A 108646-nucleotide genomic window follows, 5' to 3' on the forward strand; every position below is an offset into this window, starting at 1 on the left:
GGTGGCGGGCAGGATCTCGGCCTACGTCCGGCGCACCGAAGGGGCGTTCGAAGGCGCCTTGATCCGCGCCAGAGAGGCGGGAGAGATTTCGAAAGAAGATCCGAAGCCCCTTGCCCGTTTCCTCGTAACCAACCTGCACGGCCTGCGCGTGTTGGCGAGGGCCGGGGTAGAGCGCCGGACGCTCGAAGACGCGGCCCGCGTCGCTTTGCAGGCATTGAGGTCTTGAGGGGAGGAAGTCCCGACCCTCCACCCCTGAAAACCTGAAAGCCCAAAAACCTTCCTCCACTAACCGCGCCCGTAGCGGGCTCGGCGCAGAAGGTAGGCCAGCGCCGCGACAACGCCGGCTACGACGACGACCGGAGTGGCGGCCGAGGCCGCGACGAGCCCGAGGAGCCTCAGGCGCATCTCCCGCGCGTCGTTGAGGTGCGGGAAGGGTTCGTCCGGTATGTCGAGACCAAAGAAATCGCACAGGGGCGCCCATCCCTCCTTCACGTCGTAGACGAGCAGGCGTTCGGGCGGGACGCTGCGGAGGACCCGTTCGTTGTGGCGTTGGAACGTTTCGATGGCGTAGGTCTCGTCCTCGAAACGGCCGTCGAAGGTGCCCTTCCAGACGATTTCGTCCGCCAGGCGGGCTATGCCCGTCACGCCGGGGGCGAAGAGGCCCGCGATGGCGAAGGCCGTCCTGATCGGGGCGGGGCCCGAGGAGATCCTGTGTATCCCGTAGATCGTGGAGAGGACGCTCTCGTACCAGCGTCCGGGGTCGCGGACCGTCAGGATCACGGCCGCCCCGGGGAACGCCTCCATTAGCTCCCCGTAGAAAGCGCAGGCGGGCCAATCCACCGCGACACCGTAGCCGGAGAAGAACTCCTCCCAGTCGACCGGCTCCCCGCGACCGGCGGCCTCCCAGAATCCGACGTGCTCGGGGTGCTCGAAGACCTCGGTCATGTGGTAGGCGGAACCGAAACCCAGCGTCTCCAGCGCGGCCTTGAGAGAAGTGGTGCCCGTGCGGCCGAAACCGGCGCCAACGACCTTCAAGCCCGAGGTTGCCGACTAAGCCGGGAGAAGGTCAGGTACAGGCCTCCGGCCAGCAGCGCCAATACGGCCGGCACCGCGAGGGAGACGGCGCGCACCGCCCGCACCCTGCTGCGCATCTCGGCCGTGTCGTTGAGGCGCGGGAAGGGCTTGCCGGGCACTTCGACGCCCAGAAAGTCGCAGAGAGGGTCCCAACCGTCCTTCACCTCGTAGACGAGGAGCTTTTCCGGGGACACCCTGCGCCGCACGTCGGCGTTGTGGCGCTCGAAGATAGCCTTGGCGTATTCCCTGTCTTCGAATTTGCCGTCGAAGGTGTCTTCCCAGATCAACCTGTTGTTCATGCGGCTGACCTTGCCGATGGCGGGCACGAAGAGGCCGACGAGGCGGAAGGTCGGCCGCGAGAGGGGCGAGATGACGGTGAGCCTGCTCAGCTCGTAGATGGTGTTGCACACGCTCTCGTACCACCGGTCGGGGTCGCGGACGCTGAGGAGCACCTTCGCGTCCGGGTACCTCTCCATCAACTCCTCGTAGAACGTGCAGGCCGGCCAGTCGACGGCGGCCTCGTAATCCCCCAGGAAACCGTCCCAGTCGACCGGCTCGCCCCGGCGGGCTGCCTCCCAGGTCTCGGCGTGCTCCGGGTGCTCGAAGAGCTCGGTCATGTGGTAGCAGGGGCCGAACCCGAGTTCCTCCAGGGCCGCCTGCAACGATTTCGTTCCCGTCCTGCCGAAGCCGGCCCCTACGACCTTCAAGAGCTCCCTTCAGCCCTTCGAGGGCGCGTAGCCCTCGAACTGCTCGCGCAGCTTGAGCTTCTGGAACTTGCCCGTGGCCGTCATGGGTATGGACTCGACGAACTCGTAGGCGTCCGGCAGCCAGAACTTCGCGAAGTCCTTTTCGAGGTGGCTCTGGAGGTCTTCCTCCGTGGCGCTCTCGCCCTCTTTCAGGACTATCGCGGCGAGCGGCCTCTCGTCCCATTTCTCGTGGGGGATCGCTATGACGGCGGCCTGGGAGACGGCCGGGTGGGCCATCAGGGCGTTCTCGAGCTCGACCGAGCTTATCCACTCGCCGCCGCTCTTTATGAGGTCCTTGGTCCTGTCCGTGATCTTGATAAACCCGTAACGGTCTATGGTCACGATGTCCCCGGTCGTGAACCAGCCGTCGTCGGTGAACTTGTCGTCGCCCTCGGGCGCGTTGTAGTACCGCTTCGCCACCCAGGGGCCCCGCACCTCGAGCTCGCCCATCGACTCCCCGTCCCACGGCACGAACCCCTCGTCGCCCCTTGCCCTTATCTCCACGAACGGCACGGGATTGCCCTGCTTGGCCCTGTACTCCAGCTTCTCGTCTTCCGGCAACTCCTCGACCACCGTCGGCAGGTTCGCGACCGTCCCTATGGGGCTCATCTCCGTCATGCCCCAGGCGTGGACGACGTTGACGCCGTGCCGCCTGTCGTAGGCGTCCACGACGCCCTTCGGCACCGCGGACCCCCCTATGACCATGCTCCTGAGCTTTGTGAGGTCGTACTTGTCCGGCTCCGCGTCGAGCGCCTGCAACACGGCCAGGAAGACGGTCGGGACGCCGGCCGTGAACGTGACCTCTTCCTGATCGAAGTCCTCCAGCAGGCTCGCGGGGTCGAGGTGGGGGCCGGGCATCATGAGCTTGGCGCCGACGAGCACGGAGGCGAACGGCAGGCCCCAGGCGTTGACGTGGAACATCGGGACGACGGGGAGCACGCAGTCCTTCTCGGAGAGGGCGAACGTGTTGCCCATCGCGGCCATCATGGAGTGGAGGACCGTCGAGCGGTGGGAGTAGAGGGCCCCCTTGGGGCGGCCCGTGGTGCCCGAGGTGTAGCACATCGCGGCGGCCTGCTTCTCGTCGAAGTCGCGGTACTCGAAGTCCGACTCGTCGGCGTCGGAGAGGAGGTCTTCGTAGGAGATCATGCCCTCAGGGACCTCCCCGCCCTCGGTGACGACGACGGCGTGCTCGACGTTGGTCTTCTCCCTGAACTTCTGGAAGACGGGCACGAGCGTCTCGTCGACGAGCATCACCCTATCCTCGGCGTGGTTCGCTATGAACGAGAGGTCGTCCTCGTGCAGCCTCGGGTTCAGCGTGTGGAGCACCGCCCCCGAGCACGGCACCCCGAAGTACGCCTCCAGATGCTGGTAGGTGTTCCATCCCAGGGTGCCCACCCGGTCGCCGTCCTCCAAACCGAGTTTCTTCAGGGCCACGGCGAGCTTTTTGGACCGGGAGACGAAGTCGGCGAAGGTGTGGCGGTGGAAGGACTTGTCCGGGCGGCGGGTGACTATCTCGCGGTAGCCGTAGAGTTGTTCCGCGCGGCGCAAGATCGCCGGCAGCGTCAACTGGTAGTCCTGGACGAGCCCCTCAAGCATGGTCTATCCTCCTCTGAAGCGGTGTCGGACGCCTCGCGCCCGTTGCTCCCTTTCCCATAAAGAGCGTTGTGCCAAACGATGTTAGCAGCCAGAATGAAAAAGGGTCAAGACGGGAGAAGGATGCCGGAAGGGACGGAGAGCGGCGGTTTCAAGGTGGTGGGGGTGACCCTCTTCGGACACATAGAGGTCGCCCGCTACCCGACCCTGGAGCAGGCCGAGTGGCGAGCCAAACAGCTAGCCGCCGAGGCCGAACGCAGCCCCCGTGGCTACGTCCAGTACCTGGTAAAGCCCGTCGAAGCCCGGAAGAGACGAGGTTAGAGGCTGCTCGCTACTTCAAGGGATCGTGGCCCCAGTTCATCAGGGTGAACTTGTCGGTTGCAACGCGACAGCGCCCAAATCGAGCTCCAGGCGCAGGGTGAGCTCGCCTTCAGCGTCCACCTCGAAGCGGGCGCCGAGCCGTCTGTACGCGTTCCTTATCTCCTCCGTCGTGGCGCCCTGGGTCAGGTACTCCCACGGCATGACGGCATCAGGGTCCTCGGCCCATGTGCTGCGCACCGGGTCGTGGGCCGCCAGCGAGTCGCGGGCCGCCCGCAGCCGCTCGGCCTCCGCTGCCCTGTCCTTGGAGGCCCCGAGTTCGGCTTCCACGGCCTCCCGCTGCTCGTCAACGTCGGCGAGCATGGCGTCCAGGTCCGCGTCGGGGAGAACGCCGCGGGCGTTCTGGCGCAGGTAGCCCCGCCGCTCGAGCTCCAGTTCGGACAACTTCTCCGAAAGCGCGGCGCGGCGTTCGAGGTCGCCGCGCGCCCCGGTCCGCTCCTCCCGCCGGGCCACGGCTTCGTCGTAGAGCCTCAGCAGGCCGTCCCGGCTGGCGTGCGCCTCGAAGGTCGAGGCCGCCAGGTACTCGAGTCCGTGCGCCTCGTGGGACCGGCGGTTCGGGCACGGGGGCGCCGTCCCTCGCGTCTTACGCTCCCCATCGCACCGGTAGTAGCGGTGCGTCCTCGTCGGGAAGCGGCGGGCGTAGCTCACCATCGCCCGGCCGCAGTCGGCGCAGAACAGGAAACCCCGCGACAGGTGGTACTCGTGGTCGCCGACCTTCGACGGCGCCCTGTTGTCCGCGATGAGGGCGCGCGCCCGCTCGATCTGCCCGCGGTCCAGGCCCGCGCCGACGAGGGGTACCGGAATCGCGGTCCACTCCGAGCGCGGCGCCTGCTCGACCTTGCGACGCTTCGAGCGCATCGACTCGTAGGCGCTGCGGGTCCTGCCGTAGTACGCAACCCCGTAGCTCTTCGCGGGGTCGAGGCCGGCCAGCACCTCCTCCGAAAGCACGCCCTCTGCCGCCAGCGCCTCGAGCTCGGCCGGGGAGTGGGGGACGTACGTGTCCTCGCGGACCGCGTTCCTGATCGTGTCGCGGGACCACAGCGGCCCGCCCCTCGGGGCCTTTATGCCGTCCCCCTCTAGGGACATCTGCACGGCCCGGATGGAAGCGCCCGCGTCCAGCATGGCGAAGATCCTGCGCACGACGGCCATCTCCGGCTCGCAGACCTCGTAGCCGACCGGTCGGCCTCTTTCGTCCCGGACGTAGGAAAAACCGTAGCGGGGGCGGGGCCGGGCTATGAGAGAATCCATGCAACACCATCCACTGGGGAGGAGCAGCGTGCGCGATATGGTCGAAGAAGGCATACGCGATTCCGGTCAGGACCTGGAGATCAGGGGCAGCGACGGAACGATCCGGGCACGTGGTCTCAGGAACAGCAGCGAACGAACGATGCTATTCCTCCCTGAAGTGCGGGTGCGCGTCGGATCCTGGATCGTGGACGAGTTCGGGTCCGAGTACCACATCGAGGACGTCAGTCCCCTCTCGGACGAGGGCCAGACCGTGGCCGTCAAGGCGCACTACAAAACCAAGGCGCAGCACGAAGCCGAGCAGCAGGCGTCCCGGCCGCCGGAGCCCAGCGGTGCTGACGGTCTGCGGCGTCGCTTCCTGGGGGCCATCTTCGCCATCGCCGGCGGCAATCCCACGCAGGCTGTCTCGTGGACGGAAGTCGCTCCCTGGATGGGTTGGGACCGGGACGATCAGGACCGCTTCGACGACGCGCTAGCCATAGCGAGTTACTTGGAGAACGCGGGATTGATCACCGTCGAGTCGAACGCGAGGTCTGCCTACTTGATTACCGAGGCTGGGTTGGACGCCGTAGCGGTCGACCCCCAAATGGCTATGCCCCCCGAGATACTCGCTACGCCGGACGAGTTCAGTTCCGCCGCTCCTATCGGAGAGGCGCCGATCGAGATACAGGAAAGCCTCGGCCGCTTCAAGGAAGATCATCCTGACCCCGCAGACGCTGCGTTCATCATGATGCGATTTGGTAACACGAGGGCGCACGCTGCCATAACGGATGCGGTCAGGAATGGCTTAGCCGCCCACGGCATAAGAGGGATTCGGGCAGACGACAAACGGTACCATGACCACATGTTCTTCAACATCCTGACCTACCTGCACGGGTGCGGGCTGGGCGTGGCGATTTACGATCGCATCGAGACGGAGACGTACAACCCCAACGTCGCCCTAGAGGTCGGCTACCTGTTCGCCATGCGCAAGCCGGTGTGCCTGCTGAAGGACCAGACGCTCACCACCCTCCCCACGGACCTGGTAGGGCAGCTATACGACCCGTTCGACCCCCAGGACGCAGGCGGGACAATCCCCTCCGTTCTCTCTAAGTGGCTGTCAGACAAAAGCCTAGTCTAGGTTAGCGCCACCTCGACCACCGGCTGATCGCCCAGCGTTGCGGTCGTCACGGCCTAGCGCGACGCAGCTTCGAGAGCCGTTCAGCGGCTTCGATGCGTACCCTGCTGCTCTGCTGCGTGGACGCTTCGCTTTCGGGCCGAGGCAGCGCGTTTTTGGCGTCGTGACCCGTCTTCGACACCCGGCGTTCCAAGTCCTCGGCATACTTTCGTAGGGCTTCCACCTCGGACACCAACTCCGATTGCAGCTGCTCCGTCATGTTCCTACGAACCCTCAGTTCCCAGTCGGTGTCGAAGTCTGCCGCTATACCTATCTGTCGTTCGTAATCGCGTTCCTCGTACATCTCGTTGAACGTATCCACGATGTCCTGCAACAGCCCTGTGTAAGCTCCCAGTCTCTGCTCGATGCGAGCTTTCGTCTCTTCCACTCGGAGCATCGGACGACGTACCTCCCTCGATTCGGTGTCACTCAAGTCGGTGAAGATTCGAGCTGCGCGTCCCGCGCGAGCTGCCTCCTCCACCATACCGCCCGGCAGTATAGGATGTTCCGTCGAGCTGACGTTAACCCAGGCTTCGGCTTGGCCGGCGCGAACATAGATCATCCCAGCAACACCCCCACCCCTCGGCTAGCCTCTGTGAGTGACTGCAGTCGGTGGGTGTGGGGAGGCGACCGACCTGCATGTAGACTTGGGGGAACACTCGTTCCGAGGATGGGAGCTTCGAGGTGTCCGAACCCGCCACGCCCCCCGAGCGTCCTGCGTACTGGTCAGACTGCGAGAGCATGAACCTTCCAGAGATGGGTCGGTTCATCCACGACGCCTTGCTAAGGCGCGTGCAGCCTTCGGTCCCGGACGACGGAAGCACCCCGCTCACGCCGCAGGAGTTCTCCGATCTCGTCGGCTTGATGCAGGCCAAGGCGGACGAACTGAAGGAGGACACGACTATGCCGGCCCGCCCGGTCTACGACGGCCCCCCGCCTCCGCCGCCCGTCCCCGATCCCGCCCGACTACTCGAGGCCGCGCGCAGGAGGCGGTACGAGGCCCAACAGCGGCTGACGTCCGCCTTCGAGTTCCGGGCCGACCGCAACCGCATCCTGCAGCTGCGCGAGGAGGTGCGGAAGGCGAAGCGGGCGATCGACCAGGTGGACGTCGAGGCGAAAGCCAGGGAGGAGGAATACGACCGACTTTTCAGCGAGTACCTAAAGGCCCGCGAGCCCCACAGACGCAGGATCGCCGATTGGGAGCGAGAAGAGGCCAGGGCACGGGGCAGGCAGCGGCGCAACGAGAACCGCCAGGTCCTCGTCGACCGTTCGCGTCGCAAGGTGAGGGAGGTCTTCAGGCCCAAGCGCGACACCGCCGCCGGAGCGCCCATCACCCGCGACTTCGAGTTCGTTCCCCCAGATCAGCAGACCGGCGGGCACGTACGCGCATACTACCGTGAGGTGATCGGCCGCGGCCGGCTGAGAGGCGTATTCTCGCAGGATCGCCTCGACAAGGTGCTCGCCCTTCCCTGGAAAAACTGGGAGAAGGGCAAGGCCGGTTTGTACGGCTACATTCTCCTCAGGTTCCACCACACGGAGAGGGTCCTCATGGAGTGCCCGATTGAGGACAACGCGATCTACATCCTGGATTCGGGCGAGGATCGCTTGGTCGGGTTGAACAAGCAACAGCTCCGCGCGTCGGGTGAGGCCAAGTGGATACCCCATACGGGCGACTGGTACCGGCGGCTCAAGGACGAACTCGGCATCGAGTGACCTCTCGTGTGGGTTCTCCCTCTGGCGGCCATTCACCCGAGGGCCACCTCCACCCCCGGCTTCTAGTCCAGCGCACCGTCGAAGCGAGCTCGTGAGCCGTTGACGCGGGTTTCGTAACGTGCCTAACATGTATTCCGCTGGGGAGGGGAAGGTGCTGGTTACTCCCCGGATCAGGCCAGGCTGATTTGAAGGAGGCACCGCGCGTTGGGGAACATGCTTGCCAGGATTGGCGCTCTTTCGACTGCCGCGAAGGTGTTGCTTGCTTTCTCGGCCCTCCTCATCCTCGTCCTCTGCGTCGTGGTGAGCCCCCTGATGGTAGTCGTGGCGTTCCTGGCGCTCCTCGTCGCCGTCTTTGCCCTGATCGTCCGCATCCTCAGGCGGAGACCGCTCAGGACGTGGGGGTTGGTGGCAGGGTCCTCGCTCGCGCTCCTCGTCGTGTTCTCCGGCATATCCGGGGCGCTCTACGGCGGTGGCGGCCAGGGGCAAAACGCCGACTCCTCGGGCGAAGGGCGGCGGGCGGCGGCGGCGCCAAAGCCGGAGCCGACGGAAGAGAGTAAGGAGGAGCCCAGGCCCGAGCCTGCGGAGGACGAGGAAGACACCGGACGGTACGACGCCGTGGCGACGGTCACGAGGGTGGTGGACGGGGACACCGTGGAGATAGAGCCCGCCGTGGAAGGCAACGACGAGGTGCGCCTGATCGGCGTGGACACCCCGGAGACCGTGGACCCGGGCGAGGACGTCGAGCCCTACGGCCCGGAGTCCTCCAACTACGCGACCTCCGTGCTCGAGGGCGAGCAGGTGGAGCTCGAGTTCGACGAGGAGAGGACCGACCGGTACGGCAGGCTCCTTGCCTACGTCTACCTCGCGGGCGACGAGATGTTCAACGGGGAGCTCGTGGAGGGCGGCTACGCCCAGGTCTACACGGTCGATCCGAATTCGCGATACGAGGAGCGCTTCCGTGCGTTCCAGGAGGATGCCAAACGCGCCGAGATCGGCATCTGGGGGCTCCCCAAGGACGAGCAGTGCGAGCTCGCCGATAGGGGCAACGGCATCGGCGAGGGCACGCCGGGCTGCGAGGACGGACAGAATCCCACGCCCGAACCCGCTCCGGAACCCGAACCCGAGCCACGACCCGCGCCGCGACCTGAACCTGAGTCGATCCCTTTGTCCCCGGACGCCTCGGCCTCGGCGAGCCCCGAGCCCGAGCCAGCCCCAGCGCCCTCCTCCGGCGACCTCGACTGCGAGAACTTCGACACCCACGCTGAAGCGCAGGCGGTCTACGAGCGGGACACGAGCGACCCGAACGGGCTGGACGGCCCAATCGGCGAGGGCTACACGGGCGAGCAGGGCATCGCCTGCGAGGAACTGCTCGGCGCGTCCGAAGCCTCCCCTCCGCCCTCGGCCAGCCCGGAGGCTTCCGCTTCGGCGAGCGCACCGTCTCCCGCTCCTAGCGGCGGCGGGGCACCGTCCGGCGGAGGCGACATAGACTGCGACGAGGTGGACGGCCCGATCCCGACCCCGCCCGGAGATCCCGACGGCCTCGACGGCGACGGGGACGGCCTCTCGTGCGAGTAGGCCGCGTCATCCGGTGGGTCGTCGGAGGAGCCGCCCATTGCGTTGGTGTTCGCGGACTCCGGGACGGGGGAGGTCTGCTATGAAACGATGGTTCCGCGTCGCGGTGATTGTACTGGCGCTAGCGGGCTGCAGTCAGGAGGACCCGCAGGCCGAACGCCAGGAACAGAATGCCGCGGCGGACGAGCGGCGCGGAGGTCCCACGACGACCCAGGCGCAGGAGCCCGCAGGCATGGGAGAGACCGCCGAGGTCGGCCCATTCGCCGTGACGCTCAACTCCGCCACGCGGAAGTCCGGCGACGACCGCCGCCACGCGGTGGTGGACCTCACCCTCGAGAACCGAACGCAGGAGCCCGCGAACGCCTCAGGCGCCGACTACCTGCTGCGGGACGGGGAGGGCTACTCCTTCGAGCCCGGCTCGGCGCCCGACCAGAGGCCGCGCCCCGAGGGCCAGGTCGAGCCCGGAGGCAAGGCGAGCGGCCAGGTCGGCTTCGAGCTCGGCGACGAGCCCGCCGACGGGCGGCTGGAGCTGTCCGTCTCCCTGCCCGAGCAACCCCAGGCGCGGGCGGCGCGCTTCGAGTTCGAGGCCGAAGAAGAGCGGCAGAACCCCGAACCAAAGCCCGAGCCCGAAGCCGCAGAGAAGGAAGAGCCGCCCCCGGCCACGTCGGTGAGGACCGGCTACAGCGTCGTCGAGGACCCGAGCGGGAGTCTGTCGGTCGAGGTTCCCTCTTCCTGGAGCTCCGAGACTGGCGCCGACTCCGAGAAGCAAGGCGGGGAGGGCAGCTATTCGTACCACGCCGGGGAGTACCTGACCTCCTCCATCACGACCGCGCGCAGCCTCGACGCGTGGTACGGAGACCTGCCCGGCAGCGGCCAAGGGTCGGGGGCGTACCTCGTGGCGTCCGAGGCACTCGCGCGGCAGTACACGGACGACGAGCTGATCTACTCGCTCCTCCACGATGACAAGGCCGCCGAGTGCGCCGAGGGACCGGCCCGCGACCTCGACCGCGCCCCGTACTCCGGCAAGGTCCAGGCCTGGTTCGACTGCAACGGCGCCGACAACGCCCATTACGTGTTCGCGGCCGCGCCCGCAGGCCGGGCGTGCGTGGTGGCGGGGGTGGCGAAGATCGCGCCCGGCGCCGCGGAGGCGGACCAGGAGGCGGTGGAGCACATAATCGACAGCTTCGAGGTCGACTGCGGGGTCCTGCCGCCTGCCGAGCCCCTCGAATCTCAGGCGACGGCCTCGCCCTCGGCTTCGGCCTCGGGTTCCGCGTCGGCATCCGCGACGCCGCCGGCGTCTCCCGAGCCGTCGGGGCGGAGCTGCGAGGAGACGCAGGCCATACTCAACGGCGAGGCCCCGGGCTTCGAGACCCTGACGTCGGAGGAGTTGTTGGCTTGCGGCCTCAGCCCCGAGGCGATCGACCCGTGCGAGGGAAACCCCGACCCCAACTGTGGCGAGAACCTCCCGGAGGGCGCCTACCCGAGCATCAACGGGCCCGACTCGCCCCCGCCGTCCTCGACCGATCCGGTATCGCCTCCCGCCGTCGAGGGGGTCCCGCAGGAATGCGAAGACTTCGCGAGCCAGGAAGCGGCGCAGGACTTCTTAGAAGAGGATCCGAGCGACCCCGCCAACCTCGACGGCGATGGGGACGGCGTGGCGTGCGAGTAGGTAGTGGAGTTGTTCATGCACGCCGCACGGGCGAGGTAGGGAGGTAGGCGGAGAGTGTTCGGGATCTGGCTTTTGCGAGGCGCGGTCGTGGTCCTGGTTTTGGGTGCGGGGGTTGGCGCCCGGGTGGCCTATGAGAAGGTCACTGTTGCCGGACCCCATTTCGCCACGGCGCAGGCGCAGGAGTCGAACGACCTCTACGACTTCGACACGCAGGAGGAAGCGCAGGCCGTCTACGACCAGGACACCAGTGACCCCTACGGACTCTGGACGAGGACGACCCGCGACCCGACGACGGCATAGCGTGCGAGGCCCTGCCATCGAGTGCAGACGACACCGGGGCGTCTGACGACCAGAACGGCAGCGACGGCGGTGACACTCAACCGGTCGACCGACGCAACCGCGACGACCGCCGCCCCGACCGCGACGGCCTCCTTGAGTCGGGAGGCACCTTCGCTGCGCCCGTCGAGCCGTCACCGGGGAGTGGTTGCCCGCCGCACCACCCCGTCGGGCGGCGCGGCTACTGCCACGCGCGCTGACCCCGAGGCGGGAGACACGTAGCGGCTTATGAGGAACAAGGGCCGCTTCCGTTGCGCTCTCAGCGGTATCGTACCTTGCTACATTGACCCTAAGCTCCGCGTGAGGCACAATGCTGGACAGTACGTGGGACACCTGACCGTATAAACAACTGGACAAGTGCATAGTTTTTGTTTTGTACGGGCATCTGTACCCCCACGGCGGCGGACACCCAGGAGGACACTGATGCAGACAGAACAGCGCACATATGGGGAAACCCACCCCTGGATCACGTTCCGATGCGACACCGACCGTTTCCCAACAAACCTCTGGATGAACCTTGGCGAGGCACGCTCGGAGTGTGAGAGCATAGCCAGAACGCCGCTGCTTCCCGAGGTGGCGAAGGAGCTGCACACCCTGTACGTGGCCAAGGGCGTGCTGGCGACGGCGGCCATAGAGGGCAACACCTTGACGGAGGAGCAAGTCCGCGACCATCTGGAGGGAAAGCTCGAGCTTCCACCCTCCCGGGAGTACCTGCGCAAGGAAGTCCAGAACATAGTCGACGCCATCAACTCCATGGCCGGTGACACCCTGAAGAGTTCGAGCGTGGCGATCTCGGTGGAGGAGATCAAGGACTACAACCTCCGGGTGCTCGACGGGCTCGAGCTCGACGAGGACGTCGTCCCTGGAGAATTCCGTACCGGCTCTTTTGGCGTCGGGCGCTACAGGGGCGCCCCCGCCGAGGATCTCGACTACCTTATGCAGCAGATGTGCGACTGGCTCAACCACGGGAGTTTCTGCATGCCAGAGGAGCAGCAAAACCGCGTGGTCTTTGGCCTTCTGAGGGCCATACTCGCGCACCTCTACATCGCATGGATACACCCCTTCGGGGACGGCAACGGGAGGACCGCCAGGCTCGTAGAGTTCAAGGTCCTTATCGCCGCCGGGGTGCCCTCGCCCGCCTGCCAGCTGTTGAGCAACCATTACAACCTGACGCGCAACGATTACTACCGTCAACTGGACAGGGCGAGCAGGTCCGGAGGAGACATCGTGCCGTTCATCGTCTACGCGATGCAAGGCTTCGTCGATGGCCTACACGAGCAGATGAACCGAATCTGGGACGAGCAGATGGAGGTGGTGTGGCGCAACTTCGTCCACGATGCCTTCTCGGACAAGGGGACGGATAAGGAGTCGACCACCGCCAAACGCCGTCGCCATCTGCTGCTGGATCTCTCAGAGGTGAGCGCCGAGCTCCTTGTAGACGAGGAGTGGGTGGACATCCGTCGCCTGGACGAGGTGAGTGTTCGGGTCGCGAAGGAGTACGCGAGCCTCACACACAAAACGCTCCGCAGGGATTTAACCGCGTTGCAGAAGATGGAGCTAGTCGAGGTGAAGGGTGGATCGGTACGCGCCCGCAGGGAACGCATAACCGCCTTCCTGCCGCTCCGAAGGGATCCAAACGTGCTACCGGAGCCTGCTCTCGATGGACTCGCCCAAGTCGATCTTTAGCATCGACGCCGGCGGCCGGGGTTTCGGCTTCCCGCAAAGGCCGCGCACACCCGGAGGCTCACACAAGCACCTCCACCTCCCCGCGCGGCGGAGGACTACTTCAGGGGATCATGTCCCCAGTTGAGCAGGCTGTAACGCCAGGTCGAATCCTCGACGTCGCCCGAGGGCTTCTGGGCCTGGTGGCGGTGCACGTAGGAGACCACGCGGCGCATGTGGTCCACGTCGTCGTCGGTGTAGTCCGACTTGTTCTTCCCAAGGATCTCCACGATCTTCCTGCCCGACTCGTGCCCCTTCGACTCGCCGCCGCCGTCGCTCTGGCCCACGCTCTGGGACTCGTCCGTCTGGAGCCAGTCCTCCAGCTCCTTGCGCGTCATGTTGACCGCCTCGCCGAACTCCTCGACGATCTGCTGCTCGTCCTTCGCCACTTCGTCTACCTCCCGGGTCCTCGGGTGTGTGCTGCTAGGTCAGCGCGAGCTCCACGGCCGGCTCCCGGCCCGGGCCGACGCTCAGGCTAAGCCGCCCGCGGCGTTGCGTTTGGAAAGTTGATGAGAGAGTAGCGCCACTTGGAGTCCTCAACGTCGTTCTTCGGACCCTGGCCGAGGTGGCGTTTGACGTAGCCGTTGACCTTCTTCATGTGGTCTATGTCATCGTCGGTGTAGTCGGACTTGTTCTTCGCCAGGAGCTTGACGATCCTGCGTCCCGACTCGTGGCCTTTTGACTCGCCCTCTCCTTGGCCGACGGACTTGGACTCGTCGGTCCCGAGCCAGTCTTGGAGCTCCTTGCGGGTCATGTTCACGGCTTCGTCGAACTCGTCTATAGCCTGCCGGCGGTCGTCGTTTGTCATTCTCTGATCCTCCTACGCCTTGCTCAGCGAGTCGGGCTTGTGGGCGGCTTCTTTGCCGCTCTTCTCGCTCTCCACCACGTAGCGCGGATCGTCGCTTGAGGCGTCGACCTTCTGGCCGCCGACCTCCGTGGGGGAGGTGAGCCTCTTCTTCACCTTGCCGTAGGTCTCACCTTGCGGAGTGTTCCACTTTACGCGGTCGCCCTGCTTGAACTCCTGGGCCATGACGCTCCTCTCTTCCATCTTTTTGCCACGACTACAAATACTCGAAAGGGCGACGCCCGAACATGATTTTGCTTACTTGTGCGCGGCCCGGCCTTCGGCCACGTCGGGCATCTCCTTGCCCATCTGCCCCACGCCGACCCGGGTCGCCGGCAGCCCTGGCGAGGGGTCGACCCCGGCGAGGGTTCGAAATCCACCCGCGAACGAGGCGTAGGGTGGCATCTCGAGCTCGACGATGGCGGGCGCAGGCCCGCAGGCTGTCGTAGAATTGAGGGTGGAGGCGTCGAAGCAACGCTAGGAGGCTGGATGGCGACGGAGTACCTGCAGTTCGTGGGAGCGTTGGTGCTCTTTCTCGGGATCCTGGTAGGGTCCTACTGGTTCGTCTACGCGCCGAACAGTAACGGGAAAGAAGAAAAAGACCAGCGGCAGGCCCGAAATTAGCGGACCGACGACCAGGAGCGTGGTGTAGCTTGCAGGTCTCGGCCAAGACGGACTACGCGCTCAGGGCCGCCGCCGAGTTGGCGAAGGCCGCCTCCGAAGGTTCGGGGCCTTTGAAGGGGGAGAGGATCTCCGACGCCCAGGGCATCCCGAAGAAGTTCATGGAGAACATCCTCCACGACCTGAAACGCGCCGGCCTCGTCCGCACCCAGCGCGGCGCCTCCGGCGGCTACTGGCTCGCGCTGCCGCCGGACGAGATCTGGCTCGCAGGCATCATCCGCGCCGTCGAGGGACCGCTGGCAAACGTCCGTGGCGAGTGGCCCGAGGCCGTCGAGTACACGGGTGCCGCCGAGCACCTCCAAGACATCTGGATCGCCGTCCGCGCCAGCATGAGGGCCGTGCTCGAGTCCGTCACCCTGGCCGACCTCGTAAACGGCGACCTCCCCGATCAGATCGTCCAACTAACCAGCGACCCCGAAGCGTGGGTGCACCACTAGCTGCGTGATCGACTCGCTCAATGGTGCTCGATCTGCCTACTCAGTGACCTTGTCGAGCGCCCCGAAGAAGTCGCGGCGCTTGGGGACAGGTATCTCCAACCCCTCTTTGGTCCTCTGGCTAGGCTCGTCCTTTCGGACGAGCGGCCTGTCGCGCTTGCCTGCCATAGTCCTCCCATTCTGCACCCCGTGATCTTCCACCACGAAAGGCGACTCCAGCGGGCGCTCCACCACCTGGAGAGCCTTAAAGCCGAAGTCGAAGCCTGGGCCGACGAATGCCCGTACCGAACCTGGGTGGATTTCGACGTTGACGCCCGCTACAAACTCACTTGGCTTGAGGCCATCGACCAGCCGCCCGCCCGCTTCGGCCTCATCGTCGGGGATTGCGTCCACAACCTCCGCTCGTCCCTGGACAACCTCATGCTCGAATTGGCGCTCATTCGCGGGCGGGGGCGGGTCTCCAAGTCCGTCGAGGGCGATTCCCAGTTTCCGATCTTCGCCGCCGACCCGTCGCTCAACCCGAAGCGCCTCGCGGAATTCAAGCGCATGACGCGGGGCATTAACCCAAGAGCCAAGGCAATCATCGAGGGCCTGCAACCGTACAACAGAGTCGACCGGTTCCACCACCCCTCAGCGTAGGCTTCGGCCACCGGGTCCCACCCATACTCCGTAGCATGGTCGTCCCCATGCGCCTGAGTTTCCTCCACCACCACATCGTCAACAAAGTGCTCCGCCCCTTGCGGCCGTTCCTTAAACGGCATCAGCTACCGCCCCCTTGACGTGCTGCCGTCAAGGGGATAAGTGCCTTGACTTTGACCGTAACCGTGGTTACTCTGCACGCGTTGTTCACTCGATTTATGGAGATTAAATTGACGGACGAGGGGAGGACCAAGCCGGTTGGGTTCTGGGAGGCCTTCCGGTTCTGGGTGAAGCTTGGGTTCATCAACTTCGGGGGGCCTGCGGGCCAGATCGCGATCATGCACCGCGAGCTGGTGGACGAGAAGCGGTGGGTCTCCGAGGGGCAGTACCTGAGGACGCTGAATTTCTGCATGCTCCTGCCCGGTCCTGAGGCGCAGCAGGTGGCGACCTACATCGGGTGGAGGCTGCACGGCACATTAGGTGGGATCGTGGCGGGGTCCTTCTTCGTGATCCCTTCCATCTTTGTCCTGTTGCTGCTCTCCTACCTGGCGGTCGCGCACTCGGACGTGCCGGCGGTCAGGGGTCTGCTATACGGCGTGCAGCCGGTCGTCATAGCCATAGTGGTAGAGGCCGTGATGCGCATAGGGAAGAGGGCGCTGGGGCACGCGGCGCTGTGGGCCTTCGCGGTGGCCGCCTTCGTCGCGCTGTATTTCTTGTCCGTCCCGTTCCCGCTGGTCGTAGTGGCCGCCGCCGTCGGCGGGGTGGTGCTGCAGCGCTTCGTGCCCGAGGCGTTCCGGGGCGGGGGTCACGGAGCGGCTGAGGAGGAGTCCGCGGTAGACCAGTCCGGCCAGGCCGCGCGGCCGTCGGTGTTGCGCAACCTGAGGTTAGTCGGCACGTTCGTCGTGCTGTGGGTCATACCGGTGGGAGCCATCTGGATCTGGCGCGGCGGGGAGGACGTGCTCGTGCGGGAGGCCCTGTTCTTCACGGGGGCCGCTTTCGTCACCTTCGGCGGGGCCTACGCGGTCCTGAGCTACATCTCGAACGTGGCGGTCAACGACTACGGGTGGCTGACGGCCGACCAGATGGTGCAGGGCCTCGGGCTCGCCGAGTCCACGCCGGGGCCCTTGATCATGGTCACCCAGTACGTCGGTTTCCTGGGGGCGTGGAACAAGGCGCCCGAAGGCTTCGACCCCCTGATCTACGGAACATTCGGCGCCCTGCTGACCACTTACGTTACGTTCCTTCCCTGTTTCATGTTCATCTTCCTGCTCGCGCCCTACATCGAGCTTCTGGCGGGCAACCAGAAGATCCGGGCCGCGCTGACGGGGGTTACGGCCGCGGTGGTCGGCGTGATCGCCAACCTGGCTGTCTTCTTCGCCGGACGGGTGCTGTTTCCCGACGGGGTTACCCTCGGCGGCTTCGACGTCTTCGCCCTGGCCGTTGCGGTGGTCTCGTTCGTGGTCTTGCAGAGGTTCAAGGTGCCGATCTACGTAATGGTGCCGGTCGGCGCCCTGCTGGGCATGATGTGGACGCTCTTGTAGGAGGGCATAGGCAGGACAGAGAGGGGTTTGACGTGGCGCAAGGGAGCATCGACGCCAGGACGTTGAGGGACATGCTGGGGCGCGGCGAGCGGGTAGTGGTGGTGGACGTGCGCAAGAGGGAGGAGCACGAGCGGGGGTCGGTGCCCGGCGCCGTGAGCTTCGACGCCTACGGCGCCCTGAACGACGGCGACGAGCGGGCCATGGAGGGACTAGAGCTGCCCGGAAGGACGCAGGTTGTAACCGTATGCAACCGTGGCCGTTCCGCCGCCGCGGCCGCCGAGCAGCTGCGAAGTCGGGGCTACGAGGCCGTCTATCTGGAGGGTGGGATGGAAGCCTGGAGGTCTTCCTGACGAGGACGCGCTGGGTTCTGCTCGTGTACCGGATCCCGAGGGAGCCCTCGCGCCACCGGGTGGCCGTGTGGCGCAAGCTCAGGGATCTTGGCGCCCTCTACCTGCAGGACGGGGTGGCCGCGCTGCCGGAGGACGCCGTCACCCGCGAGCAGATGGAGTGGCTTCAGCTCCGGGTCCGGGAGGCCGGCGGCGAGGCGACCCTGTGGGAGGCGCGGCCGGGGACGGTGGCCGAGGAGGGAGAGCTGGTGGGGACCTTCCGGGCCGCTCGCGAAGAGGCGTACAGGGCCCTCATCGCAGGCGCCGAGCGCGTCCGGCGCAAGGCGGAGATGGGTGGCGGCGCGGACCTCTCCGAGCCTTTAGGCAAGCTGGAGCGGGCGTTCAGGGTAGAGCGGAGGCGGGATTACTTCCGTTCGCCGCTCAGGGCGGAGGCCCAGGAAGCCCTCAGGGCCGCCCGCCGGGCGGTGAGGGAAGGGCCGAAGGACGAAGGGGCGCGCGTCGCGGAGGGCGGGCTGTAGTGCTCTGGGCCACCCGCAGGGGATGCCACGTCGACCGGACGGCCTGCGTGTGGTTGATCCGGCGCTACCTGGACGGCGGGGCCGCCTTCGTCTTCTTCGGGGACCCGGGGGAGGCGCCCGACGAGGCGGAGCTCTTCGACGTGGCCGGGGCCCGGCTGGGCCACCACGAGGAGGACTGTTCCTTCGAGACCTTCCTCAAGGAGTACGGGCTCGAAGACGCCGTGCTGCGCGAGATAGGCGAGATCGTCCACGACGCCGACCTGATGGACGAGAAGTACGGCCGCCCAGAGGCCGACGGCCTGGACATCATCGTCCGGGGGATGCAGCTCGCCCTTCCGGACGACGAGGCCCTCACCCGTCATACCGACGTCCTCTACGACGGCCTCTACGCCTATCTGCGCCGGGAGACGCTCTAGCTTGGAGCGTCCGAAGATTCGCGTCCGCGGGCTGTGTTACGCGGTCGGTGGGACCGAGATCCTAAACAGCGTCGACGCGGAGATACCAGACGGCGGGATCACCGCCGTTGTGGGACCGTCCGGGGCCGGCAAGAGCACCCTGCTGCGCGCCGTGAACCGCCTGATCGAACCAACCGCGGGCGAGATCTTCCTGGACGGGGAGCCGACGGGCGGGATGGACCCCCTGAAGCTGCGGCGGCGGGTCGGCATGGTCTTCCAGCTCCCGGCCCTCTTCGGGGCCTCGGTCGAGGAGGCCGTTCTCTACGGGGCGCGCCTCGCCGGCCTGGACGCCGACGTGGTCCGCCTGCTGGAGATGGTGGGACTGGACCCTGCCCTGTCGGCGCGGTACCCCGAATCCCTCTCCGTCGGCCAGCAGCAGCGCGTCTCGATAGCCAGGGCCCTCGCGCTCGAGCCGGAGGCGCTCCTCATGGACGAACCGACGAGCGCCCTGGACGAGGCCGCCCGGCGGAGGATCGAGGACCTCGTCCGGGATCTGAACGCGCAGCTCGGCCTGACGATCGTCTTCGTGAGCCACGACCTCGCACAGGTCGGGCGCGTCGCAGACCACGTCATCCTCCTGGCGGAGGGAAGGAGCGTTGGCACGTGGGGGAGGGAAGAGTTCTTCTCCGCGGCCGGTGAACGCGCAAGGCGGCTCATCGCGGGGAAGCCCTAGCGTGGGCACCGTCGTCGCCGCGCTGCCCACGCTGGGGCTGGTGGCCGTCGCGGTGGCTCTGAGCTACTACGAGAAGCTGGGCCTGGAGGGGGACATCGGGGTCGCTGTGGTCCGCTCCTTCGTCCAGCTCGCCGCGATCGGTTACGCCATCGATTACGTCTTCGGGTTAAAGAGTCTCGCGGCCGTCTCCCTTCTCCTGGCGGGGATGGTCCTCTTCGCCGCCCAGACCTCGGCGCGGCGGGCAAGGGACGTGCCACGGGCGTTCCTCGTGGTGGCTTTGGCCGTCGGGGTGGCGGCCGTGGCCACCCTGGGCTTGTTGCTCGCGCTCGGGATAGTGCCCGCTTCGGCCAGGTACCTCATTCCCCTCGGGGGGATGGTGATCGGCAACTCCATGAACGCTTCGAGTCTGACCATGCTCCGGATCCGGGACGATTTGGCCGGGCAGCGCCCGAAGGTTGAGGCCGCCCTCGCCCTCGGCGCCACGAGCCGTCAGGCCGTCGCCCCGATCCTCAAGACGGCGCTCAGGGGCGCCCTGGTGCCGTTGATAGACTCCACGAAGACGACGGGTATAATCTTCCTGCCCGGCGCCATGGTCGGCATGATCATAGCCGGCGCCGATCCCCTCGAAGCCGTCCGGCTCCAGATAGTCGTCCTCTACATGCTCCTCGGAAGCGTCTCGATCGCCGCCATGATCGTAGCCCTGCTCTCCTACCGCTCTTTCTTTACCGCCAGACACCAGCTTCGGGTCGTCACGCGCGCGGGCGCCTGAGGCCGATCGCCGGCGGCGCGGTTCTCTGTGCGGACCGCTTCAGAAAGGACTGCTGGCGCCGTGGGTCGGGCGCACGACGAGGACCGGGCAGTGGGCGTGGCGGACGACGGAGTCGGCGACGTTGCCCATGAGGGCCCGCTTCATCCCCCCGAACCCGCGACTGCCAATGACTATCATGCCGGCGCCTATCTCTTCGGCCAGGTGGACGATTGCCTCGTCCCGTCGCTCGTCCATCTTCAGGTGGGTGAGCGCCACCTCGCCGCCGGCCGCCTCGATCTTCCTCACCTGTTCGTCCAGCACCTCCCGGGCCTCGCGTTCCAGTTCCTCGTGCTCCTTCTGGACGTACGTCTCGTAGACGGCCGTGGGGAACGTGCGCCCGACCGCGACCACGTGAAGCCGCGAGCCCGTGCTCTGCGCGAGGTCGGCCGCCACCGTGGCCGCTAGGTCCGCCTGCTCCGAACCGTCCGTGGCAAGCAGGATGTGCGTAGGAAAGATGCTCAACCCGTCGTCCTTTCGTAGCCCATACACCGAATCCAGAGTACCTTGCCCACCACCGCCGCGGCAAACAGCGCCTGCGCTTGTCAGCCGGTCAGCAAGCCATCTCTGTCCGTTACCCTGCGTCTGGGCCGCGACACTCCGGCTTACGCGTCCCTGTCCCGCCCCGCGCGGCAAGAAGCTGGCGGGCTGAGAGCGAGGACTGCGGAGCAGGCCGACGCGCGCCGAAAGCGAAGGCCATAGGCCGGAGCGTGCTGAGAGCCTCCGAAGCCGGCGCTAGACCGGCTCGTCCCTGGGCTCGACGAGTATCTCGTTGACGGCGACGTGGTCCGGCTGCGAGAGCGCGTAGACGATCGAGGCGGCGACGTCTTCGGGGTCGAGGACCCGCGCCCCTGTCGGCTGGCCGTATTGCTGCAGGGCTTCTTCGTCGCCACTCAGTTCGAGCAGGTCCGTCGCCACGTTGCCCGGCTGGATGGTGGTCACCTTTACGCCGGTGCCTGCCGTCTCCAGGCGCAACCCCTGAGAGAGAGCCTCGACGAAGAACTTGCTCGCGGAGTAGACGGCGAGGCCGGGGAACACCCTGCGCCCTGCATCCGAGGAGATCGTGACTATGTGGCCCCGGCCCCGCTCCAGCATCCCGGGCAGCACGGCCCCGACGCAGTTGACGGTCCCCTTGCAGTTGACATCAACCGTCCGGTCCCACTCCTCCTCGCGGACGTTCTTCATGAGGGTGAAGTACATAACCCCGGCGCAGTTGACGAGCGCGTCGACGGGGCCGAGATCCTGCTCCACGCGGCCCACCAGCTTCCGAACCAGCCCCCGGTCCGTCACGTCGGCGGGGAAGACGAGGGTCTCCGCACCGTCCCCGAGCCCGGCCCGTACCTCCCGCAGCGCTTCTTCGCGGCGGGCGGCGAGCGCCACCTTCGCCCCCGCGTCCGCCAGCGCCCGTCCCACGGCCGCCCCGATCCCGCTCGACGCCCCCGTCACCACGACTACCCGACCACGCAAAGCCTCACTCACGCGAGACTACTCACGACGACCGACCGGCCCAAAAGCTGAAAGCCGACGGCTATCTGTTGCTCCAGTTGTATTCGGTGTCGGGAGAGGGAGTCCATAGGTAGCCGTAGAACTCGAGCTTCTCGATGACCTTGCGCGCGCTCTCCTCGGGGTCTCCTCGTTCGTCTTGAGGACGAGGTCGGGGCGGCGGGGCCTCGTAGGGGTCCGAGACGCCGGTGAACTGCTCGATCTCACCCGCCATCGCCTTCTTGTAGAGGCCCTTCACGTCGCGCTCGGCGCAGACCTCCAAGGGCGCGTCGACAAAGACCTCGACGAAGTCCACGATCCTGCGCCTTACCTGGTCGCGGGCCTCCTTGTAGGGGGAGATGGCAGAGACGATCACACCAACCCCGGCCCGCGTCAGGAGGTTCGCGACGAACCCGATCCTCAAGACGTTTATGTTCCTGTCCTCGCGCGAGAACGTGAGCCCCTTGGACAGGTTCGTCCTCACGATGTCCCCGTCGAGCACCTCTACGGGCCTCTCCCTGTTGCGAAGCTCGCGCTCGACGATCTCCGCGATCGTCGTCTTCCCGGCCCCCGAAAGGCCCGTGAACCACAAAGTGAACCCCCGCTGCTCCTCCGCTCCGTTTCTCTGCACCTTTGCTCCTCTCTTCGGATCAACCGACTTTCCGATGCTCCCAGTCTACACGCGCCGGACAGCCTTCTCCGACACACCGCGCGAAACCGGGAACCTTCGAGATATTGCCCACTCGATTTGTAGACAATTCGCGCAACTCTACCCAGTGTGCCGGACGCCGTCAAGTCGGGGAGGCGGCCAAAAGAGCACCGGTGGAAGCTGACCGCTTCAGGCTCGCCGGGCGAGATAGACGCCGAGCAAGATGACGGATGCCCCCAGGATCTTGCCCGGCCCCAAACCTTCTCCCAATAGCACGATACTGGCGACCAGACCGACCAGGGTCACCACGTACATGTAGACGAGGACCTTGTTGGCCCCGATCCTGGAGACGTTCGTCTGCCACGCCGCAATGGCGAACCCGCTGGCGAGCAGCGTCGAGTAGGCGACGGCTGTCCAGGAGACCGGGCCTACCGAAACCCAGTTCACGGAGCCTAGAGGATCGGAGAGGCCATACAGCCCGGTCAGCGCGAAAGGAATTACGGCCGCGCCGCCGAGCAGCATCGTCCAGCCCGCCACGAGGAGCGGGTCGTGACGGCGCAGTACGGGCAGGGAGAGAACCGTGTAGGCGCCCCAGGAGAGGGCGCTCAGGCAGACGAGGAGATCGCCCGCCACGGACGCCTCCGGGGAGCCGAGGCCCCCGCCGACGATCAGGGCCACGCCCGTCACGGCGAGGCCGAGGCCCGATGCGCTCCGCCACGAGGCCCTTTCGAGGTGGAGGGCGACGCCGAGCAGGAGGCCCCAGATCGGTGCTGTGGCGAAGATCAGGGCGCCGTTGGAGCCGCTCGTGAGGCCGAGGCCCGCGGTGTAGCCGATCTGGTTGAGGGCGACGCCGACGAGCCCGAGCCCGAACAACAGGGGAAGATCCCGCCAGACGATCCCCGCCCCTCGCCCGGAGAACCGCAGCAAGGCCAGCAGCAACGATCCCGCCAGCACGTACCTCACCGGAACGAGCACCAGCGGCGGCATCCCTTCCAGGGCGTATTTGACGGAGACGAAATCCATCCCAACGAAGACGGCGGCGAAGAACAACGAGACCTCGGAGACGATGCCCCTGGTGCGTGGCGTGCTCTTGGTCAAGGCGCCGGGTGGATCGGGCCTGTCACGAGACGGAGCTTAACGCTTCGACGCGTGCCGTGGTCTTCGCGGAAACCACCGTGAAGGATCAACGGACGAGCTGGATGATACCCGCTACGCCAAACGACCACGCGCTCATGAAGCCTTCGACAGGGGTCTCAGGCGGCTGCCCTTCCTGATACCTGAAACCTAATGCCTGAAACCTTCAATAAGCACCTCTACGACCTCGGGGCGGGAGAACTCGGGCGGGGGGTACTCGCCGCGCTCTAACATCTCGCGCAGCCGGGCTTCGGAGAGAAAGACGTGGGACGAAGGATCGTGGGGGCAGGTCTTGGACGAGACCATGCCGTAGCACTCCCGGCAGAAGAAGGCGTGCTCGAAGAAGAGTGGGGTTATGCCTAGCTCCCCCGGATCGAACTCGTCGAAGATGTGCTGGGCGTCGTAGGTGCCGTAGAAGCTGCCGACGCCCGCGTGGTCGCGGCCCACTATGAAATGGGTGCAGCCGTAGTTCTTGCGGCAGAGGGCGTGGAAGACCGCCTCCCTGGGGCCCGCGTAGCGCATGGCGGCAGGGAAGACGGCGAGCATGGTCCTGTCTCTCGGGTAGTACCTCTCAAGGATGGTCTCGTAGGAGCGCATCCTCACGTCCGCCGGGATGTCGCCCGACCTCGTCTCGCCGACTATGGGGTTGAGGAGGAGACCGTCCACGGTCTCCAGGGCGCTCTTCTGGATGTGCTCCAGGGCGCGGTGGATGGGCTGGCGGGTCTGGAAGCCGACGATGCGCTTCCAGCCCTTCTCCCGGAAGGTCGCCCTCAGCTCTTGCGGCGTGTAGTAGTGGCGGGGGAACGGGCCCGGGTCCGGGGGCCGGAGCAGGGTCACCTCCCCGCCGAGCAGCACGTCTCCCCTACGGTAGAGCGCGGCAACGCCGGGGTGATCCTGGTCGTCCGTCCTGTAGACGAGCCTGGCTTCGCGCCCCCTGTCGTAGCGGTAGCGCTCGCGCAGGAGCATGGTGGCGACCGGTGCGCCTTCGCCGTCAACGAGCGCTACCTCCGAGTCTTCAGGGAGGTTCTTCGCCCGCTCCTCGTCCACGCTCAGCGTGACGGGCAGGGTCCAGATGGTCCCGTCGGGAAGGCGCATGTCCTCTACAACCGAGTCGTAGGTCTCGCGGTCCATGAAGCCTTCTAAAGGGCTGAAGACGCCGGTCGAGAGCATCTCCAGGTTGGATAACGCCCTCGCCCCGAGCGCCACCTTCGGCAACGCCCGCGCCTCCCGCAGACGCTCCTGACGCTCCTCCGTCCGGACGACCCTGTCGACCAGCCGCCCCCCGTGGGGCGCTATCTGCCCATCGCCGGGGACCTTGCCGACCTCCACGGGACGGGAGGCCGCCCCGCCCGACCGCGGCCTGGCGTGGATGGCGTGGGCCGCTAGCTCGTAGTAGTAGGGGAGGCACTTCTCGTAGACCTCTTCGAGCTCCTCTGGCAGTTCGGGGTCGCGGCGGGTCGCGGGCTTGATGCCCGTGCTCTGCTCCGCGGCGTCGTGCCAGCCCTCCCAACTGTCCCAGTGCTCCACGTCCCGCGACTCCCACGAAAGGGAGCCGCTCCTGAACGGGATCTCCAGGTGCTCGCAGTAGGCCGCCAGAACCCCGGCGGGGTTCTCCGAGAAGGTCATCGCGTCGACGACCGCCACGTCCTCGCCGCCCTCGGTGGCGTACCGGAAGAGTTTGTGGAGGTCCTCGTAGCCCGTCTCCTCGAACGTGAAGTCCGGCCACATCTTGTACAGCGAGACGAGCACGTACTTCGGGTCGCGGACTATAAAGGTGTTGACGAACCGGGAGGCGAACTCGGGGCTCAGGACCTTCTTGGCCTGGTAGGCCATGTCCTTGACGAAGACGCGCTTCTCACGGGGTTCGAGGACGTTCGCGAGGACGCTCTCGAAAGAGTACTCGGGCTTCGGCTCCGCGTCGGCGTAGCGGTCGCTCGGGCGGTCCGGACCGTAGTAGTAGGCGTCCGAAAAGGGCTCGTGCAGGACCTCGAAGTCGTCGCGCTCGACGAAGACCCGCTCGAAGGCGGTCGAGATCGAGCGCGGCACCGCCCAGAGCGCTATTGGCTTGTTCTGGTTCAAGCCGCGGAGACCTCCCTCAGACGGCCCGTCTCGACCTCATAGACGAAGCCCCGCACGGAGGCCTTGTTGGGTATGAACGGGCTCGACTTTATCCTGTCGATGGACTCGCGGACGTTCCCTTCGAGGTCCCCGAAGGACTCCAGGGAGAAGGGCGGCCTGACGCCCGTGTCGGCCTCGATCTGGTCCTTCACCTCGTCGTCGGAGAAGGTGAGCATCCCGCAGCCGGTGTGGTGGATCAGGACCACCTCCGTCGTCCCGAGCAGGCGCTGGCTGATCATGAGGGACCGGATCTCGTCGTCCGTAATGACCCCGCCGGCGTTCCGAATAACGTGCGCGTCCCCGAGCTCAAGCCCGAGCATCCCGTGCACGTCCAGCCGCGCGTCCATGCAAGCGACCACCGCGACACCTTTCGCCGGGGTCAACGGCAGATCCCCCCTATCAAAGCCCCGCGCATACTCCTCGTTGTTCCTCAACAAATCGTCCGTAACGCCCACACACCGCTCCTTTCTTTAAAGGCATCAGGCTACAGGCATCAGCAAGAACCTGAAAGCCTCCGAAGGAGGCGACCTGATGCCTGATGCCTGTAACCTATTTTTACGCCATGTTCGCCTTCAAGGCGTCCGCGAGGTGGTAGACGGGCGTGAGCGTCTCCGGGTTTTCGCGCTCCATGTAACGCACGAACTCCTCCTCGCCCTCGAAGTTCATCTTGGGGTTGGTCTCCTTCTCTTCGCCAAGGACCGAGTGCTCCCTGCCTTTGTAGTCGTGGCCGGGGAAGACTAGCAGGTCGTCCGGCAGCGACCCGTAGGTGTAATAGAGCGTGTGGTACTCGCGCACCGCGTTCCCGTTCGGCAGGTCGGTCCGGCCGCAAGACCCGATCAGGAGCGCGTCCGCGGAAAGTATCCTCCCCGGCAAGAGCACGGAGACCAGATCCTTTGCGTGCCCCGGCGTGTGGAGGAACTTCATGGGCAGCCCCCCCAGATGCAGCCTGTCCCCGTCCTCGACCCTGATGTCTACGCAACTCGCCGGCGCCTCCCTGTGCATGACGAGCTTCGCGATGGTCTTGGACTTGAGCTCCCGCGCCCCGGAGTGGTGGTCGGCGTGGGTGTGGGTGTCCACGACGTAGATGACCTTGAGGCCGTGCTCGAAGACGGAGTTGAGCATCGGCTCGACCATCTCCAACTCGGGGTCCACGAGGGCCGCCCACCGCGTCTCGGGGTCGGCGACGAGGTAGCCCAGGCAGCCCCGCTCGACCCTGAATTGCTCGAAAAGGTAGTCCTGCTCGTCTTTTCCCACGGCTCTCCTCCTTCCGAAAAGAACGCCCCGGCTAACCCCGCCGGCGTCGCCGCACGGGTATCCTAGACCATTGAAGGCCCAAACGTTCCATCCCGAAAGCCACCCTCCCAAAGCCCGTCTCCCACCCGAAACCGCACCCCGTGGCCCGTCTTTCGAGATCCGCCAAAAAATCCCTCCCGAACTCTTGACAGCCCCTTACTCCTGGCTTAAAGTACCGTCCGGTTTATACACCAACACTGTAGACAAAGTAATTAAAATGCGCAAAGTGAAGAAGAGGAGCGAAGGATGAGGACTTTCATACTGTTGGCGCTGGCGGGGTTGGGGGCTCAGTTGGTTGACGGGTCGTTGGGGATGGCCTACGGGGTCTCTTCGACGACGCTGTTGTTGTTCGTGGGGGTTGCGCCGGCGTTGGCGTCCGCGGCCGTTCACATCGCCGAGGTCGGGACGACGGCTGTGTCGGGGATCTCGCACGCCTCGTTCGGCAACGTCGACTGGTCCAAGATCGTCTGGATGGCGGTTCCCGGCGGCATCGGGGCGTTCGCGGGGGCTTACCTCTTGGTCTACGCCTCCACCGCCGAGGCGACGTCCGGGCTGGTCGAGCCTCTGGTGGCGATCATCCTGTTCTCGCTCGGCGTCTACGTGCTCTCCCGCTTCGCCTTCAGGCGTCACGAGCGGCCCGTCAGCGTGAGGCCCGTCAGCCGCAAGTTCCTCTCTCCCCTCGGCCTCGTGGCCGGGTTCCTGGACGCCTTCGGCGGCGGCGGGTGGGGTCCGATCTCCACGCCCACCCTGCTCTCTTCGGGCCGGATGGAGCCGCGTAAGGTCATCGGGACCGTCGACACCAGCGAGTTCGTGGTCGCCCTGTGCGCCAGCCTCGGTTTCCTCTTCAGCCTGAGCTTCGCCGAGATACCGTGGCAGGTCGTCGGGGCGCTGTTCGCCGGCGGTATCGTTGCGGCCCCGATTGCGGCCTGGATCGTCAAGAAGCTTCCGACCCGCATCCTCGGCACGGCCGTCGGCGGCGTCATCCTGCTGGTCAACATGCAGACCTTCTTCGAGGCCATCGGCCTCACCGGGGTAATGGCCAGCATCGGCTACGTCCTGATCCTGGGCGTCTGGATCGCCGCCATAGTCTTCGCCATTTCGGCCATACGCCGCGACCGGGCCATCGGCGCGGAGGGGCAGCCGGCGTAGGGAGCTTGTCAGCAAGAGCTGGATAGGATCCACACGAAAAGCGGCGGGATCGGGCTTTGGTCCGGCCCCGCCGCTTTTTTTCGTCCGGGCGTGGGATCGGGCCTTGTTGTACCTTTCCCGTAAAGGGAGAGGAGGCCGGATGAAGGCGGTCGAGTTTTACTATGACCTCGTGAGCCCGTATTCGTACCTGGCGTACGGCGAGGTGACGAGGATGTGCCGGGAGCGTGGGGCTGAGTTGGCGCTTAGGCCGATGCTGCTCGGGGCGGTCCACAACGCCACCGGCATCCAGGCCCCGATACGGATAGAGTCCAAGGCCCGCTACCAGGCGAAGGACATCCGGCGCTGGGCCGAGCAGTACGGCCTGCCGATCGACTTCCCGGACCCGTTCCCGTTTCGCACCCTGAAGACCATGCGCGCCGCGATGTTTTTGAAGGACCGGGGGGAGTTGGAGGCGTTTACCCGGGAGGCTTTCGTCCTGTACTGGGAAGAGGGCGGCGCGCCGAAGGGACTCGAGGAGGCGGACGAGGACGGGCCCGTCACCGAGGTGGCGCGCCGTGTGGGGGCCGATCCCGAAGAGGTCCTGGCCGGTGCCTCCACTCCCGAAGCGAAGGAGGCGCTCAAGGCCGCCACGTCGGGGGCGGTGGAGAGGGGCGTTTTCGGCGCCCCGGCGTTCTTCGTGGGGGACGAGATGTTCTGGGGCAACGACAGGCTCCACTTCGTCGAGGCGGCCCTCGGGAGGGGCTGAGCGGGGGCGTTATACTGATCCTTCCAAGGGACAGGAACACAGACATCTCGGGAGGGACGTGGAAAGGGATTCGACCGCGCCGGGGCACCCGGCAGTTGACCTGGACCTGAAGGAACGGAGCGCCCTGGTTACCGGCGCCGCAAGCGGCATAGGCCGGGCGGTGGCCGAGCGATTGGCCCGGGCAGGCGCCAGGGTGACGGTGCTCGACCTCGACGGCGAGGCCGCGGAGAGGGTGGCGGGGGAGGTCGGCGGCGGGGCGCTTCAGGCCGACCTGTCGGATTACGCGGCGCTCGACGCCCTGGAGTTCGAGGCGGACATCGTGGTCAACAACGCGGGGTTGCAGCACGTCGCGGCCATCGAGGAGTTCCCGCCCGAGAGGTTCTCCACGATCTTGAGGATCATGCTGGAGGCGCCGTTTCGGATAGTAAGGAAAGCCCTGCCCGGGATGTACGAGAAAGGCTGGGGACGGGTGATAAACGTGTCGTCGGTACACGGCCTGAGGGCTTCCCCCTACAAGTCCGCCTACGTGGCGGCCAAGCACGGGCTCGAGGGGTTCTCAAAGACCGTGGCGCTCGAAGGCGGGCCGAAAGGCGTTACGAGCAACTGCGTCTGTCCGGCTTACGTGAGGACGCCGCTGGTGGAGGGCCAGATCTCGGACCAGGCGAAGCGGCACGGGATCGCCGAAGACGAGGTAATAGAGAAGATCATGCTGACGGAGACCGCGATCAAACGCCTGGTCGAGCCCGAAGAGGTGGCCGAGGTGGCCGCCTTCCTGTGCGCTCCCGAGGCCTCGTTTATAAACGGCGCCTCGCTCACGATGGACGGCGGCTGGACGGCCCGGTAGGGGAGGAGCACGTATGACCGAGACGACCGAAGGTACCCTCCTCTGGGAACCCTCGCCCGGGCTGCGCGAGAACTCGACCATGACCCACTACATGGAATGGCTCGAAAGGAAGAAGCAGCTCTCCTTCGAGGACTACGCCGCGCTCTGGGAATGGTCCGTGGCCGACATCGAAGGCTTCTGGTCGAGCCTCTGGGAGTTCTTCGACATCCAATCTTCCGGATCCTACGAAGGAGTGCTCGGACGGCGGGAGATGCCCGGAGCCGAGTGGTTCCCCGGGGCGGAGTTGAACTACGCCGAGCACGTCTTCCGCAACGCCAGAGAGGACGGTCCTGCCCTGGTTCACGCCTCCGAGCTTCGCCCGACGGGTGAGACGTCCTGGCGCGGGCTCGAAGAGGGGGCCGCCGCCGTCGCTGCGGGCCTGAAGAACATGGGCGTGGAACGAGGCGACCGGGTAGTGGCCTACCTGCCGAACATCCCCGAGGCGGTCGTCTCCTTCCTGGCGTGCGCCTCCCTTGGCGCCGTGTGGTCGAGTGCCTCGCCCGACTTCGGGGCCGGGAGCGTCGTCGACCGCTTCGCGCAGATAGAGCCGAAGGTCCTCTTCGCCTGCGACGGCTACCGCTACGGCGGCAAGGACTTCGACAGGACGGACGTCGTCGCCAGGCTGCAGGAAGAGATACCGACCCTCCAGAAGACGGTCCTCGTCCCCTACCTGAACGAAGGCGCGAACGCCGCGGACCTCGACGACGCCGTACTCTGGGACGATCTGCTGGCCTCGAACGAAGGGGCCGAACTCACCTTCGAGCGCGTCCCCTTCGACCATCCTTTGTGGGTCCTCTACTCCTCCGGGACGACCGGGCTGCCAAAGGCCATCGTCCACAGCCAGGGCGGCATCCTGCTCGAGCACCTGAAGAAGGTCTACCTTCACATAGACCTGCGTCCCGGCGACCGCTTCTTCTGGTTCACGACGACGGGCTGGATGATGTGGAACCTGCTGGTAGGAGGCCTGCTCGCCGGCGCGACCCCCGTCCTCTACGACGGCAGCCCCGCACACCCCGACATGAACGTACTCTGGAAGCTCGCAGAAGAGACGCGCATGACCCACTTCGGCACCAGCGCGGGCTACCTCACGGGTTGCATGAAGGCCGAAATAGAGCCGGGCCGGGACTTCGACCTCTCGGCGCTCAAGGGCGTCGGCTCGACGGGCTCGCCGCTCCCGCCCGAGGGCTTCGGGTGGGTCTACGAACACGTCAAGAAAGACCTCTGGCTCTACTCGACCAGCGGCGGGACGGACCTCTGCACGGCCTTCGTGGGCGGGGTGCCATTGCTGCCGGTGCGGGCCGGGGAGCTCCAGGCCCGGTCGCTCGGCGCCGCCGTCCACGCCTTCGACCCCGACGGGAAGCCCGTCGTGGGGGAGGTCGGGGAGATGGTGATAACCGGGCCGATGCCCTCGATGCCCGTGTTTCTCTGGAACGACCCCGAGGGGGAGCGGTACAGGGAAAGCTACTTCGACGTGTACCCGGGAGTGTGGCGTCACGGGGATTGGATCCTGGTAAAAGACCACGGCGGCTGCGTCATCTCCGGCCGCTCCGACTCGACCATAAACCGCGGCGGCGTCAGGATGGGCACTAGCGAGATCTACTCGGCCGTCGAAGGCGTCGATGAGGTCGCGGACAGCCTCGTCGTGGACATACCGAAAGCGGGCGGCGAGTCCTTCATGCCCCTCTTCGTCGTCCTGCAAGAAGGCGTTGAACTCGACGACGACCTCAAGAAGAAGATCAACAAGAGCATCCGCGAGCGGACCTCCCCGCGCCACGTGCCGAACGAGATCTTCGCCGTCCCGGACATCCCGAAGACCCTCAACGGCAAGAAGCTCGAGGTGCCCGTAAAGAAGATCCTCTCCGGCACCCCCCCAGACGAGGCCGCCAGCCGCGACTCTCTGGGCAACCCGGAGTCCCTGGACCGCTTCGCGGAGCTCTCGCGCAATATCTGAGCCGCGACCGGATAGCACCGTTTGACTCAAGGTACGGGCTGCTCTAGGCTGCGCACCAGGTTACTTTGGGAAAGGAACCGTATAGCTCGGGATACGCGGTGCGTGCGCAAGGTTCGCCGGTCTGAGTGCGAGTCGGGAATAGGGATGAGGGGAGACACGTATGTCTAGCGCGGGTGCGGCCACCCAGGAGGCGCCGGAGAGGTCCATCCTGAAGGTGGCCCTTACGGCTTTGGCGGGGTCGAGTATCGAGTGGTACGACTTCTTTATCTACGGGACGGCGGCGGCGCTCGTCTTCCCGAACCTCTTCTTCCCCGGCTTCGGGGACACGGGAAGTACCATCCTGTCGTACTCGACCTTCGCCGTCGGCTTCGTGGCGCGGCCCGTCGGCGGCCTGATATTCGGCCACTTCGGGGACAAGGTCGGGCGCAAAAAGGCGCTTGTTACGGCCCTGATCCTGATGGGCGTTGGGACGACCGCGATAGGCCTCATGCCTGGCTACGCGACCATCGGCATCGCGGCGCCAATCTTGCTCGTCACGCTGCGCTTCTTGCAGGGCGTCTGCATCGGCGGGCAGTGGGGCGGCGCGGTTCTACTGGCGACGGAGAGCGCCCCGGCCGAGAAGCGCGGCTTCTACGGCAGCTTCGCCCAGATGGGCGTGCCCGTGGCCGTCCTGATCTCCAACATCATCTTCCTCGTCATAGCGGCCACTTTGGGCGACGGGGCGCTGGTCGCGTGGGCCTGGCGGATACCGTTCCTGTTGAGCGTGCTGCTGATCGCGCTCGGGCTCTACATCCAGCTCAAGCTGGAGGACACGCCGGCCTTCAGGCACCTGCAGGAGTACCGCGAGCAGCACCGGTCGGAGGAAGAGCGGCGCGAGGCCGCCGAGGCCGCGGGCTCCCCGGTGTGGGAGGTTTTGAGGACCTACCCCAAGGAGATAGCGCTCGCCGCCGGGGCCTTTATCGCCATCAACGCCAACTTCTACATCCTCATAACCTACATCCTGGACTACGCCACGGCCGAGGTCGGGCTGCCGCAGTCGACGGTACTTACGGCCGTCCTGATCTCCTCGGTGGCGGGCCTCCTCGCCATCGCGGGCTTCGCCGCCCTCTCCGACGTGATAGGCCGCCGCATACCCTACATGGCAGGCGCCGTCCTTCTCGGCCTGTGGGGCCTCCTCGCCTTCTGGCCGCTCGTCGACAGCGGAAGTCCCGGGGCACTGGTGCTCGCGCTCGTTCTGGGCCAGATCTTCTTGAGCATGATGTACGGGCCGCAGGCGGCTTTCTACTCTGAGATCTTCACAACCAAGGTCCGCTACTCCGGGGCCTCGATGGGGTACCAGATCGGCTCGGTCTTCGGCGGCGCCCTCGCCCCGATAGTCGCGACAGCACTCCTGGCCGCAACCGGCACCTCCTTCGCCGTAGGCGCCTACATGGCCGTTGTCTGCGCCATAACCGGCGTCTGCGCCTTTCTCCTCTCCGAAACTTACGGCCGCAGCATGGACGAGTCGGAAGAGGCCCTGCGCGAACGCGGCCCCACCGCCGGCGTGCAGGGGCCTACGACGTAACGAACCACGACACCCAACCGGGATGACTCCCGTGCCCGCAACGGCGGGAGTCATCTCGCGCGACAAAGGAGCGGCCCCTTGTACGAAACCATTCTCTTCGAGAAGGCGGGGGGCGTTGCGAACGTCGCCCTGAACCGCCCGAAGAAGCTGAACGCCTTCGACGGCACGATGCACGAAGAACTGTACGCCGCCCTGGACGAGGCCGCGAACGACGACGAGATCAGGTGCGTCGTGCTACGCGGCGAGGGACGCGGCTTCTCGGCGGGCGCCGACCTCGCCCAGATCATAGAGGGCGCCGACGGCGACCCCGACCTCGGTGAGTACCTGCGCGGCACCTACAGCCGCCTGGTCAAACGGATGGTCTCGATGGAGAAGCCGATCGTCGCCTCGCTGCACGGCCCGGTCTACGGGGCCGGGGTCGGCATCTCGCTCGCCTGCGACCTGCGCGTCGCCGCCGAGAGCGCGAAGTTCTCCGTCGCCTTCATCAAGATAGGCCTGATGCCCGACGCCGGCGTCTCGTTCTTTCTGCCCCGCGTCGTCGGGTTGGGACGCGCCGTGGAGATGAGCATGTTGGGCGACCCGGTCGAGGCCGAAGAAGCCCTCCGCACGGGCCTCGTCAACAAAGTCGTCCCCGACGACGCCCTGGCGGAGGAGACCGCAGCACTCGCCTCGCGCCTCGCTTCGATGCCGACGGCCGCGCTCGGCAAAACGAAGCTGGCCCTCTACGCGAGCTTCGAGGGGGATCTCGATACGGTCCTGGAGCGGGAGGCCGAAGGCCAGACCTTCTGCGGCTACACCGCGGACCATAAAGAGGGCGTCAAAGCGTTCTTCGAGAAGCGGGAAGCGCGGTTCACAGGGCGGTAAGTTGGCCTAGAGCGGTTTTCGGAAGCAATGAGCTTCCGAAAACCGCGCGGTCAGCTTGTCAGCCCGCTGCGGCTTCGCCTCCGCTATCAGCCGTCAGCTTTTTGTTCTTGGCTGAAAGCTGAAAGCTGATAGCTTCCAAAACCGCTTTAGCGTCCCTCTAGCTCGGCGCCGTCCCGCTTGGGAAGCGCGTAGAAAAGAGCCCCGCCGCGGCTCTCGACCGCGAGGTGGCCCCCGCCGGCGAGCTCGGAGAGCATCGCGTCCGCCTCGCGGACGGTGAGGGAGGTCTCCATCGCCGCCTCGGCGGGTGTGATGCTGCCGCCGTTGTTGCGGATGGCCGACAGGAGTTCCTTCTCCTTGTTGTTCGGGGCGGGAAGGGTGTTCCTGCCCTTCAGGATCTGGGGCACGCCCCAGCCGAGGCAGGCGGCGGCCCCGATGACGAACCCTATGCCCGCCGCGGGGACCCCCGCGGTCATGATCACGAGCACCGCGGCGACGAGCAGGGCCACGCCGACGGCGGTGGTCGTGTACGCCGTGTTCAGGTCTCCCTCGTCTCCGGTGCCCCGGTCGTGCCGCTCGAACTCGCCCACCGCGCCTCCAGCCCGTCCTCGTACCCGGGGAGCATTTTAACCCGCGTCGGGCGCCGGACGCATCCGCCCTTCCACAACGATTCGTTCCGTCTGCGGCCCCGGGGGCGCTTCTGTAAGATGGGAGCCGTTTCGCGGCCTGGAAGTAGAAGTTTGCGGAGGACCGTTCGTTGAAGCGGCTACGGGTGCTCATGACGCGGGAGGAGATCGTGCCGGAGAGGCTCGCCGGCGCCACGGTCGTCGTCCTCGACGTCTTTATGGCGACGACGACGCTTCTGACCATCCTCGAGAACGGCGCCCGCGGCGTGTACCCGGCCGAGAGCCTCGAGGAGGCCGAGGAGATCCGCGAGAAGCTGGGACCCGACGACGTCCTGCGCGGCGGCGAGCAGGACGCCGCGCGGATAGACGGCTACGACCACGGCCCCTTCCCCGAAGAGTACGCCCCCGCGATCGTGGCGGGCAAAGACGTGGTCTTCGTGACCACAAACGGCACCCGCGCCATCGCCGACGCCGCGGGCGCCGACAGGGTGATCCTCGGCTGCCTCCGCAACGCCCCCGCCGTCGCCCGCGAGCTGGAAGAGTCGGGCGCGGACTCCATCTACCTCGTCTGCGCCGGATCTGCCGGCCGCTTCACGGTCGAGGACTTCCTCGGCGCGGCCACGATAGCCTCCCACCTCGACCTTAAGGATTGGCGCCTGAACGACGCGGCCTGGCTCGCCCTGGACTTCATGGAAAGACACGGCGAAAACATCCCCGAAGCCCTGAAAGGTGGCCGGGCGGGCCGCTGGTTCGTCGAGCACGACCGGATGGACGCCTTCCGCTTCGTGGCCGACGTCGGCGCGAGTGAACTGGTGCCGGAGGTTAAAGCCGGTCAGCTGGTCAGCACTTCAGCCGGTCAGCAGGGAAGCTGGTCAGCTAGTCAGCACGTCAGCCAGTCAGGAAAAAATACGACAAACCGAAACGATGAAAGCGGGGGCCGCAGGCCGGAGCGTACTGTCTAGCTGCAATGCTGAGAGCGGAGGCGAAGCCGGAGCGTGCTGGCAGGCTGACAAGCTGCCGACCACAGGGAGGCGAAAGTGTCTGAGACGATAAAGGTCCGAAAGGGCGAGGGGTTTGACGTCGAGGCGGTCGAGCGCGTCCTGCGGGAGAAGGTGGACGAACTGCCCGGGGGGACGTTGGAAGTCGAGCAGTTCCCGTCCGGCGCCTCGAACCTTACCTATTTGTTGAGGGTCGGGGATTGGGAGGGGGTGTTACGCCGGCCGCCGATGGGGCCGGTACCACCCAAGGCGCACGACATGGGCCGGGAGTCCGGAATACTCTCGAAGCTGAACGCGGCGTACCCGCTCGCCCCGAAGCCGTACTTTTATACGGATGATGAGGGGATAATAGGAGCGCCTTTCTACGTGATGGAGAAGAGGACGGGCATCGTGATCGACGACTCGTTTCCGGAGGGCGTGGAGCACGACGAGGAGTCGTGCAGGGGTATCTCACGAACCGTCGTCGAAACGCTAGTCGAGCTGCACGCCGTAGATCCGTGGGAGGCGGGGCTGGGCGACCTTGGCAGGCCAGAAGGGTTCCTGGGGCGGCAGACCGAAGGTTGGATCTCCCGCTACGACAAAGCGAAGACCGACGAGATCGAAGAGGTGGGACCGCTCACCGACTGGCTCGCGAAAAACGTCCCCCAGAGCCCCGATCCGACTATCATCCACAACGATTACAAGCTAAACAACCTGGTCCTCGCCCCCGACGACCTGACGGAGGTGCGGGCCGTGCTCGACTGGGAGATGGCGACCGTCGGCGACCCGCTCTTCGACCTGGCCGTCTCGCTCTCTTACTGGATCGAACCGGATGACCCGGACGACCTCAAGGCCGTCATGCCGACGGTGACGGCGACGCCGGGCTTCATGACGCGCAAGGAGATCATCGATCTCTACGCCGAGAAGAGCGGGCGTGACCTTTCGGAGATGCACTGGTACGTGGTCTTCGGCTACTTCAAGCTAGCGGGTATCCTGCAGCAGATCTTCGCCCGCTGGAAGAACGGCCAGACGCAGGACGAACGCTTCGCCACCTTCGGCGACCGTGTCAGGACCCTCATCCTGCACGCCGAAGACCTCTCCCGCACCGGCGACGTCTAGTGGAACGGGAAAACGGGATCGGCGTCCTGGGCACCGGCACGATGGGCGCCGGCATCGTCCAGCTCGCGGCCCAGTCCGGCCACGCCGTCATAGCCTGCGACTCCTCCGTCGAAGCCCTGGAGAAAGCCCAGGTCTACGTCGGCGAAGGCCTCTCCCGCCTGGTGTCGAAAGGAGCTTTCACAGAAGACGAAGCCGCCGCCCACCAGGACCGCATCCAGTGGACCACGAACACCGAAGACCTCCGTGACGCGGGCATCGTCATAGAAGCCATAGTCGAGAAGGTCGAACCGAAAAAGAAGGCCCTCTCGGCCCTGGACGCCCTGCTCCCGCCAGAAGCGTTCATCTTCACCAACACCTCGTCCATCTCCATAACCGATCTCGCCGGCGCCACGAACCGTCCCGAGAAGGTCTGCGGCACCCACTTCTTTACTCCGCCGCCGGTCCGCGAGGCCGTAGAAGTCCCACGCGGCGAGCTCACGAGCGACGAGACCGTCGAGGCGGCGAAGGGCTTTGTCCGCTCCCTCGGCAAGGAGCCCGTCGTCGTGGACGGCGACGTCCCCGGCTTCGTCGCCAACCGGTTCCTGATCCCCATGCTCCTCGAAGCCTGCCGCCTCCTCGAAGCCGAAGCCGCCCCAAAACAAGACATAGACCTCCTCGTAAAAAAAGGCCTCGGCTTCCCGATAGGCCCGTTCGAGCTAGGCGACTTCATAGGTCTCGACGTCGCCTTGGACGTAACCTCCCAGGTCCACCGGGCGACCGGCGACCCCTACTACGCCCCGCCAAAGACGCTCGAAGATCTGGTACGGTCCGGCAAGCTGGGCCGAAAGACCGGAGAAGGGTTTTATAGCTATTAGCGCCGACCGAAGGGAGGCCAATGGGCAGGCTCGATGGCAGGGTTGCTATGGTTACGGGGGCGGGGCGTGGGATCGGGGAGGCGATTGCCCGCCGGTTTGCCAGGGAAGGCGCCCGGGTCTGTTTGACGGACGTGGGGACGGACGGGGTTTCGGAGACGGCCCGCGGGCTCGTCGATGAGGGGATGGACGCTTTCGCGGCGAAGGTCGACGTGACGAGCCGGACGGAGGTCGAGAACGCCGTCGGGGAGACGGTGGACCGGTACGGGCGGCTTGACATCCTGGTGAACAACGCCGGGATCACGAAGGACAACCTCCTCTACAAGATGACCGACGAGGACTGGAGATCGGTCCTGAACGTCCACCTGACGGGGGCTTTCTTCTGCAGCCGGGCGGCGCAGAGGGTCATGGTGGAGCACAACTACGGCAGGATCGTCAACGTCTCGTCGACCTCGGCGCTCGGAAACCGCGGCCAGGCCAACTACTCGGCCGCGAAGGCCGGCATCCAGGGCTTCACGAAGACCCTGGCGGTCGAGCTCGGGCGCTACGGCATCACCGCGAACGCGGTGGCCCCGGGCTTTATAGAGACGGACATGACGCGCGAGACGGCGGCCCGCCTCGGCGTGGACTTCGAAGACTTCGTCGCCGAGCGCGTGAAGACGATCCCCGTCGGCCGCGGCGGCTGGCCCGAGGACGTGGCCGCCTCCGTCCTCTTCTTCGCCTCGGAGGAGGCCGCGTTCGTGAGCGGGCAGGTCCTGTACGTCGCCGGCGGGCCGAGGGACTAGTGCTCTACGAAGAGTTCGTGGGCCGCCCCTCCGAGCCCGTGCGAAACGTCGTCGAACGGGACGCCGTGCGCCTCTTCGCCGAGGCTATCGCCGACCCGAGCCCCCTGTACCGGGACGAGGAGGTAGCCAGGCTGAGCCGTTACGGTCGAATCCCAGCCCCGCCGACGTTCGTGCGCACCTTCGACTACGGGAAGGTGGAGGGTCTGGAGTTGCCTCCGGCGGGCCTGATCCACGGCGAGTTCCGGATCTCTTACGAGCGACCGCTCCTCGTCGGCGACGAGATCCTCTGCCGCCTGACGCTCAAGGACTCTTACGATAAGCACGGACGCCGCGGCCTCCTCGGGTTCCTCCTCTTCGAGCGGAGGGGCGAGGACCCGGAAGGAAACCTCGTCTTCACCACCAACGACACGGTCGTCGTTACGGAGGCCGTGCGGCGTGGGATCAAGCCGTGACCTCCCCGGTCTGGAACGTGGGCGATGAACTGGAGGAACGGACGCTGTCCCCGGTTGACCGCGCCCAACTCCGCCGGTACGCCGAGGCCTCCGGCGACCCTAACCCCATCCACCTCTCGGACGAGGCCGCCGGGGCGGCGGGCCTGCCCGGCGTCATAGCCCACGGCATGCTCACGGTCGCCACTATGGGCCTCCTGTTCTCCCCCCACCTGGAAGACGGCTACGTGAAAACGTTCCGCAGCCGCTTCTCCGGGATGGTCTTTGTGGACGACGTGCTGCGGGTCGGCGGCCGGACGGTGCGGGCCGTAGAGACGGCGGAGGGCCGTCTCTACACCTTCGAGGTGTACGCGCGGCGGGGTGAGGATACCGTCGCCTCGGGCGAGGTGGGCTTCCTGGCGTACGAAGGCTAGCCGGTTCACCGGGGACATACCTTCCCCGCGAACGCCGTCAGCTTTCGGCGGTGGATCTTTCACCCAGGGACTTTGCGGAGAAGAGGACCAGGGCGCAACCGACGGGGAAGAGCAGCTCGTTGATCCCGCGCGCCAGGAGGTCCGAAGCGGAGAAGGAGCCGGGGGCCATCCCGTAGACGAGGCCCAGGATGGAGCCGCCGAAGACCGCCCCGACGGCGAGCCCCGCCGCGACGTGGGCCGCCGCGCCGCCCCGGGTGTGGTCCCCTACCCAGCCGACGGCCAGGCCGAGGCACCCGTACTCGACGCCCTTGAGGACGGCAAGCAGGATCGTCGGGGTTCCCCCCGCATCCGTGCCGCCGGAGAGGGCGAGGGCCTCGATGGTCCCCTTGTGGAGGGCGCGCGAGACTTCGAAAGCGGCGGGCGCCGAGAGCAGGCCGAGCAGGCCCATAAGCGGGACGCGGGCCCTCGAGATGGCCGTCCCGACTGCGAGGCCGACGCACACGAAGACGGACCAGGTGACGCTCTTGACGAGGTCGGCGACAAAGGTCGGCGACCCTGGGCCGCCGAAGACGGAGATCGTCAACAAAACGACCTCGACGCCGAGGCCCAGCAGTATCGCCAGCCACGCCGCGCGCATCAGCCTGGGGCCCAGGTTGGGCGCCGACGATTCCGTGTTCGCGCCGATATTGTTCTGGTACGTCCGCGTCGAAGTCATGCCCCTCCTCTCCGGTCCTCTGGTGGGGCGGCGTCGGGTGGCGCCGCCCCGCTGGGGTCAGGCCTTGCGGGCAATGTAGTAGTAGTTGATGAAGTCGTGGGGGAGTTGCTCGACCTCGATATCTCTGAACCCGGCCTCGCGGAGCATCTCCTCGGCCTTCTCCCTGCCCCACATCGCGCCGAGGCCCGCGCCGCCCTGCGCGAGCGAGACCGTCATGCAGTGCATCGTGGAGATGGTGTACATGAGCGGTCCCAGCAGGTGGTCCATGTTCTTGTGGACGTGGCTGGAGCCGGCGATGTCCTGCATCAGGTAGACGCCGCCCGGGCGCAGGGCCTGCGAGATCTCCTCCAGCACCGCCGCCGGCCTGGCCTGGTCGTGGATCACGTCGAAGGTGGTTATGAGGTCGTAGTTGCCAACCTCGCCGAGGTCCGCGATGTCCCTGACCTCGAAGCGGACGTTGGTGAGACCTTGTTCCTCGGCCTCGGCGCGGGCGCGGGCTATGGCCTCCTCGGAGATGTCGTAGCCGGTGAAGCGGCTCTTGGGGTGGGTCTTCGCCATGAGGTTGAGGGCGCGACCGCTGCCGCAGCCGAGATCCATGACGTCGATGCCGGCTTCGAGCCGACCGGTCAGGCCTGGCACGAGCGGCAGGATCGAGCCCGTCAGGGCCGCAACCACGGTCTGGGCGCTCTCTTCGGCCATCACCTCGTGGAAGCGCGGGTAGGCCGAGTAGGGGACCCCGCCGCCCTTCTCGAAGCTCTCTATGACCCGATCCTCGACGGACCCGAGCAGCGGTATCCACTGGGCCGTGACGGCGATGTTGTCCGGCGACGCCGCCCTCGTCAACCAGGCCGCGTGCTCGACCGGGAGGCTGTACGCCCCGTTCTCCAGCTCATACTCGACGACGCCCCCGGTAACCATGGCGCCGAGCCACTCCCGGACGTAGCGCTCGTCGAGGCCGGCAGCGGCTGCTATCTCTTCGCTCGTTGACGGGTCGAGCCCGGCCATGGCGTCGAAGAGGCCGGTCCTGTGGCCGATCGACGTCATCAGCGCAACGGACGCCTCGTTTATGGTGCCGAGCATCCGCTCCGCGAACGCCTCGGCCCTCTGCTGGTCTATCTCTCGCGTGGTCATGCTGCTCCTTTCTTTGCGTTTTGTCGCTGAGGTCTGTATCTGTTTCGTCCGTGCTTCGCTTCCTGGTGGCCCACCTCCCCGCCGCCCGCCGTCCTACGGGGGTCAGTCGTCCCACCGGTCGCAGACGTGGTCGCGGGAGGGGTCGTAGTCCCGGCCGTCCGCCGCCCCCAGCCTGGGGCCGTAGAGGTGGACCGAGACGGCCGTCTCGCCGCCGGGGTTGCCGACCCGGTGGATCCCGCCGTCGTAGGGCAGCACCGTGGAGACCCCGCCCCCCTCGCGCCACCGCCTGCGCCACAGCTTCCTCAGGCGGGCGTGCTCGAAAAGCGTTCCGTCGTCCAGGCGCTCGTAGCGTTCCTCGGCCACGTGGCCGACGGCGCAGCGCAAAGCCCCCAGGAAGAATGGTCGTGGACCCTGGTCCACGAGCCGGCGGGCCACACGAAGACCTGCAGGGAGTAAGACCCGTCCGGGGCGTCGCGGCGATGGGCCACGTACCAATCCTCGGCCCCCCGCGACCCTTCCAGGATCGGCCCCAGCCACGGGTTCCGCGGATCGGCCAGCTCCCGCCGCAGGTGGGCGACGGCCTCAAGCAGCGTCAACCCCATGGGTGGCATCGGCAGGATCTCGGTGGTCTTGTCCTTGTACGCGAGCGTCATGCTTCGCTCCTTTCCTTTCTGTGTTCGAGGTCTTTGTTGTCGGCTCACGCGGCCGGCCGGGACTCCCCCTCGGGTTCGGCCGGCGACCGGAGCCCCTTCAGGGGCATACGGATGTCGTAGGAGCCGTCCCTTATCGTGTACCTGGCCCCGTCAAAGACCGCCTCCACGAGGCCGAGGACGCGCCGGTTCCCACCGAGGGCAACTGCGGTAAAAACCTCGACACCTTGGTCGGAGGCCCTGAGGGCGAGATCCGTGAGTAGCAGCTTGCCGATCCCTCGGGACTGCCACCCGTCTTCGACCACCAGGGCCACCTCCGCCTCGCCCCGGCTCTCCGGGGCGTACATGGCGTGGCCGACGATCCCGCCCGCCGCGACCGCGACGAGCGACCGGCCGTTCGTGTGGCGCGCGAGGTGGACCGCCAGGGACTCGGGGACCCTCGCGTACGGCATGTGGAACCTCTTGTAGATGGTCTCCCGCGAGAGCCCGCGGAACATGGCCCGCAACCCCTGCTCGTCCCCCGCCGACGGCTCCCTGACGGTGACCGGACGGCTGGGTTCTTGCTTCTTTCGCATCTCTCCATCCTTCTAGGGCAGGAAGACGGCGCCGCCGGGGGCGTACTGGAGGCGCGTCTCGGGTTCGTAACGGTCGGGACCGTCCAGGTTCGAGGTGACGCTCGTGGCCGCCTCGATGACGGAGAAGCTTCTCGCGTTTACCCCGACGAGGTGGGGGTTGGCGAGCATCCCCCTGTAGATGTCCGACGCCTCGTAGTTCTCCATCGCCCGCCGGTCCCGCCAGAGGTAGACGCCGCCGTAGGTGTTCGTCTCAGCGTTCGCCAGCCAGGTCTTGCCGATCAGGCCGGGGAGCTGCGTGAAGGCCGGGGCTATAGCCTCGCAATTGGAGCGGTACTCCTCGTCGGACAGCCCCGCGAGGCCGAAGGTGATGATCTGGACGTGCATGCCTCTCTCCTCTCGTCGTGCGTCCCGCCTAGCCCGCGGCCTGAGGCGCGCCGGCGGCCCTTCCGAGCCGGCCGGCGACCCCGACCATGAACTTCGCTTTTGGCCTGGCGGCCCGCAGCCGGCGGCCCAGGCGGTTCTTCTCTATCTGGTGCGCCACTTCCTCTCGGTGCTGGCGCCACGCCTCGAACTCGAACTGGTGCATCCGTGTCTCCCTTCCTGGTCTGCCTGGGTTCGTACGAAAATTAAAGCCGTGGGGGCTTTCGGGGGCATCGGGCGAAAGGTGCGAAGTTGTGCGCGGCCTTCGTCGGGGGGATAATCCGGGACTAAAGTCGGAGAGAGCATGACGATACGCGTCCTGATAACCGACGACCACGGCGTGGTGCGCCAGGGTCTGCGCATGTTCCTCTCGCGGGACGCCGAGATCGAGGTGGTCGGCGAGGCCAGGGACGGCGAAGAGGCTCTGCGCCTGGCCCGCGAGACGCGCCCGGACGTGGTCTTGATGGACCTCTTGATGCCCGTGATGGACGGCATAGAGGCGACGCGGGCCATAAAGTCCGGGATGGCTGACGTCGAGGTCGTCGCGCTCACGAGCGTGCTCGAGGACGCCTCCGTGGCGGGGGCCGTGAAGGCCGGGGCCATCGGCTACCTGCTCAAGGGGACCGACGCCGCCGAGCTCGGCCGCGCCATACGGGCGGCGGCGGAGGGGCGGGTGCACCTGGCCCCCGAGGCGGCCACGCGCCTGATGCGCGAGGTGAGATCCCCGGAGAGCCCGGAGCCGCTGACGGGCAGGGAAACGGAGGTTCTGGGGCTGCTGGCGCGCGGGCGGTCCAACCGCCAGATCTCGTCCGAGCTCTTTATAGAGGAGAAGACCGTCAAGGGCCACGTATCGAGCATCCTCAGGAAGCTCGGCGTGAAGAGCCGCACCCAGGCCGCCCTCCACGCCGTCCGGACCGGCGTGGTGGGCCTGGACGAGCTCGACGAGGAGTCGTGGTGAGCGCGGAGCCCCGCCACAACGGGTCCGCGAGGCTCCGCACGCTCATCGTCGAGGATTCAGAGGACGACGCGCTGCTCCTGTTGCGCGAGCTCAGGCGCGGGGGCTACGAGCCCGTTCACGAGCGGGTCGAGACACCGGAGGAGATGCGGGAGGCGCTTGCCCGCTCGGCGTGGGATCTGATCATCTCCGACTACCGCCTCCCGCGCTTCGACGCGCCCGCGGCCCTCGGGCTGGCCCGCGAGACGGGCTCGGGCGCGCCTTTCGTCGTCGTCTCCGGCAGGATGGGGGACGAGGAAGCCGTCGCGGCGATGAAGGCGGGGGCCCACGACTACGTGATGAAGGACAACCTCGCCCGCCTGTGCGCCACGGTCGAACGCGGCCTCGACGAGGCGCAAAAGCGGCGGGAGCACAGGGAGACGGCGCACGAGCTCCAGCGGCGCGACGCCATCCTCGCCGCCGTCGGGTTCGCGGCGGAGCGCCTGCTCGGCCAGACCGCCGGCTGGGAGGAAAGCGTGGGGGCCGTGCTGCGCAGGCTCGGCGAGGCCGCCGCGGTGAGCCGCGTCTACGTCTTCGAGAACTTCGCCGAAAAAGACGGCGAACTGTGGAACGCCGAGCGCCACAAGTGGGTCGCGCCCGGCGTCAGGCCCGGCCTCCCCGCCGCCTCCGGCGGCGCGCGCTTCCCTTACAGGGACGACGGCTCGGGGAGGCGGCGGGACTTCGGGCGCTGGGAGGAGGTGCTCGGGCGCGGGGAGCCCCTGCACGGCAACGTGCGCGACTTCCCGGAGAAGGAACGGGCCTTCCTCATGGAGGAGCTCGGGATACTCTCCATGGTCCTGGTGCCCATCTTCGTCGAGGGCCGGTGGTGGGGGTTCATAGGGTTCGACGAGTGCGTGAAGGAGCGCGAGTGGTCGGGGGCCGAGATCGGGGCGCTCGGCGCCGCGGCCGGCACTTTGGGCGCCGCGATCCGGCGCAGGCAGGTCGAAGAGCAGCTCCGCGCCAGCGAAGTGCGCTACCGGGCCGTCGTCGAGCAGGCGACGGACGGCATCTACCTGCTCGACGCCGACAGCAGGCTCGTCCTCGAGACGAACCCGTCGTTTCAGGAGATGCTCGGCTACGCCGCCGGCGAGTTGCTCGGGATGCCCGTCTACGACTTCGTGGCCCACCCGCGGGAGGACGTCGACGCCACCATCGGGCACACGCTCGAGAAGAGGCGCAGGGTCGTCGGCGGCAGGAAGTACCGGCGGCGGGACGGGACCCTCGTAGACGTGGAGGTGGGGGTCAGCGTGATCTCGCTCGACGGCAGGGACGTGATCTGCACGGTCGTCCGCGACGTCACCGAGCGCAAGCGGGTCGAAGAGGCCCTCGCCCGGAGCGAGGGCCGCCTGCGCACGATCGTCGAGACGGAGCCCGAGTGCGTCAAGGTGCTCGACAAGGACGGCGTCCTGCTCGAAATGAACCCGGCGGGGCTCTCCATGATCGAGGCGGACTCGCTGGAGCAGGTGCGCGGGTTGCCGGTCTACGATTACATAGCCCCCGGGCACAGGGACGCCTTCGTGGCTTTGACGGAGAGCGTGATCCGGGGCGGCTCCGGGACCCTCGAGTTCGAACTCGTAGGTTTGAAGGGCACCCGCCGCTGGCTCGAAACCCACGCCGTCCCGCTCCGCGAGGCCGGGGGCGGCATCGCCGGCCTCCTCGCGATAACGCGGGACGTCACGGAGCGCAAGAGGGACGAGGAGGCGCTGCAGGAGAGCGAGCGCCTGTACCGCGCGGTCGTGGAGCAGGCGACGGAGAACATCTTCCTCATAGACGTGGAGAGCAGGCGCATCGTCGAGTCGAACCAGGCCTTCCGCGAGTCGCTCGGCTACTCCGCCGAGGAGCTCCACGCCATGACGCTCTACGACGTGGTGGCCCACGACCGAAGGAGTGTGGACGCCAACATCAGGAGCGTCACGGAGGGAAGGAACCCGTCGGTCGGCGAGAGGAAGTACCTTCGCAAGGACGGGTCCCTGCTGGACATGGAGGTCAGCGCGATAGTGGTCCTCCGCGAGGGCCGGCGGACCATCTGCGCCGTCGCCCACGACGTCACCGAGCGGCGCCGGGCGCAGGACCTTCTGGAGGAGCGGGTGGCGACCCTCTCCCGCATCTCGGCCGGCCTGACGATGGACCTCCCCGGCGAGGCGACGCTGAACGCCCTGGCCGAGGGCGCGGTGGGCGCCAGCACGGCCGTCGCGTGCGGGGTGGTCCTGCTGGACGGGGAAGCCGGCCGGGTCGACCTTTTCGGCTCCCACGGCCTGCCCGGGGGCTACACGGAGGGCCTGCGGGAGGCCTACCGGAACGGGGTGCGTTCCCCGAGCCTGGAGGCCTTCCGCACGCGGCGGCCCGTGCTGGTCCACGGCATGCGCCAATCCATCCTGGCCGACCCCGTCTACGCGCCGGTCCACCGCTTCGTGCGCGACGCGTCCTGGGACGTCGTCTACAGCCTGCCGCTGGTCTCCCGCGGAAAGCCGCTCGGCGCCATGTTCTTCTGCTTTCTGCCCGGGGGGGAGCCGGGCGAGGACGAGAGGACCTTTCTGCGCGCCGTCGCCGACCAGGCCGCCATCGCGGTCGAGAACGCCAACCTTCTCGTGGAGGCCCGCGAGAGGGCGGCCCTGGAAGAACGCCAGCGCCTCGCCCGCGAGTTGCACGACTCCGTCTCCCAGGCGCTCTACGGGATAGTCCTCGGCACGGAGACGGCCCGGAACATGCTCGAAGACGGCCCGTCCGAAGCAGCAGAGCCCCTCGACTACGTCCTCTCCCTGGCCGAGGCGGGGATGGCCGAGATGCGGGCCCTCATCTTCGAGCTCCGCCCGGAGTCGCTCGAGCAGGAGGGCCTGGTGGCTGCCCTCGCCAAGCAGGTATCCGCCCTGGAGGCCAGGCACGGGATCTCCGTCGAGGACGACCTCGGCGAGGAACCGCCCGCCCCGCTGCCGGTCAAAGAAGCCGTCTATCGCATCGCCCAGGAGGCCCTGCACAACACCGTCAGGCACGCCCGCGCCAAGAAGGTCGGCATAAGGGTGCTTCGGGATCACGAACACACCATCGTCGAGGTCGAAGACGACGGCCTCGGCTTCGACGCCGGGTCCGATTTCCCGGGCCACCTCGGCCTGCGCTCGATGCGCGAGAGGGCTGTGCGCCTCGGGGGCACGCTCGAAGTCCTGAGCGCCCCCGGCTCCGGCACGACGGTCCGCGCCCGCATACCCCTGGACCCCGGCGTGTGAACCCTGCCCCCTGGTGCTCTACTCTGGGGGACGCGATAAGAGCGAGACCCCGGAGGAGAGATGGAACCAAACCAACCCGTCGGCAACGACCAGCTAACCCGCCTGGCCCAGTACTTCGACGAGGCCGTAACGTTCTCCAGGCACATAAAATCCAAGGTCGAGGAGGTGGAGCCGGGCAGGGCCGTCTGCCGCATAGACGTCGAAGACGTACACCTCAACGGCAACGGCACCCTCCACGGCGGCGTCTACGCCTCCCTCATCGACAACGCCATGGGCCTCTCGGTGGCGGCGCTGGTGGGGTTGCGCACCGCGACCATAGCCCTAGACGTCCACTTCCTCGGTGCCGTCCGCGAGGGCTCCATCCGCTGCGAAGCCGAAGTGGTGCACCGGACCCGCCGCATAGCGACCGTTGAGGCCAAGGTCCGCGATACCGAAGAGAACCTCGTGGCGATGGGAACGGGAACGTTTCGCATCTTCGAAAAGAGCGGAAACCCGATCGTCTAGAGGCTTCAGGCTACAGGTATCAGGTTTCAGGCAGTGCCGGTGAACTTCTCGGCGCCGACGGGACATGGTTCGCGGCGAGCCGGAAACGGGACTCGTGCTGAAAAGAACCGCTGCGCGAACCTGAAGCCTGAAGCCCGATGCCTGAAACCTCCAAGCGCCGAGCGCGTTTCGCCTTTATCATTCCGGTAGGGTAGGAAAATGGGAGACGGTCTTACGGTCGACCAACCAGGAGGACGCATGTTCGGTACCGAGAAGCCCTGGCTAAAGGTCTACGAGGGGCACGCCGAGGCTGAGACGGAGATCTTCGACGGGTCGTTGTACGACCTGTTCAGGATGTCCGCGGAGAGGCACAGGGGCAAGACGGCGCTCACGTTCTACGGGACCACGTTCGAGTTCGAGCGGCTGCAGGCGCTCGTCGAGAAGATGGCGGGCTCTCTCGCGGCGGGCGGGGTGGGGAAGGGGGATAGGGTCGCGCTCATGCTCCCGAACTGCCCGCAGTACGTCATATCGTTCTTCGCCACCGTTCGCCTCGGCGCGATCGTCACGCAGCTCAACCCGATGTACGTGGAGCGAGAGATCGAGCACATCCTCACCGACTCCGGCGCCGGGACCATAATCGTCTACAAGGACATGTACCCGCGGGTGCTGAACGTCCTGCCCCAAACGAGGCTGAGGGACGTGATCGTCGTGGATTTCGCCGGCGAGCCGGGGGGCCTGGAGCCGGGACACCACTCCTTCGGGGACTTTCTGGCGACCGACGCCGACCCCGCGCCCGACGTGGCCATCGATCCGGCGGAGGACGTGGCGGCGCTGCAGTACACGGGCGGGACGACGGGGGTCTCCAAGGGCGCGATGCTCACCCACCGCAACCTCGTCGCCAACGTGCAGCAGGCCCTTGACCTGTTCATAGACGACCCCGGCGCGTTCTCCAACAACCAGAAGGTGATGGGCATCTTGCCCATGTTCCACATCTTCGGGCTCACGTGCGTGATGCTCTTCGCCATCAAGCAGGGCCTGAACCAGCTCCTCCTGCCGAAGTTCGACCCGCAGGAGGTGATGAATCTCGTCAAGGAGCAGTCCCCCGTGATGTTCAGCGGGGTGCCGACGATGTACATGGCCCTCAACGCCGGCGGCGCCGACCTGATGGAGTACGGCTTCGGCAAGGTCAGGACCTACAACTGCGGCGGCTCGGCCCTCCCCGTTCCCCTCAAGCGCGCCTTCGAGGAGAAGACGGGCCGGCCGCTGTTCGAGGGGTACGGGCTCTCCGAGGCGTCGCCCGTCACGCACTTCAACCCGCCCTTCGCCGGGGAGGGGCGCGAGGGAAGCATCGGGGTGCCTGTGCCGAGCACGGATTCGCGCGTGGTCGACGTCGAGACGGGGCTCGTCGAGATGCCCGTCGGGGAGCCGGGCGAGTTGATAGTCAAGGGGCCGCAGGTTATGAAGGGCTACCTGAACATGCCGGAAGAGACGGCCGAGACCTTGAGGGACGGCTGGCTCTACACGGGGGACATGGCCCGCGTGGACGAGGACGGCTACTTCTACATAGTGGACCGGAAGAAGGACATGATCGTGGCGAGCGGCTACAACGTGTACCCGCGCGAGGTCGAAGAGGTCATCTTCGAGCACCCCGACGTCTCAGAGGCCGTCGCCGTCGGCGTCCCCGACGAGTACCGCGGCGAGTCGGTCAAGGCCTTCGTCGTCAAGAAACCCGGCAGCCCCGCGACGGAAGAAGAGATCCTCGCCTTCTGCAAAGAACGCCTGGCTCCCTACAAGGCCCCGAAGTCCCTGGAGTTCCGCGACGAGCTGCCAAAATCCACGGTCGGCAAGCTCCTCCGCCGCGTCCTCGCCGAAGAAGAACGCGCCAGGGCCGCCGCCACCCCTGCAACCAGCGCCCCGCCCCCTCCGCCACCGGGTTAGGACCCGCCAAAAAGCTGACCGCTGAAAGCTGATAGCCGACAGCGTCCGACCGAAGGGAGGACCCCCTGAACGCGCTCGACCTTTTTCGTCTGGACGGGAAGACGGCCGTCGTAACCGGCGGCGGCCGGGGTCTCGGCCGCTACATGGCAGAGGCCCTCGCCGACGCCGGGGCAAACGTCGTTCTCTGCTCCCGCAAAAAAGACTCTTTGGAGGAGGTGAAGGGGGAGATCGAGGCGAGGGGCGGCAAGGCCCTCGCCCTCGCGTGCGACGTGACCGACCCTGCCGACGTGGAGGACGTCGTCTCGGAGGCCGAGGGCGCCTTCGGGGGCGTCGACGTGCTCGTCAACAACTCCGGGGCCACCTGGGGGGCGCCGCCGGCGGAGATGCCGCTCGAGAAGTTCGACCAGGTCATAGCCGTGAACGTGCGGGGGACGTTCCTGATGGCCCGGGCGGTCGGGAGGCGCATGATAGAGCGCGGGACGGGCGGCACCATCGTCAACATCTCCAGCGTGGCGGGCCTCGTGGGGGGGCACCCCGACTTCATGCAGACCGTCGGCTACAACTCCTCCAAGGGCGCCATCATCTCCATGACCCGCGACCTCGCGACCTCCTGGGCGCCGCACGGCATAACCGTCAACGCCATAGCCCCGGGCTGGTTCCCGACCAGGATGAGCGGCGGGCTCATCGAGAAATTCGAGGAGCGGATGCTGAGCGGGATACCGCTACACCGCTTCGGAAGCGCGGAGGATCTCAAGGGCGTCGTGATCTTCCTCTCCTCGCCCGCCGCCTCCTACATAACCGGCCAGACCCTCGTGGTGGACGGGGGCGCTACGGCCTGGTAGCAGACGTCCGGCCGGTGGTGTGAGATCCGGGGCCGCGGCGGTAGAATCCCGCGACCGGAGACGGCCTCCGGTAGGTGATCTGCACTCGAAGAGGGAGCCTCCTTTGGCGGACGTAACGGTTATAGGCGGCGGGCTCGCAGGCAGCGAGGCCGCCTGGCAGGCGGCGGAACTCGGCTGCTCGGTGGAGCTGTGGGAGATGCGGCCCGTGAAGGAGACGCCGGCCCACAGGACGGAGCACTTCGCCGAGCTCGTCTGCTCGAACTCGCTCGGGAACAGGTCGCTCGAGACGGCTTCGGGGCTGCTCAAGGAGGAGTTGCGACGTCTCGGGTCCGTGATCCTGCTCTGCGCCGAGGCCCACTCCGTCCCGGCCGGCGGCGCCCTCGGGGTGGCCCGCGAGGACTTTCCCCGCGCCGTGACCGAGACCGTCCACGCCCACCCGAACATCGAGGTGGTTCGCGGCGAGATGAAGGAACTGCCGGACGGCCCGACCGTGGTCGCCACGGGCCCCCTCACCTCCGACGCCCTCGTCGGCAAGATAGAGTCCCTAACCGGCGAGACGCTCTACTTCTACGATGCCGCCTCCCCGATAGTCCACCGCGACTCGTTGGACGAATCCGTTGTCTGGAGGGCTTCCCGCTACGACAAGGGCGAGGCCGCCTACCTCAACTGCCCGATGACCGAGGAGCAGTACCACGCCTTCGTCGAGGACCTCGCGACCGCCGAGTTGTCTCCCATAAAGGACTTCGAGGAGGACATGTACTTCGAGGGCTGCCTCCCCGTGGAGACCATCGCCCGCCGCGGCAGGGAGACCTTGAGCTTCGGCCCGATGAAGCCCGTGGGCCTGCCAGACCCGCGGACGGGTGAGATCCCATACGCCGTCGTCCAGCTCCGCCAGGACGACGCGGAAGGCCGCCTCTACAACATGGTCGGCTTCCAGACCCGCCTGAAGTGGGGCGAGCAGCGCCGCGTCTTCCGGACCATCCCCGGCATGCAGAGCGCGGACTTCGCCCGCATGGGCGTCATGCACCGTAACACCTACCTCCCGGCGAACCGGATGCTCGACGCGACCATGAAGATCCGGGACAATCTGAGCGACGCGCCGCTCTTCTTCGCCGGGCAGCTAACGGGCGTGGAAGGCTACACCGAGAGCACCGCCATGGGCCACATCGCCGGCACCAACGCCGCACGCCTCGTCCGCAACGAGGAGCCCGTAACCATGCCCCGGGGAACCATGATGGGGGCGCTCGCCCACTACATCACCACCAAGGAGGGCACCCTCCAGCCCATCAACTCCAACTGGGGCCTCGTTCCGCCCGTCCCGAAAAAGGAGAACGGGAAGCGCCTCACCAAGCCCGAGCGCCGGCGGCGGCAGGCCGCTTCGGCGCTCGCGGCGCTGGAAGGGTTCGCGGGGGCCGCCGGGGGGGGCGCGCTGACCGCCTGACGGCGGGTCGCGGCACGCGTGCGGCCGGAAGTCATAGTTCGACGATGCCGCGGCGGGCCGCGAGAAAGAGGGCGTGGCGGCGGGATTTCGCGCCAAGCTTGCCGAGCGCGGCCTCCACGAGGGCGCGTTCTTCGGGGACGGTCAGGCCCAACCTGGCGGCGATGTCCCTGTCGTCGAGGCCTTCGGCGAGGGCGTTCAGCGTGGTGGTCTCCCGGGTGGAGAGCGCGGGGGCCGATCCGTGGCCGTTTCCGTCGTGGTGATGGGCGTAGGCGCGGAGCATCTCCGCGACCTCCCTCTGGGCGGGGAGCGCCTTGCCGGAGAGGAGATCGCGGGCGGAGCGCACGACCTCGTCGAGGCCGGTGAGCTTGTCCACCACGCCGCCAGCTACTCCCGGCCCAGGGTGACGCTCAGGACCAGGACCGTCGTCCCCGGCGAGGACCGGCCCAGCTCCTCGACGAGCTCGACCCCACTGCCGTCGGGCAAAGCCAGGTCGGCCACGACGAGATCCACGCCCGCCTAGGAGAGCCCGCCCGCCTCGGCCAGCGTGCCCGCCTGGGCGACGATCTCGAAGATTGGATCCCCTCCCATCAAAAACGCGAGTGCCTCGCAAAACGAGTCGTGGTCCTCGACGAGCACGACGCGCGCCGGTCTCGCGTTGCTCCCTGTTTGCATCCTGAGTCCTCCGTTCGCCGTCACGGCGTCCCGCCCATCGTCATCGCGTGCCCTGGTCGGCGTCCCCGGCGGGGGGGCATCTGGCGCAGCAGGGCGGCGACCGGGACCCGCAGCCGCACGAGGGTGCCGCGCCCCGGCTCGCTCTCCAGCTCGAGCCTCCCGCCGAGGGCGACGGCCCTCTCCCGCATCCCCGTGAGGCCCATGCCCGGGTCCGTCCCGGGTGGGAGGCCCTGTCCGTCGTCGGAGACCTCCGCGAGTCCTAGCCCCTTACCATGCGTCGGAAGCGCTCGAAGTCCCCGTTGCGGTCCTCGAGGTGCGTGATGTCCGCGAAAGTGAGGCCGAGCAACTCCTCCCAGGGGTAACCGGCGATCCTCACCATCTCGGGATTGACCCTCAGGAAACGCCCGGTGTCCGGGTCCACGCTCGCGGCGCCCGCCCGCGCCAGCCCGAACACGACGTCGTAACCTTCCACGCCCACCGTACCACCCTCGCCCACCGCCGACTCCTTCTTCGGGCACCCGATAACACGCCGATACTACGCCACGAGCCTCCGGTCTCGCCTCGCCCATCGGCCGTATTTTCCTGGGGGCACGCCGCCAGGACTTTTACCCGCCCCCCTCACGGAGTACAATAGTAACCGTAGTATCATAAAGCGGTGCCAGAAGGATGCTGGGACGGAAGAAGTGACCGGGTAGGCAGTCCGGTAGTCGCGCGAGGAGGTGTGGGCCGTGTCCCTGTACATGACGCAGTTCTCTTACACGGCGGAAGCGTGGAAAGCTCTGGTGAAGAGGCCCGAGGACCGGGCCGCCGTCTTCGCCGAGCACGCGGAGAAGCTCGGCGGGCGGATGGTCTCGCTCTACTACTGCATGGGCGAGTTCGACGGCATGGTCATCTACGAGGCCCCCGACGAGAGGACCGCCGCGGCAATAGTCTTCACCGTAGCCTCGCCGGGCCACATCAAAGAGACGAAGACGACCCCCCTGATGACCGTCGAAGAGACGATGGAGGCCATGGAGAAGGCGAAGGCCGAAGCCTACCCCGCCCCCAAGCTCTGGTCGCCGATGCCTAGTTAGCACGCCGGCTTCGCCGGCTTTCAGCCCGCTCCGCCCTACGGGCTACGCTCTCAGCACGCTTCGGGCCTTCGGCCCTCGCTTTCAGCTATCAGCTTCTTGCCGTGAGTGGCCCGACTGGGCCGCGCACCACGCGGCGGCTCGGATGTCGAGAGGCGTCTCGCGCGTAGACGACCGGCTGACAGGCTGAAAGCGTAGGCGAAGCCGGAGCGGGCTGGACAGCGCCGCAGGCGCTGTCCTCACAGCTTCGCCCGGGCCTCCGTTTGAAGGGCCGCGTCCAGAATCGTCTCTACCAGGTCCTCGAACGTGAGGCCGGAGGCCTCCGCGGCCAGGGGGAAGGTCGAGGTCTCGGTGAAGCCGGGGATCGTCTTTACGTCGATTACCTGTGGGGTGCCGCTCTCCACTATCGTGTCGACGCGGGCGTAGCCGGAGCAGCCTAAAGTGCGGTAGGCCGTAAGGGCGGTCTCGCGGAGGCGGGCGGCCGTCTCGGGCGCGACTTCGGCTGGGATGGCGAAGTCCGTGGCGCCCGGGGTGTACTTCGCCTCGAAGTTGTAGGCCCCTTCTCTGGGCCGGATCTCGACAAGGCCCAACACCGAGGGCTCTTCGCCCGCCGGTTCCAGGATCGGGACGGAGACCTCCGTGCCGTCGACCCACCCCTCCAGCAGGATCTTGGCGTCGTACCCGAATGCCTCGTAGACGGCGTCCAGGATGCCGTCGGGTCCCTCCACGCGGGAGAGCCCGAAGCTGGATCCCTCCCTCGCCGGTTTGACGACGAGCGGATAGCCCAACGAGTCGGCCGCCACGTCGAGCGCGGCCGAGGCGCCCATCTCGTTCATGGCGCGCCGGAGAAAGGTCCTCGACGGCGGCGTCGGTATACCCGCGGCGCGAAGCGCCCGCTTGGCGTAGTCCTTGTCCATGCACCGGATGGAGGAGAGCGGCCCGCTCCCGGTGTACGGGACGCCCAACGTTTCCAGGAGGGCCTGTACCGTGCCGTCCTCGCCGCCCGGTCCGTGCAGGCAGATAAAGGCCGCGTCGGGGGAGAGTTCCATCAGCGCGCCCGTGGTCGTCTCCTCCACGTCGAGGGGATGGACCTCGTGCCCGAGGCGTTCGAGGGCGTGCTGGACGCGCCTGCCGGTTACGAACGAGACGTCCCGCTCCATGGAGTGCCCGCCGCGCAATACGGCCACGCGCGCCACGGCGCCCTATCTCCCCGCGCCGGAGGCGCGGCTGCCGGAGCGGGCGGCGCCCTTCTGGCTCCGGCCCTGGCGCGAGCCGCGCTCCATGTCGCTGCGCAGCTCCATGCGTTCGCGGATGGTCTCGGCCAGGATCTCGACGCCGCGACGGATCTTGTCCGGCTCGACGAACGAGAAGTTGAGCCGCATGTGATTCTTGCCCGCCCCGCCCGCGTAGAACCCCTCGCCCGGCACGTAGGCGACGTTCTTCGCCACGGCCCGCGGCAGCATCGCCGTCGCGTCCAGGTACGAGGGGAGGGTAGCCCACACGAAGAGCCCGCCCTCCGGGTGGGTCCAGTGGACCTCCTTGGGCATGAACTCGGCCAGGGCGTCGAGCATCGCGTCGCGCCGCTCGCGGTACATGCCGTTGAGGCGTTTGACGTAGGACTTCCAGTCGGCGTTTCGGAAGTAGGAGGAGATCATCATCTGCGAGAGGTTCGAGGAGCAGAGGTCGGCCCCCTGCTTGCCGACGTTGATCTTGTGCAGGATGCCCGGCTGCGCGTGGACCCACCCGAGCCTCACCCCGGGCGCGAAGATCTTCGAGAACGTCCCCAGATAGACGACCCGGTCCACGTCCCCTTCTTCCTGCTCCAGCGCCGCCAGCGAGGGCAGCGGCTCCCCCTCGAAGCGGAGCATCCCGTAGGGGTTGTCCTCCACGATGATGAGGTCGAACTCCCGAGCCAACCCCAGCAACTCTTTACGCCTCTCCGCGACCATCGTGACGCCCGTGGGGTTCTGGAAGTTGGGTACCGTGTAGATGAACTTCACGTGGATGCCCTGTTTGCGCGCCCGCATCAAGGTCTCGCGGGCCGCCACGGGGATTATGCCGGCCCGGTCCATCGGGGCGTGGGCTATCTTCGGGCGGTAGGCGGCGAAGGCGTTGAGGGCGCCCGCGTAGGTCGGTCCCTCGCACAGCACGGCGTCGCCCTCGTCCAGGAAGACCTTCGCTATGAGGTCGAGGCCCTGCTGGGCGCCCGTCGTGACGAAGACGTCCTCCTGGCGGGCCGGCGTGCCCTCGGCGGCCATGACCTCGACTATGACGTCCTTGATCGATTCGAGGCCGGCGGTCGGGCCGTACTGGAGGGCCTGGGCGGCGTCGGGGGCTATGGCCTGCGAGATCTCCCGGAACGCCTCCTCGCCGAAGGCCTTCGTATCCGGGAAGCCGCCCGCCAGGGAGATGATGCCGGGCCTAGAGAGCGTCGCCATGAGGTCGCGGGTGACGGCCGACTTCATGCCCTTGACGCGGGTGGCGTAGAGAAAGTCGAAGCGGTCGAGGTCTACGAGCGGCAAGGGCTATTCCTCTCTGTTGATGAAAGTCTCCACGTTCCGCCAGCCGAGCTCCCCGGAGAGCACCCTCCAGAGCTCGGGCGGCATCTCGAAGCGGCTGGCGCCGCACCGGCGGCCCCGAATGGAGAGGGTCTTTAGGGTATCGTTGCCGGCGGCCAAAGCGCCGTCGTCGGCGACGGCCCCGATCAGGTACGCCTGCTCGACCGCGGCGCCCTCCTCCAGCCCGACCGCGACCCGTTCCACGAGGTCCCGCCCGACCACCGGCGCGAAGAGGTAGCCCGTGGTCGCCGCCAGGAGCCCCGAGGGTTCGAGGACGAGGTCGTACTCCAGCGCCGACCGCTCGCCCGCGCTCCTGACGCCCCTGAGGACGGTCCTGAAGGCGTGGTCGGCGGCGTACCGTTCGAGGCGGGTCCGGATCTCCCCAAGCTCGGCCAGCTCTTCGGGTGTCGGCCCTTGCGCGAAAGCGCCGTTTGCCGTGGCGCGCTCCCAGACCTCTTCGGGAAAGACGATGCTCAAAGAACCGGCGTTTGCGAAGAGGCGGACCCGGCCCTCCAGCCGCTCCAGCCCTTCGAGGCTCTCCACCCTTACCTCTTGCATGGCGGCGACTGTATCACAATTGGCTATCAGCCTTCAGCTTTCGGCATGGGGACTCCTTTGTGTAGACTTCGCCTCGTGGGAGACATGAGGGTCATCTTCGTTACGGGCAACGAGCACAAGCGCCGGGAGGTGCGCGAGATCCTGGGCGTCGAGCTGGAGGGCGCGGACGTCGAGGTTCCCGAGGTTCAGGCCGTGGATCCGGCCGACGTCGCCGCCGCCAAGGCGCTCGCCGCCCGCGAGGCTTTGGGTTTCCCGGATGCTTGCGTGCTGGCCGAGGATTCGGGGGTCATGGTGGGGGCCTGGAACGGGTTTCCGGGGGCGCTTACCAAGTGGCTGATGGGGAGCGTCGGCAACGAGGGGTTGCTCAAGATGCTCTCGGGTTTCGAGGACCGATCCGCCCTGGCCGTCTGTGTGGCGGCCGTCGTGGCGCCGGACGGGGGGGTTGAGACCTTCAGGGGCGAGGTGCGGGGCGAGATCGCTTCGGAGGCGCGGGGGAGGGGCGGGTTCGGGTACGATCCCGTGTTCGTTCCCGAGTGGTCTGCGCTGACTTACGCGGAGTTGGGGAGGAGAAGAACCAGGACTCGCACAGGGCGCGGGCGTTCCGGGGGGTACGGGGGTGGTTAGAAAGGGCGTAGCGGGGGGGTATAGAGCGGCATGGGGAAGAGCGCTGGATCTCATCCGAAACCGGCGCTTTTGGTATTCTGTCAAAGGGTTAGTACCTCGGAGAGGGAAGGGGCCGCGAATGTCGGCAGAGAAAGAACACTCGGAGAACGGGGGCGCGGTAGCCACTAGCTCCGAACGCCTGGTAGACCTCTACAGGGAGATGGTCAAGATCCGGGCCTTCGAAGAGGCCTGCCAGAAGGGGTTCAGGCAGGGCAAGATCGGGGGCTACCTCCACGTCTATATAGGCCAGGAGGCGGTCGCGACGGGCTTTCTGGACTCCTTCAAAGAAGGCGACAAGGTCATCACCGCCTACCGCGACCACGCCCACGCCCTCCTGCTTGGCACCGACCCGAAAGAGGTAATGGCCGAGCTCTACGGCAAGGGCACCGGGATGGTCAAGGGCAAGGGCGGCTCGATGCACCTCTTCGACGTCGAGCGGGGCCTGATGGGCGGCTACGGCATCGTCGCCGGGCACATCCCCCTGGGCGTCGGCTTCGCCTACGCCATGAAGTACCAGGGCACGGACCACATCACCCAGCTCTATTTGGGTGATGGTTCCATCTCCAACGGCGCCTTCCACGAGGCGGCCAACCTCGCCGGGCTCTGGGGCAAGGACGGCATGTGCCCGTGCCTGTTCATAGTCGAGAACAACCAGTACGGGATGGGGACGTCGGTCGAACGGACCACCGCCATGACCGACCTCGCGGCCAAGTTCGACGCCTACGGCATCGAGAACGAGAAGGTAGACGGCATGGACATAGAGGCCGTCATCGAGTGCGCGGAGAGGCTCACCCAGCAGGTCCGAGAGACGGGCAAGCCTTACGCCGTCGAGGTGCTCACGTACCGGACGGCCCCCCACGGCGCGGCGGACTTCTTCGAGAAATACAGGGACAAGTCCGAGGTCGAGGAGTGGCGCAAGCGGGACCCGATCGGGATGCTGGAGAAGAAGCTCCTCGAAAACGACGCGGCCGACGAGGAGAAGCTGGACGAGATCCGCTCCGAGGCCAAGGAGATCGTAGACGAGGCGGTGAAGTTCGCCAACGAGAGCGATGAGCCAGAGTTGGACGAACTCTACACCGACGTCTACGCCGGGGCCGACGAGTACATGGGGGAGGAGTAGTGGCGGAGACCAAGACTTACCGCGAGGCGCTGCGGGAGGGCATGGTCCACGAGATGGACCAGGACGAGTCCGTCGTCCTCATGGGCGAGGACATCGGCGTCTACGGCGGCACGCACCTCATCACCGACGGCCTCATAGACGAGTACGGCCCGAAGAGGGTCATGGACACCCCGATCAGCGAGGGGGGCTTCACCGGGGCCGCCATCGGGATGGCGATGATGGGCATGAGGCCCGTCGTCGAGATGATGACCTGGAACTTCTCGTTTCTCGCGTCCGACCAGATCATCCAGAACGCGGCAAAGGTCCGCTACTTCTCGGGCGGCCAGGTCGAAGTGCCGCTGGTCATTAGAGGCCCCAACGGCGGCGGCGTCCAGCTCTCCGCGCAGCACACGCACTCCCTGGAGAACCTCTACGGGCATTTCCCCGGCCTCAAAGTCGTCAGTCCCGTGACGCCGAACGACGTGAAGGGGATGATGATCACGGCGATAAGGGACCCGAACCCCGTGATCTTCCTCGAAGCCGGCGCCCTCTACGGCACGAAGGGCGAGGTGGAAGACGGCGACAACGCCGTCGAGTTCGGCAAGGCGCGCGTCGCCCGCGAGGGCTCGGACGTAACCCTCATAGCCTACGGCCGCCAGGTAAACCTTTGCCTGCGGGCGGCTAACACGCTCGAAGAGGAAGACGGCGTCAGCGCCGAGGTCATCGACCTCCGTTCTATACGGCCTTTTGATGAGGACACGATCGTCCGGTCCGTCGAGAAGACGCACCGGGCCGTGACGGTGCAGGAGCAGTGGCGGTGGTTCGGGGTGGCGAGCGAGGTCGCTGCGATCATCCAGGAGCAGGCCTTCGATTCTTTGGACGCGCCCGTCATGCGGGTGAGCGGGGCGGAGGTGCCCGCGCCCTACGCGAGGAACCTGGAGTTGGCCGCCTTCCCGAGCGAGAAGCAGGTAACGAACGCGGCCCGTCGGGCTCTGTATATAGAGGAGAAGTAGGATGCCCGAAGTCATAATGCCCAAGATGGGCGACGCGATGGAGGAGGGGACCCTCCTCAAGTGGCTCAAGAGCGAGGGGGACGACGTCTCCGAGGGCGACGCCATCGCCGAGATCGAGACCGACAAGGTCACGATGGAACTCGAGGCCGAGGACGCCGGCACCCTCGCCCAGCTCATAGCCTCGGAAGGCGACGACGTCCCCGTCGGAGAGGCCATAGCCTTTATAGCCGGCGAGGGCGAGGAGGTCCCCGAACGCGGCGGTGAGGCCGGCGGCGAGGCCGAGGAGGGCGGGGACGAAGGGGGCGGAGGCGCCCAGGCGACGGCCACCGAGACCGAAGAGGAAGAGTCCGAAGACGGTGGCGGAGAAGCTCGGGCGGAGGCGCCTTCGGGCAACGGCGCCGGCGGCAACGGGCAGTTTCGGGCCTCCCCGATCGTGCGCCGCCTGGCGCGGGAGAACGACCTCGACCTCTCCAAGATAGACGGCTCGGGGCCGGCGGGCCGCATCGTCGAGCGCGACGTGAAGGCCGCCATGGAGCGCGGCGACGCAAAGGCCGACGGCGGGGCGCAGGCCGACGGCAAGGCGGACGTCGCCGCGCCCGAGCAGCCGACGGAGGGCCAGGCCCAGATGCAGGGCTTCCAGCCCGCGCGTCTGCCGGAGCCGACGGGGGCCGAGGGCACGCAGCTCGTCGAGCCGACGCGGATGATGAAGGTCATCGGCGAGCGGATGACCGAGGCCAAGCAGCACGTCCCGCACTTCTACGCCACCGTAGAGGTCGACATGAACAACGCCATGGCCTTGCGCAAGCAGCTAAACGCCCAGCTCGAAGACGAGGGCATCAAGCTCTCCGTCAACGACTTCGTCATGAAGGCGTGCGCCGTGGCCCTGCGCAACAACCCCAACCTCAACGCCATCTACACGACCAGGGGCGTCGAACTCCACCAGAAGGTCGACATGGCGATGGCCGTCGCGCTCGACCAGGGGCTCATCACCCCGGTCATAAAGGACGCGGGGAGCAAGGGGCTCGCCCAGATCTCCCGCGAGTCGAAAGACCTCGCGAAGAGGGCGCGCGAGGGCGGCCTCAAACCCGAGGAGTACCAGGGGGGCACGATCACCGTCTCCAACATGGGCATGTTCGGCATCGAGAGCTTCACCGCGATCATAAACCCGCCCCAGGCCGCGATAATCGCCGTGAGCTCCATCGTCAAGCGCCCGAAGTACGACGAGAACGGCGAACTGGTCCCCGCCAGCATGATGAAGCTTACGTTGTCGGCCGACCACCGCATAGCCAACGGCCGCGACGGCGCAATCTACATGGCCGAGGTTCAGAAGGTCCTCGAAAACCCGGTAATGCTGATGGTCTAAAGCTGTTAGCCGTCAGCGTTCAGCTTGGAGCCCCCGGATATCGCCGGGGGCTCTTCGCGTTGGGCGTTGTCCGCCGGGTGAGCCGTACGGGGGATCGCCGGCCCGGCGTCGCCCGGCAGGAACGGGTGCGGCGTCTGCAAGACGCCACGGTGCTCGGGAACCGCGTAGCCTTTCGCGTTGTAGAAGGGGTATGGATCTCCGAGAGGGAGGATCGGCCGTAGTCCCGGAGGAAGCATCGCTGGTCGAGAGGGCTAAGGGTGGCGACGCCGCCGCGTACGAGGAACTGGTGCGCGGGCACCAAGCCGTGGCCTTCCGGACGGCTTTTACGATCACGGGCGACGCCGCGGAGGCAGAAGACGCCGCCCAGGAGGCTTTCGTGAAAGTCTATAGAACCTTGAACCGTTTCCGCTCCGGCGCCCCTTTCAGGCCGTGGCTGCTTACCGTGGTCGCGAACGAGGCCAGGAATCGGCGCAGGGCGGCAGGGCGGAGGTTCGGCCTCACGCTCCGGGCGGCGGAGTACGGAACCCAGAGCGTACCTCCCTCCCCGGAGACGACCGTCGTGGCCGAAGAGCGGCGGGCCGAGTTGCTCGGGGCCATAGAGGGGCTTCGTGAGGAGGACCGGGAGGTGATCTCGCTCAGGTATTTCCTTGAACTCTCCGAGGCGGAGGCCGCGTCCGTTGTGGGATGCGCGCGGGGCACCATAAAGTCGCGGCTCTCAAGGGCCGTCGGCAGGCTGAGGGAGAAGATGATGGAGGCGCAAGATGCCACCGGATAGGGACCTCGACAGGGAACTGCGGGACCTCGGCCCCCACGTCGAGTACCCCCCGGTGCCGGACCTGGCCGTGTCGGTCCGAAACCGGCTGGAAGCCGACGCCGGTTCTCCCGAATCTACTTCCCGATCCCGGCCACAGCTCTGGTGGATCGCCGCCGCCGCGCTCGCGTTGCTCGTGGCGATCCCGGTTCTCTCGCTGTCGATCCAGGGCATGGGTGGCGGGGGATCGTCCGTCGGGGGAGGTGCTGCCGGAGGCAGCGCGGTTAGAGAGAGCCGTGAGGGCGGAGGCGACGTCGCCGGGCGAGGTGCGCCGACGTCGATGGCTATGGAATCCGGAGCTTCCGCCGCTTCGGCTGAGGCAGCGTGTGCCTCGCCGGAGCCGATCCTCGAAGCCAAGCCTGCGCTGGGTGCCCCGGGGGATGAGTTCGGTATCCGTGGGAGGTACTTCGACGGCAATCTAACTGACTGCGACGACGACCCGGCCCGCGGCGTGCGCGTCGAGTTCCTGCAGGACGGAAGGACGTGGGAGCTCGGCAGGTTGGTATCCGACAAAGACTCGCGGCTGGCCGCGAAACTGGAGGTGCCGGCCGATGTCGGTTCCGGGCGTGCGACCGTGCGCGCCACCTACGGCCAGGGGCCGCCCCAAGACCCCTACGGACGGGCTTCGGCCGAAGCTAGGTTCCTCGTGACCGAGTAGGAGACGGTTCACACCGTCTACCGCCTCTTTTTCGTCCTCGTCTTCTTGCCGCCGTTCGGGCTCTCCGCGGGCGGGGGTGCCGGGTCTTCCTTGGCGCGGTAGTCGTCGTCCTCGGAACTCTCCGCCTCGACCGTCTCCGACCCTCCATTTTCGACGTTCGGCTTCGGGGCGTTGCGGTAGATGAGGAGGTTCTGGAAGATGCTGATCACGTTCGAGCTCACCCAGTAGACGAAGAGGCCGGCTGGAAATCGGAGTAGCACGATACCGAAGACGAGGGGCAAAAAGCGCATGATCCTCTTCTGCTCCGGCGCCGTGTTCTGCATGGCTATCTCCTGGGAGATCATCATGGTCGCGATGTACAGGACGGGCAGGATGTAGAGGGGGTCGTAGACTGTCAGGTCCTGGAACCACAGGAGGCCGCCGTTTCTGAAGCTCTCCAGCCCCTCGAACTCCTTTATTGTGTAGAAGAGGACGAGGAAGATGGGCAACTGCACGACGATGGGCAGGCAGCCGCCGAGCGGGTTTGCCCCGCGCTCGCTGTAGAGCTTCATCATCTCTTGCTGGAGCTTCTGTGGGTCATCCTTGTGTTCCTTGCGCAGCTCGTCCATCGCCGGCTTGAGCTCCTGCATCTTGCGCATGCTCTTTACCTGACGGATCGTCAGCGGGAAGAGAATGGTGCGCACCACCACGGTGAGCATGACTATGGAGAGCCACCACGGCGCCCCCCAGCCGTGGAAGGTGGAGAGCGTGAAGCCCATGACGTTGAAGAGGGGATCGAAGAGGTCCCTCAAGAATTGCAGCATGTAAAGTAATCCTTTGCCTCGCGGAAGGTGTGTGCCCTGCTCTTCGGGGCGGTGCTACACCCAGCCGCCGAGGCCGGAGATCAGGACGGCCAACGGCCCGAAGAGCAGGGCCACCAGCAAGGGCCACGCCTCACCGTGCGTAGAGACGCCCGGAGTTGGCGCGAAAGCGCGGACCGCGGCCGCCACCGGGCTCGTCCACGGTAGAGGGTCCAGGCTCGCCGCGAGCCTGGAGGTCAGGCACACCACGCAGCCCGTCGCGCCCAGGAAGGCGAGCAGCGAGAGGCCGTAGTCTATGCCGGCGTAGGCCTCCTCGGGACGGGCGACGTCCGCCAAAAGGCCGATCAGGACGAGCGCTAGCAGCGGTCCCGCGCCGGTCCCGGCCGCGCGTTCGGGGTGCCCGTTCTCTGGCTCGAACTTCTTGAAAGAGAAGAAATCCATACGAGGTGTGGATTGTAGCATCCGGGGGCCCGCGGCCTGCGCGGAAAAGCGGGCTGCGTTAAGCTGGTTGCCCTACCCGTGGGGACGGGTGGAGAGGTGCAATCTCTCGGAGAGGAGGAATCGTGGCGGCTGAGACGCAGACGATCCGGAACGTGTGCCTTATAGGGCACAGGGGCAGCGGCAAGACGAGCATCGCCGAAGGCATGATAGGCCTGGCATCGGGCAGGGAGGGCCCCGCGAACGGCGCCCTGGACAACTCCGAAGAAGAGAAAGAACGCGCCATGACCCTCGGGATGGGCGTGGCGAGCATCGGGTGGAAGGGGCGGCAGGTAAACGTCCTCGACACCCCCGGCGACGGGGGGTTTATAGGCGACGCCTTCGTCGCCCAGAGGGCGGCGGATTGCGCGGTGCTCGTGGTCCACGCCCAGGACCCGATCCAGGTGGTAACCGAAAGGGTCTGGCGCCGGGGCGAAAAAGAAGACATCCCGCACTTCATAGTCGTCAACCACCTCGACCGCGAGCGGACGGACTTCGGGGCCGTCATAGAGCAACTGAGGGACCGCTTCGGACAATCCGTGGTGCCGCTGAACCTTCCCATCGGGCGGGAGAACGAGCTTGCGGGCGTCTACGGGCTTCTCTCCGGCATCGCGTTCGTGGGCGGGGAGCAGACCGCCGGGGTACCGGACGGCATGGAGGACGAGGTCGACGCCGCCAAGACCCAGCTCTTCGAGGCGATAGCCGAGAGCGACGACACGCTGCTGGAGAAGTACCTCGAAGGGGAGGAGATCTCGACCGAAGAAGCCTTCGAGGGCATCCGCAAAGGGATAGCCGACGGCCTCATAATCCCGGTCCTCGCCGCGAGCGCGGAGCGCATGATCGGGGTGGACAGGCTCCTAGACGCCGTCGCCGGCAGCGCCCCCAGCCCGGCCGACCGCTCGCGTTGGATCTCCGAGAGCGGAAAAGAAGTCCCCTGCGACCCGGACGGCCCCTTTGCCGCCTACGTCTTCAAGACGTTCGTCGACCCCTACGCCGGCCGCCTGAGCGTGCTGCGGGTCGTGAGCGGCCGGTGCCGCTCGGACGAGGCGCTCACGAACCCGCGCACGGGTTCCCAGGAGCGGCTCGGCGGCATCTCGCACCTCGTCGGCAAGGACCGCGAGGCGGTGGACGAGGCCGTGGCCGGGGACGTCATAGCGGTCGCCAAGTTGAAAGACACGGCTACGTTCGACACGCTCTGCAAGCCCGATGCGGTCGTGGCCTTCGAGCCCGTCGAGTTGCCCGAACCGACGGCGGCGTTCGCGGTCGGGGCGAAGGCGCGCGGGGAAGAGGAGAAAGTCTTCGAGGCTATCCGGCGCGTCACGGACGAAGACCCTTCGCTGAAGCTCGAACGCTCGGAGGCGACCGGGGAGGACATCCTGGCCGGCCTCACCCAGATGCACGTCGAGCTCGCGCTGGAGAGGATAGGGCGCCGCTACGGGGTCGAGGTCGAGGCCGAGGCGCCGAAGGTCCCGTTTAAGGAGACGATCACGACGGGCGCCAGGGCCCAGGGACGCTACAAGAAGCAGACCGGCGGGCGCGGCCAGTTCGGCGACGCGAGGATCGAGGTCAGCCCCCTGCCCCGGGGCTCCGGCTTCGTCTTCGAAAACGCCATCGTCGGCGGCGCGATCCCCCGCCAGTTCATACCGGCCGTGGAGAAGGGCGTGGAGGAAGCCATGCGCAACGGAACCATCGCCGGCTACCCCGTGGTCGACGTGAAGGTCCGCCTCCACGACGGCGCCTTCCACACCGTCGATTCCTCCGAGATGGCCTTCAAGGTCGCGGGCTCCATGGCCTTCAAGAACGCCGTGGAGGACGCCAACCCCGTCCTCCTGGAACCCTACGTAAAGGTGGAGGTGTTGGTCCCCGCCGAGCACGTGGGCGACGTCATGGGCGACCTCTCGGGCCGCCGCGGGCGTCCGATGGGCGTCGAGCAGCGCGGGGAGCGCCAGATCATACAGGCCGAAGTACCCCAGATAGAGATGCTCACCTACGCCCGCGACCTCCGCTCCATAACCGGCGGCCGCGCCAACTTCCACGTGGAGCCGGGCCACTACGAAGAGGTCCCGCCGAACCTCGTAGATAAGGTGTTGGCCGCGAACGAACGCGAGAAGGCGGTGAGTTGAGGCAACGGGCAACAGGCATCAGGCTTCAGGGAAGGAATGTCGCCCCCGGACCGTAGGGGCGGGTCTCGAACCCGACCGCGCCACCGACCCTCGCCCGAAAACCCTCGGAACGTCGCAGGATAGGGGGTAAATCTTGGAGATCCGGGCCCTGACGGTCGTCTTCTGGGTGACGGTCGCCATCGCCGCGGGCTGGGTGGCCGTCTCCGCGTGGGACTACGAGTTCGTCAGGGGGATGCTCGGGGAGAAAGGTTCGCGGCTCGCGACCACGCTCCTGATGGGTACCATGGCGCTACTGTCCGGCCTGCTGGTGTTGCACCACAGGCGGTCCGCCGGGGACGAGGATTACTGGACGGGGGCCGAGCTCGTTTACGCCCTGGCCCTCTTCCTGTCGCTGTTCTACGGTGTCTACGGCTTTTTCGGCTGGTTCTTCTACGCCTGAGCGGCGGGCGGCGTTGGACAGCCGTTGGGCGCGACGATAGGATCTGGCCCGTACTGCAACCGTCGCGAGGAAGCGTGTTCGTGGATTTTTTGCGCAAGATGGTGCCCGGGGGCGTTGAACGCTACCTGGAGGGTATCGAGTTCCCGATCGAAAAGCGGGAGCTTACGGAGCGCCTGCAGAGAAACGGGGTGCCCGGCCCTGTGGTGGACCAGGTTCGCCGGCGCCTGCCCGAGGGGCGCTTTTCCGGTCCCCAGGGCGTCCTGAAGCGTCTGCGGCGCTGATGGTGCCGGAGAGTTCGAGGAGGGGAGCGGCCGGGCGTGAGTGATTGGGTCCTCGGTGTTCTGGAGACGCTCGGGTATCTTGGTCTGGTCCTCGTCCTGATCGCCGAGAACCTGTTCCCGCCTATACCCTCCGAGGTGGTACTGCCGCTCGCCGGTTTCTTTGTCGGCCAGGGGAGCTTCGGCTTCGTCGGGGCCGTGGTTGCCTCCACCCTGGGGTCCGTGCTCGGCGCCCTGGCCCTCTACGCGATGGGCCGCCACGGCGGACGCCCGCTGGTGCTCCGCTACGGCGCCTGGCTGCGCGTAACCCCCGAGCTACTGGACAGGGCCGACGGCTGGTTCGCCCGGCACGGCGACGCCGTGGTGCTGTGGGCGAGGATGGTCCCGCTGGCCCGCAGCGTCGTCTCCGTGCCCGCCGGCATCGTCAGGATGCCGCTCGGGCGTTTCATCGCCCTCACCACCCTCGGATCCGCGGCCTGGAACGCGCTCCTGATCGGCTGCGGCTGGGCGCTAGGCGCCAATTGGGAGCGCGTGAGCGAGGTCGCCGGCTCCTACTCGGACGCGGTGCTGGTCGTCCTCGTCCTGGGCGCCGCGGTCGTGGGCCTCTACCTCCTGCTCCGCCGCGGGTCCGCCTCCCGACCCCGGCTGTGCCGGCGCCTGGGGTGGGGCCTCGTGGGCGCGAGCCCGGCCAGCCTGGCGCTGTGCGCCCTGGCAGAGCCGCCGCTTGCCGTCGCGCTGTACCTGTTTACGCTGGTGGGCGCGCCCGTCGGCGCGACGATCGTCCGCGGCGCGCGGCAGGAAGGGTAGGGGTTCGCGCCGCGGGCGGGCCCTACGCCATGGCGAACGAGACGTAGACCCAGACCACGGCGGCCGTCAGGACGACGACCACGATCAGCAACTCCCTCATCGACGGGTTCCTTCCTCCGGTTTTACGATCAGCCCCGCGTGCCGGCTCCGTCCCGCGCCGGGATCGCCTCCTCCCCCGAAACCCGGCATTCGTCCGAACCTACGCTACTCGTTCTGGCTCAGGAAGAGCAGGTAGAGGAACGTCAGCAGGGAGGTCAGGGCGGCGGCGAGGTACGTGCAGGCCGCGGCGGTGAGGACCCGCTTCGTGCCGCCGGCTTCGGCCTGCGAGAGGACGCCGTAGCGGGTAAGGAGGCCGTAGGCGCGGGTGGAGGCGTTGACCTCCACGGGCAGCGTGACGACGTGGAAGGCCAAGACCGCGAGGAAGAGTATCGCGGCGAGCTGGATAAAGAAGGCGCCCCCGATCCCGATGATGCCGAGAAAGAACAGCGGCATCCAGACCTGGCTGCTGATCGAGACGACGGGGAAGAGGCCGGAGCGGAGCTTCATCGGCAGGTAGCCGCCCGCGTCCTGGATGGCGTGGCCGCATTCGTGGGCCGCGACGCTCACGGCCGCCACGGAGTTCCGCCCGAAGTTGCCCTCCGAGAGCCGCACCGTCTTCGAGCGCGGGTCGTAGTGGTCGGTCAGCGTCCCCGGCACCGGCTCGACGCGCACGCCGGACAGGTTGTTGCGGTCCAGGATCTGGCGCGCCACCTCGGCCCCCGTCATGCCGCTGGCGCTCGCCTTCTTGGAGTATCTTGAGTAGGAGCTCTTCACCCACAACGCCGCCGCCCCGAGACGAGCATGCCCAGAACCATCACCAGAACGTAACCGAACACCGTAGCCCTCCTTCGTGTATTCACGATTTTCTTCGGTTTCCGCCCCACATGATGACCCGCGACGGTAAGAGGGGGGTAAGCGAGGCGTCCCCGTCGGCGCGGGATAGAATCCCGTCAGGCTCCAGGGAGGTGAGATGAGACCGGGAACGCGAGTTTTGATCGTCGAAGACGACCGCCCCATAGCCCGCCTCGTCCAGCTGGAGTTGGAGCACAGGGGCATGAGCGTGATGTGCGCCCACGACGGCCCGTCGGGGCTCGAAGCCGCGGAATCTTTCGGTCCGTCCGTGGTCGTGCTCGACATCATGCTGCCCGGCGTGGACGGCGTCGGGGTGTTGAGGAGCCTGCGCCGGCGGGGGGATCGGGTGCCGGTGATCATGCTCACGGCCAGGGACACGCCGGCCGACAAGATCCACAGCCTCGACGCCGGCGCGGACGACTACCTCACGAAGCCGTTCGACACGGGGGAGCTCCTGGCGAGGATAAGGGCCCTCCTGAGGCGGGCAGAGGGAGACGAAGTATTGAGGGTGGCTGACCTCGAGGTGAACACGGCGACCCGGGAGGTCAGGCGCGGCGGGAGGGAGGTCGAGGACCTGACCGCCAGGGAGTACGAGCTTCTCGAGTTCATGGCGCGCAACCCCAGGCGGGTGCTCGGGCGGGACCTCCTGCTCTCGCGGGTCTGGGGGCAGGAGATCGGGATCGAGACGAAGGTCGTCGACGTCTACGTCGGCTACCTGCGCCGGAAGCTCGAGATGCCTGGCGAAGGGCGGCTCATCCGGACCGTGCGCGGAGCCGGTTACGCCCTGAGGGAGCCGTAAGGTGCCGATAAGGTGGCGCCTCACCGTCTACAACGCCCTCTCCATCGGGGCGATCCTGTTGGCCCTGGGCTTCGCCTCTTTCCTGCTCTTGCGCGACGCCGCCCTCTCGGACGTGGAGGACGACGTCAGGGGCCGGGCCCTCGCCGTCGCCAGGACTGTCGAGTCCGGCGGCGAGCTTCCCCCCGACGAGGCCGAGCGTTCCTCGCTCGGCGACGAGTTCCTGATCGTGCGCGACGGCCGGGGCCGGGTCCTGGACCCCGACTGGCTCAAAAACTCCCCGCGGATACGGATTGAAGACCCCCTCTGGGCCAGGGCGCTCGAGACGGGTGGGCCGGTAGGGGGCGAGGCCGACTACTCGCCGCAGGAGGCGCCCGACTACGTCTACGCCGTGCCCGTGGACCCGCCCGAGGGACCGGCGCGCGTGGTCGAGGTGGGCCGTTCCTACGGGTCGGTAACGGAGACCCTGAACGCCTTCGCCCTGCTCCTGGTCGGGGCCGTCCTCGTGGCGCTCGTGCTCTCGGTGGTCGGAGCGTACGTGCTCGCGCGGGCCGCGCTCGCCCCCGTGGACGCCGTCGCGCGGTCGGCGCGACAGATCGGGGCCGGCGACCTCGGCCGCCGCCTGCCCGTGGCCCGCCCCGGCGACGAGCTGGGCCGCCTGACCACCACCATCAACGACCTCCTGGCCCGACTGGAGGCGTCGTTCGCCAGGAGGGAGGAGGCGCTCGCCCGCCAGCGGCGCTTCGCCGCGGACGCCAGCCACGAACTCCGCACGCCCCTCACTTCCATCGCCGGATACGCCAGGATGCTCAAGAGTTGGGGGCTCGAGAACCGGGAGGCCGGGCGCGAAGGGGTGGAGGCCATCCTGGAGGAGTCCGAACGCATGCGGGTTCTCGTGGAAGACTTGCTCGTCGTGGCCCGCGGCGACGAAGGGGGGATGCCGCTGGAGCCCGCGCCGAACGACCTCGGGGCACTGGCCGCCGAGGCGGTCGGCGCGGCCCGGGCCGCGGCAGGAGGCAAGGTGGTGGTCCAGTACGTGCCGCCGAAGGAGCCCGTCGGGGCCGTCTTCGATGGGGCCCGCATCCGCCGGGCCGCGGACATCCTGCTCGACAACGCGGTCAAGTACACGCCGGAGGGCGGCGTCGTTACCGTTGGCGTCGCGCGGGAGGGCGGCCTGCTAAGGCTGCGGGTCTCCGACACGGGGGCCGGCATCCCGAAAGAAGACCTGCCCCGCGTCTTCGAGCGCTTCTACCGGGCCGATCCGGCGCGCTCGGAGGGCGGAACGGGCCTGGGGCTCTCCATAGCGCGTCAGATCGCCAGGGCCCACGGCGGCGAGGTCGAGGCCGCGAGCAGACCGGGCAAGGGCTCGACCTTCGTCCTGAGCCTCCCCGAAAACGGACCGGGCTAAGAGCCAGCCCCGCTCTCGTCGTCGCGCGCGTAGCGGTGGCGGAGCTCGACGGGCCGCTCCTGGGCCCGCTGCCGGCGGCGGCGGACGCGGATGTTCAGGAACTCGACGAAGACCGAGAAGCCCATGGCGAAGTAGATGTAACCCTTCGGGACGTGCTGGTCGAAGCCCTCCAAGAGCAGGGCGAGGCCGATCAGGAGCAAGAAGCTCAGGGCGAGCATCTTTATGGTGGGGTGGCGGTTCACGAAGCCGCTGATGGCCTCCGCGGATATCAGCATGACCAAGACGGCGATGATGACGGCGGCGATCATGACGATGATCTCGTCCACCATGCCGACGGCCGTGATGACCGAGTCGAGCGAGAAGACGATGTCCAAAAGCAGGATCTGGACGAGCACCCCGGCGAAGGTTGCCCGCGCCTTCGCGCTCGAGTGCCCCTCCTCGCCCTCGAGGTTCTCGTGGATCTCGTAGGTGCTCTTGCCCAGCAGGAAGAGCCCGCCTCCGATCAGGATGAGGTCCCTGCCGGAGATCTCCTGCCCTATCACGGTGAAGAGGGGCTCCGTGAGGCGGATGACCCAGCTCAAGGAGAGGAGCAGCAGGATGCGGGTGATCAGGGCCAGGGCCAACCCCAGGCGCCGGGCGCGGGCCCTCTGGTGCTCGGGCAGCTTGTCCGCCAGGATCGAGATGAAGACCACGTTGTCGATGCCGAGCACGATCTCCAGCAGCGTCAGCGTGAGCAGCGCGACGAGGTTCTCCGGGCTAAACAAGACGTCCAAGCTCTAGGGTCCTTTCCTCTGCGGGTTTCTTCGGCGGGCGATCGCGCCATGCTACCCGATGATCCCCGGACTTACACGCTCTTACCGTCTTCTTAAGGTGCTGCGGAACAATGGACGCCGTGATGCACACTAGCGTTTTGGAGGAGCAGATGGCGGTCGCTGAGGCCTTGATACCGGGCTCCGAAGTCCGCGTCCCGGACCATCCGGGCGCACCCATCGAGCTGCGCGGGGAGTTCGATCTCTTCGAGCTACGTTCCCTGGTGGCGGCCCTCGAAGGACCCGCGGGTTCCACTGATCCCGTCAGGATCGACCTCTCCGGCGTCACCTTCCTCGACGTGCGGTGCGCCCGCGAGCTGGTGGTCCGCTCTTTCCCGCGCGGCGACCGGCTGACGTTGGGCAACGCCTCCCGGGAGGCCGAGAGGAGCCTCAGGGCTTGCGCGAAAGGCCTGCCCGGCGGACGCGTCTCCAGTACCAAATAAACCGAAAACGGAGGTTGAGGATGGACGTAATAAGGTTGATCTTCTCGATCCTGCTGCCGCCCCTCGGGGTTTTCTTGCAGGTCGGGTTCGGGCTGCAATTCTGGCTGAACATCCTGCTCACGATACTCGGCTACGTCCCCGGGGTGATACACGCCGCCTACATCATCTTCACGAGGCGTTGAGCGTGACCCCGAAGATAAGGTGGATTTGATGCCGGAAGAAGATCGAGCGGACAGCCCCGCCGACGAGCAGGAAATAGGACCGTTGAACGGGGCAAACGGGGCCGTGGAAACGCTCGAAAACAGGTTCGGCGGCAAGTGGCCCCAGCGGATGAGAAGAGGGGCGCCGTGATGCTGGTAGGCCTCGTCCGTCCGTTTCTGTGGAACGAGGGGCCGCACGCGGCCGGGGGTACGGCTTGGACGAGGTAGTCTCTTCTGGCGTAAGGATCTCCGCGGCCCTGATCCTGGTCCTGCTGAACGGGCTGTTCGTGGCCGCCGAGTTCGCCTTCGTCAGGATACGCTCGACGCAGGTTGACCGGCTGGTCGCGGAGCGCAAGCCTTCCGCCGGCCTCGTCAAGGTGGCCCGCCAGAAGCTCGACCAGTACCTCGCCGTCTGCCAGCTGGGCATCACGATCTGCTCGCTCGGCATCGGCGCCCTCGCCGAGCCTGCCATAGCAGATCTCATAGAGCCGTGGCTCGGCACCCTGGGCGTACCCGACGCCCTGCTTCACCCCATAGCCCTCACGATAGCCCTCTCCATTGCCTCGTTCTTGCACGTGGTCTTCGGGGAGCTCGCGCCCAAGACCTTCGCCATCCAGAAGGCCGAGGGGACCTCGCTGTTCGTCGCCCCCTTCATGCGGTTCTTCTACTACCTGCTCCTGCCCTTCACCGTGGTCTTCAACGGGACCGCCAACGCCATAACGGGAGCCCTGGGGGTGGCGCCGGCCTCCGAATCCGACGAGACGCATTCGGAGCAGGAGATCCGCCAGCTCATCGCCCAGAGTACCCGGCAAGGAGTCTTGGAACACGACGAGGAGGAGATGATCGAGGGCATCTTCGAGCTCGAGGACACGCCGGTGCGTGAGATCATGGTTCCGAGGCCTGATGTCGCCGTGCTACCGGCCGGGATGGGCCTGGAGGAGCTTTTCGCCGTCGCAGCGGAGGGCCATCACACCCGCTACCCGGTCCAGGAGGATGACTCGCCGGACAGGGTACTCGGGATGGTCCACGTCAAGGACGTGCTCCGGGCCGTGAGGGCGGAAGGGCCGGGGGCGAGGGTGACGGCCCGCGACCTCGTGCGAGAGGTCTTGACGGTCCCCGAGAGCAGGCGCGTCAGCGACGTGCTCAGGGACCTGAGGCAGCGGGAGATACGGGTCGCCATCGTCATCGATGAGTGGGGCTCCTTCGAGGGCCTGGTCACCGTCGAAGACATCGTCGAGGAGATAGTCGGCGAGCTTCGCGACGAGTTCGACGAAGAAGAGCCGCTCGTCCGCGAGATCGCCGACGGTTACCGGATGGACGGCCGCACCCCGATAGGGGTCGTCAACGAGGTTCTCGACTCCGAACTCGCCAGCGAGGAGTTCGAGACCGTGGGCGGCTTTGTCTTCGGCCAACTCGGACACGCCCCATCGGTCGGCGACGAGGTGCGCCTCGACGGCCACCTCCTGCGCGTGGAAGAGGTGGACGGGGCCCGCATCGTGAGCGTGGCCGCGCGGAGGAACCCGGGTTAAAGCCACCAACTATTATTGGCGGCCCCTACAGTCGGGCGGTCAACCCGCCAGGGCCGGCGTCCGGGGGACGTTCACCCCGATCAGGCAATCCCGCGTGACGAGATCCGCCAGTCCTTCTTCGTCCAGGCCTTCCGTGCCGGGCGGACGCATCGGCAGCACCATGTAGCGGACGTCGGCGGTGCTGTCGTGGACCGCGACCCGGGTCTCCCCGGGCGGCTCGAAGCCGAACTCGCGCATGACGGCGCGGGGTTCGCGGACGGCGCGGGAACGGTACTCGAAGCTCTTGTACCAGTCCGGCGGCCGGCCGAGCACGTTGCGGGGGTAGCAGGAGCAGAGGGTGCAGACTATGAGGTTGTGAACCTCCGGCGTGTTTTCAACGACCACGAGTTCCGGCGACGCGACCGCGTCTATGCCGAACTCGATGGCGGCCGCCTTACCGTCGGAGAGGAGGCGGGCCTTGAAGCCTTCGTCGGTCCAGGCGTGGGCGACGAGGCGCGCGCCGTTGGCGGGGGAGCGGGAGTCCATGTACCTGATGTTGTCCTGGATCTCGGCCTCCGTGACGACGCCCTTCTCGACGAGCAACGCCTCCATCGCCCGGACCCGCGCGGCGAGCGGGCTTCTGGCGCTTCCCGAACTCGTCTCGTGGTGGTGACCGTGGCTCATTTGCCTCCTCCAGGCTCCAGCCAGTGCTCGTAGACGTCCGCGTAGAGCGGGTCTTCCGCCGGCCCCCCATAGTCCGGCCAGAGCTCGCCCTGGGAAAATCCGACCTTGTAGAGGACCCGTTCCGGCTCTCCCGAGAGTCCGTAGGCGAGGTCTTCGGGGTTTGGGAAGGCGCCGAGGACGCGCTCGATCTTCCCGTCTTTCCCTTTCAGGTAGTCCGGCGTGCGGACGTGGCCCGGCTTGGCGCCTGGCCGCACCCTGACGGGGTCGCCGGGTGCGAAGCGGGCCGTCACGCGCCGTCCCAGCGGTGGTGGATCTCGGCGGCCTTCTCGTCTATCTCGACCTTCGCGAGGATTCCCTTTTCGACGAGGAGCTTCTCCGTGGCCGAGGCCCAGCGCTCGTAGTAGGCGAGGTCGCGGTAGTTGGGGAGCGACTCTATGGCGCGGCGGTGCTCGTCCGTGGTCTGCAGGCCCTTCTTGCCGAGCGCCGCGTTTATGGCGTCCGCTATACGCTCCCAGTCCTCGGGCTCGCGGACCTCCTTGCCCACGGGCCCGGCCGGCTCGCCGCCCATGTCGTGGGGGCCAGACACGGCCTTCCTACCTGACCCTGAGGACTTCCTCGATGGGCGGGCGCTCGACGAGTTCCTCGACGTACTCCTGGAGCTGGAGGCCGTCCGGGGTCGCGACGGCGTGGAGGTAGTCGCTGAACTGGAAGGGGGAGACGGGGGCGTCCGGGTCGCTCGTCTGGTTCAGGCGTCCTTCCTGCCTCATGCGCCGGGCCACCGCGCGCAGGACCGCGTAGGACATGCGCGAGAGGTCGCGGAGGGGCTGGTGGCGGTTCTGGCGGGTGCCGAGGTCGACCTGGGCCATCGCGTCGAGGCCCACCTTCTTGTAGGCGTCGATCATGATGCCCGTCTCCACGGCGTAGCCGGTCAAAAACGGGATGGAGCGGAAGAGCTCCCTGTCCGCCACGAACTCGCCGGCGAGCGGCTGCACGAAGCCCGTAAGCTCTGGGTAGAACAGGTTGAAGAGCGGCTTGGTCGAGAGCTCGGTCACCCTGCCGCCGCCGTCGACCTGGAGCGCCTCCTGGCTCTTGAACGGGCGCCTGTAGGCCGCCTTGACGTAGCGAACCGTCGGGTCCTCCAGGATGGGGCCGAGGACGCCGTAGACGAGCTGGGGCTCGAAGTCCTTCGTGTCCGTGTCCATGTACATCACGAGGTCGCCGCGGGCCACGGAGAGGGAGCGCCACATCGCGTCGCCCTTGCCGTGGGCGCCGCCGTGCTCGCGCATCAGCTCGTTCTCGGAGAAGACCTCGGCGCCCCGGTCGGCGGCGACGTCAGCCGTGCCGTCCGGGGAGTCGGCGTCGACGACCAGGATCTGGTCGACCAGCGGGTTCCCGTTCGTGCGGCGGTTTACCGCGTGGATCTCATCGATGATGCCGCCTATCGTGTCGGCGACGTTTCGGGAGGGTAAGACCGCGCTCACGGTCAGGCCGCGCTCCCGCTTCAGGTGGCCCATCTTCTCCAGGTCGGAGAACTGGCGGAAGTCATATGACCTATGCTTGAACCAATCTCTGGCGTCCATGTGTCACACGCCCCTCTCGTAGCATCTCCATCACAGCCCCGGTACGCTATCGCACTATGTGCCGTTTGTCCAATACTTGCTGGGACGGTGGCGCGGACTTCTGTGCCCCGGCGCCGGGATGATAGAATCCATGCCCGTTTTGGGGAGACGTTGCAGGCGAGCCGATCGAGAGACCCAACCCACGTGCGAATAGTCTTGACCAACGACGACGGAATAGACGCCCCGGGCCTCCTGGCGGCCCGCCAGGCCTTGGAGAAGGTCGCCGACGTCCTGACCGTCGCCCCCGACCAGAACCGCAGCGGCGTCGGGCGCAGCATCTCCTTCGGCCGTCCCCTGCACGTCGAGGAGCGCCGGATGGCCGACGGCGTGAAGGGCTACGCCTGCTCAGGCACCCCCGTGGACTGCGTGCGCCTCGTGGCCCTGGGCCTCATGGACTTCGAGCCCGACATCGTCGTCGCCGGGATCAACCACGGCGAGAACCTCGGCGACGACATAACCTATTCGGGCACCGTCGCGGGCGCCATGGAGGGCATAGTAATAGGCGTTCCCGGCATCGCGGTCTCTTTGAGCATAGACCGCCCCTGGCACGAGAGCGCCGAGGAGCTCGGCCCCATGAACGGAAACCTCCACTTCGAGGCGGCAGCCGAGTTCGTCGCCCGGCTGGCGAAGGTGGCCCTTGAGGGATTGCCCGAAGGGCGCATCCTCAACGTCAACGCCCCGAACAAGACCCGCGAGGACCTGAAAGGCGCGCGGGTTACCAGGCTCGGGCGCAGGATGTACAAGGACGAGCTCGTCGAGGTAAAAGACGAGGAGGGCAGGGTCGGGTACGACATCTACAACAACCCGCCGGGCTACCACGAGGAGAACGGCACCGACTTCGCGGCCATAGCGGACGGTGAGATCAGCGTAACGCCGGTCCACCTGGAGCTCACGGACGACGCGGGCCTGGAAGAGATCGGCACCTGGGACGTGGGTTCCCTGCTGAACGGCACCCTCGGCTAGTGCTCACCGCCGCCCTCTTCGATTTCGACGGCACGCTCGTGGACACGACGGAGATGATCTTCCAGTCGATGCGCCACGCCACGACCTCGGTCCTCGGCCGCGACGACATCCCCCGCGAGGAGCTTCTCGCCAACGTCGGCCAGCCCCTCCCGCGCCAGATGGAGATCCTGGACGCCGAGAAGGCCGAGCTCCTCCTCGAGTCCTACCGCGCCCACCACGAAGAAAACCACGACGACCTGATCCGCGAGTTCCCCGGCATAGCCGAGTCTCTCCAGCGCCTCCGCGACGCGGGCGTAAAGGTCGCCGTCGTAACCTCCAAACGCCGCCGCTCCGTCGAAATGGCCCTGGAGGCGCTCCCGAGCCTCGACCTCGTGGTCGACCGCTTCGTTACCCTGGAGGACACGACGGAGCACAAACCAAACCCCGAGCCCCTCCTGAGGGGCCTGGAGCTCGTCGGAGACGTTCCGAAAGAGAACGCCGTCTACGTCGGAGACTCCCCGTTCGACGTGCAGGCGGCCAGGGCCGCGGGCCTCCGCAGCGTCGCCGTGAGCTGGGGCGCCTTCTCCGAGGACACCTTGCGCCAGGCCGAACCCGACCACCTCGTACCCGACATCGACTCTGCGGTGGACGTGCTCCTGGGCGGCGAGCTCTAAAACGCCGGCTAGAGCGCTCCCACGGCCCTCGCCAACCCTTCCAACTCTTCCCCCGTGTTGAAGAGGTGCGTGCTGGCCCGGACGTACGGGACGCGGGCCGGGACGTAGCGCAGGACGAAACGTTGGCGAAGCAGGCGTTCGGCGGCCTCCTTGGCCTCCACGCCCCCGATCTCGAAGCTGACGAGACCGCTGTGCGCCGGCCTCGGCGAGCGCAGGGTGACACGCGGTAGCCCGGAGAGAAGGTCCATCAGGAGGTCCGCCTTGCGACGGATCTCCCCGAATCCCGCTTCTCCGCGCTCCCGGACGCCCCGCGCCGCCTCCGCGAAGCCGCCCGCGAGCGCGGCGCTCATGGTCGAGGCCTCGAAGCGCCTGGCGTCGGGACGAAGGTCGTAATCGCCCGCCTTGTCGAAGTCGTACGGGCTCGGGAGCGAGAGGTAGCCGACGTTGGGGCTGTGGACGGGGAGGTTCGGTCTTACGTAGAACGCGCCCATGCCCTCGGGGCCGAGCACCCACTTGTGGCCCGTGAAGGCGTACATGTCAGCGCCCGTGGCGGGGACGTCCACGGGGATGTTCCCGACGGACTGGGCGCCGTCTACGAGGGTGAGGATGCCGCGGTCGCGGGCCAGGGCGCAGATCTCCTCCAGCGGTAGCACCTCTCCGTTTGTCCAGTCCACGTGGGAGAGCGCTATGAGGCGCGTTTGCGGGGTCAGGGCGGCCTCGACCTTCTCGGCCGTAACGGGCGGTTCAGCGAGGTGGACCTTTACGCCGAAGCGGCGGGCGGCGGCGTGTAGCGGCATGAGGCAGCCGGGGTGCTCGGTGGCGGTCGAAACTACCTCGTCGCCCTCCCGCCAGTCGATGGCGGCGACGCCGAGGTTCATGCCGTGGGTCGTGTTCTGGGTGAGGGCGACGTCGTTCGGGCCCGCGTTTACGAGGCTGGCGGCGGCCTCGCGAGCGCGGGTGTTCGCGTCGGCCTGGCGGGCGAAGAGGCCGGCGCCTTCGAGGTAGGCCGGGCCGGAGCAGAGGTCGTCGGCCCCGCGCATGGCGTCGATGACGCTTCGGGGAGGCGGGCCGCTGGCGCCGGAGTTCAGGTAGGCGAAGTCGTTGTCCGCGAGGGCCGGGAAGTCTTCTCTGGGGAGGTGTATTGCGGTGATGGGGGGTCCTTTCTCTGGTCCGAACGGCCGTTTTGTATAATAGCGGCTTCATGCAGAGCGGAGATCTGGCCAGGGTCGGCCGCCGCCGGCGCCGGGGGCGCAGGCGGGGCGGCAGCAGAATTCTTCAGAGGCTAAGGAACGTCTTCCTGCTCCTCTGCGCGGCGACGATCCTCGGTACGGTCGTCCTCTTCGTCAGCGCCGCCAACACCTACAGGGCCTTCGCCGAGGAGATGCCCGAGCTCGACAGCTACCGCTCGACGGAGCTCGCCCAGACCTCGACCGTCTACGACGCCAACGGCGAGGTCGTCGAGCAGCTCTACGGCGTGCAAAACCGCTTCGTCGTCGGCCTCGACAAGGTCGACCCCACCCTGAGGGACGCCGTCGTCGCCATAGAGGACCACCGCTTCGAGGAGCACAGGGGATTGGACTTCGAGGCGATAGGCCGCGCCGCCGTCGAGAACGTCAAGAACCTCTCCATCCAGGAGGGCGGGTCCACGATCACCCAACAGCTCATCAAGAACACCTACATCGCCCAGGAGCAACGCTACATCCCGTCTTTCCAGAGAAAATTCGTGGAAGGCTCGCTCGCCTGGCAGTACGAAAAAGAGCACTCCAAAGAGGAGATCCTGGAGCAGTACCTGAACACCGTCTACTTCGGCGCCAACGCCTACGGGGCCGAGGCGGCGGCCAAGACCTACTTCAACAAGAAGGCCGCCGACCTCACGCTCCCGGAGTCGGCCCTCCTGGCCGGCATCATCAACCTCCCCGGCGTCTACGACCCCTTCGCCGACCCCGAGACCTCCAAGAAACGGCGCGACGTCGTCCTCGACCGGATGCTCGAGTACGGCCACATAACCCAAAAAGAGCACGACGAGGCCGTTGAAACGGACCTGCAACTCAGCCGGGGACGCGTGGAGTACGAGAACGACAACGAGTACTTCCTGAATGCCGTGCGCAAGGAACTCGCCAGAGAGTACGGGGACGACGCGGTCTACGAGGGAGGGTTGAAGATCTACACCACCCTCGACCCCGAGCTGCAACAGATGGCAGACGACGCGGTGGATTCCGTGGTCGACCCCTCGGTCGGCGACCCTTCGGCCTCTCTCGTCTCGGTGGACCCGGGGACTGGCGCCGTGAGGGCGATGGTCGGCGGTTCGGACTTCAGGCAGGTCAAGTTCAACCTGGCGACGGAGGCACACCGCCAGTCCGGCAGCGCCTTCAAGCCCTTCGTCTACGCCGAGGCGGTCGACCAGGGGCTCTCGCCCGAGACCATGTACGTCTCCGAGCATCTCGAAGTGCCGATGGAGGACGAGGCACCCTACGTTGTCGACAACTACGACTTCATCGAGCGCGGGCCGATCACTTTAGACAAGGCGATGGCCGACTCGGACAACACCGTCTTCGTGCAGCTCGCCCTCGACCTCGGCCTGCAGAGGGTCGTCGACATGGCCCACGAGCTAGGTATCGAGAGCGAGATCGACGCCTACCCGTCGACCGCCATCGGGGGGCTCAGGATCGGGGTGACGCCGCTCGAGATGGCCTCCGCCTACTCGACCTTCGCCAACGCCGGCACCCACATGGAGCCGTACCTGGTCCAGAAGGTCACGCGCGAGGAGAACGGCGAGGAGGAGACGGTCGAGGAGCACCGCCTGGTAGGGGAGGAGGCTTTGAGCCGCGACGAGGCGGCCGTCGTGACCGAGTCTTTGCGCGGCGTGGTCGAGCGGGGAACGGCCAGCTACTACCACGACCTCGACGCCGAGATAGGGCGTCCCGCCGCGGGCAAGACGGGTACGAGCAACGAGTTCATAGACGCGTGGTTCGTCGGCTACATCCCGCAGCTCTCGACGAGCGTCTGGGTCGGCTACCCGAACGAGCGGCGCCCGATGGTCGGTATAAACGGCCTCGAGGAGATCAACGGCGAAAACTACCCGCTGGACATCTGGTCCCTCTACATGCAGAACGCGGCCCAGAAGTTCCCCGTCCAGGAGTTCGACACGCCGAGCCCCGACCTCGCCCTCGAAGTCAAGACGGACGAACAGGCCTACGTCAAACCCCCGCCACCGCCCGACCCCCCGGAAGAGGACGAGGAGCCGGCGGAAGATCCCACCGAAGATCCCGCGGACGAAACCTCCGCCACCAACGCCGAGCCAGATATCTTCGGCCAGGAAAACGGGCTCCCGTTCTCCGAAGATCCCGCACGACCTGAGACGCGACCCCGGACGCCCCGACGGCAACCCGGTGCCGCGGGCCAGGCCGCAGGGGATTCTTCGGTCCCGGCTGCGGGTCAACCGGAACAGCGGCCGGCCTCGCCTGCCCCGGCCTCCGCGTCGCCGGCGGCAGATCCCGAGCAGTAACCTGTGGTTCCACACGGGGCGTCGAGTACATTGCCCGGTGCGTCTACCCCTCCAGTGCCCTCAAGACCTCGTCGTGGACGACGCCGTTGGTGGCGATGAGGCCCTGGAGTCCGCGGTCCAGGGGAGCCGTCGAGGTCGGTGGCCCGGCCCCGGCCTCGGAGACGAGGAGGACCGTGGGAGCGTAGTCCCAGGCCGTGTTGCGGGTGCCGACGGAGACGTCGAGGTAGCCGGCGGCGAGCCAGGCCCCCTGATGCCGGCGCTTCCAGAGCGCGTAGCTGCCAGGAGTCGAAGAGGACTTTTTGCAGGCCCGGTTCTTGAGCCTTGCCCCAACCGCGCAGCGAGAGGTCGGCGCCCACGACCGCGTACTCCAGGCTCTTCGTCTCGCTGACGCGCAGGGGGATGGTCCGCCCGCCCGTCTCCCTGAAGGCCCCGCCCCCGAGGCGGGCGTGGTAGAGGTCCCCGATACGGGGGGCGGCCACGGCGGCGTGGGTTACCCGCCCGTTCTCCAGAACGGCCACGCAGGCGCAGTACATCGGGTTGGCCTTCGTATAGTTGGCCGTGCCGTCTACGGGATCGAGCAGCCACGTTCTACCCGTGTCGGAGATCTCGCCGCTCTGCTCCTCCGAGAGTATGGAATCCTCCGGGTAACGCTCGCGAATAGCCTCCACCATCAGCCTCTCGCAGAGGAGATCCACCTCGGTAACGACGTCCTTTGGGGCCTTCTCCACTATCTCCCCGACGTTCTCCGCGCGGGAGAGCTGCAACTCCCCCGCCCGCCGGGCAATGTCGCAGGCAAACTCGTGCACTTCTCTAGAATCGCTCATACGAAAGAGTCTACCCGGCTTCGCGCCCCGGTTCCCGAAAACGAAAGCCCCGCCCCGAAAGCGTCTCCGGGGCGGGGCTCCAAAAAAGCCGAAAGCCGATAGCTAAGGGCTGACAGCGCGGTTCGCGAAGCGAACCGCCTACCGCAGGTACTCGCGCAGGTTCTGGGTGCGGCGCTGCTCGCGCAGCAGGTTCAGGGTCTTCATCTGGATCTGGCGCACCCGCTCGCGCGTGATGTCGAACTCGCGGCCGACCTCCTCCAGCGTGCGCGGCCTGTCGTCCTTCATCCCAAAGCGGAGCTCTATGATCTGACGCTCCCGCTCGGGCAACTCGTCGAGCGCCTCGCGCAGGTGCGCCTTCAGAAGCGATTCGGAGACCGCGTCCGTCGGGGTGACCGAACCCGCGTCTTCGAGGAAGTCGCCGAGCTCCGAGGAGTCGTCGTCGCCGACCGGGGTGGCGAGGCTTATGCTCCTCTGGCTGATCTCCTGCAGCCGCTGTATCTCCTCGACGAAGACGCCGAGCTCAGCCGCTATCTCCTCTTCCGAGGGCTCGCGGCCGAGGCCCTGCACCATGCGCCGGTGCGTGCGGTGGTACTTGTTGACCTTCTCGACCATGTGGACCGGGATGCGGATCGTGCGCCCCTTGTCCGCGATGGCGCGGGTTATGGCCTGGCGGATCCACCACGTCGCGTACGTCGAGAACTTGAAGCCCTTCGACGGGTCGAACTTCTCGGCGGCCCGGATGAGACCGAGGTTGCCCTCCTGGATGAGGTCGAGGAACGAAACGCCCCTGTTCCTGTACTTCTTGGCGATCGAGACGACGAGCCTCAGGTTGGCCTCGACGAGCCTGTCCTTGCTCCTCTTGCAGCCCCTGGCGATGCCGTTGGCGAGGCGTATCTCGTCGGCGTGGGTGAGGAGTGCGACGCGCCCGATCTCGGCCAGGTACATCCTGATGGAGTCGCCGGTGGCGACGGCGTGGGCGATCTGGGCCGCGGGCGCCTCGGCCAACTGCGCCGCGGCGGCCGACTTGCCCCCGTTCTTGGCCGCCTCCGCGACCTCACTCGAGACGAGGGTTATGTCCTCCTCCTCCAGCGCCGCGTAGAATTCCTCGACCTCGGTCGCGGAGAGCTCACCCTCCTGAACGAGACCCGAGACCTCCTCCGTGCTGAGAAACCCCTGACTTCGTCCCCTGTTCAGAAGCTCGTCCGTCTTCTCAGCCAGCATCATGGAGTTCTCGGCCGCCATTGATCTCCTCTCGTAGCCGGTCTTACTACGCAGCTCTTCTCAACGTCGGAGGCACTTTTGTTAACTGCCCGTGAAAATTAACCCGCGTAGGGTAGCACACCACATATTGAGAGTCACTGGAATTTTCGCCTATTTCGTGTGTTTTCTATTACCTCTCGCCCGCTTGTATACAACACGGGTGATGTTTCGACAATGTTTCGGGGCTGTTTCGATCTTTTTTCGGCGGATTCTGGTCGGGGAGCGTTGGCGTGGACGCTCTTGCTACACTATCCGGCGTGATCCTGGACCGTCCAAACCTCGCGCGGACCCTCGGGGTCGAGGTCCCCCAAAGGGTCGATTCCGTCTGTGGCGTGACCCACGATTCCCGCGCCGTAGAACCGGGCTTCGCTTTCGTGGCGATCCCCGGCTTCAAACGCGACGGAACGGCGTTCGCCGCCGATGCGCTCGGCAGGGGCGCCTCTCTCATCGTGGCCGAACGCCCCGTGCCCGGCGCTCCGACGGCCGTCGTCCCTGACGCCAGGGGTGCCCTGGCGGCCCTCGCCCGCGAGGTCTTCGGGGACCCCTCCTCGAAGCTGGAGGTCTACGGCGTTACGGGAACCAACGGCAAGACGACCACGTCGTACGTGCTCCACTCCGTCCTGGCCGGGGCGTGCGGCGGGGGGACGTGCGGCCTGATGAGCACGGCCGAGACCATCGTGGCCGGGGAGCGGAGGCCTTCGGTTCGGACGACGCCGGAGGCGACGGAGGTGCAGGGGACGCTCGCCGAGATGCTACGGGCAGGCGTCGGACGGGTGGTGATGGAGGTCTCCTCCCACGGCGTCGCGCTCAGGCGGGTAACGGGCACGCGCTTTGCCGGCGCGCTCTTCACGAACCTGACCCGAGACCACCTCGACCTGCACGGCTCCATGGAGGAGTACTTCGCGGCCAAGCGCGAGCTCTTCCTCTGGACGGAGGGGCCGAAGCTCGCCAACGCGGAGGACGCGTGGGGCCGCAGGCTCGCCTCCGAGGTCGATGGCGTGCTGACCTTCGGCGGGACGGCGGGGGCGGACTACCGGGTCGAAGGGGTCGAAACGGCCGCCGGGGGGACCCGTTTCTCCCTGCGGTACCCCGAAGGAATACTCGACCTCGAAAGCCCGTTGCTCGGGCCGTACAACGTGCTCAACGTGGCGGGGGCCGCCGGGCTCGCGCTCGCCACGGGCGTGGAGTCCGGGGCCGTCGCGACGGCCGTGCGTGGGATGGGTCAGGTGCCGGGCCGGTTCGAGCGGGTAGTGGCCGCTGGGGAGCGTGGGTTCGAGGTGATCGTGGACTACGCCCACACCGACGTCGGGCTGGAGGCCGTGTTGCGGGTGGCCCGGGGCGTGTCCGAAGGAAGCGTCATCTGCGTCTACGGGGCCGCAGGCGACCGGGACGGGGCCAAGCGGCCTGCGATGGGGAGGGTGGCTTCGCTCTTCGCGGACCGGGGCATCGTAACCACGGACGACGCGTACACCGAGGACCCCGGTAAGATAGCCGGGGAGGTCGCGGCCGGGGCCGACCCTTCGCGGACCGAAGTCGAGTTGGACCGGCGGGCCGCGATCCGGCGCGCGCTCCTGGCCGCCCGTCCGGGGGACGTCGTTGTGGTGGCGGGCAAGGGGCACGAGACGGTGCAGCACCTCCCCTGGGGGGACGTGCCGTTCCACGACGCCAAGGTCGTCGAGGAGTTGCTGGCGGAGATGGGGCCAAACGGGAGGTAGGGGAGACTTGCAGGAAGGGACGAGGAGCGAAGTCGTGCGGAGGCTGCGGAGCGTGGAGGGGCACGTGCGCGGGGTCGAGAAGATGGTCGAGGAGGGCGACGTCACCTACGCCGACATCGTCCAGCAGACCAGCGCCATTTTTTCGGCCATCCGGCGCATAAACACGGTGCTTCTCAAGGACTTCGTCGAGGAGCGGGCCGGCCGCGACGGGGCTTCCGCGGAGATGATCAAAGACCTCGTCAAGGCAATCGACCGGGTGACGAAGTAGGCGTGGGAGGCGCCGGCCCCCGGACCCTGCTCCTCCTCTTTGTGGCCGTCGTCCCCGTGATCGTCGGTCTGGCGCTCGTCGCCGCCGTGCTGCTCCAGCGGGCGGGTTTCGGCCTCGTCGTGTGGGCGCTCGTGCCGTTCGCGGTCTCGATGCTGCTCATAGCAGGGCTTGGCGTCGTCCTCGGAAGGGCGGCGTCAAGGTCGTCGGACGATTCCCGTCAGGGGCGATCCCGAAATGACGATGGTGTATAGTCCCCGGCCAATGGAAGAGCAGCGCAAGAGCCGGGAGATGGAGGAGCTCGAAGGCAAGGTCCGCGAGCTCGAAAAGATCGCGGGCACTCTGGGCGACGTGCCCGACGAGGAGCTGGCCGACACCCTGGCAGGCGCCGTGGAGCTTCTGGGTGAGATCAACGCCCGCATAGAGGCCCGGGTCGAGGCGGCGGGCGAGGAATCGCGCGAGGCCGACTCGCTGCTCTCCGGCGTTGACTTTGGTCCGTTCGACGAGGCGCTCGAAGACCTGGAGCGCAGGGAGAGGAGCCCCGGTGGGCCCCGCCCCTGACCTTGCGTCCAGGGTGCGCGAAGCGGCCCTCCTCGAAGGCGACTTCGTCCTCTCGAGCGGCAAGCGCAGCTCCTTCTACGTCGACAAGTACCTCTTCTCGACCGAGCCCGCCCTGTTGCGCGACATCGCCGCGGCGCTCGCCGAGAGGCTTCCGCCCGGCGTGGACCGGCTCGCAGGGGTCGAGCTCGGGGCGGTACCGCTCGTGGTGGCGACGGCGCTGCGGACGGGGCTGCCGTACGTGATCGTTCGCAAGGCCGCCAAGGAGTACGGCGCGTCCGCGGGAGAGGCCGTCGAGGGCGTGATAGAAGCCGGCGAGAAGGTGGTCCTGCTGGAGGACGTGGTCTCGACCGGAACCCAGGCCGTCAAGGCGGCCGGGGTGCTCGACGCGCTCGGCGTGGACGTGGTCGAGGTCGTGGCCGTGCTCGACCGCCGGGAGGAGCCCGGCCCAAAGCTGGGCGGATTTTCCTTTCAGAGCCTGCTTAAGATAGATGAACTGCGGGTAGGAAAAGGGGATTGAGGCCACAAAAGGCCTCTGGTATAGTCCCCCGGATAGTTTTGGGGAAGGCAGTGCAGGCAGAAAACGGAGGCAGACCGAAAGATGAACAAGACGCAGCTGATCGAGAAGATCGCCGACGAGGCGAACGCCTCGAAGAGCGACGCCCAGAAGTTTTTCGAGGCCTTCCAAGAGGTGGTCCAGTCCGAGCTCAAGGCGGGCAACCAGATCCAGATCACCGGCTTCGGCAAGTTCTATGTCCAGGAGCGCGACGCCCGCCAGGGCATCAACCCCCAGACGAAGCAGCGCATAAACATCCCGGCCTCGAAGGTCCCGAAGTTCACGGCGGGCAACGCCCTCAAAGACCACATAAAGTAACCGAACGCGAACCAGCCGAGGGCCGCCGGGCAACCCGCCCGGCGGCCCTTTTGCATGCCCTGAGCCCCGGCGGATCGGCTTGAGGGCGCTCGCCCAAGCAGCCAGGCGCAAGGAGAGCCCGCTCGTGGTGGGCCTTGACCCCGCGCCCCTGCGCTTCCCGGGGGAGCTTCGGGATCTGGCGGAGGCACAGGCCACGCTGGAGTTCTGCCTGGGCATCCTCGAGGCCGTCGAGCCCTACGCCGCGGCCGTAAAGCCCCAGGTCGCGTTCTTCGAGCGTCTGGGCCCCGAGGGGATGAAGGTCTACGCGGCTCTCGTCTCGGCCGCCAGAGACCTCGGCCTGCCCGTGATCTCGGACGCCAAACGCGGGGACATCGGCCCCGTCGCCGCCGCTTACGCCGAGGCCCACCTACGCCTCTACGGCGCCACGTGCGTAACCGTGAACCCGTACATGGGCTCGGACGCCGTCCTCCCCTTCCTCGAAGAAGCGCGCCGCCGGGACGCGGGCGGGGGCGTCTTCGCCCTCGTCGCCACCTCCAACCCCTCGTCAGGGGAGATCCAACAGGCGACCGACCCGCCACTCCACGAAGTCGCCGCCCGCCTGGTCGCGAACCTCGGCCAGAGGGACGGCGACTACCTCGATTGCGGGGCCGTCGTCGGCGCGACCCGCCCCTCCATCGGCCGCCGCGTGCGCGAGCTCCTCCCCGACGCGCTCTTTCTCACCCCCGGCTACGGTGCCCAGGGCGGGGGCGCCCCCGAAGTAGTTCCCCTGCTCGACGCCCGTGGCGCCGGTGTCCTCGTCAACAGCAGCCGAGCCATCCTCTACGCCCACGAAAAGACATCAACGGACTACCGCCACGCCGCCAGCGAAGCGGCCCGCCAGGCCCGCGACGACCTCCGCCACGCCGGCGTACGTTGTTAGCACGCCGGCTTCGCCGGCTTTCAGCCCGCTCCGCCCTCCGGGCTCCGCCCTCCGGGCTCCGCCCTCCGGGCTCCGCTCTCAGCACGCTCCGGCTTCGCCTCCGCTTTCAGCTTTCGCCGCGCAAGGCCCGACATGGCCGCGCATCGCGCGGCGGTCGAGGTGTCGCGGAGCGTAGCGTCCACAGACGACTTGCCGAAAGCCGCGAAGCGGCGAGCCGAAAGTCCCCGGAGGGGACGTGCTGACGAGGCGCGAAGCGCCGGGCTGAAAGCTCGCGAAGCGAGCGTGCTGCGGGCCGCTCCGCGGCCCGCTAGAACAGGTGTGCTACGGAGACTACGGTCACGAGCACCGTCGCCAGCGCGACCACCGCGCCTATTAGTTGAACCACCGTCTCTCTGGTCATGTGCGGTCCTTTCGGGTAGCTAGTCGTTTCGGAGGGCCGTCTGGCCGCCTTCCCCGTCTTTCTCTTCGAGGGCTGCTTCGATCTTTGTCTTGAGGGCGTCTTCGTAGCCTTCGCCGTGCTGGTCTTCCCCGAGCACCCACCAGATGACGCCGTCCCGCACCACGAAGAGCCTGGGCACGCGCTTGACGTTGTAGAGGGAGGCGAGCCTTCCGGTCGGGTCGTAGAGGCGGTCGTATGGGGCGTCCACGTCCTCCCTGGCGCCGTTGACGTAGACGACGGCGAAGGAGGCTTCGTCGCCGTACTCGCGGGCGACCTCGAGGAAACCGGGGCGGGCCCTGTTCGAGTTCTGGTTGAGCGGGCTCCAGAAGGCGAGCACGTAGACGCCTTTGTCGGAGAGCTCGAACCGGCTTCCTTCCACGTCCCTGGCCGTAAAGCTCTTGGCCGTCGAGCCCACGTTCGGCTCGGGCGCCGCGAGCGTCAGGTTGCCGGTCCCCGTCTCCGCGCCGCCAAAGGAGCGATAGAAAAGGGAAAGGGTGAGCACCAGCAGGGCCACGAGGGCCAGCCGCTTCACGAGGAGTCCGGACCATAAAATAGGGAACGCACGACACGAGAATTGTATATGCTCGGGTCTCCCTTGTCGTGCGGCCCGAATCGTCGTAGCCTCTGTACTCCCGTGCCGAAACCCATAGACATCCGGCGCGCGGCCCTCACCGCCGCGCTCGCTCTCTTCGTCCTCCCGTGGACGGCGGGCGGCGCGTGGGCCCAGGACGACGCGGCGAGGGAAGTGCCGGCGCTCGAGGTGTCGGCCGGGGCCTGGGCCGTGACCGACCTCGAGAGCGGCGAGTACCTGGCGGGGAATAACGCCTCAAAAGAGGTTCCGATGGCCTCTACCACCAAGATCATGGCGGCCCTCGTCGCCCTCGAGGCGGATCTGGACGAGGAGGTGACGGTCTCGGAGGAGGCCGCCGCCTTCGCCGTCCCCGCCTACAGCAACGTCGGCCTCGCGCCGGGCGACGTGTTGAGCGCGCGGGAGCTGCTGATGGCCTCCATGATCTCCTCCGGCGACGACGCCGCATACGCCCTGGCCGAACACATCGGAGACGGCAGCGTCGAGAGCTTCGTCGGCATGATGAACGAGAAGGCCGAAGAGATGGGCCTGCGGGAGACCAGCTTCGAGAACCCGGTGGGTTTCGACGCCCGCGGCCACCACACGAGCGCCGGGGACCTCGCGAAGATGACGCGGGTGGCGATGCAGAACCCCGCCTTCAGGGAGATGGTCTCGACCCAATACGCGACCATCGCCACGCCCTACCGGGAGATACCCTTGACCAACACCAACGAGCTGCTCTTCGCGTACTCGCCCGCCACGGGCGTCAAGACGGGGACCACGCCGGCCGCGGGCGAGAGCCTGGTCTCCTCCGCCGCGAGCGGGGACGAGGCGTACGCCTTCGTGATCCTCGACGCCGGCGAGGACAGGTTCGGGGCCTCCGTCCGGGCCTTCGAGCACGCCTTCGCCGCCTACGACCGGACGGACCTCGTCGTCGGGGGAAAGAAGTACGCGGGGTCCGACGTGCCATACCGCAGGGACGAGCGAATAGAACTCGTCGCGGCCGAGAGCGTGGAGGGTCTCGTGGACGCCAGCCCGAGGGTGGAGCGGGAGATCACGGTGACCAAAGATTTGCCCCCTTCGGCCCGTCCCGGGACGAGGCTCGGGGAGGTCGTCGTCAAGGTCGACGGGGAGAGGGTTGGGGAGAGCCCGCTCGTGGCCCGGAGGGGGTACGAGGAGGCCTCGCTGTGGGAGCGGGTGTGGTATACCGTCGAAGGGGTTTTCGCGTAGAGGGAAACAGTAGGGGAAGAGGAGAAGGCATGATCCTGACCGTCACCCTAAACGCCGCCGTCGCCCGCACGCTGGTCGTACCGAGCCTGACTCTAGGCCACCGCCACCGCGCGCCCGAAAGCGTCACGCTCGCCGGCGGAAAAGGCATAAACGTCGCCCGTTCGTTGCGCACCCTGGGCGTGCCTGTGCTCGCCGCCGGGTTCGCCGGCGGGCGCAACGGGGACGCGATCCGGGACGGGCTTTCGGAGGCCGCCATACCCTTCGACCTCGTAGAGATAGAGGGCCATTCCAGGACCTCGACGGCCATCGTCGATCCCATGTCCGGCGCGCAGACCGAGATCAACGAGTACGGACCCTCCGTCAGCCCCGCCGAGGCGAGGGAGTTCTCCCGCCGCCTCGAGCATCTGATGGAGTACGCAACTGCCGTCGTCTTCGCCGGCAGCGTCCCGCCGAACATGGAGGAGAGCTTCCTCGTCGGCCTCGTGCGCCGCTCGCGCGAGCGCGGCCTCTACACTGTGGTCGACTCCCCGCCATCGACGCTCCGGGCCGCGCTCAAGGCCGACCCCTCGCTCGTCAGCCCCAACCAGAACGAGGCCGAGAGCGTCGCCGGCTTCGATTTCATCGAGGAGTCGGACTTCCCCCTGGGCCTCTCCAGGCTCGTCGAGATGGGCGCCGCCGACGCGTGCATCACCTCCCCCGAGGGCCGCTCCTACCTGTCTACCGAAGGCGGCATCGTCTCGGCCCTGGCGCCCCGGATAGAGGCCGTCTCGAACATAGGCAGCGGCGACGCCTACCTCGCCGGCCTGCTCGCGGGCCTCCTGCACCGGGATCTCCCGCCCGTCGAAGCCGTCCGCCTCGCCGCCGGCTGCGCCGCCGCCAACGCCGAAACCCTGGGCGCAGGCCACTTCGAGGCCCGCCGCGCAGAAGAGCTCGCCGACTCCGTCCAGGTGGAAGTACTCGACCGCAGTCTTCAAGAGAGCTTTTAGCTGTCAGCGGTCAGCTTTCAGCTTCTTGTGCTGGTGAGAAGGTTTCTGTTCACCCAAGCCAAGATGCGGGGTTTTCGGCCGGTCTTCGCGGGGTTTTCTGCCTCGAAGTTGCGTCTTCACGGCCCCGGCTGACAGCTGGCGGCTGAAAGCTGACCGCTACCAGATAGCTGCTAAAATGGCGGGGTCGAAAGCCACCTTACACGAGACGGAGGTATGGGATCATGGCGGTTTCAGAGGTTACGGACGCCTCTTTCGAGAGCGACGTCCTGCGGTCCGAGAGGCCGGTCATAGTAGATTTCTGGGCGCCGTGGTGCGGGCCTTGCAAGAGGATCTCCCCGATACTCGAGGAGATGAGCGAGGAGCGCGACGACGTGCAGTTCGTAAAGCTGAACGTGGACGACAACCCGCAGACGGCGATGAGCTACAGTATCTCCAGCATACCTACCATCGCCCGCTTCGAGGGCGGGGAGGTCAAGGAGCAGGCCGTGGGCGCCCTGCCCAAGCCCCAGCTCTCGGCCCGGCTCGGCCTGTAGGAACGGGCCTTCCGGTGGGCCCAGCAATTGCCAGGAGGGGCCTTCACGGTTAGAATTCCTGGCGCGTGAGACCCGCGGGCCCCGGCCGAGCCGGGCGTCTCGCGGGCGTAGTTCACAGAGAGCGAGGAGGTACGAAAGATGAAGTTCAAGCCACTAGGTGAGCGGGCTCTCGTCCGCATCGTGGAGCGCGAAGAGACCACGGCCTCGGGCATCGTTCTGCCCGACACGGCCAAGGAGAAGCCGCAGACCGCCGAGGTCGTGGCGGTGGGCCAGTTCGAGGACGGGGTAAAGGTCAGCGAGGGCGACGTCATAGTGTTCGCCAAGTACTCCGGCACCGAGATCAGCCTCGAAGGCGACGACTACATGATCCTCGACGCCGACGACATCCTCGGCATCGTCGAGAACTAGCCCAACCGAAGAGCATCGGTAACAGGGGCGCCGGGTTCCGAGAGGACGCCCGGCGCCCCGGCTTTAGACGCACTTCGAAACCCGGTCTTCGAGACGAAAGGCAGAACGGTCCAGTACGCGCGAACGCTGAGGAGGGGAGATAGGGGACGGGAGGTCGTCGACCTCCAGACCCGCCTTCAGTCTTTGGGCTTCGACCTCGGCAACCGCGGCATAGACGGCGTCTTCCGCGAGCGAACGGAGCTCGCCGTGAAGGGTTTCCAGCGGTCGTTGGGGCTTTTGGCCGACGGTCTCGTCGGCCAGATCACCTGGCGCGAGGTCGTCGAGGCCGGCTACCGCCCGGGCGGGCGCCTCCTCTACCTCCGCCAGCCGCCCTTCCGCGGCACCGACGTCGTGGAGCTGCAGCGGATGCTAAACGACCTCGGCTTCGACCCGGGCTCCGTCAACGGCCTCTTCGACGCTAGGGCCGCCCGCGCCGTGCGCGACTTCCAGAAGAACGCGGGCCTCCAGGACGACGGCGTCGTCGACGCCGCCGTCTTCAAGACCCTGAACACCTACGCCGCCCAGACCTTGGGAACCCACCAGCTCCCCGACAAAAGCGGCGGCTACTTCCCCGAGGACCTCTTCTCCGGTACCATAGTCGTCGACGCCGCCCACGGCGGAAGAGACACGGGATACGTCGCCAAAGGCGGTCTTTCGGAGGCGGATCTCAACCTCGCCGTGGCGCACGAGATCGCCCAGATCCTGCCGGCAAAGGAGGTCCTCCTGACCAGGAGCGAGGACGAAGAAGTCTCCGCGGCCGACAGGGCCTTTCTGGCCAATTCCTCCGGCGCCAAGATGATCGTCTCCATCCACCACGCCGCCCACCACACCCCCTCGGCCTGCGGCACCGCCTCCTACTACTTCGAGCGCCTCGGCTACCGCTCCCATCGCGGCCAGATGGCCGCGACCTACGTCCAGCGCAGCGTCAGCCGCACCCTGGAGACTTGCGACATCGGCGAGTTCGGCCGCTCCTACGAAATACTCCGCGAGACGAACATCCCCGCCGTCGTCCTCGAACCGCTCTACCTGACCAATCCCGAGGAGCTAGACCTCGCCTCGGACCCCTACTACCCCGCCACCGTGGCAGAGGCCGTCGCAAGCGCCCTCGAGCTCTACGCAGGCCGGGACAAAGCTTTTATAGCTGTTTAGCTTTCAGCGGTCAGCTATCAGCTTCTGGCAGTTCGATTCGCTGCCGGGGTACGCAGACGGTGATCCGAAATCACATAGAGTTGCGGACGTGGAGAGGTTGTCAGTGGGCGGGTGCGCCAGAGATGACTTGCTGAAGGCTGACAGCTGATAGCTGACTGCTATAATGTCCGCTCAGTCGGGACGTAGCGCAGCCTGGTAGCGCGCCTCGTTCGGGACGAGGAGGTCGGAGGTTCGAATCCTCTCGTCCCGACTCTTTGTAACAGGTGGACATCTCGCCCCTGGTCTCGCGATTCTCTGTGTCAGGTCCGTCCTTGGCCTGCCTTCACCAGGGTATTGGGCTCCGATCCCGAAAGATGCCGCCGTTCGGACCGTCGGAGGGCAGCGTCGCGAGCCAGAGGAGGATGTGCACGGCCTCTTCGGTGGAACCGGGGACGCCCGCGCCTCCCATGTTGGTGCGGACCCAGCCGGGGCGCATCGCGTTGGTATCCAAGACGCCTTCGAGCGCGGGGATGCGCAGCGGTGGGCTCGTATTTGAACCGCTCGGCGCCCTCCACGTAGAACCGGACAATACCCCGAGAGGGGGCTGTCTTTCTCGTGGATGATAGGGATTCTCGGGTGTCCACCAAGAAAACTACGAAATTAGTCCGTTCGGGGGATGTTCACGTCTCGGATCGAGCACATGATACTTATGTATCATAAAAGTGTCGGAGGCTCCCCTTAGCCTCAGAAAGGAGCTGTAGGGATGCGGCGCGCGATTCTCTTGCTCGCGATGTTGCTGGCGATGATACTGGTTATCGGGTCGGCCTTGCCGGCTGCTGCCGCCAATACGAAGGTCGTCAAGAAGACCTTCAGCAGCACGCAGCCGATCACGATCCCCGCTGGGGCCCCAGGTGCTACGAGCGGTGCAGCGGCACCCTACCCCTCGGAGAAAAGCGCCGGCGGCTTCAACAGGGGCAAGATCCTCGACGTGAACTTGAGATTGAAGAACTACACTCACACCTTTCCCGACGACGTGGACGTGATGCTCTCGCACCGGGGAGTGAACCGTACGGTATTGTCCGACGTGGGCGGACAACTCGACGTCAGCAACATCACTCTAGCCCTCGACGACGAGGCGGCGAGCCCGCTGCCCGACAGCACCCAGCTCACCGGCGGCGCGTTCGATCCCACCAACATCGGAGCCACCGACACCTTCCCGGCCCCGGCGCCAACCCCGAGTGGGCTACCGGCACTCTCCGGGTTCGATGGCAGGAACCCCAACGGCCTCTGGAAGCTGTGGGTTGTGGATGACGCTGGCGGCGATGTGGGGCAGTTCGCCGGCGGTTGGAGCATCACGATCAAGGCCAGGGTCAGAACCTAGAAGCCCAGTCGAGGCGGGCAAAGGGCATTAGGCTCTTGCCCTTTCCTCGTGCCCACGCAAATCTCCTATTAGCGCTCGTCGGCCCCCTGTTCGGCCCACGTCCGTCGTAGCACCCGCAGCCAGTTCTCGTGCGCGAGCTTCCGTAGCTCCGCCTCACCGTAGCCGCGCTCCCCCAGGGCGGCGAGCAAATTCGGCAGCCCCGAGACGTCCCCGATGGCCTCCGGCACCCTCGCCCCGTCGAAGTCAGACCCGAAGCCGACCCGGTCGATGCCGACCCTATCCACGAGATGATCCACGTGGCGTACGACCGTCGAGAGCGGCGTGTCCGCGTCATCCTTGCCATCCTCCCTCAAGAACGTGACGGCGAAGTTGACGCCGACCATGCCGTCCGAATCTTTTATGGCGTCGAGCTGGCGGTCCGTGAGGTTGCGGGTCGAGGGGCAGAGGGCGTGGGCGTTTGAGTGGGTGGCGACGAGCGGGGCCTCTGAGAGGCCGGCGACGTCCCAGAAGCCGTTCTCGTTGAGGTGGGAGAGGTCTACCAGGACGCCCAGCCGGTTGCACTCTCGGACGAGCTCCTTTCCGGCGTTGGTCAGACCGGGTCCCGTATCCGGGGAGCCGGGGAATCGGAAAGGGACGCCGCTCGCGTAGGCGTTCGGCCTGCTCCACACCAGGCCGAGCGAGCGCAAGCCCGCGGCGTAGAACTCTTCGAGTCCTCCCGGTTCCGGCCCGAGGTTCTCGGCGCCTTCGAAGTGGAGGATGGCCGCGAGCACGCCGTCCCGGAGGCGGTCCTCGACCTCTTTCGCGGTCCTGACCACCTTCAGGCTTCCTTCCGACTCCGCTTCGAGCCGGAACAGGAGCTTCGTCATCGCGTCGGCGAACCCGCTGGCGTAGTCGGGGTCCAGCGGGGGAGAGCCGGCGACCTCGTAGCCACTCTCCGTAATCTTCAGCGCCGATTCCTCGTCCCAACCGGCCTTCGGGTCCGGGGGCGCGAAGCAGGCGAAGAACCCGCCGCCGAAGCCGCCTTCGAGGGCGCGGGGCAGGTCGATATGACCCGTCTTGCTCCGTTCGAAGAAGCCGCGTCCCTGGCCGCGTTTGCGGAGCAGGAGGTTCAGCAGCGTGTCGTTGTGGCCGTCGAGGACGGGTATGAGATCCATCCGGCCGATGATACAGGCCTATCCGGCCCCCGGCACAAAAAAGCGGGACCGCGCGAAGCGGCCCCGCCCTGGAGGCTACAGGAGGTCGCCTCCCTCGGAGGCTCTCAGGTCTTTAGGCATCGAGGGGTACGAAGTCGAAACTCTGCCGCGCACACGCACCCCTGAAGCCCAAAACCCGTGGCCTGACACCTCCCTAGTACTTGGGTACGCTGGGGTCGATCTCCTCGCTCCAGGCGGTGATGCCGCCCTTGACGTTGTAGACGTTCTGAAAACCGGCGTCCTGCAAAAGTTTGACGGCCTTGGCGCTCCGCCCGCCGGTCTTGCAGTGGATGGCAAAGTTCTCGTTCTGGTCGAACTCCGCGAGGCGTTGCGGCAGCTCGCCGAGCGGCACGAGCTTCACGCCGATGTTGGCGACCTCGTACTCGTGCGGCTCGCGCACGTCGAGCACGTTGATGTCCTCGCCGTTGTCGAGCTTGCTCTTGAGGTCCTGCACCGTGATCTCCGGCACGCCGTTCTTCTCTTCGGTGGCGTTCGCCTGCGGGATGCCGCAGAATTCCTCGTAGTCGATGAGCTCCGTGACGGTCGGGTTCTCGCCGCAGACGGGGCAGCCCGGGTCCTTACGCAGCTTCATCTCGCGGAAGCTCATGCCGAGGGCGTCGTAGAGCATCAGGCGCCCGATGAGCGGCTCGCCGATGCCGAGCAGGAGTTTGACGGTCTCGGTTGCCTGCACGACGCCTATGGCGCCGGGGAGGATGCCGAGGACGCCGCCCTCGGCGCACGAGGGGACGAGGCCCGGCGGCGGGGGCTCGGGGTAGAGGCAGCGGTAGCAGGGGCCTTCCTCGGCCCAGAAGACGCTCGCTTGGCCCTCGAAGCGGAAGATCGAGCCGTAGACGTTCGGCTTGCCGAGCAGCACGCAGGCGTCGTTTACGAGGTAGCGGGTCGGGAAGTTGTCCGTGCCGTCCACGATCACGTCGTAGTCGGCGAAGATCTCCAAAGCGTTCTCGCTCGTAAGCGCCTCTTCGTGAACCCTGACCTCGACGTTGGGGTTGATGTCTTTGATCTTGTCGTAGGCGCTCTCGACCTTCGGACGCCCGACGTCGGAGGTGCCGTGGATGATCTGGCGCTGCAGGTTCGACTCGTCGACCACGTCGAAATCGACGATGCCGATGGTCCCGACCCCCGCCGCCGCGAGGTACAAGGCGAGCGGGCTCCCAAGCCCGCCCGTGCCAACGGTGAGCACCTTGGCGGCCTTGAGCTTCTTCTGCCCGTCGAGGGCGACCTCGGGCATGATGAGGTGGCGGCTGTAACGGGCTATCTCGTCGTTGGAGAGCTCGACAGCCCCGTTGGGCGACTGCACTAACGGTTCGCGCGTCTGCATGATCTTAGAACCTCTTTGTAGAAAGTTAGTCTTCGGTGGCTCGGGGGCTGCTGCCTAGAGACATCGCCCTTCGGCGACGCCCCCGGCGATGGAGGGGATTATGGAGAGCTCGTCCCCGTCGGCGACCTCGGTCTCGGGGCCGTCGAGGTAACGGATGTCCTCGTCGCCCTTGTACACGTTGACGAACGAGCGCAGCTTGCCGTCGCCGGTGTAGAGGTGCTGCTTGAGGTCCGGGTACTCGGTGGCGAGGTTGCCGAGGGCGTCGCCGGCGGTGCCGCCGCCGACCTCGACCTGGGACTCCCCGCCGGTGTACTGCCTCAAGGGCGTTGGGATCTTGACCTTCGGCATACTATTCTCCTTCTCTCTTCTTAACCTACTATTGGCTCTTCGTCGTACCCGGAACGGTCGTTCTTGAGCAGCCACGACCGCATATCCTGGACGCTCTCCCGGCCGACGGAGGCTATCACGTAGGAGTAGCCGGGCCAGGCGTGGTCCCTGTCGTACTCCGAAGGCTCGGCCGGGTGGTCCGGGTGGGAGTGGTAGAAGCCGAGCACGCCCATCTCCCGCTCCTCGGCCCGCTCCTCGAACTCCTTGATCTTCAACGGTTCGATCAGGAACCGCCTGGACCGCTCCTCCTCGTGCGTGTTTTCGGCCCGCCACACGTCGACGACGACCTTCGTCCCGCCGGCGTCGATGCCGACGAGCGCCCCCGCGCATTCCTCGGGGTACGCCTCAACGGCGTGCTCGTGGATGCGCTCGACGTCCCCCGCGCCTATCTTGAGGGCCACGCTAGTCTTCCCAGAAGTTGTCCGAGAGGTACTTGTCGGCCCCGTCGCACAGGATGGTGACGACCGTGCCGGACTCGCCGGCGGCCTCCATCTCCCTGGCCACTTCGAGCGCCGTCGCGACGGCGGCCCCGGCGGAGATGCCGATGAGGATGCCCTCCTCGCGGGCGACGCGCTTGACCATGTCGTAGGCGTCCTCGGTCGCGGTGGCCCGGTTCTCGTCCGCGATGGTGGGGTCGTAGATGGGGGGCACGATCGCGCTCCCCATGTGCTTCATCCCCTCCAACCCGTGAAACGCCCCGTCGGGCTCGAACGAGACCACCCGTACCTCCGGGTTGAGCTCTTTCAGGCGCGTCGCCGTTCCGACGAACGTCCCGCTCGTGCCAAGGCCCGCCACGAAGTGCGTGACCTCGCCCTCGGTCTGCTCCCAGATCTCGGGCGCCGTGCTCTCGTAGTGGGACTTCGGGTTCGCGGGGTTGGAGTACTGGTCGGGGTAGAAGTACCGCTCCGGGTCCTCAGCGTAGAGCCGCCTGGCCTCCCTGATCGCCCCGTCGGAACCCTCGCCGGGATCTGTCAGGACAAAGTCCACGCCGTAGGCCCTCAGGATCTTCTTGCGCTCCTCGCTGGCGTTCTTGGGCATGCAGAGCTTTACCTTGTAGCCGAGGGCAGCCCCGATCCAGGCGTAGGCGATGCCCGTGTTCCCGCTCGTCGCGTCGAGGATGGTCTTCTCCGGCGTGAGCGTGCCCCGCATCTCGCCGTCCCGGATCATCCACAAAGCCGGCCGGTCCTTTACGGAACCGCCGGGGTTGTGCCACTCCGCCTTGCCCAGGATCCTCACCCCTGGCGTCTCTGCCGAGATGGACGGCAACTCCAGAAGCGGCGTGCCCCCGACGAGTTCCGTTACGTTCGTTCCGGTCCGTTTATTAATCCGAGTAATCATGTCGGGATTGATTATACAGGGTGATGATTCAGCGTCCAGAGAAGACGGGTCTTCGCCAAGAAAAGTAGCCGGGCGGTCGAAATAGTGACCTGCCCGGCTATGGTTGGTGCGTTGGGCGGCATTATACGGAAGCCCGTGTTACGAATCTATAGCGAAACGACGAATTATCCTAAAGCGTCGAGAATTTCGGCCAGGTTTCGGCGACGGCAGGTAAAGATGGGGGTGTCGAGCTCGGTGTAGGAGCTCGCCTCGCTCTCGCGGAGCTCCATCATCAGATCCTGGAACTTTTCCGGGGACTCGGCCTCGAAGGAGAGTATGAACTCGTAGTCGTCGATGCCGAAGCAGTAGGCCGTGTTGTTCTTTACCGGGTAGTGCTTGCGGCCTACGTGCATGTGCTCGTTCATCATCCGCTGGCGCTCCTCCAGCGGCAGCCGGTACCACTCGCGGGTCTTCACGAACGGGTAGACGAAGATGAACTCCCCCTCGCCCGGGACGATGTAGCGGCGGTTCTCCCAGCCGGGCGTGTGCTCGCCGACGTAGATCGAGCGCCTGGAGAGGCCGAAGTACGAGTACGAGACCGTCAGGTACTTGCCGAGCCCGCTCCGCATCAGGGCCGACTGCAGACCTTCGAAAGCGTCGAGGTCGTAGCCGATCTTCCACAGCATGAAGTCGGCGTCGGACCTGAGCCCCATAAGCGAGAAGGACCGCAAGAGCATCTCTCCGCCGTGCTCCTCGAAGGCCGCGAGGAACTCCTTCTTGCCCGCCTCCCGCTCCTCTTCGGGTAGCCGGCGCCAGAGCGGGTCGAGCTTGAAGAAGACGTAGTTGACGTACTGGGCTGGGAGCTTCTCTTCGTGAGCCTCCTGCTGGCGTGGCGTTGTCTCGGTCATCGGTACTCCCTTTCGAAGCTTCAGGTTTCAGGCTTCAGGTGTGCTGACGGACGCGTTGTGCGCTCGTGCCGCTCTCTGCTCGGGCGCCGGTTCCAGCCCCGCGTATTCGCCGCAGGACACGACTTACCCTTTTCCTGAAGCCTGAAGCCTGCCGCCTGAAGCCTCCAAACCAAAGTTGTTCTCGTACAACTCGGCCACCCGGCGAAGTTCCTCGTCTGTGAGATCCGGCGTCTCGCTCGTGGCGGCGAACTCTTCTATCTGCTCCTCGTCGTAGATGTTCGGAAGTGTGGAGGCGACCTCGGGGGAGGCGAGGACGAACTTGAGGGCGGCCTGGCCGAGGGTGCGTTCGCCGGAGTCGGTCAGGAAAGAGAGTCGTTCGACCTTTTTGAGGCCCGTTGTCAGCCATTCCTTTGGGCGGTGGCGGCGGTGGTCGTTGGGGCCGAAGGTGGTGTTCTCGTCGTAGTTGCCTTCGAGCATACCGGAGGAGTGGGGGACGCGGACCACGAGGGAGGTGTCCGTGTCACGGGCGGTCTCTATGAGGTCGCGGCCGGGGTCCTGTTCGAGGATGTTGTAGATCATCTGCACGCAGGCGAGGTCCCGTTCGCGCATCATCTTTACGCCCTCGTCGCGCCAGCCGATCTTCGGGCCGAGGGCGGCGCCGTAGGCCCGGATCTTGCCCTCCTCCTTGAAGGTCTCCATGAGCGCGAAGAGGTCGTCGTTCTGCGCGGCGTCCATCTTGGTGTTGTGGAGCTGGAGGAGGTCTATGTATTCCGTGTCGAGCCTCTTCAGGCTCTGCTCAAGGGCGAAGCGGAGAAAGTCTTCGGACCAGTCCTGGGGGCGCTCCTGCTGGCCGCGGCGGGCCGTGTGGTTGTAGAAATCGTAGCCTATCTTGGTCGAGATCACGACCTCGTCGCGCATGTGGCCGAAGGCTTCGGCGAGCAGCGTCTCGCCCTTGCCGGAGCCGTACGTGTCGGCCGTGTCGAAGTAGTTGATGCCCCGCTCGTGGGCCTGGCGCAGGAGCCGGACGGAGCGGTCGTCGACGACCTCGCCCCACCAGCCGGTCGAGACCGTCCACACCCCGAACCCGACCTCCGAAACGGATATGTCGGTGCCGCCAAGGTTACGGTATTTCATCTCTGCCTCCCGTGCTTTTGCCACGCTACGCGGTTGCCTATATAAACCACATTCTATCCGGCTATACCGTGGCCTTTTTCTCAACCGTCCGGTCTATAATCGCCGCGTGTCCGCCGGGCTTCCATCTTCGTCTTCTTGATCGCGCGCTACGCGGGCGGGGAGACGGGCGCGCGGGCGGCGGCCAGGGCCGGGTCAGTGGTGGTCGTCGTCGACGCTTTCCGGGCGAGCACCACGATCGCGGTCCTCGTCTCAAGGGGCGCCCGCGTGATCCCGGTCGCCTCCATCGAAGAGGCGGCCGCGGCACCCGCCGACCTGCGCATCGGGGAGCGGGGCAGCGCGAAGGTCGCCGGCTTCGACTTCGGAAACTCGCCGACGGAGATTCTGGCTGCGAGAGTGCCACTGGGCGCCACCGTCGCCCTCTCTACCACGAACGGAACCAGGGTGGTGGAGGCCGCCGCGGGCTCTCCCGCCGTCTACGCCGCCGCTTTCGTGAACGCCGGAACGATGGCCGAGGAGCTGGCCGAAATCGAAGACGTGACGGTGGTCGGTTGCGGCTGGGAGGGGGGCCGGGCTTCGGAAGACGAAGACGCGGCAGGGGCGATCCTGCACCGCCTGGAAGGAAGGGGCGCCACGCTGGACGCGCGGGCCCGGCGCGTGGTAGATGGGTACCTGCGCCGTCCAGCGGGGTCCTTGCGTTCCAACAGCGCGGCCAGGCGTCTCAAGCGCCTGGCGTACGAGAAAGACCTGGAATTCTGCCTCTCGGAGGACACGGTGCCGGTCGCGCCGCGGCTCGTGGACGGCGCGTTCGCAAAAGGATAAACGGGGCGCGCAATCTCTGGCCGGGGGGCCAACCGAAAAGGCGAAATTCATCCTTGACACGGAAGTGGTGCGGCTTTACTCTGCAGTTAGCCAGGGCGGATCAAATGTTACAAGCTCCGCCCAACCTGGGAAGAGAAGGAGGTGAAACGAATGACGATGATGATCTCTCACGAGAAGACCCGCGAGGTCACCCGCGAGGACGTGGACCGGGCTATCGACGTGATCGAGCGCCACCTGGAGAAGGAGGCGAGGACCCGCAACCTGCTCGACGAGCAGGCGATCATGCGCCCCAAGGACCTGTGCAAGCAGCAGGGCCTCGACATGGTCGCGGAGCTGCGCGGCATGATGTAGGACGCTTCATCCAAAAGCTTATGAACGGGAATGCACAGTAAGGTTCCTGGTCGAAAGACATCCAGGGGCTGTCCATCCCCCTTCACGAGGCTGAGAGAGGGTCGGGTCTTCCCGGCCCTCTTTTGTTGCTCCTCCCTTCGGTCGTCGCGCACGCTCCGGCTTCGCCTACGCTTTCAGCACGCTGCGCCCTTCGGGCTTCGCTTTCGGCACGTTCCGGCTTCGCCTCCACTTTCGGCACGCAGCCTTCGGCTGCTTTCAGCTTTTGTGGGGCTTAGCCGGCTGCGTGGCGCTATACTTCTGGCTCGGAGAGGAGAGACGATGGCTTCGGGCGCGGCTGGTCGGCTTCAGGTGGTGGGGCGTTTGATCGCGGTGACGGGGGCGGTAGTAACGTTTGCCGTCACGGTGTGGTACGCGCAATACCTGATCCAGTATGCGCTCTCCCACGGGGCGTGGGGTGGGGCAGGGTTGTATCCTGTAGTTTTCGCCCTGCGGCTCGCTGTCGCGGGCTGGGTGGTGTGGGCAGCTCTCGGATCCGACAGGTTCGTCCTCTTGCGGGTCTTGCTCGCGGCCTTTGGGGTCTCTTTCATCTTCCTGTACGGTTGGTATTACATGCTGATGGGGATGGACGACGCGATCTTCTACCTGGCCGTCTCCGCCGACCTCCTGTATCTGATCGGCACGCTCCCCATCGGCGGCGCCATCGTCCTATCCAGGATAGGTTCAAATCCCCGAAACAACCGCCTCGAAGCGTAGCCACCCCAAACAACCAGGCTGACAGGCTGAAAGCGGAAGCCGGAGGCTGGAGCGTGCTGCGACGACCGAAGGGAGGAGCGGAGGAGGAGGGATTCGAACCCTCGATACCCCGTTAGAGAGGTATAACACCTTAGCAGGGTGCCGCCTTCAACCACTCGGCCACTCCTCCGAACGGCGCAAGTATACCAAAGACGTTCCGCGCGTTCGATGCTACTTCTCGGGGTCTTGTATCTCTTCGAGGGCCTCCTCGTCGAGGATGTCGGGTTTCTCGTTGGCCGGTTGGGCGTCCAGGATCTGCTGGCCGGAGATCTCCTCTTTGATCCTGACGAGCGTCGCGTTGAGGGTCGCACCGAAAAGGATGGTCAGTGACGAGATGTAGAGGTAGAGCAGCAGGACTATGACCGTGCCTATCGAGCCGTAGGTCTTGTCGTAGGTGTTGAAGTCGCTGCTGAGGTAGAGGTTGAAGGCGAGGCTCGCCAGCACCCAGAGGGCTATGCCGACGAAGCCGCCCGGCGTGATCCAGCGAAACGGCTGCCCGGCGTCCGGCGCGAAGTAGAAGAGTAGGGCGACGGTGACCATCATGAACAACAGGGCCGCGGGCCACCGCGCGATGCTCCAGACAAGAATGAACTCGTCGTCCAGGGTGAACACCTCGGCTATAGCCTCCCCGATGGAGGGACCGGCGATGAGGAGCAGGGCCCCGACGAAGACCAGCGCGGAGAGGCCGAAGGTCATGAGTATCGCGATACCCTTGACCTTCCAGAAAGGCCTGGTCTCCTGCACGTCGTAGGCGCGGTTCAGGGCGTTAATGAGGGCCGAGAAGGCGCCCGAGGCGGCCCAGATCGTGCCGAGGATGCCCGCCGAGAGCAGGCCCGGCGCCGTGTCCTCGTTGCGCAGGGTTCTCTCAGTGTAGGTCTGTATGAGGTCGAAGACCTGCGGCGGCATGACGCGGCGCAGGTAGTCGAAAAGCTCGTTCACGAACTGGGGGCTCGAACTGGAGAAGGCGTCGAGGACCGCCACGAGAAAGAGGATGAAGGGGAAGAGGGCCAGGATCAGGTAGTAGGCCAACTGCGCCGCGAGCCCGAGCGCGTCGTCGCGCTGGCACTCTTGCAAGGTCGCTTTCAGCGTCTGAAAGCGCACCAGATCCCTCAAGTCGCCGAAAAAGTTCTTCAGCGAACCCCGGGCGGGCCGCCTCGCCACCGACCGGAGCTCCGCCTGCGGCATGCCTGGTTCCATGAGGCCACACCTCCTCTCCACTAAATGCTTTATTCTAGCGCTTTCGCGAAGACGCCGGCATCAGAAGGGCCGGACAGGCCCGCGGGATAATCCGCCTGGGTGGCCCGGTCGTATAAACCTCTAGATGGAAAGAGCAAAACACACCAACAGTAGTAGTCATGAGCCGCGTGTTCGGTATCCCGGGCGGGAACGGGCTATTATCCTTTGCGTGAAGGGCGGGGCCGGAAGGTGCGTTCCCGCCGGCGAGCGGAAGGGTCCGGATGGTCGATGTGGAGGACGAGATCCTGGTCCGGCGGGTGGCGGCCGGGGACGAGCGGGCGCTCGGCGTGCTCTACGACCGTTACTCCGGGCTCGTCTACGGGGCCGGGAACCGTTTTCTGGGGGACCGGGGGCTCGCCGAGGACCTGGTGCAGGACGTCTTCGTGTCCATATGGAGAAACGCCGACGGCTTCGATCCGTCGCGGGCCAGCTTCGCGACCTGGGTCTACCGCATAACCCGCAACCGGGCGACGGATCTGATCCGGCGCCGCAAGGCCCGCGTTCGGACGGTCAACGGGGACGCCCTTCCGGAGCCTGGGGAGCCCGACCCGTCTGGCGAGATCTCGCGCGGCTTCGACGTAGCTTCGGCGCTCTCGCGGCTCACCCCGGCGCACCGGGAGCTGCTCGTCCTCGCGTACTTCGACGGCCTCTCGCAGAGCGAGATCTCCCGCCGCACCGACACGCCGCTTGGCACCGTAAAGAGCCGCACCACCGCCGCCATGCGGACCCTGCGCGATCTCATGTCCGACCCGAACGAAGGCCCCACCGATGAGTGACCACCCGCAGACACGCGACCTCCTGGGCCCGTACGTCATGGGCGACCTCTCCGCCGACGAAGAACGGGCCGTCGAGGACCATCTGGAGAACTGCGCCGCCTGCGGGCAAGAGGCGGATTCCCTGCGGATCGTCCACGAGAGCCTGGCCGAGCTCGCGGCCGTGGCCGAGACCCCCCCGCCACGCCTCAAGGACCGGGCCGTGGGCGGGATGTCCGGACCGGTATCGCGTCCTGCGGCGCGCAGAATTCCGTCCTGGTTGGCCGTCGCGGCGGCCGCGCTGATCGTGGCGCTCGGCGTTGCCTACGGGACGTCACTCTTCGGAAGCGGGGAGGTCGCCGCGGCAACGCTGGAGCCGACGCGCGAGGCGCCCGGGGCCGGCGGGGAGGTCGAGATCGTGGGCGGCGGCGAGAACATGGAGGTGCGCCTGGAAGCCTGGGGCCTTCCCCCGTGCGAGCGCGAGGAATACTACGAACTCTGGCTCGTCGAGGGTGAGGAGCGCGTCAGCGCGGGCAGCTTCTCGGTTGGCGAGAGCGGCGATGTCGAGGTCACCCTAAACGCCCCCAAGTTCGCCGACTCCTACCCCCAGGTCGGCATCACCGCCGAGAAGGACAGGGACCCGAACCCCGGGGCCGCGAAGATGCTCGGCGGGAAACTGCGCCAGTCTTGAGAGCCGGTTCGGACGGGAAGGCGGAGATATGTCCAGGCCCGTGATCTTCAGCACGTCGACGTGTTCGTGGTGTAGACGCGCCAAGCGCTACTTCCGCGAGAGGGGTGTTGCGTTCAAGGAGATCAACGTAGAGAGGGACCCGGCCGCCGCTCGCGACCTCGTAAGAAAGACCGGGCAGAGCGGGGTGCCGGTCATCAAGATCGGGGGCGCCTGGATCGTCGGCTTCGACAAGGAGCGGATAGACAAGGAACTGGCCCGCAGAACTTCTTGACCCCCTAAAGCGGATCGCGGTGGCTCAATGCCACCGCGATCCGCGCGGTCAGCTTGTCAGCCCGCTGCGGCTTCGCCTCCGCTCTCAGCCATCAGCTCTATTGTTCTTGGCTGAAAGCTAGTGGCTGAAAGCTGACGGCTTCGCAAAGAGGTCGAACCTCTTTGCGAACCGCTCTAATCGGGCGCGGTTAGCAGGGGCAGGGATACGCAGACCTGCGTTCCTTGCCCCGTCTTGCTCTCCACCTCTATCCGGCCCCCGTGGGCCTGCACGATGGTTCGCGCTATGGAGAGGCCAAGGCCGTTGCCCGGTTCCCCCACGTCGGAGGCCCTGTAGAAGCGCTCGAAGACGTGCGGCAGGTCCGCCTCGGGGATGCCGGGACCCCGGTCTCTTACCTGCACGCGCAGCTCCCCGCCCTCGATGGCCGAGTCGAGGGTTATGGTCTGGCCTTCCGGCCCGTACTTCCCGGCGTTTTCGACGAGGGCGAGGACCGCCTGCTCCACCCTGGTCGGATCCGCGCGCACGATGCCGTCCCCGAAGGGCGAGACGGCGAGCGTGGCGCCGTGGCCGGCGGCCACGCTCGCGGCGCGCTTCGCGAGGCTGTTGAGCAGGGCCTTCACGGGGACGGGCTCCATCCTGAACGGTGGCGCGGAAGATTCGGAGCGGGCCAGGAAGAGCAACTCCTCCACCATCCGGGACATCGTGGACGACTCCTTGACTATCTCGGCGAGGATCTCCCCGTGCTCGCAGTCGCGGCCGAGGTCGAGCCCGACCTCGGCGTTGCCCCGGATCACGGTGAGGGGAGTCCGCAACTCGTGGGAGACCTCGGCGAGGAACTCCGTCTTGGCGCGGGCGGCTTCGGCCAGGGCCTCCTCGGCGCGCTTGCGCTCGGTGATGTCTGAGAAGGTCACCACCGCCCCGACGACCTCGCCCCCCTCCACGATGGGGGTGCTCACGAACTCGACCGGGAAGCTGGTGCCGTCCTTGCGCCAGAAGACCTCGTCGCTCGAGACGTGAACCTCCCCGTCGCGCAGGGCCGCGTAGACCGGGCATTCCTCGGGAGGGTAGGGGGCGGCGCCGGGCGTCGAATGCCTGATTATGACGTGCTGGTGGCGGCCCACGAGCTCTCCGGCCTCGTAGCCGAGCATCTTCTCGGCGGCGGGATTTGCGAACGTGGTCATCTCGCGGATGTCGAGGCCATAGATCCCCTCCCCGGCTGAAGCCAGGATCATCTCGTTCTGACGGCTCAACTTCTGGAGGATCTCCTTGTCCCTCTTGCTCCCCGTGATGTCCTGCACCTGGGCCACGAAGTACAGCGGCTCCCCGGCGGCGTCGCGCACCAGGGAGGCGCTCAGGAAGACCCATACGGGATGCCCGTCCTTGTGCAGGAAGCGTTTCTCGCCGTAGTGGTAACGAGCTTCGCCGCTCAAGAGCCGGCCCATGCCTTCGAGATCCTCCCGGAGATCTTCCGGGTGGGTGATGCTCTGGAAGTCGGTGCCGATCAGTTCCTCTTCGGCGTAGCCGGTGATCTCGCACATCGAGCGGTTTACCTGCAGCCAACGCCCCTCCGGGGAGGTGAGGGCCATCCCCGCCGCCGCCGAGTCGAAAGCGGCCCGGAATCTCTCTTCGCTCTCGCGCAGGGCCTGCTCGGCCTGCTTGCGCCGGGTGATGTCGGTCGAGATGCCCACGATGCCGCGTGGCTTGCCCGCGGCGTCGAACAGCGGGGCTTTTATGGAGGAGTAGACGTGCATGCCGTCCGAGTGAGGGGCGAACTCTTCGAACTCGACGGGCGCGCTCTCCGCGAGCACCCGCCGGTTGTTGGACTCGAAGGAGGCGGCGACCTCGGCCGGAAAGACGTCGTAGACGGACTTGCCGCGGACCTCGAAGTTGTTCAGGCCGAACAACTCTTCGAAGCATCGGTTGATGTGGACGAAACGGCTCTCGGGGCTCATCAGGTAGACGACGGCGCTTGTGTTCTGCAGGATGGCGTCGAGGCGCTCCTCGCTCTCGCGGATGGCCTCCTCGGCCAGCTTGCGCTCTGTGGTGTCCTCGTGGGCCACCACCACCCTGGGTTCGCCCGCGCCGGGGAAGGGCGTGACCCTTCCCACGAACCAGCGGCGGCCCTCCGGAGTGTGGCACGGGTACTCCATCTCGAAGTACGTCTCCCGACCGGAGATCACACCCCGTATACCCCCGGCGAAGCGCGCGGCTTCCCCGCAGCCCCGGGCCGTCGCCGAATCGCAGACCCTCAGGTAGTTGGCGCCCACGCCGCGGGAGTCGGCGCCGGGGGCGTCCCCGGCGAAGTCCGTCCAGGCGCGGTTGACCGCGACGATGCCGCCGGATGAATCCAGTATCGCTATGTGCGCGGAGAGGCTGTCTATGGTGAAGCGGGCGAGCGCCTCCGACTCGCGGAGCGCGGCCTCGACCCGCCTGGACTCGGTAACGTCGCGCGCCACGCCCTCGACGGCCACGACGTCGCCGGCCCGGTCGTAGACGGGCTTGTTGCGCTGCTCGACCCAGATCAGGGCACCATCCTTGCGCCGCCACCGCATCACCAGAGGCTCCTTGGGGGATCTCGCCGAGGCCTCGATGGGGTGCCTGCCCTCGGGATAGACCAGCTTTGTGACCAACCCGGGATCGGCGTAGTGCTCCTCTGGGGTGTAGCCGGTCATGGCGGTACAAGAGGGGCTCACGTAATCGTAGCCGGGCTCCGGGACGAAACGGTAGCGGTAGACCACGTCCCGCGAGTTTTCCGCCAGAAGCCGGAGGCGCTCTTCTTCCAGGCGCTGCCGGGCCAGGGTTTTCCAGATGACGCCCGGCCCACCCCGTAAGGCCCGCGTGCCCTCCGCCGCCAGCCGGCGGAGTGCGGTGGGGATCCTCACGAGGCGGCCCTCCAAAGGTTGAACCTCCAGTATCGAGATGGATTATACTTGGCCCGGGTTAGAGAGGTGGAAAAGATGTTGATCCTTATCGTCGAGGATGAGGCCGGGATCTCACGCTTCTTGGAGCGTGGTCTGAACGCCCACGGACACGGCGTTCTCTGCGCTTACGATGGTGAGGAGGGCGCCCGGTTGGCCGTGCAGGAGCCGGTGGACCTGGTCCTTCTGGACATCTCCCTGCCCCGACTCGACGGCCGGGAGGTGCTCCGGCGCATCCGGTTCCGGCGCCCGAACCTCCCCGTCCTGATGCTGACGGCCAAGGACGATACCCAGAGCAAGGTGGGGGCCCTGGACGCCGGGGCCGACGACTACCTGACAAAGCCCTTCGTGTTCGATGAACTCCTGGCGCGCGTCCGGGCCCTCACGCGCCGAACCGACCAGCCGGAGTCTTCGCAGATAAAATCGGAGGGCCTCAGGATAGACCTCCTCTCCCGCCACGCCTGGCTCGGAGAGCGGAGGATAGACCTCTCCGGCCGCGAGTTCGCCTTGCTCGAGTACTTCATGCGCCACTCCGGTCAGGTCCTCAGCCGGCAGCAGATCCTCTCCGCCATCTGGGAGTACGATTTCGAGCCGAACTCCAACGTGGTGGACGTGTACGTGCGCCACCTGCGCAACAAGGTCGATACCCCGGAAAGGCCGTCCCTGATCCAGACCGTCAGGGGCGCCGGATACCGCTTCGACCCCGCGTGCAGCCGATGACGACCCGGCATTGCACACAAAATACGAAGATGAAAGGGATTTAATCCCACTTTCATCGCAATTTCACGCGGGTCGTACACAATGTGCACATGTTGATCGCGGGCAGTGATTTAAACCCTACTGTAGTGTCGCCGCTGCCCGCGGTTCACAATTTTAGGATCCGGGCGCGGGCATCTTCTCTTTTCCATCTCTTCCCCCATCACCCACTCGCCCCCCCGGATTCCTG

At 66.8% G+C, this 108646-nt stretch carries 129 protein-coding genes, 2 tRNA genes and 1 pseudogene (1 of these 132 cut by a window edge); 75 read left to right on the top strand and 57 right to left on the bottom strand.

Going from position 1 to position 108646, the window contains the following annotated elements:
• Positions 1 to 226, top strand: partial view of a TetR/AcrR family transcriptional regulator gene (locus tag GBA63_RS04860; RefSeq protein ID WP_166173971.1) — the 3' end only. 350 nt of this gene lie to the left of the window's left edge; only the last 226 of its 576 coding nucleotides appear in the window; the start codon falls outside the window, past its left edge; its stop codon occupies positions 224 to 226.
• 59 nt (positions 227 to 285) lie between these two features.
• Here the strand turns inward: GBA63_RS04860 and GBA63_RS04865 are convergent, their stop codons facing one another.
• From GBA63_RS04865 to GBA63_RS04875, 3 genes are read right to left on the bottom strand one after another with little or no spacing between them, the layout of a single operon-like run.
• Positions 286 to 1035 (bottom strand): sulfotransferase family protein, encoded by a 750-nt coding sequence (locus GBA63_RS04865; protein WP_166173973.1) that lies wholly within the window; start codon positions 1033 to 1035, stop codon positions 286 to 288.
• On the bottom strand, positions 1032 to 1781 hold the full coding sequence (locus tag GBA63_RS04870; protein WP_166173975.1) for a sulfotransferase family protein: 750 nt from the start codon (positions 1779 to 1781) through the stop codon (positions 1032 to 1034). The genes GBA63_RS04865 and GBA63_RS04870 overlap by 4 nt, the downstream gene beginning before the upstream one ends.
• Positions 1782 to 1790: 9 nt before the next feature.
• Entirely contained in the window at positions 1791 to 3416 is a 1626-nt protein-coding gene (locus tag GBA63_RS04875; RefSeq protein ID WP_166173977.1) for a long-chain fatty acid--CoA ligase, read from the bottom strand.
• A 120-nt stretch (positions 3417 to 3536) separates the two neighbouring features.
• Here GBA63_RS04875 and GBA63_RS04880 point away from each other — a divergent pair, with 120 nt between their 5' ends.
• Positions 3537 to 3734 carry a hypothetical protein gene (locus GBA63_RS04880; protein WP_166173979.1) on the top strand — a complete coding sequence of 66 codons (198 nt, stop codon included), beginning with the start codon at positions 3537 to 3539 and terminating at the stop codon, positions 3732 to 3734.
• Between the two features lie 39 nt (positions 3735 to 3773).
• Here GBA63_RS04880 and GBA63_RS04885 read toward each other — a convergent pair whose 3' ends face one another.
• On the bottom strand, positions 3774 to 5039 hold the full coding sequence (locus tag GBA63_RS04885) for a recombinase family protein (RefSeq protein WP_166173981.1): 1266 nt from the start codon (positions 5037 to 5039) through the stop codon (positions 3774 to 3776).
• A gap of 28 nt (positions 5040 to 5067) precedes the next feature.
• Between GBA63_RS04885 and GBA63_RS04890 the strand changes: the two genes are divergently transcribed.
• Positions 5068 to 6156 (top strand): hypothetical protein, encoded by a 1089-nt coding sequence (locus tag GBA63_RS04890; RefSeq protein ID WP_166173983.1) that lies wholly within the window; start codon positions 5068 to 5070, stop codon positions 6154 to 6156.
• A 46-nt stretch (positions 6157 to 6202) separates the two neighbouring features.
• Here the strand turns inward: GBA63_RS04890 and GBA63_RS04895 are convergent, their stop codons facing one another.
• Positions 6203 to 6589: a hypothetical protein gene (locus tag GBA63_RS04895; RefSeq protein ID WP_166173985.1), complete on the bottom strand. Its 387-nt coding sequence runs from the start codon at positions 6587 to 6589 to the stop codon at positions 6203 to 6205.
• A gap of 287 nt (positions 6590 to 6876) precedes the next feature.
• Between GBA63_RS04895 and GBA63_RS04900 the strand changes: the two genes are divergently transcribed.
• From GBA63_RS04900 to GBA63_RS04920, 5 genes are all read left to right on the top strand, one after another.
• Positions 6877 to 7905, top strand: a complete 1029-nt coding sequence (locus GBA63_RS04900) for a hypothetical protein (RefSeq protein ID WP_166173987.1) — start codon at positions 6877 to 6879, stop codon at positions 7903 to 7905.
• 213 nt (positions 7906 to 8118) lie between these two features.
• On the top strand, positions 8119 to 9480 hold the full coding sequence (locus GBA63_RS04905) for a thermonuclease family protein (RefSeq protein ID WP_228282462.1): 1362 nt from the start codon (positions 8119 to 8121) through the stop codon (positions 9478 to 9480).
• A gap of 79 nt (positions 9481 to 9559) precedes the next feature.
• Positions 9560 to 11146, top strand: a complete 1587-nt coding sequence (locus GBA63_RS04910) for a DUF4352 domain-containing protein (protein ID WP_166173991.1) — start codon at positions 9560 to 9562, stop codon at positions 11144 to 11146.
• Positions 11147 to 11200: 54 nt separating this feature from the next.
• On the top strand, positions 11201 to 11446 hold the full coding sequence (locus GBA63_RS04915; protein ID WP_166173993.1) for a hypothetical protein: 246 nt from the start codon (positions 11201 to 11203) through the stop codon (positions 11444 to 11446).
• A 459-nt stretch (positions 11447 to 11905) separates the two neighbouring features.
• The gene (locus GBA63_RS04920) at positions 11906 to 13168 is read left to right on the top strand and encodes a Fic family protein (RefSeq protein ID WP_166173995.1); all 1263 of its coding nucleotides are present in this window, start codon (positions 11906 to 11908) and stop codon (positions 13166 to 13168) included.
• Between the two features lie 95 nt (positions 13169 to 13263).
• Here the strand turns inward: GBA63_RS04920 and GBA63_RS04925 are convergent, their stop codons facing one another.
• The 4 genes from GBA63_RS04925 to GBA63_RS04940 all read right to left on the bottom strand — a co-directional run bounded on the left by GBA63_RS04925 (position 13264) and on the right by GBA63_RS04940 (position 14453).
• Positions 13264 to 13593: a DUF3140 domain-containing protein gene (locus GBA63_RS04925; protein WP_166173997.1), complete on the bottom strand. Its 330-nt coding sequence runs from the start codon at positions 13591 to 13593 to the stop codon at positions 13264 to 13266.
• Positions 13594 to 13679: 86 nt separating this feature from the next.
• The gene (locus GBA63_RS04930) at positions 13680 to 14012 is read right to left on the bottom strand and encodes a DUF3140 domain-containing protein (RefSeq protein ID WP_166173999.1); all 333 of its coding nucleotides are present in this window, start codon (positions 14010 to 14012) and stop codon (positions 13680 to 13682) included.
• Positions 14013 to 14024: 12 nt separating this feature from the next.
• The gene (locus tag GBA63_RS04935) at positions 14025 to 14234 is read right to left on the bottom strand and encodes a hypervirulence associated TUDOR domain-containing protein (protein ID WP_166179827.1); all 210 of its coding nucleotides are present in this window, start codon (positions 14232 to 14234) and stop codon (positions 14025 to 14027) included.
• A 72-nt stretch (positions 14235 to 14306) separates the two neighbouring features.
• The gene (locus GBA63_RS04940; RefSeq protein WP_166174001.1) at positions 14307 to 14453 is read right to left on the bottom strand and encodes a hypothetical protein; all 147 of its coding nucleotides are present in this window, start codon (positions 14451 to 14453) and stop codon (positions 14307 to 14309) included.
• 84 nt (positions 14454 to 14537) lie between these two features.
• On the opposite strand from GBA63_RS04940, the gene GBA63_RS23900 reads away from it, so the two are divergent.
• Both GBA63_RS23900 and GBA63_RS04945 read left to right on the top strand, forming a co-directional pair.
• The gene (locus GBA63_RS23900) at positions 14538 to 14672 is read left to right on the top strand and encodes a hypothetical protein (RefSeq protein ID WP_266096293.1); all 135 of its coding nucleotides are present in this window, start codon (positions 14538 to 14540) and stop codon (positions 14670 to 14672) included.
• 29 nt (positions 14673 to 14701) lie between these two features.
• Positions 14702 to 15166, top strand: coding sequence for an RrF2 family transcriptional regulator (locus GBA63_RS04945; protein WP_166174003.1), 465 nt, complete (start codon positions 14702 to 14704; stop codon positions 15164 to 15166).
• A 36-nt stretch (positions 15167 to 15202) separates the two neighbouring features.
• Here the strand turns inward: GBA63_RS04945 and GBA63_RS23905 are convergent, their stop codons facing one another.
• Positions 15203 to 15331, bottom strand: coding sequence for a hypothetical protein (locus GBA63_RS23905; protein ID WP_266096294.1), 129 nt, complete (start codon positions 15329 to 15331; stop codon positions 15203 to 15205).
• A gap of 21 nt (positions 15332 to 15352) precedes the next feature.
• Here GBA63_RS23905 and GBA63_RS04950 point away from each other — a divergent pair, with 21 nt between their 5' ends.
• From GBA63_RS04950 to GBA63_RS04980, 7 genes are all read left to right on the top strand, one after another.
• Positions 15353 to 15802: a hypothetical protein gene (locus tag GBA63_RS04950; RefSeq protein WP_166174005.1), complete on the top strand. Its 450-nt coding sequence runs from the start codon at positions 15353 to 15355 to the stop codon at positions 15800 to 15802.
• Positions 15803 to 16032: 230 nt separating this feature from the next.
• Positions 16033 to 17343 (top strand): chromate efflux transporter, encoded by a 1311-nt coding sequence (gene chrA / locus GBA63_RS04955; protein WP_207957082.1) that lies wholly within the window; start codon positions 16033 to 16035, stop codon positions 17341 to 17343.
• A gap of 32 nt (positions 17344 to 17375) precedes the next feature.
• Positions 17376 to 17693 carry a rhodanese-like domain-containing protein gene (locus GBA63_RS04960; RefSeq protein WP_166174009.1) on the top strand — a complete coding sequence of 106 codons (318 nt, stop codon included), beginning with the start codon at positions 17376 to 17378 and terminating at the stop codon, positions 17691 to 17693.
• Positions 17694 to 17752: 59 nt separating this feature from the next.
• A complete protein-coding gene (locus GBA63_RS04965) occupies positions 17753 to 18208 on the top strand; it encodes a Chromate resistance protein ChrB (protein ID WP_166174011.1) in 456 nt (151 codons plus the stop codon).
• The gene (locus GBA63_RS04970; RefSeq protein WP_166174013.1) at positions 18208 to 18624 is read left to right on the top strand and encodes a chromate resistance protein ChrB domain-containing protein; all 417 of its coding nucleotides are present in this window, start codon (positions 18208 to 18210) and stop codon (positions 18622 to 18624) included. Before GBA63_RS04965 ends, GBA63_RS04970 begins: the two co-directional genes overlap by 1 nt.
• A gap of 1 nt (position 18625) precedes the next feature.
• The gene (locus tag GBA63_RS04975; protein ID WP_166174015.1) at positions 18626 to 19336 is read left to right on the top strand and encodes an ABC transporter ATP-binding protein; all 711 of its coding nucleotides are present in this window, start codon (positions 18626 to 18628) and stop codon (positions 19334 to 19336) included.
• Position 19337: 1 nt separating this feature from the next.
• Entirely contained in the window at positions 19338 to 20105 is a 768-nt protein-coding gene (locus GBA63_RS04980) for an ABC transporter permease (protein WP_166174017.1), read from the top strand.
• A 39-nt stretch (positions 20106 to 20144) separates the two neighbouring features.
• On the opposite strand, the gene GBA63_RS04985 is transcribed toward GBA63_RS04980, so the two are convergent.
• From GBA63_RS04985 to GBA63_RS05015, 8 genes and pseudogenes are all read right to left on the bottom strand, one after another.
• A complete protein-coding gene (locus GBA63_RS04985; protein WP_166174019.1) occupies positions 20145 to 20606 on the bottom strand; it encodes a universal stress protein in 462 nt (153 codons plus the stop codon).
• A gap of 270 nt (positions 20607 to 20876) precedes the next feature.
• The gene (locus GBA63_RS04990) at positions 20877 to 21620 is read right to left on the bottom strand and encodes an SDR family oxidoreductase (RefSeq protein WP_166174021.1); all 744 of its coding nucleotides are present in this window, start codon (positions 21618 to 21620) and stop codon (positions 20877 to 20879) included.
• Positions 21621 to 21669: 49 nt separating this feature from the next.
• Complete coding sequence (gene cysC, locus GBA63_RS04995; RefSeq protein WP_166174023.1) at positions 21670 to 22254, bottom strand: adenylyl-sulfate kinase; 585 nt, start codon at positions 22252 to 22254, stop codon at positions 21670 to 21672.
• 207 nt (positions 22255 to 22461) lie between these two features.
• Positions 22462 to 23370, bottom strand: coding sequence for a DMT family transporter (locus GBA63_RS05000; RefSeq protein ID WP_228282319.1), 909 nt, complete (start codon positions 23368 to 23370; stop codon positions 22462 to 22464).
• 186 nt (positions 23371 to 23556) lie between these two features.
• A complete protein-coding gene (sat, locus tag GBA63_RS24270; protein ID WP_407690831.1) occupies positions 23557 to 24702 on the bottom strand; it encodes a sulfate adenylyltransferase in 1146 nt (381 codons plus the stop codon).
• 93 nt (positions 24703 to 24795) lie between these two features.
• Positions 24796 to 25485: pseudogene (locus GBA63_RS24275) on the bottom strand (sulfotransferase-like domain-containing protein); the annotation flags it as partial.
• Positions 25482 to 25979, bottom strand: a complete 498-nt coding sequence (locus GBA63_RS05010; RefSeq protein ID WP_166174025.1) for a beta-class carbonic anhydrase — start codon at positions 25977 to 25979, stop codon at positions 25482 to 25484. The pseudogene GBA63_RS24275 and the gene GBA63_RS05010, both read right to left, overlap by 4 nt.
• Positions 25980 to 26079: 100 nt before the next feature.
• Positions 26080 to 26778 carry an MBL fold metallo-hydrolase gene (locus GBA63_RS05015; protein ID WP_166174027.1) on the bottom strand — a complete coding sequence of 233 codons (699 nt, stop codon included), beginning with the start codon at positions 26776 to 26778 and terminating at the stop codon, positions 26080 to 26082.
• A gap of 285 nt (positions 26779 to 27063) precedes the next feature.
• On the opposite strand from GBA63_RS05015, the gene GBA63_RS05020 reads away from it, so the two are divergent.
• The 6 genes from GBA63_RS05020 to GBA63_RS05045 all read left to right on the top strand — a co-directional run bounded on the left by GBA63_RS05020 (position 27064) and on the right by GBA63_RS05045 (position 33973).
• Positions 27064 to 27966 carry a sulfite exporter TauE/SafE family protein gene (locus GBA63_RS05020; protein WP_166174029.1) on the top strand — a complete coding sequence of 301 codons (903 nt, stop codon included), beginning with the start codon at positions 27064 to 27066 and terminating at the stop codon, positions 27964 to 27966.
• Between the two features lie 139 nt (positions 27967 to 28105).
• Complete coding sequence (locus GBA63_RS05025; RefSeq protein ID WP_166174031.1) at positions 28106 to 28711, top strand: 2-hydroxychromene-2-carboxylate isomerase; 606 nt, start codon at positions 28106 to 28108, stop codon at positions 28709 to 28711.
• A 58-nt stretch (positions 28712 to 28769) separates the two neighbouring features.
• Positions 28770 to 29555 (top strand): 3-hydroxybutyrate dehydrogenase, encoded by a 786-nt coding sequence (locus GBA63_RS05030; RefSeq protein WP_166174033.1) that lies wholly within the window; start codon positions 28770 to 28772, stop codon positions 29553 to 29555.
• Positions 29556 to 29568: 13 nt separating this feature from the next.
• Complete coding sequence (locus GBA63_RS05035; protein ID WP_166174035.1) at positions 29569 to 31545, top strand: acetoacetate--CoA ligase; 1977 nt, start codon at positions 29569 to 29571, stop codon at positions 31543 to 31545.
• Between the two features lie 160 nt (positions 31546 to 31705).
• Positions 31706 to 33109, top strand: coding sequence for an MFS transporter (locus GBA63_RS05040; RefSeq protein ID WP_166174037.1), 1404 nt, complete (start codon positions 31706 to 31708; stop codon positions 33107 to 33109).
• A 78-nt stretch (positions 33110 to 33187) separates the two neighbouring features.
• Positions 33188 to 33973, top strand: a complete 786-nt coding sequence (locus GBA63_RS05045; RefSeq protein WP_166174039.1) for an enoyl-CoA hydratase-related protein — start codon at positions 33188 to 33190, stop codon at positions 33971 to 33973.
• A gap of 146 nt (positions 33974 to 34119) precedes the next feature.
• Here GBA63_RS05045 and GBA63_RS05050 read toward each other — a convergent pair whose 3' ends face one another.
• Positions 34120 to 34560, bottom strand: coding sequence for a hypothetical protein (locus tag GBA63_RS05050; RefSeq protein WP_166174041.1), 441 nt, complete (start codon positions 34558 to 34560; stop codon positions 34120 to 34122).
• Between the two features lie 167 nt (positions 34561 to 34727).
• Here GBA63_RS05050 and GBA63_RS05055 point away from each other — a divergent pair, with 167 nt between their 5' ends.
• The 6 genes from GBA63_RS05055 (at position 34728) to GBA63_RS05080 (ending at position 39190) form a co-directional block, all read left to right on the top strand.
• Positions 34728 to 35558 carry a 2-phosphosulfolactate phosphatase gene (locus GBA63_RS05055; protein ID WP_166174043.1) on the top strand — a complete coding sequence of 277 codons (831 nt, stop codon included), beginning with the start codon at positions 34728 to 34730 and terminating at the stop codon, positions 35556 to 35558.
• Between the two features lie 75 nt (positions 35559 to 35633).
• A complete protein-coding gene (locus GBA63_RS05060) occupies positions 35634 to 36692 on the top strand; it encodes a phosphotransferase family protein (protein WP_166174045.1) in 1059 nt (352 codons plus the stop codon).
• Positions 36692 to 37546: a 3-hydroxyacyl-CoA dehydrogenase family protein gene (locus GBA63_RS05065; protein ID WP_228282322.1), complete on the top strand. Its 855-nt coding sequence runs from the start codon at positions 36692 to 36694 to the stop codon at positions 37544 to 37546. The genes GBA63_RS05060 and GBA63_RS05065 overlap by 1 nt, the downstream gene beginning before the upstream one ends.
• 20 nt (positions 37547 to 37566) lie before the next feature.
• Complete coding sequence (gene fabG, locus GBA63_RS05070) at positions 37567 to 38328, top strand: 3-oxoacyl-ACP reductase FabG (RefSeq protein WP_166174047.1); 762 nt, start codon at positions 37567 to 37569, stop codon at positions 38326 to 38328.
• Complete coding sequence (locus GBA63_RS05075) at positions 38328 to 38780, top strand: MaoC family dehydratase N-terminal domain-containing protein (RefSeq protein WP_166174049.1); 453 nt, start codon at positions 38328 to 38330, stop codon at positions 38778 to 38780. Before fabG ends, GBA63_RS05075 begins: the two co-directional genes overlap by 1 nt.
• The gene (locus GBA63_RS05080; protein ID WP_166174051.1) at positions 38777 to 39190 is read left to right on the top strand and encodes a MaoC/PaaZ C-terminal domain-containing protein; all 414 of its coding nucleotides are present in this window, start codon (positions 38777 to 38779) and stop codon (positions 39188 to 39190) included. Before GBA63_RS05075 ends, GBA63_RS05080 begins: the two co-directional genes overlap by 4 nt.
• A gap of 37 nt (positions 39191 to 39227) precedes the next feature.
• Here the strand turns inward: GBA63_RS05080 and GBA63_RS05085 are convergent, their stop codons facing one another.
• From GBA63_RS05085 to GBA63_RS05115, 7 genes are all read right to left on the bottom strand, one after another.
• Positions 39228 to 39905, bottom strand: a complete 678-nt coding sequence (locus GBA63_RS05085; protein ID WP_166174053.1) for a hypothetical protein — start codon at positions 39903 to 39905, stop codon at positions 39228 to 39230.
• Positions 39906 to 39962: 57 nt separating this feature from the next.
• Positions 39963 to 41036: a class I SAM-dependent methyltransferase gene (locus GBA63_RS05090; protein WP_166174055.1), complete on the bottom strand. Its 1074-nt coding sequence runs from the start codon at positions 41034 to 41036 to the stop codon at positions 39963 to 39965.
• Between the two features lie 102 nt (positions 41037 to 41138).
• A complete protein-coding gene (locus GBA63_RS05095) occupies positions 41139 to 41399 on the bottom strand; it encodes a cupin domain-containing protein (protein WP_166174057.1) in 261 nt (86 codons plus the stop codon).
• Positions 41339 to 41689: a cupin domain-containing protein gene (locus GBA63_RS05100; RefSeq protein ID WP_166174059.1), complete on the bottom strand. Its 351-nt coding sequence runs from the start codon at positions 41687 to 41689 to the stop codon at positions 41339 to 41341. The genes GBA63_RS05095 and GBA63_RS05100 overlap by 61 nt, the downstream gene beginning before the upstream one ends.
• A gap of 44 nt (positions 41690 to 41733) precedes the next feature.
• The gene (locus GBA63_RS05105; RefSeq protein ID WP_166174061.1) at positions 41734 to 42261 is read right to left on the bottom strand and encodes a GNAT family N-acetyltransferase; all 528 of its coding nucleotides are present in this window, start codon (positions 42259 to 42261) and stop codon (positions 41734 to 41736) included.
• A 12-nt stretch (positions 42262 to 42273) separates the two neighbouring features.
• A complete protein-coding gene (locus GBA63_RS05110; RefSeq protein ID WP_166174063.1) occupies positions 42274 to 42645 on the bottom strand; it encodes a YdhR family protein in 372 nt (123 codons plus the stop codon).
• Between the two features lie 28 nt (positions 42646 to 42673).
• Positions 42674 to 42847: a hypothetical protein gene (locus GBA63_RS05115; RefSeq protein WP_166174065.1), complete on the bottom strand. Its 174-nt coding sequence runs from the start codon at positions 42845 to 42847 to the stop codon at positions 42674 to 42676.
• A 138-nt stretch (positions 42848 to 42985) separates the two neighbouring features.
• Between GBA63_RS05115 and GBA63_RS05120 the strand changes: the two genes are divergently transcribed.
• The 6 genes from GBA63_RS05120 to trmFO all read left to right on the top strand — a co-directional run bounded on the left by GBA63_RS05120 (position 42986) and on the right by trmFO (position 51600).
• A complete protein-coding gene (locus GBA63_RS05120; RefSeq protein WP_166174067.1) occupies positions 42986 to 43639 on the top strand; it encodes a response regulator in 654 nt (217 codons plus the stop codon).
• Positions 43636 to 46896 (top strand): PAS domain S-box protein, encoded by a 3261-nt coding sequence (locus GBA63_RS05125; RefSeq protein ID WP_166174069.1) that lies wholly within the window; start codon positions 43636 to 43638, stop codon positions 46894 to 46896. Before GBA63_RS05120 ends, GBA63_RS05125 begins: the two co-directional genes overlap by 4 nt.
• Before the next feature lie 60 nt (positions 46897 to 46956).
• Positions 46957 to 47400 (top strand): PaaI family thioesterase, encoded by a 444-nt coding sequence (locus tag GBA63_RS05130; RefSeq protein WP_166174071.1) that lies wholly within the window; start codon positions 46957 to 46959, stop codon positions 47398 to 47400.
• 237 nt (positions 47401 to 47637) lie between these two features.
• Positions 47638 to 49317 carry a long-chain-fatty-acid--CoA ligase gene (locus GBA63_RS05135; protein WP_166174073.1) on the top strand — a complete coding sequence of 560 codons (1680 nt, stop codon included), beginning with the start codon at positions 47638 to 47640 and terminating at the stop codon, positions 49315 to 49317.
• A 65-nt stretch (positions 49318 to 49382) separates the two neighbouring features.
• Positions 49383 to 50159: an SDR family oxidoreductase gene (locus GBA63_RS05140; RefSeq protein WP_166179835.1), complete on the top strand. Its 777-nt coding sequence runs from the start codon at positions 49383 to 49385 to the stop codon at positions 50157 to 50159.
• Between the two features lie 103 nt (positions 50160 to 50262).
• Positions 50263 to 51600 (top strand): methylenetetrahydrofolate--tRNA-(uracil(54)-C(5))-methyltransferase (FADH(2)-oxidizing) TrmFO, encoded by a 1338-nt coding sequence (trmFO, locus tag GBA63_RS05145; protein WP_166174075.1) that lies wholly within the window; start codon positions 50263 to 50265, stop codon positions 51598 to 51600.
• 31 nt (positions 51601 to 51631) lie between these two features.
• Here the strand turns inward: trmFO and GBA63_RS05150 are convergent, their stop codons facing one another.
• Genes GBA63_RS05150 through GBA63_RS05165 form a run of 5 tightly spaced genes read right to left on the bottom strand, consistent with a single transcriptional unit; the run spans position 51632 to position 52768 of the window.
• Complete coding sequence (locus GBA63_RS05150) at positions 51632 to 51976, bottom strand: LuxR C-terminal-related transcriptional regulator (RefSeq protein WP_166174077.1); 345 nt, start codon at positions 51974 to 51976, stop codon at positions 51632 to 51634.
• Between the two features lie 8 nt (positions 51977 to 51984).
• Positions 51985 to 52110 (bottom strand): response regulator, encoded by a 126-nt coding sequence (locus tag GBA63_RS23910; protein WP_266096295.1) that lies wholly within the window; start codon positions 52108 to 52110, stop codon positions 51985 to 51987.
• Positions 52111 to 52116: 6 nt separating this feature from the next.
• Positions 52117 to 52272, bottom strand: coding sequence for a response regulator transcription factor (locus GBA63_RS05155; RefSeq protein ID WP_166174079.1), 156 nt, complete (start codon positions 52270 to 52272; stop codon positions 52117 to 52119).
• Positions 52273 to 52292: 20 nt separating this feature from the next.
• Complete coding sequence (locus GBA63_RS24140; protein WP_323127038.1) at positions 52293 to 52628, bottom strand: ATP-binding protein; 336 nt, start codon at positions 52626 to 52628, stop codon at positions 52293 to 52295.
• Positions 52532 to 52768, bottom strand: coding sequence for a PAS domain S-box protein (locus GBA63_RS05165; RefSeq protein ID WP_166174083.1), 237 nt, complete (start codon positions 52766 to 52768; stop codon positions 52532 to 52534). Before GBA63_RS05165 ends, GBA63_RS24140 begins: the two co-directional genes overlap by 97 nt.
• A gap of 232 nt (positions 52769 to 53000) precedes the next feature.
• On the opposite strand from GBA63_RS05165, the gene GBA63_RS05170 reads away from it, so the two are divergent.
• Entirely contained in the window at positions 53001 to 53345 is a 345-nt protein-coding gene (locus tag GBA63_RS05170) for a GYD domain-containing protein (protein WP_166174085.1), read from the top strand.
• A 236-nt stretch (positions 53346 to 53581) separates the two neighbouring features.
• Here GBA63_RS05170 and GBA63_RS05175 read toward each other — a convergent pair whose 3' ends face one another.
• Genes GBA63_RS05175 through GBA63_RS05185 form a run of 3 tightly spaced genes read right to left on the bottom strand, consistent with a single transcriptional unit; the run spans position 53582 to position 56458 of the window.
• A complete protein-coding gene (locus GBA63_RS05175) occupies positions 53582 to 54538 on the bottom strand; it encodes a D-alanine--D-alanine ligase family protein (protein WP_166174087.1) in 957 nt (318 codons plus the stop codon).
• A gap of 6 nt (positions 54539 to 54544) precedes the next feature.
• Positions 54545 to 55864, bottom strand: coding sequence for an aminotransferase-like domain-containing protein (locus GBA63_RS05180; RefSeq protein WP_166174088.1), 1320 nt, complete (start codon positions 55862 to 55864; stop codon positions 54545 to 54547).
• 3 nt (positions 55865 to 55867) lie between these two features.
• Positions 55868 to 56458 carry a hypothetical protein gene (locus GBA63_RS05185; protein ID WP_207957083.1) on the bottom strand — a complete coding sequence of 197 codons (591 nt, stop codon included), beginning with the start codon at positions 56456 to 56458 and terminating at the stop codon, positions 55868 to 55870.
• A gap of 84 nt (positions 56459 to 56542) precedes the next feature.
• On the opposite strand from GBA63_RS05185, the gene GBA63_RS05190 reads away from it, so the two are divergent.
• The 6 genes from GBA63_RS05190 (at position 56543) to GBA63_RS05215 (ending at position 62065) form a co-directional block, all read left to right on the top strand.
• Complete coding sequence (locus tag GBA63_RS05190; protein WP_228282474.1) at positions 56543 to 57082, top strand: non-canonical purine NTP pyrophosphatase; 540 nt, start codon at positions 56543 to 56545, stop codon at positions 57080 to 57082.
• Positions 57083 to 57200: 118 nt separating this feature from the next.
• Positions 57201 to 58241: a pyruvate dehydrogenase (acetyl-transferring) E1 component subunit alpha gene (pdhA, locus tag GBA63_RS05195; RefSeq protein WP_166174094.1), complete on the top strand. Its 1041-nt coding sequence runs from the start codon at positions 57201 to 57203 to the stop codon at positions 58239 to 58241.
• On the top strand, positions 58241 to 59233 hold the full coding sequence (locus tag GBA63_RS05200; RefSeq protein WP_166174096.1) for an alpha-ketoacid dehydrogenase subunit beta: 993 nt from the start codon (positions 58241 to 58243) through the stop codon (positions 59231 to 59233). Before pdhA ends, GBA63_RS05200 begins: the two co-directional genes overlap by 1 nt.
• A gap of 1 nt (position 59234) precedes the next feature.
• Positions 59235 to 60596, top strand: a complete 1362-nt coding sequence (locus GBA63_RS05205; RefSeq protein WP_166174098.1) for a dihydrolipoamide acetyltransferase family protein — start codon at positions 59235 to 59237, stop codon at positions 60594 to 60596.
• Between the two features lie 190 nt (positions 60597 to 60786).
• The gene (locus tag GBA63_RS05210) at positions 60787 to 61371 is read left to right on the top strand and encodes an RNA polymerase sigma factor (protein WP_166174100.1); all 585 of its coding nucleotides are present in this window, start codon (positions 60787 to 60789) and stop codon (positions 61369 to 61371) included.
• Positions 61358 to 62065 (top strand): hypothetical protein, encoded by a 708-nt coding sequence (locus tag GBA63_RS05215; protein WP_166174102.1) that lies wholly within the window; start codon positions 61358 to 61360, stop codon positions 62063 to 62065. Before GBA63_RS05210 ends, GBA63_RS05215 begins: the two co-directional genes overlap by 14 nt.
• A gap of 17 nt (positions 62066 to 62082) precedes the next feature.
• On the opposite strand, the gene GBA63_RS05220 is transcribed toward GBA63_RS05215, so the two are convergent.
• Both GBA63_RS05220 and GBA63_RS05225 read right to left on the bottom strand, forming a co-directional pair.
• Positions 62083 to 62868, bottom strand: coding sequence for a YidC/Oxa1 family membrane protein insertase (locus GBA63_RS05220; RefSeq protein ID WP_166174104.1), 786 nt, complete (start codon positions 62866 to 62868; stop codon positions 62083 to 62085).
• A 54-nt stretch (positions 62869 to 62922) separates the two neighbouring features.
• Positions 62923 to 63306 carry a hypothetical protein gene (locus GBA63_RS05225; protein WP_166174106.1) on the bottom strand — a complete coding sequence of 128 codons (384 nt, stop codon included), beginning with the start codon at positions 63304 to 63306 and terminating at the stop codon, positions 62923 to 62925.
• A 122-nt stretch (positions 63307 to 63428) separates the two neighbouring features.
• Here GBA63_RS05225 and fusA point away from each other — a divergent pair, with 122 nt between their 5' ends.
• The 4 genes from fusA to GBA63_RS05245 all read left to right on the top strand — a co-directional run bounded on the left by fusA (position 63429) and on the right by GBA63_RS05245 (position 66989).
• Positions 63429 to 65465, top strand: coding sequence for an elongation factor G (gene fusA / locus GBA63_RS05230; RefSeq protein WP_166174108.1), 2037 nt, complete (start codon positions 63429 to 63431; stop codon positions 65463 to 65465).
• Positions 65466 to 65598: 133 nt separating this feature from the next.
• Positions 65599 to 65904: a hypothetical protein gene (locus GBA63_RS05235; protein ID WP_166174110.1), complete on the top strand. Its 306-nt coding sequence runs from the start codon at positions 65599 to 65601 to the stop codon at positions 65902 to 65904.
• A gap of 80 nt (positions 65905 to 65984) precedes the next feature.
• Positions 65985 to 66185, top strand: a complete 201-nt coding sequence (locus GBA63_RS05240; RefSeq protein WP_166174112.1) for a DUF2795 domain-containing protein — start codon at positions 65985 to 65987, stop codon at positions 66183 to 66185.
• A 36-nt stretch (positions 66186 to 66221) separates the two neighbouring features.
• Positions 66222 to 66989, top strand: a complete 768-nt coding sequence (locus tag GBA63_RS05245; RefSeq protein WP_166174114.1) for a DedA family protein — start codon at positions 66222 to 66224, stop codon at positions 66987 to 66989.
• Between the two features lie 204 nt (positions 66990 to 67193).
• On the opposite strand, the gene GBA63_RS05250 is transcribed toward GBA63_RS05245, so the two are convergent.
• Positions 67194 to 67802 carry a zinc metallopeptidase gene (locus GBA63_RS05250; RefSeq protein ID WP_266096304.1) on the bottom strand — a complete coding sequence of 203 codons (609 nt, stop codon included), beginning with the start codon at positions 67800 to 67802 and terminating at the stop codon, positions 67194 to 67196.
• A gap of 196 nt (positions 67803 to 67998) precedes the next feature.
• On the opposite strand from GBA63_RS05250, the gene GBA63_RS05255 reads away from it, so the two are divergent.
• Together GBA63_RS05255 and GBA63_RS05260 are read left to right on the top strand one after the other, a co-directional pair.
• The gene (locus GBA63_RS05255) at positions 67999 to 68679 is read left to right on the top strand and encodes a response regulator transcription factor (protein WP_166174118.1); all 681 of its coding nucleotides are present in this window, start codon (positions 67999 to 68001) and stop codon (positions 68677 to 68679) included.
• 1 nt (position 68680) lies between these two features.
• Positions 68681 to 70084: a sensor histidine kinase gene (locus GBA63_RS05260; protein ID WP_166174120.1), complete on the top strand. Its 1404-nt coding sequence runs from the start codon at positions 68681 to 68683 to the stop codon at positions 70082 to 70084.
• Here the strand turns inward: GBA63_RS05260 and GBA63_RS05265 are convergent.
• Entirely contained in the window at positions 70081 to 70857 is a 777-nt protein-coding gene (locus GBA63_RS05265) for a TerC family protein (RefSeq protein ID WP_166174122.1), read from the bottom strand. The two genes, GBA63_RS05260 and GBA63_RS05265, sit on opposite strands and share 4 nt — an antisense overlap.
• A gap of 149 nt (positions 70858 to 71006) precedes the next feature.
• Between GBA63_RS05265 and GBA63_RS05270 the strand changes: the two genes are divergently transcribed.
• From GBA63_RS05270 to GBA63_RS05280, 3 genes are all read left to right on the top strand, one after another.
• Positions 71007 to 71336, top strand: a complete 330-nt coding sequence (locus GBA63_RS05270) for an STAS domain-containing protein (RefSeq protein ID WP_166174124.1) — start codon at positions 71007 to 71009, stop codon at positions 71334 to 71336.
• Positions 71337 to 71356: 20 nt separating this feature from the next.
• Entirely contained in the window at positions 71357 to 71518 is a 162-nt protein-coding gene (locus GBA63_RS05275) for a YqaE/Pmp3 family membrane protein (RefSeq protein ID WP_166174126.1), read from the top strand.
• A 233-nt stretch (positions 71519 to 71751) separates the two neighbouring features.
• Positions 71752 to 73065: a hemolysin family protein gene (locus tag GBA63_RS05280; RefSeq protein WP_228282323.1), complete on the top strand. Its 1314-nt coding sequence runs from the start codon at positions 71752 to 71754 to the stop codon at positions 73063 to 73065.
• 39 nt (positions 73066 to 73104) lie between these two features.
• On the opposite strand, the gene nthA is transcribed toward GBA63_RS05280, so the two are convergent.
• Genes nthA through GBA63_RS05300 form a run of 4 tightly spaced genes read right to left on the bottom strand, consistent with a single transcriptional unit; the run spans position 73105 to position 75308 of the window.
• Complete coding sequence (nthA, locus tag GBA63_RS05285; protein ID WP_166174128.1) at positions 73105 to 73728, bottom strand: nitrile hydratase subunit alpha; 624 nt, start codon at positions 73726 to 73728, stop codon at positions 73105 to 73107.
• A complete protein-coding gene (locus GBA63_RS24145) occupies positions 73725 to 74018 on the bottom strand; it encodes an SH3-like domain-containing protein (protein ID WP_207957084.1) in 294 nt (97 codons plus the stop codon). The genes nthA and GBA63_RS24145 overlap by 4 nt, the downstream gene beginning before the upstream one ends.
• On the bottom strand, positions 74015 to 74314 hold the full coding sequence (locus tag GBA63_RS24150) for an SH3-like domain-containing protein (protein WP_166174130.1): 300 nt from the start codon (positions 74312 to 74314) through the stop codon (positions 74015 to 74017). Before GBA63_RS24150 ends, GBA63_RS24145 begins: the two co-directional genes overlap by 4 nt.
• Positions 74315 to 74321: 7 nt before the next feature.
• A complete protein-coding gene (locus GBA63_RS05300; RefSeq protein ID WP_166174132.1) occupies positions 74322 to 75308 on the bottom strand; it encodes a glucosyl-3-phosphoglycerate synthase in 987 nt (328 codons plus the stop codon).
• Between the two features lie 183 nt (positions 75309 to 75491).
• Here GBA63_RS05300 and surE point away from each other — a divergent pair, with 183 nt between their 5' ends.
• Entirely contained in the window at positions 75492 to 76310 is an 819-nt protein-coding gene (gene surE, locus GBA63_RS05305; protein ID WP_166174134.1) for a 5'/3'-nucleotidase SurE, read from the top strand.
• A complete protein-coding gene (locus tag GBA63_RS05310; RefSeq protein WP_166174136.1) occupies positions 76310 to 76963 on the top strand; it encodes an HAD-IA family hydrolase in 654 nt (217 codons plus the stop codon). Before surE ends, GBA63_RS05310 begins: the two co-directional genes overlap by 1 nt.
• An 8-nt stretch (positions 76964 to 76971) precedes the next feature.
• Here the strand turns inward: GBA63_RS05310 and GBA63_RS05315 are convergent, their stop codons facing one another.
• Positions 76972 to 78114 carry an aminotransferase class V-fold PLP-dependent enzyme gene (locus GBA63_RS05315; protein WP_166179840.1) on the bottom strand — a complete coding sequence of 381 codons (1143 nt, stop codon included), beginning with the start codon at positions 78112 to 78114 and terminating at the stop codon, positions 76972 to 76974.
• A gap of 50 nt (positions 78115 to 78164) precedes the next feature.
• Between GBA63_RS05315 and GBA63_RS05320 the strand changes: the two genes are divergently transcribed.
• A complete protein-coding gene (locus GBA63_RS05320) occupies positions 78165 to 80468 on the top strand; it encodes a transglycosylase domain-containing protein (RefSeq protein ID WP_166174138.1) in 2304 nt (767 codons plus the stop codon).
• On the opposite strand, the gene GBA63_RS05325 is transcribed toward GBA63_RS05320, so the two are convergent.
• Together GBA63_RS05325 and GBA63_RS05330 are read right to left on the bottom strand one after the other, a co-directional pair.
• Entirely contained in the window at positions 80399 to 81292 is an 894-nt protein-coding gene (locus GBA63_RS05325) for an inositol monophosphatase family protein (RefSeq protein ID WP_166174140.1), read from the bottom strand. The genes GBA63_RS05320 and GBA63_RS05325 overlap by 70 nt on opposite strands.
• A 138-nt stretch (positions 81293 to 81430) precedes the next feature.
• Positions 81431 to 82534, bottom strand: coding sequence for a sigma-70 family RNA polymerase sigma factor (locus tag GBA63_RS05330; protein WP_166174142.1), 1104 nt, complete (start codon positions 82532 to 82534; stop codon positions 81431 to 81433).
• Between the two features lie 248 nt (positions 82535 to 82782).
• Here GBA63_RS05330 and GBA63_RS05335 point away from each other — a divergent pair, with 248 nt between their 5' ends.
• From GBA63_RS05335 to pyrF, 7 genes are all read left to right on the top strand, one after another.
• Positions 82783 to 84267, top strand: a complete 1485-nt coding sequence (locus GBA63_RS05335) for a UDP-N-acetylmuramoyl-L-alanyl-D-glutamate--2,6-diaminopimelate ligase (RefSeq protein WP_207957085.1) — start codon at positions 82783 to 82785, stop codon at positions 84265 to 84267.
• Positions 84268 to 84274: 7 nt separating this feature from the next.
• Complete coding sequence (locus GBA63_RS05340; RefSeq protein ID WP_166174144.1) at positions 84275 to 84535, top strand: metal-sensitive transcriptional regulator; 261 nt, start codon at positions 84275 to 84277, stop codon at positions 84533 to 84535.
• A 2-nt stretch (positions 84536 to 84537) separates the two neighbouring features.
• Positions 84538 to 84786: a hypothetical protein gene (locus GBA63_RS05345; RefSeq protein ID WP_166174146.1), complete on the top strand. Its 249-nt coding sequence runs from the start codon at positions 84538 to 84540 to the stop codon at positions 84784 to 84786.
• A gap of 10 nt (positions 84787 to 84796) precedes the next feature.
• On the top strand, positions 84797 to 85093 hold the full coding sequence (locus tag GBA63_RS05350; protein ID WP_166174148.1) for a hypothetical protein: 297 nt from the start codon (positions 84797 to 84799) through the stop codon (positions 85091 to 85093).
• A complete protein-coding gene (gene pyrE / locus GBA63_RS05355) occupies positions 85077 to 85610 on the top strand; it encodes an orotate phosphoribosyltransferase (RefSeq protein WP_166174150.1) in 534 nt (177 codons plus the stop codon). The genes GBA63_RS05350 and pyrE overlap by 17 nt, the downstream gene beginning before the upstream one ends.
• Before the next feature lie 81 nt (positions 85611 to 85691).
• Positions 85692 to 85964, top strand: coding sequence for an HU family DNA-binding protein (locus tag GBA63_RS05360; protein ID WP_166174152.1), 273 nt, complete (start codon positions 85692 to 85694; stop codon positions 85962 to 85964).
• Between the two features lie 79 nt (positions 85965 to 86043).
• Positions 86044 to 86883: an orotidine-5'-phosphate decarboxylase gene (pyrF, locus tag GBA63_RS05365; RefSeq protein ID WP_166174154.1), complete on the top strand. Its 840-nt coding sequence runs from the start codon at positions 86044 to 86046 to the stop codon at positions 86881 to 86883.
• 419 nt (positions 86884 to 87302) lie between these two features.
• Here the strand turns inward: pyrF and GBA63_RS05370 are convergent, their stop codons facing one another.
• The gene (locus tag GBA63_RS05370; RefSeq protein ID WP_166174156.1) at positions 87303 to 87854 is read right to left on the bottom strand and encodes a TlpA family protein disulfide reductase; all 552 of its coding nucleotides are present in this window, start codon (positions 87852 to 87854) and stop codon (positions 87303 to 87305) included.
• 102 nt (positions 87855 to 87956) lie between these two features.
• Here GBA63_RS05370 and GBA63_RS05375 point away from each other — a divergent pair, with 102 nt between their 5' ends.
• From GBA63_RS05375 to GBA63_RS05400, 6 genes are all read left to right on the top strand, one after another.
• Entirely contained in the window at positions 87957 to 89120 is a 1164-nt protein-coding gene (locus GBA63_RS05375) for a D-alanyl-D-alanine carboxypeptidase family protein (protein WP_166174158.1), read from the top strand.
• Between the two features lie 29 nt (positions 89121 to 89149).
• Complete coding sequence (locus tag GBA63_RS05380; protein ID WP_166174160.1) at positions 89150 to 90106, top strand: 1-phosphofructokinase family hexose kinase; 957 nt, start codon at positions 89150 to 89152, stop codon at positions 90104 to 90106.
• 221 nt (positions 90107 to 90327) lie between these two features.
• Positions 90328 to 90639: a thioredoxin gene (gene trxA / locus GBA63_RS05385; protein ID WP_166174162.1), complete on the top strand. Its 312-nt coding sequence runs from the start codon at positions 90328 to 90330 to the stop codon at positions 90637 to 90639.
• 138 nt (positions 90640 to 90777) lie between these two features.
• Entirely contained in the window at positions 90778 to 91047 is a 270-nt protein-coding gene (groES, locus tag GBA63_RS05390) for a co-chaperone GroES (protein ID WP_166174164.1), read from the top strand.
• Positions 91048 to 91173: 126 nt separating this feature from the next.
• The gene (locus tag GBA63_RS05395) at positions 91174 to 92235 is read left to right on the top strand and encodes an N-acetylmuramoyl-L-alanine amidase (RefSeq protein WP_228282482.1); all 1062 of its coding nucleotides are present in this window, start codon (positions 91174 to 91176) and stop codon (positions 92233 to 92235) included.
• 176 nt (positions 92236 to 92411) lie between these two features.
• Positions 92412 to 92485, top strand: a tRNA-Pro gene (locus tag GBA63_RS05400).
• A gap of 72 nt (positions 92486 to 92557) precedes the next feature.
• On the opposite strand, the gene GBA63_RS05405 is transcribed toward GBA63_RS05400, so the two are convergent.
• Positions 92558 to 92725, bottom strand: a complete 168-nt coding sequence (locus GBA63_RS05405; RefSeq protein ID WP_166174168.1) for a Rossmann-fold NAD(P)-binding domain-containing protein — start codon at positions 92723 to 92725, stop codon at positions 92558 to 92560.
• Positions 92726 to 92977: 252 nt separating this feature from the next.
• Between GBA63_RS05405 and GBA63_RS05410 the strand changes: the two genes are divergently transcribed.
• The gene (locus tag GBA63_RS05410) at positions 92978 to 93595 is read left to right on the top strand and encodes a hypothetical protein (protein WP_166174170.1); all 618 of its coding nucleotides are present in this window, start codon (positions 92978 to 92980) and stop codon (positions 93593 to 93595) included.
• 68 nt (positions 93596 to 93663) lie between these two features.
• Here GBA63_RS05410 and GBA63_RS05415 read toward each other — a convergent pair whose 3' ends face one another.
• The 7 genes from GBA63_RS05415 to GBA63_RS05440 form a co-directional block, all read right to left on the bottom strand.
• The gene (locus tag GBA63_RS05415) at positions 93664 to 94749 is read right to left on the bottom strand and encodes a dipeptidase (RefSeq protein WP_166174172.1); all 1086 of its coding nucleotides are present in this window, start codon (positions 94747 to 94749) and stop codon (positions 93664 to 93666) included.
• A gap of 193 nt (positions 94750 to 94942) precedes the next feature.
• On the bottom strand, positions 94943 to 96127 hold the full coding sequence (gene moeB / locus GBA63_RS05420) for a molybdopterin-synthase adenylyltransferase MoeB (protein ID WP_207957086.1): 1185 nt from the start codon (positions 96125 to 96127) through the stop codon (positions 94943 to 94945).
• A 54-nt stretch (positions 96128 to 96181) separates the two neighbouring features.
• Positions 96182 to 96475: a ubiquitin-like small modifier protein 1 gene (locus GBA63_RS23085; RefSeq protein WP_207957087.1), complete on the bottom strand. Its 294-nt coding sequence runs from the start codon at positions 96473 to 96475 to the stop codon at positions 96182 to 96184.
• A gap of 20 nt (positions 96476 to 96495) precedes the next feature.
• Positions 96496 to 96915, bottom strand: coding sequence for a M67 family metallopeptidase (locus GBA63_RS05425; protein WP_166174174.1), 420 nt, complete (start codon positions 96913 to 96915; stop codon positions 96496 to 96498).
• 1 nt (position 96916) lies between these two features.
• A complete protein-coding gene (locus GBA63_RS05430; RefSeq protein ID WP_166174176.1) occupies positions 96917 to 97852 on the bottom strand; it encodes a PLP-dependent cysteine synthase family protein in 936 nt (311 codons plus the stop codon).
• Between the two features lie 164 nt (positions 97853 to 98016).
• Entirely contained in the window at positions 98017 to 98739 is a 723-nt protein-coding gene (locus GBA63_RS05435; RefSeq protein WP_166174178.1) for a chlorite dismutase family protein, read from the bottom strand.
• A 123-nt stretch (positions 98740 to 98862) separates the two neighbouring features.
• Complete coding sequence (locus GBA63_RS05440; protein WP_166174180.1) at positions 98863 to 99873, bottom strand: aldo/keto reductase; 1011 nt, start codon at positions 99871 to 99873, stop codon at positions 98863 to 98865.
• Positions 99874 to 100008: 135 nt separating this feature from the next.
• Between GBA63_RS05440 and GBA63_RS05445 the strand changes: the two genes are divergently transcribed.
• The 3 genes from GBA63_RS05445 (at position 100009) to GBA63_RS05455 (ending at position 101796) form a co-directional block, all read left to right on the top strand.
• Positions 100009 to 100692 (top strand): 2-phosphosulfolactate phosphatase, encoded by a 684-nt coding sequence (locus tag GBA63_RS05445; protein ID WP_166174182.1) that lies wholly within the window; start codon positions 100009 to 100011, stop codon positions 100690 to 100692.
• A 141-nt stretch (positions 100693 to 100833) separates the two neighbouring features.
• The gene (locus GBA63_RS05450; RefSeq protein WP_166174184.1) at positions 100834 to 101043 is read left to right on the top strand and encodes a hypothetical protein; all 210 of its coding nucleotides are present in this window, start codon (positions 100834 to 100836) and stop codon (positions 101041 to 101043) included.
• A gap of 318 nt (positions 101044 to 101361) precedes the next feature.
• The gene (locus tag GBA63_RS05455) at positions 101362 to 101796 is read left to right on the top strand and encodes a hypothetical protein (protein WP_166174186.1); all 435 of its coding nucleotides are present in this window, start codon (positions 101362 to 101364) and stop codon (positions 101794 to 101796) included.
• Positions 101797 to 101874: 78 nt separating this feature from the next.
• On the opposite strand, the gene GBA63_RS05460 is transcribed toward GBA63_RS05455, so the two are convergent.
• A tRNA-Ser gene (locus GBA63_RS05460) sits at positions 101875 to 101965 on the bottom strand.
• A 41-nt stretch (positions 101966 to 102006) separates the two neighbouring features.
• On the bottom strand, positions 102007 to 103032 hold the full coding sequence (locus GBA63_RS05465) for a YihY/virulence factor BrkB family protein (protein WP_166174188.1): 1026 nt from the start codon (positions 103030 to 103032) through the stop codon (positions 102007 to 102009).
• A gap of 260 nt (positions 103033 to 103292) precedes the next feature.
• On the opposite strand from GBA63_RS05465, the gene GBA63_RS05470 reads away from it, so the two are divergent.
• The 3 genes from GBA63_RS05470 to GBA63_RS05480 are packed head-to-tail and all read left to right on the top strand — an operon-like array spanning position 103293 to position 104785.
• A complete protein-coding gene (locus GBA63_RS05470) occupies positions 103293 to 103847 on the top strand; it encodes an RNA polymerase sigma factor (protein WP_166174190.1) in 555 nt (184 codons plus the stop codon).
• Positions 103840 to 104514 carry a zf-HC2 domain-containing protein gene (locus tag GBA63_RS05475; RefSeq protein ID WP_166179844.1) on the top strand — a complete coding sequence of 225 codons (675 nt, stop codon included), beginning with the start codon at positions 103840 to 103842 and terminating at the stop codon, positions 104512 to 104514. Before GBA63_RS05470 ends, GBA63_RS05475 begins: the two co-directional genes overlap by 8 nt.
• Positions 104515 to 104542: 28 nt before the next feature.
• Complete coding sequence (locus tag GBA63_RS05480) at positions 104543 to 104785, top strand: glutaredoxin family protein (RefSeq protein WP_166174192.1); 243 nt, start codon at positions 104543 to 104545, stop codon at positions 104783 to 104785.
• 173 nt (positions 104786 to 104958) lie between these two features.
• Here the strand turns inward: GBA63_RS05480 and GBA63_RS05485 are convergent, their stop codons facing one another.
• Positions 104959 to 107664 carry a PAS domain S-box protein gene (locus tag GBA63_RS05485; RefSeq protein WP_166174194.1) on the bottom strand — a complete coding sequence of 902 codons (2706 nt, stop codon included), beginning with the start codon at positions 107662 to 107664 and terminating at the stop codon, positions 104959 to 104961.
• Between the two features lie 75 nt (positions 107665 to 107739).
• Here GBA63_RS05485 and GBA63_RS05490 point away from each other — a divergent pair, with 75 nt between their 5' ends.
• On the top strand, positions 107740 to 108420 hold the full coding sequence (locus tag GBA63_RS05490) for a response regulator transcription factor (protein ID WP_166174196.1): 681 nt from the start codon (positions 107740 to 107742) through the stop codon (positions 108418 to 108420).
• Positions 108421 to 108646 lie beyond the last annotated feature (226 nt).

It is taken from the genome of Rubrobacter tropicus (assembly GCF_011492945.1).
Taxonomy (GTDB): domain Bacteria; phylum Actinomycetota; class Rubrobacteria; order Rubrobacterales; family Rubrobacteraceae; genus Rubrobacter_D; species Rubrobacter_D tropicus.

Bases quoted from the DNA above. Each gene is read 5' to 3' on its own strand.
- GBA63_RS04875 (WP_166173977.1), bottom strand. From the start codon at position 3,416: ATGCTTGAGGGGCTCGTCCAGGACTACCAGTTGACGCTGCCGGCGATC.
- GBA63_RS04880 (WP_166173979.1), top strand. From the start codon at position 3,537: ATGCCGGAAGGGACGGAGAGCGGCGGTTTCAAGGTGGTGGGGGTGACC.
- GBA63_RS04885 (WP_166173981.1), bottom strand. From the start codon at position 5,039: ATGGATTCTCTCATAGCCCGGCCCCGCCCCCGCTACGGTTTTTCCTAC.
- GBA63_RS04895 (WP_166173985.1), bottom strand. From the start codon at position 6,589: ATGCTCCGAGTGGAAGAGACGAAAGCTCGCATCGAGCAGAGACTGGGA.
- GBA63_RS04905 (WP_228282462.1), top strand. From the start codon at position 8,119: ATGCTTGCCAGGATTGGCGCTCTTTCGACTGCCGCGAAGGTGTTGCTT.
- GBA63_RS04910 (WP_166173991.1), top strand. From the start codon at position 9,560: ATGAAACGATGGTTCCGCGTCGCGGTGATTGTACTGGCGCTAGCGGGC.
- GBA63_RS04920 (WP_166173995.1), top strand. From the start codon at position 11,906: ATGCAGACAGAACAGCGCACATATGGGGAAACCCACCCCTGGATCACG.
- GBA63_RS04930 (WP_166173999.1), bottom strand. From the start codon at position 14,012: ATGACAAACGACGACCGCCGGCAGGCTATAGACGAGTTCGACGAAGCC.
- GBA63_RS04935 (WP_166179827.1), bottom strand. From the start codon at position 14,234: ATGGCCCAGGAGTTCAAGCAGGGCGACCGCGTAAAGTGGAACACTCCG.
- GBA63_RS04940 (WP_166174001.1), bottom strand. From the start codon at position 14,453: ATGCCACCCTACGCCTCGTTCGCGGGTGGATTTCGAACCCTCGCCGGG.
- GBA63_RS23900 (WP_266096293.1), top strand. From the start codon at position 14,538: ATGGCGACGGAGTACCTGCAGTTCGTGGGAGCGTTGGTGCTCTTTCTC.
- GBA63_RS23905 (WP_266096294.1), bottom strand. From the start codon at position 15,331: ATGGCAGGCAAGCGCGACAGGCCGCTCGTCCGAAAGGACGAGCCTAGC.
- GBA63_RS05020 (WP_166174029.1), top strand. From the start codon at position 27,064: ATGAGGACTTTCATACTGTTGGCGCTGGCGGGGTTGGGGGCTCAGTTG.
- GBA63_RS05025 (WP_166174031.1), top strand. From the start codon at position 28,106: ATGAAGGCGGTCGAGTTTTACTATGACCTCGTGAGCCCGTATTCGTAC.
- GBA63_RS05035 (WP_166174035.1), top strand. From the start codon at position 29,569: ATGACCGAGACGACCGAAGGTACCCTCCTCTGGGAACCCTCGCCCGGG.
- GBA63_RS05040 (WP_166174037.1), top strand. From the start codon at position 31,706: ATGTCTAGCGCGGGTGCGGCCACCCAGGAGGCGCCGGAGAGGTCCATC.
- fabG (WP_166174047.1), top strand. From the start codon at position 37,567: ATGGGCAGGCTCGATGGCAGGGTTGCTATGGTTACGGGGGCGGGGCGT.
- GBA63_RS05085 (WP_166174053.1), bottom strand. From the start codon at position 39,905: ATGACTTCGACGCGGACGTACCAGAACAATATCGGCGCGAACACGGAA.
- GBA63_RS05090 (WP_166174055.1), bottom strand. From the start codon at position 41,036: ATGACCACGCGAGAGATAGACCAGCAGAGGGCCGAGGCGTTCGCGGAG.
- GBA63_RS05100 (WP_166174059.1), bottom strand. From the start codon at position 41,689: ATGACGCTCGCGTACAAGGACAAGACCACCGAGATCCTGCCGATGCCA.
- GBA63_RS05105 (WP_166174061.1), bottom strand. From the start codon at position 42,261: ATGCGAAAGAAGCAAGAACCCAGCCGTCCGGTCACCGTCAGGGAGCCG.
- GBA63_RS05110 (WP_166174063.1), bottom strand. From the start codon at position 42,645: ATGCACGTCCAGATCATCACCTTCGGCCTCGCGGGGCTGTCCGACGAG.
- GBA63_RS05115 (WP_166174065.1), bottom strand. From the start codon at position 42,847: ATGCACCAGTTCGAGTTCGAGGCGTGGCGCCAGCACCGAGAGGAAGTG.
- GBA63_RS05120 (WP_166174067.1), top strand. From the start codon at position 42,986: ATGACGATACGCGTCCTGATAACCGACGACCACGGCGTGGTGCGCCAG.
- GBA63_RS05130 (WP_166174071.1), top strand. From the start codon at position 46,957: ATGGAACCAAACCAACCCGTCGGCAACGACCAGCTAACCCGCCTGGCC.
- GBA63_RS05135 (WP_166174073.1), top strand. From the start codon at position 47,638: ATGTTCGGTACCGAGAAGCCCTGGCTAAAGGTCTACGAGGGGCACGCC.
- GBA63_RS05155 (WP_166174079.1), bottom strand. From the start codon at position 52,272: ATGCAAACAGGGAGCAACGCGAGACCGGCGCGCGTCGTGCTCGTCGAG.
- GBA63_RS05185 (WP_207957083.1), bottom strand. From the start codon at position 56,458: ATGCAAGAGGTAAGGGTGGAGAGCCTCGAAGGGCTGGAGCGGCTGGAG.
- GBA63_RS05190 (WP_228282474.1), top strand. From the start codon at position 56,543: ATGAGGGTCATCTTCGTTACGGGCAACGAGCACAAGCGCCGGGAGGTG.
- pdhA (WP_166174094.1), top strand. From the start codon at position 57,201: ATGTCGGCAGAGAAAGAACACTCGGAGAACGGGGGCGCGGTAGCCACT.
- GBA63_RS05205 (WP_166174098.1), top strand. From the start codon at position 59,235: ATGCCCGAAGTCATAATGCCCAAGATGGGCGACGCGATGGAGGAGGGG.
- GBA63_RS05210 (WP_166174100.1), top strand. From the start codon at position 60,787: ATGGATCTCCGAGAGGGAGGATCGGCCGTAGTCCCGGAGGAAGCATCG.
- GBA63_RS05215 (WP_166174102.1), top strand. From the start codon at position 61,358: ATGCCACCGGATAGGGACCTCGACAGGGAACTGCGGGACCTCGGCCCC.
- GBA63_RS05220 (WP_166174104.1), bottom strand. From the start codon at position 62,868: ATGCTGCAATTCTTGAGGGACCTCTTCGATCCCCTCTTCAACGTCATG.
- GBA63_RS05225 (WP_166174106.1), bottom strand. From the start codon at position 63,306: ATGGATTTCTTCTCTTTCAAGAAGTTCGAGCCAGAGAACGGGCACCCC.
- GBA63_RS05255 (WP_166174118.1), top strand. From the start codon at position 67,999: ATGAGACCGGGAACGCGAGTTTTGATCGTCGAAGACGACCGCCCCATA.
- GBA63_RS05270 (WP_166174124.1), top strand. From the start codon at position 71,007: ATGGCGGTCGCTGAGGCCTTGATACCGGGCTCCGAAGTCCGCGTCCCG.
- GBA63_RS05275 (WP_166174126.1), top strand. From the start codon at position 71,357: ATGGACGTAATAAGGTTGATCTTCTCGATCCTGCTGCCGCCCCTCGGG.
- nthA (WP_166174128.1), bottom strand. From the start codon at position 73,728: ATGAGCCACGGTCACCACCACGAGACGAGTTCGGGAAGCGCCAGAAGC.
- GBA63_RS05300 (WP_166174132.1), bottom strand. From the start codon at position 75,308: ATGGACGCCAGAGATTGGTTCAAGCATAGGTCATATGACTTCCGCCAG.
- GBA63_RS05320 (WP_166174138.1), top strand. From the start codon at position 78,165: ATGCAGAGCGGAGATCTGGCCAGGGTCGGCCGCCGCCGGCGCCGGGGG.
- GBA63_RS05325 (WP_166174140.1), bottom strand. From the start codon at position 81,292: ATGAGCGATTCTAGAGAAGTGCACGAGTTTGCCTGCGACATTGCCCGG.
- GBA63_RS05330 (WP_166174142.1), bottom strand. From the start codon at position 82,534: ATGGCGGCCGAGAACTCCATGATGCTGGCTGAGAAGACGGACGAGCTT.
- GBA63_RS05350 (WP_166174148.1), top strand. From the start codon at position 84,797: ATGGAAGAGCAGCGCAAGAGCCGGGAGATGGAGGAGCTCGAAGGCAAG.
- GBA63_RS05360 (WP_166174152.1), top strand. From the start codon at position 85,692: ATGAACAAGACGCAGCTGATCGAGAAGATCGCCGACGAGGCGAACGCC.
- GBA63_RS05380 (WP_166174160.1), top strand. From the start codon at position 89,150: ATGATCCTGACCGTCACCCTAAACGCCGCCGTCGCCCGCACGCTGGTC.
- trxA (WP_166174162.1), top strand. From the start codon at position 90,328: ATGGCGGTTTCAGAGGTTACGGACGCCTCTTTCGAGAGCGACGTCCTG.
- groES (WP_166174164.1), top strand. From the start codon at position 90,778: ATGAAGTTCAAGCCACTAGGTGAGCGGGCTCTCGTCCGCATCGTGGAG.
- GBA63_RS05410 (WP_166174170.1), top strand. From the start codon at position 92,978: ATGCGGCGCGCGATTCTCTTGCTCGCGATGTTGCTGGCGATGATACTG.
- GBA63_RS05415 (WP_166174172.1), bottom strand. From the start codon at position 94,749: ATGGATCTCATACCCGTCCTCGACGGCCACAACGACACGCTGCTGAAC.
- moeB (WP_207957086.1), bottom strand. From the start codon at position 96,127: ATGCAGACGCGCGAACCGTTAGTGCAGTCGCCCAACGGGGCTGTCGAG.
- GBA63_RS23085 (WP_207957087.1), bottom strand. From the start codon at position 96,475: ATGCCGAAGGTCAAGATCCCAACGCCCTTGAGGCAGTACACCGGCGGG.
- GBA63_RS05430 (WP_166174176.1), bottom strand. From the start codon at position 97,852: ATGATTACTCGGATTAATAAACGGACCGGAACGAACGTAACGGAACTC.
- GBA63_RS05435 (WP_166174178.1), bottom strand. From the start codon at position 98,739: ATGACCGAGACAACGCCACGCCAGCAGGAGGCTCACGAAGAGAAGCTC.
- GBA63_RS05440 (WP_166174180.1), bottom strand. From the start codon at position 99,873: ATGAAATACCGTAACCTTGGCGGCACCGACATATCCGTTTCGGAGGTC.
- GBA63_RS05455 (WP_166174186.1), top strand. From the start codon at position 101,362: ATGGCTTCGGGCGCGGCTGGTCGGCTTCAGGTGGTGGGGCGTTTGATC.
- GBA63_RS05465 (WP_166174188.1), bottom strand. From the start codon at position 103,032: ATGGAACCAGGCATGCCGCAGGCGGAGCTCCGGTCGGTGGCGAGGCGG.
- GBA63_RS05470 (WP_166174190.1), top strand. From the start codon at position 103,293: ATGGTCGATGTGGAGGACGAGATCCTGGTCCGGCGGGTGGCGGCCGGG.
- GBA63_RS05475 (WP_166179844.1), top strand. From the start codon at position 103,840: ATGAGTGACCACCCGCAGACACGCGACCTCCTGGGCCCGTACGTCATG.
- GBA63_RS05480 (WP_166174192.1), top strand. From the start codon at position 104,543: ATGTCCAGGCCCGTGATCTTCAGCACGTCGACGTGTTCGTGGTGTAGA.
- GBA63_RS05490 (WP_166174196.1), top strand. From the start codon at position 107,740: ATGTTGATCCTTATCGTCGAGGATGAGGCCGGGATCTCACGCTTCTTG.